We start from the raw sequence: 110,766 nt of genomic DNA, 5'->3' as shown, positions 1-110,766 counted from the left end.
ACCATCGTCACCGCCAGCATGATGATCTCCGTCGACGGTTTCATCGCCGGATCCGGCATCTCCGCCGACAACGCCGTCGGCGACGGCGGGGCCGTCCTGCACGAGTGGGTCGCCGAGCTCGCCTCGTGGCGGGCCCGCCAGGGCATGGAGGGCGGACTGGTCAACACCGACGACGGCGTCATCCGCGAATGGTTCGACGGCACCGGCGCGGTCGTCATGGGCCGCATGATGTTCGACCAGGGCGAAGCCTTCTGGGGCGAGGACCCGCCGTTCAGGACGCCCGTCTTCATCGTCACCAACCGGCCCCGCCCCACCCTCGAACTCGAAGGCGGCAACTCCTACACCTTCGTCACCGACGGCGTGGCCTCCGCCGTCGCGCGGGCGAAGGCCGTCGCCGGGGACCGTGACGTCGACATCGCCGGCGGCGCCGACGTGTTCCAGCAGGCCCTCGCCGCCGGTCTCGTCGACGAGGTGCAGCTGCACCTCGTCCCGGTCCTGCTCGGGGCCGGTGTGCGGCTCTTCGGGGACTTCCCGGCGCCGCTGGAGCTCGTGCGCAACGTCGACGGCGAAGGCGGCACCCACCTGAAGTACCGCGTGATCAAGTAACGGGGCCCCTTCTCTTCCCGAGGTGAGCCGCCGGGAGCTACGGTCAACACGTGCCTCGTGATCCGAAGACCACCCGTAACACCGCCGCCCGCCTCGGTCCGCAGCGCCGTGCGGCCGACGCGGCGGCCGTCCGTGCCGAGAAGGTCGACGTCTGCGTCATCGGCGGCGGCGTGACCGGCGCCGGCGCGGCCCTCGACGCGGCCAGCCGCGGCCTGTCCGTCGCGCTCGTTGAGGCGCGAGACCTCGCGGCCGGCACGTCGAGCCGTTCCAGCAAGCTCATCCACGGCGGCCTGCGCTACCTGGAGCAGTTCGAGTTCGGTCTCGTCCACGAGGCCCTGACCGAGCGCGGGCTGCTCTACACCCGCCTGGCCCCGCACCTGGTGCGGCCGGTGCCGTTCCTCGTGCCGCTCGAAGCGCCGGTGTGGCAGCGCGCGTACTACGGCGCGGGCGTCGCCCTGTACGACACGCTCGCCACGGCCCTCGGGCACGGGCGCGGGATGCCGTGGCACCGGCACCTGTCGAAGCGGGCCGTGCGGCGGGAGTTCCCGTCGCTGCGGACGGAGGGCCTGCACGGCGCGATCCGTTACTACGACGGGCAGGTCGACGACGCGCGCTTCGTGCTGTCGCTGGCCCGGACCGCCGCCTCCTACGGCGCCCACGTGCTGACCTCGACCCGGGTCGTCGACCTGCTGCGCGACGCCCGCGAGGTCGTCGGCGTGCGGGTGAAGGACATGGAATCCGGTGAGGAGTACGAGATCCACGCCCGCACGGTCATCGCGGCCACCGGTGTGTGGAGCGACGACGTCTCGCAGATGTTCACCGACCGTCCCGGACTGCGCGTACGCGCCAGCAAGGGCATCCACCTGCTCGTCCCGCGCAGCGCGATCAACGGCGACGCCGGGCTGATCCTGCGCACCGAGAAGTCCGTGCTGTTCGTGATCCCCTGGGGCGGGCACTGGATCATCGGGACCACAGACACCGACTGGACCCTCGACCGCGCGCACCCGGCGGCCTCGGCGGCCGACATCGAGTACCTGCTCGACCACGTCAACACGATCCTCGACCGTCCACTGAAGACCAGCGACATCGAGGGCGTCTACGCCGGGTTGCGGCCGCTGCTGTCGGGCGAGGACGAGCAGACCTCGAAACTGTCGCGCGAGCACGCCGTCGTCGAGCCGATGCTCGGGTTGATGCTGGTCGCGGGCGGGAAGTTCACCACCTACCGGGTCATGGCCGCGGACGTCGTCGACCACGCCGCCCGGCGCCTGGGGAAGGTGCGGCCGTCGCGGACCGCCGACATCCCGCTCGTCGGCGCCGACGGCTTCCAGGTCGCCTGGGCCGACCGCAGCGGCATCGCCCGCCGGCACGGCACGACCGTCGGGGTCGTCGAGCACCTCCTCGAACGCTACGGGTCCCTCGCCCGGGAAGTCCTCAAGCTCGTCGACGAGAATCCCGCGCTGGGCGTCTCGCTGACCGGGGCGCCGGAGTACCTGGCCGCCGAGGTCGCCTACGCGGCCCGCGCCGAAGGCGCCCTGCACGTCGACGACGTGATGGCTCGCCGGACCCGGATCTCCATCGAGACACCGCATCGCGGCACCGAGTGCGTCGAGCAGGTCGCCGACATCATGGCCGCCGAACTCGACTGGGACGCCGCCGAGCGCGACCTGGAGGTCCGGCACTACCTGGCGCGCGTCGACGCCGAACGCGACTCCCAGCGCCAGCCCGACGACAACACCGCCGACGCGGCCCGCCTCGGGGCGGCCGACGTGCGGATCCCGCATCCCTAGCCGGGAAGCGTCGCGCGGTTAACCTCTCCACAGAGGAGAGGGGACGCCATGCCCGCCGAGGACTCCCTGCGCCGCAGTGGCGCGCACCGGGTCGCCGAGATCCGGGCGGGCGGCCGCGTGTCCTCCGGGTTCGCCGTCGCCGCCGACCTGGTGCTCACCACCCGGCACGGTCTCGGCGACGCCGACACCTGCCGGATCCGGCCCCTGGGCGGCGATCCGGCCGACGCGGCCGTCGTGTGGCGCGGCTCGTCCACTGTGGACGCCGCGCTGCTGCGGGTGCCGTCGGCGCCGTGGCGCGACGACCCCGGCATCGCCTGGACCCGCTGGGGCACACCGGAAGGCGACGGCGTGCCGGTCGTCGCGCGCGGCTTCCCCAAGGCCAAGGCCGGTGAGGGCGCCCGCGATCTGGAGACCATGCGCGGCACCGTCGACCACGCCACGGGCCTGGTCGCCGGACGCCACTCCGTCGACATCGCGACCCCCGAACTGCTCTCGGGCGAGGACGGCTACTGGCGCGGCATGTCGGGCGCGGTCGCGCTGGCCGAACCCGCGCTCCAGGTGATCGGCGTCGTCGCCTTCGACCCCGCCGCCTACCGGGGCCGCCGCCTTGAGCTGATCCCGGCGGCCGAACTGCTCGGCGACGCGGAGTTCGCCGCGCTCGTCGGGTGCCACGCCGAAACCGTGGAACACGTCGCCCGCCGCGAGGTGTCCACAGTCGACACCCTGCTCACGCCGCCGTCGATCCCGCTGCCCGCCGAGCATTCCGACTGGCAGCTCCTGCTGCCCCGCTACGCCGTCGTCCCCTTCCAGGGCCGCGACGAGGTTCGCCCCGGACTGCTCGGCTGGTGCCGCGGCCCGCGCGCCTTCGACCTCGCCGTCATCACCGGCGAGGGCGGCGCCGGGAAGACCCGCCTCGCCGCCCAGATCTGCGCCGAGATCACCGCCGAGGGCTGGGATTCCGGCTTCATCGCCGACGACGCCCTGCTGCCGCCGCCGGAGGTCCTGCGCCCGACGCTGCTCGTCGTCGACTACGCCGAACCGCACGCCGAGGCCGTCGGCGCCTTCATCCGCGCCATGAACGCACGCGGCCACGGCCCGCCCGTGCGGCTCCTGCTCGTCGCCCGCACCGATGTCCGCGACGGCCGCTGGTGGCGCGACCTCAACGCCCGCAGCGAAGGCCTCGCCGAGCACCTGCGCCCGCCGCTGGCGCCCCTCAACTCCATCCCGCTGTCCATTGAGGAGCGTGGCGCGCACGCCGCCGCCGCGCTGACCGCCTTCGGCGCCGCACCGGGAACCGAACTGCCCGCCCTCGACACTCCCGAGTACTCCCACCCGATGCGCCTGCACATGGCCGCCCTGCTCACCGCCCGCGAGGAGGAGCCCGGCACCCGCGAAGGCGTCCTCGGCCAGTTCCTCGCCCGCGAGGAACGGCTCTGGCTCGACGCGTGGACACCCGCGCCCGACGACGAGGACCGGATCCTCACCGGCCAGGCCGTCGCGCTCGTCGCCCTGGCCTCACCGTTGCGAACCGAAGCGGGCGACGTCCTGGCCGCACTGCCCGATGTGGACGGCCCGGTCCGGCGGCGGCTCACCCGCTGGCTGGCCACGGTCTTCCCCGGCGGGGAACGCAGGCTCGTGTTCGGGCCCGACATCCTCACCGAGGAGCTCCTCGATCGCACCGAGGACCTGCCTGTCCTGCTCGACGGGCTCATCGACGCCACCGCCGACCGCGCCGGCCTCGCCCGGATCCTGGAGACCGCGCGGCTCGCGGCCGGCTCGGCGCGCGTCCGGGCGGCGCTGACCCACGCCCTCGCCGCGCACCTGCCGCGCCTTGCCGCGTCGGCCCTGTCCGACGACAAGGCCGTCCTCGCCCCCGCCCTCGACACCGCGCTCCGGCTGCTGACCCGCGACCCGCGCCTGCGCCCGGCCCTCAACGCCGCCTGCGCCGAGGTCGCCGAAGGGATCGGCGACCAGTTCCGGCACTGGCCGCTGCGCGCCACGATCGCGGCCGGTGCCGCCGACCGGTACAAGACCGTCGGCGACGCGCGACGCTTCGCCGAGACCGCCGCCGACCTGGCCGTCTACTGGCTCCAGGACCGGCGGATCGACCTCGCCGCGAAGATCGTCGCCGACGCCCTCCGCACCCGGGTTCCCGTTCCGCTGCTGCACACCGCCGCCGCCGTCCTCGCCTTCATCCAGGCCCGGCCCGAGGAAGCCGCCGAGCACACCGAGGAGGCCGTCTCCCTCAACGCCGGAAACGACGGGCACCTCGCCGCCGCCCACATCGACCAGGCCGTCGTGCGCTCCTGGCGCCGCGACCTCCGTGGCGCGGCCACCTCGCTGCAGGCGGCCGCCGCGATCGTCGGCGAGGACGACATCGTCACCGCGGTCGCCACCGCCACCGGCCACTTCCCGCCGTGGGAACCCGGCGGGGCCGACGCCGTGCCCGCCGGTTTCCTGCTGCACAACAGGTTCGGCGTCCCCTCCGGCCTGCCAACGGAGCTGCGCAGAGCCGCCGTCGACCTCACTCGCCGGGCCGTCGCGGCACTCGACACGGTGCCCCGCGAGCGCACCGCGGCGCGCGCGTTCGACGAACTCGTCCTCGCCGTCTCGGCCGAGATCGGCCCGCCCGAGGACGTCGGCCTCTACGAGACCGTCGTCGCGTTCGTGCGGGACGTCGCCGGGGACGTCCCGGCCTCCAGCGCCGGCAGCCGGCTCGTCGCCGCACGCGCCCGGATCGCCGACCACGAGGGCATGTTGCGCGACATCGCCTGGGTCCTCCCGGCACTCGACGCCGCGGGCGCCTCCGCCGTGCTGCGCGCGTACGTGAAACTCGACGAAGCGGGCGCCCTCACCGCGCTCGACCGGCACGCCGAGGCCCGCGACGCGCTCGACGAGGCCGAGGAGCTCGCCGCCGGGACCGACGACCCCGAGATTCCCCGCACGATCCTCCGCGAACGCGGCGCGGCGGCCAGCGGGCTCGGGGAGCACGAGGAGTCCCTGCGTCTCGCCGAAGCCGACGCCGCCCTGGCCCGTGAGCAGGTGAGCGAGGACGTCGACTCCCGGCACGACCTGCTGTTCAGCCTGATGGCGCTCCTGGGCGCCCGGCACGAACTCGGCCGCGACACCGACGACGTGGTCGCCGAGGCCGGGCCGCTGTGGCGCGAACTGCGCGACGACCTCGACCCCGCCTTCGCGCTCACCACGGCCGTGAACATGCTGGGCATGGGCCTCATCGTCGACCGGGCCGAGGTCGAGCGGCTGTTCGAGCGGCTGCGCGCCGCACGCGGCACCACGAGCGAGGTCCCACCGCCGATGTTCGCCGCGATCTTCGTCCAGGCCGCGACCGTGCTGCTCCTGCTGCGCCACCAGGCGGGGCTCGCGTTCGACACCGCACTCGCCGACGAGTGCCGCGCGTCGATCACGACCGGCCTGGACGGCGATCCGGAGGAACTGGCCCGCCTCGACGCGGTCATCGCGCTGGTGCGCGGCCGGGCCGGGGACGCCGACGGCGCGCGGGAGGCCCTCACACAGGCCGGGGAGTCGATCGCCCGGATCGGCGACCCGGACACCGCCGCCGAGTTGACGGGGCGGGTGGACCGCATCCGCGCCGAACTCGCCGCGCCCGGCGATCCCACCCCGAACCCGCCCGACTGACTAGCATTCGGGCAATGGCACAGCGCATCCTCATCGTCGGCTCCTGCGCCGCCGGGAAGTCCACATTGGGCACCGCCCTCGCCGCCCGCCTCGGGCTGCCACTGGTCCACCTCGACCAGCACTACTGGCGTCCCGGTTGGGTCGAACCGTCCACAGAGGAGTGGCGTGGCCAGGTGGCCGGGCTCGTCGCCGCCGAGCGCTGGGTCATGGACGGCAACTACGGCGGGACACTCGACCTGCGCCTGCCGCGCGCCGACCTGATCGTCCTGCTCGACCAGCCGCGCCGCCGAACCCTGTACCGCGCGATCCGGCGCCGGGTGCTGCGCGACCGCGTCGACCAGCTGGACGGCTCGCCGGAGCGGATCACCTGGGGCTTCCTGAAATGGATCTGGGACTACCCGGTGCGCGGCCGCCGGATCCTGCTCGACCGGATCGCCGAGCACGCCCCCGACACGCCTTTCGCGCGGTTGCGCGGGCCCCGGGAGGTCGCCGACTGGCTCGCCGCGCAACCGGAGTCGGCGCGCAAATAGGCCGCCGACGGTGTCGGCGGCCCGGTGAGGAGAGCGCGGCGGCTAAAGCCTTGGATAGGAGAAGGAAGCCGCCGCATGGCCTCGCCGCCAGCCTACTCGGGCACCAGCTCCGCGAACCGCTCCGGACGGTGGACGTCGGCCCCCGGGGGCAGCCCTTCGGGCGGTTCGAAGCCGATCCAGGTCACCTTTCCGGCGGGGACGGCGAGCGGGTCCCACGCCGCGACCTCGACGCCGAGGGATCGCCACAGGTCGAAGAGGTACCTCATCGTCAGAGGGGCGCGGCCGAGTACCCCGCGCACCATCAGCGTCGTCGAGGCCGCGTTGTCCTCGACCATGTTGAAGTCGGGCCGCCCCTGGAGGAAGAGGTGCAGCCAGACCGCCGACCAGCCCCCGGCGTCGTCGCGGGCGAACAGCAGCGGCAGCGCGACCCGTCCGGCACCGCGTACGTCGGACTTCATCCGCACGGTCCGGGCCTCGAAAGGCATGCCCAGCTGGGTGGCGTCGCGCTCCATGTAGCCGAAGTAGGACTCGGCGGCGTTGGCGAAGCCCTCGCCGTCATAGATGTCCACCTGGGCGACGATGTACCGGGCCTCGACCTCGGAGAGCGCGAGGTCGATGAACTCCGAGGCGCCGTCGGGCGCGGCGGTGATGTCGCCGGAGTGCGTGCCGCCGAAGCCTTTCAGCTCGGTGAAGGACAGCCATCCGGCGGTGGCGAGGCGGTCGTCGAGCAGGAGCGCCGACAGGTCGTAGTCGGTGGTGTGGCGGTTCTGCCGCCAGTGCGTGAAGAAGCGCAGCAGTTCGCCGCGCACGGGTGTGCGCGAACCGCGCGGGAGGACGCCGAAGCCGGCGGCGTCGCCTTTCTGGCTCAGGGGCAGTGCCACATCCAGGACCGCGGGGTCGTAGACGACCGCGCCGGGGTCGGGCAGCCGGTCGGTGATCTCGGTGTCGAGCAGCGTGCGCAGTTCGGCGACGAGTCCCGCGTCGAGCGGCGGCAGGCCGTCGGATCGGGCCCAGGCCAGCGATGAGCGGTTGACGAACAGGCGCGGCCCGCTCGGTGCGTCGCGATCGCCGAGGTGCTGGCGCAGTGCCAGCAGCATGCGCGTCGAGGTTCCGGGGGCGACGTCGCGGACCGCCTCGAACAGGCCGGGCGCTCCGGCTCGCGCGAGCCGGTCCACCGAGCGCAGCAGGACCCCCGGGGCCGCGCGCAGCAGACCGATCGCGGCTCCTCCGTCCCCTGTGGACAGCGCGCGCTCGACCCGGGCGGCGAGGGTCGGCGCGGACCGGTCGCCGCGCGCGACGGCGAAGACCGCGGCGGCGCCCGGCCAGCGCGGGTACTCGTGCGGGTGGAGGCGCTCGCCGAGGCGTTTCCAGCGTTCGGTGTGGCGGCCGACGTCGGCGAGTTTCTCCGCGTCGGCGGCGATCGCGTCCAGAGTGGACAGCAACGATGTGCGCTGCGCTCGCGTGAAGGAGCCGAAGCGTGTCGGTTCGAGGAGGGTAACGTCCCCGCCGGACAGGCCGCAGGCGGCGCGCAGCACGTCGGTGACCGTGTCGGCCCGGATCGGCAGGCCGCGCGCGAGCCGGGCGGCGTTGACGACGGCCTTGTTCTCCCGCACCGGAACGGTTTCGGGCTCCGGACCGTCCACAAAGGTCTTCGCCAGGGCGGCGAGCCCGGCGAGGTCGGCGGCGTTGAGCGGGACGGTGCTTGCGGCCAGCGCGAGGTAGAGCGCGGCGGCCTCCTCCTCGGGCGTCCCGCCCAGGTTGAGTACGGTCACGCGGTCGGAGGCCAGTTCCAGGAAGTCCTCGTGGACGGCGGCCATGTCCTCGAAGGTGTGCCGGTAGCGGCCGTACCCGGGCAGGGAGAGCAGATCCCGGACGACGGCCTCGCCGCCCGGTGTGGTCGCCGCCTTGCGGGCCAGGCCGAGCCAGAACTCCATGGTGTCGGGCACGTTGGCGGGGAAGTCGGCGAAGTAGACGTTGTGGGCGACGTGGTCGCCGACGAGTTCCCGCACCGCCGCGAGGACTTTCACCGCGAGGGTCGTCACGGCACTCGGGTCGCGGCCGGAGAGTTCGGCGAGGAGTTCGGGGGAGAGGGTGAAACCCACCGACAGCAGCGCGGCGTCGAGCCGCCGTGCCATGGCCGTCCCGTCGCCGGGCGGCGCGGCCGGTACCGGGACGCGCATCGTCTTGCGGATGACGAAGGTCTCCATGCGCGCCGACGCTACCGGGCGCGGGCGACCCCAGACGCGCCCGCGCCCGCCCCCGTCACCGGCGGGAGAACTCCATGACCCAGTTCGATTCCCAGGTCTGTCCACCGTCCTTGGAGAAGAACTGCTCCCAGCGCGGTGCGTCCGTGTCGGTGCCCGACCACACGAAGCGCGCCCTGATCGGCTCACCGTCGTGGGTGTCGTCGCCTTCGAAGACGCCGGTCGGGCCGTCGAACCCGCCCACCACCGGCGGGAACAGGCGTCCCTTCGAGTTGGTCCAGTACAGCGACCACTCTTTCGCCTCCACGTCGTAGAGGCGCAGCGTCGCGCCGCGTGAACCGCTCGGGAAGACGATCTCGTCGAAGTTCCCGCCGCCTTCGAAGAAGGAGTGGCACTCGGCGGTGGCGGCGTAGTGGTCCCACTCCTCGCAGCCGGTGAACAGCTCCTTGAGCTGGCGGTTGGCGACGTTCCAGGAACCGATGAGGAAATCGAAGTCGTTCATGGAGACCATGCTCACCGGCATACCTGACATCTTCTGTCAGCATCCCGGGATAGATTTCAGGACATGCGCGCCAGCCGACTGCTGTCCCTGCTCCTGCTGCTCCAGAACCGCGGCCGGATGAGCGCGCCCGCCCTCGCCGCCGAACTCGACGTGTCCGTCCGGACCGTCTACCGCGACATCAACGCCCTGGCCGCCGCGGGCGTCCCCGTCTACGGCGAACACGGCCCGCTCGGCGGCTACCAGCTGCTCGACGGCTACCGCACCCGCCTGACGGGCCTGACACCCGCCGAGGCGGAGGCGTTGTTCCTGTCGGGGATGCCGCAACCGGCGGCGGAACTGGGTCTGGGCGCGAACCTCGCGGCCGCCGAGCTGAAGCTGACCGCGGCCCTGCCGGTGTCGTACCGGGAGGCGTCGGGCCGCATCCGCGAGCGTTTCCATCTCGACGCCCGCGGCTGGTTCCGCGAGCCCGACGACGTGCCGCACCTGCTGACGGTCGCCGACGCGGTGTGGCGGGAGCGGCGGGTGCGGATCCGTTACCGCCGTTGGGAACCGACGCGGGAGACGGTGACGCGCACCCTCGACCCGCTCGGCCTGGTCCTGAAAGCGGGGACGTGGTACCTGGTCGCGGCTCGCGGCGGGAAGCCCCGAACCTATCGGGTGGCGACGATCCGCTCGATCGAGATCCTCGACGACGAGGCGATCCGGCCGCCGGGCTTCGACCTCGCCGCGCACTGGGCGTCGGGCGTCGCCGAGTACGAGTCGCGGGTGAGCCGCACGCACGCGCGGGTGTCGCTGTCGCCGAGAGGTTTCGCCGACCTCACCGATCTGCTCCCGACGGTGCCGAAACGCGCCGGGGACGACGCGGCGCCACCCGACGCCGACGGCTGGCGTGAGGTGACGCTCCCGATGGAGTCGACGGGACACGCGGTGGGGCAGCTGCTGCGATTCGGGCGGGACGCCAGGGTCCTCGGCCCGCCGGAACTGGTGGAGGCGATGGCCGCGGAGGTCGCGGCCGTGGCGGACTTCTACCGCTGAGCACCGCTTCCGCCGAACACGCCTACATCGGCGTCGCCTCGTGCACGATCGCCATCATGTCCTTGAAGGTGTCGTTCGGCGGTTCGCCGCACTCGTTCGTGCGGGTCGTCATGTCCCCGACGGTCAGCCCGTACTGGAACATGTCGGCGCACTGGTGGTCCGGTTTCGTCTTCTCCGGCGGCGCGAACAGCTCCGTCGACACCGCCAGGGTCTGCAACCGCCGCAGCTCGTCGGAGTTCAAGGTCCCCGACTCGCCTTCGGGTTTCCGCGACCCGGTGTACTCCCAGGTCCCGTCCTCGGCGATGACGAGGCGGTCCTCCACCCCGGCGAAACCACCGGTCTTCGTCACGATGATCTGCAGGGCGTAGCCCGGCTTGACCTTGCCGTCGTCAGGACCCATCGACTGCTCCCCGGAACCGGACGTGGACGGAGGCGGCACCGTCCCGGAGGCACTCGGCGGCGTCGAACCGCCCGTGCCGTCGCCGGGACCCGAACCACCGCAGGCGGCCAAGGCCAGGCCCGCGGCCGCCACGGCCGCCGAAACGGCGAGGCACCGGGGCAGGCGGAATCGTGTCAGGCGCATGGTCCTGTGACGCATCGCCCAAGCCTACGGTTCCCGGCAGCCGGACCCCGGGTGGACAGGTCACGGCGTGTCCGGGCAGCATCCTGGGCATGACCGAGATCATCGCCGCCTTGACCGACGCGCTGCCCGAGGGCGTCGTGGTCACCGACCCCGACGTGCTCGCCGCCCACACCCGCGACCACGCCGACCTCTGCGACGCGGGCGCGCCCGTCGCGCTGGTCCGGCCGCGTGACACCAACCAGGTCGGCATCGTCCTCGCCCTGGCCTCCGCGCACGGCGTCCCGGTCGTCCCGCAGGGCGCGCGGACCGGCCTGGCGGGCGCGGCCAACGCCGTCGACGGCTGCGTGCTGCTGTCGCTGTCGGCGATGAACAGGATCCTGGAGATCGACCCGGTCAACCGTCTCGCCGTGGTCCAGCCCGGCGTGGTCAACGCCGACGTCACCAAGGCCGTCGCCCCCCACGGCCTGCGCTACATGCCCGACCCCGGCTCCTACGAGTCCTCCACCATCGGCGGGAACGTCGCCACCAACGCCGGCGGCATGTGCTGCGTCAAGTACGGCGTCACCGCCGAATACGTCCTCGGCCTCGAAGTCGTCCTCGCCGACGGGCGCGTCATGCGCTGCGGACGGCGGACCGCGAAAGGCGTCGCGGGCTACGACCTGGTGCGCCTGTTCGTCGGCAGCGAGGGCACCCTCGGCGTCATCACCGAGATCACCCTGAAGCTTCAGCCGACGCCGAAGCCCGCGCTGAGCCTCGCCGCGGTGTTCGAGTCGACGACTGCCGCGGGCGCCGCCGTCACCGCCATCACCGCCGCCGGATGCGTCCCGAGCCTGCTGGAACTCGTCGACAACGTGCACCTGCGCGCCATCGAGGCCCTCGCGCCGCAGGGCCTGCCGACCGACGCCGCCGCGCTCCTCCTCGCCGCCTCCGACAGCGGCGTCGCCGAAGACCTCGGCACCATCGCCCGCCTGTGCGAACAGTCCGGCGCCACCGAGGTCTTCCAGGCCACCGACGAACAGGAGGCCGAGGCCCTGCTCACCTCACGGCGCCTCGCCTACCACGCGATGGAGAAACTCGGCGCGGTCATCGTCGACGACATCGCCGTACCGCGCTCGCGCCTCGCCGAGGCCCTCGACGGCGTCGCCGCGATCGCCGCGAAGACCGGCGCGCACGTCGGCGTCATCGCCCACGCCGGAGACGGGAACCTGCACCCCAACATCGTCGTCGACCGCACCGACCCGGCCTCCGTCGAACGCGGCCGCCGCGCCTTCGAGGAGATCCTCGCGATGGCACTGGACATGGGCGGCACCAGCACCGGCGAGCACGGGGTCGGGCTGCTCAAGCGCGACTGGCTGGAGCGCGAACTCGACCACGTGAACTACTCGATGCAGAAGGCCGTCAAGCACGCCTTCGACCCGGCGGGCGTCCTCAACCCGGGGAAGGTGCTGGGGTAGGGATGGAGGAGCGGGCATTGCCCGGCGGGATCGCGAGCGCCGGGGCGGTCGTGCGCGTCGGCGACAGCGTGTACCGGCCGGGTGGGCCGAACGCCGCCGTGGTCCGCGACTTCCTGTCGCACCTGGCCTCAGCGGGTTTCACGGCGGCGCCGCGCGTCCTCGGGACGGCTCCCGACGGGCGCGAGGTGCTGAGCTTCGAGCCCGGCGCGGTCGCGGTCCCGCCGTTCCCGGACTGGGCGGCCGGCGAGGAGCTGCTGGTCAGCGTCGCCGAGCTCCAGCGTTCGCTGCACGAGGCCGCCGCCGGGTGGGCGCCGGTCGGGGTTCTGGATGGTCGCGAGCTCCCGCCGGAGGGCCGCGGCGGGCTGATGTGCCATCTCGACCTGTGCCTGGAGAACACGGTCGTCCGCGACGGCCGCGCGGCCGCGTTCATCGACTTCGATCTCGCGCGGCCCGCCGAGCGGCTCTACGACATCGCGATCGCCGTGCGGCACTGGATCCCGCTGCGGGACCCCGCCGACATCGCCGACGCCCGCGCGGGTCTCGACCAGGCCGCCCGGTTCCGGGCCTTCACCGACGTGCACGGCCTCGGCGAGGCCGGTCGCGGGCGGGTGCTGGAGCTCCTCGCCGTGTTCCTGGCCGACGCGCTGGACTCGGTCGGCGAGGCCGCCCGGGCGGGCCATCCGGGCTTCGCGGAGATGTGGGCCGGCGGGTACGAGGCGATGAACGCGCGCTCGCGGGAGTGGCTGCGGCGGGCGGGCGCGCGTCTGATCGGCGCCTGACGGATCGAAAACCCTGTGGTCGACAGCACATCACCCCCTCGTCACCTGCCAAGATGTTTGCCACGCAGCCATCGACGCGAGAGGCCCCCCTCATGCTCAACCTCGCCGTCCTCCTGGAGGACTCCGCCCGTGAGTTCGCCGACCGCGACGCCGTCGTGCTCGGCCCGACCCGTCTGACGTACGCGCAGGTCGACGCCGCGGCGTCGCAGGTGGCGCACGTGCTGGCTGCACGTGGCATCGGTCCGGGCGACCGGGTCGCGCTGACCTGCCCGAACCTGCCGTACTTCCCGATCGCCTACTACGGGATCCTCAAGACGGGCGCGGCGGTCGTGCCCCTCAACGTCCTGCTCAACGAGCGCGAGATCGCCTACCACCTCGCCGACTCCGGCGCCCGCGCCTACCTGTGTTTCGAGGGCACGGCCGAACTGCCCATGGGCCGCAACGGTTTCGCGGCATTCGAGGGCTCGGAGGGGTGCGAGCACTTCCTGCTCATCACCGCCGATCCCGCCGCGGAGTCGCCGGTCGAGGGCGCCGAGACGCTCGCGGCGGCGACGGCGGGCTCCCCGGCGGCCTTCGACGCCGCGGCGACGGCGGAGACCGACACGGCCGTCGTGCTCTACACCAGCGGCACGACGGGCCGCCCGAAAGGCGCCGAACTCAGCCACAGCAACATGGTCCAGAACGCGATCCTCGCCAACCGCCTGTTCGGGACGGCGGAGCACGAGGTGCATCTGCTGGCGCTGCCGCTGTTCCACTCCTTCGGCCAGTCGGTGCAGATGAACGCGGGTTTCTCGACGGCGTCGACGCTGGTCCTGCTTCCGCGTTTCGACGCCGGTGCCGCGCTGGGGCTGATGCGGGCGGAGTCGGTGAGCTTCTTCGCGGGTGTCCCGACGATGTTCTGGGCGCTGCTCAACCATCCGGATGCCGAGAGCTTCGATCTGGCCAAGATCGCCCGCGACATGCGCATCGCCGTCTCGGGCGGTTCGGCGTTGCCCCTTGAGGTCCTGAAGGGCTTCGAGGAGCGGTTCGGGGTGCCGATCCTCGAAGGCTACGGGCTGTCCGAGACGAGCCCGATCGCGACGTTCAACCGGGTCGACCGGCCCCGCCGGCCCGGTTCGATCGGCCTGCCGGTGTGGGGCGTGCAGGTCAAGGTGACCCGCCCCGACGGCACCGAGTCCGATGTGGACGAACCCGGCGAGATCCGGGTGCGCGGGCACAACGTCATGAAGGGCTACCTCAACCGTCCACAGGAGACGGCCGAGGTGCTCGACGGGCGGGGCTGGTTCCGTACCGGCGACGTCGCCCGCCGCGACGCCGACGGCTACTTCTACATCGTCGACCGCATCAAGGATCTGATCATCCGCGGTGGCTTCAACGTCTATCCGCGCGAGGTCGAGGAGGTGCTGCTGACCCATCCCGACGTGAGCCTCGCCGCGGTCATCGGTGTTCCCCACGAGTCCCAGGGCGAGGAGATCAAGGCCTACGTGATCCGCAAGGCGGCCGCGACCGTCACCGAGGACGAGCTGATCGCCTGGTGCCGCGAGAACATGGCCGCCTACAAGTACCCGAGGATCGTCGAGTTCCGCGACGCCCTGCCGATGACCGCGACGGGCAAGATCCTCAAACGCGAACTGGCGGCCGAACTGGAGGGCTAGGCGGCCGCGTGTGCGGCGAGGTCGTCGATGAGGCGGCCGAGGAGCCTCGTCAGGTCCCGTGGCACGGCCGGGGGACCGCGCACCCGACGTCGCCGGAGGCCGCCGCCTCTGCGACGTCCTGCGCGGACCACAGTGGACGGTCCTGGTCTTCGGCGCGGCGACCCCGGCCCGCCCGTGATGCCCTGGATCGACCTGTGCGTCCAGGAGATCAACGACCGGCCCGCCCGGGACGCCCACGGCGTCACCGGTCCCGCACTCGTCCTGATCCGCCCCGACGGCTACATCGCCGCCCGGGCCGGTGGACCCGGCCGATCAACGAGTACCTGCGACGGCTCGGCGCCTAGGCCGGGGTGTTCTCCTTCTCCGCCAGCCACTCCAGGTGCTTCGCCCAAGCCTGAGTCCACAGTGCCCGGACGTCCTCGCCGGGCAGGCTCAGCCCGAACTCGGCCGACAGGACCGCGCCGAAGGCGTCCGGATCCGCAAGGACCCGCTCGGTGCGCTCGCCGGCGGTCACGACGATGTGGGTGCAGCCGCGAACGACCACTTTGGACTCTGGTCGCGGCTGCTGCACCACCAGGACGCGCTTGAACGGCGAATCGGGGGAGTCGGCGCGGTAGGCGCACGCCTCGACGAAGTCGGCGACCTCACGCGGTTCGGTGCGGAAGTCGAAGGACTCCACCGAGCCGCGCGGGTCGGGATGACAGCGCCACACGCCCTCGGCGAGGAACTCCAGCCGATGCGACCAGATCCCGTCGGCGTGCACGCCTTCGGTCAGCGGCAGGGGTTCGAGGAAACCGTCGCCGAGCCCGGCGTCGGCGAGGAAACGGCCTTCGGGCAGGTCGACCAGCAGCGGCATGTGATTGCGCCACATGTCGTCACCGCGAGCGGCGCGCATCACCGCGCCCTCCACATACGTGACGGTGAAACCGATCGCGCGCAAGGCCCGGGCCATGAGCGCGTTCTGTTCGTAGCAGAAACCGCCGCGCCGGTTCGTGACGAGCTTCGCGACGACATCGGTCCCGTTGAGGCTGACACCCCGGGAGAGCTGGATGTCGAGGGCCTCGTAGGGGATCGCCGCCAGGTGCGCGCGGTGCACCGAGCGCAGCGTCGCGAGGTCGGGACGGACGTCGGCGGAGTGGCCGATGCGGGCGAGATAGGCGTCGAGTTCGACGCCGCTCAAAGACGACATCCGACCAGCATCCACCGCCGTGCCCGGCGCGCCAAGTCCACCGCCGCCGGGATCGGCCTGTAGGCGGCCGAAACCGCGTGAAGGAGCGATGAAACCGCACTGTATCCGCGACCCCGCACGCTTTCGCCGGCCCGGGAAAGACCCGGCCGCGACAAGGACGGGAACACCGTGAACCTTCTGCGAAACGTACGCGCCTGGCACCGCCCACTGCTGGTCAACGCGGCCTTCATGGCCGTCGTCATGGTCGTCTCGGCCGTCGGCCTCATCGTCGACGACCGGACCCTCCTGGGCGAGTCGGTCTGGCTGAAGCCGCTGAAATTCGGCTTCGCCTTCACCCTCTACGGCCTCACCCTGGCCTGGCTGCTCGCCAAGCTGCGCAAGGGAAGGCGCTTCGGCTGGTGGACCGGTCTGGCGCACGCCGTCTTCTCCGTCGCCGACATCGCCGTCATCACCGCGGCCGCCGCGCTCGGCACCTTCAGCCACTTCAACGTCTCCACCGGCTCCTTCAACACCCTCGTCCAGGCCGTCTTCTCCTACGGCGTCCCGCCGATCCTGCTGTCCAATGTGCTCGTCGCGATCCTGGTCCTGAGACAGCGCACCGGAGACCGGGCCCTCAACGTCGCCATCCGCGCCGGGGTCCTCCTGGCCACGGCGGGCATGCTCGTCATCGCCTTCCTCGGCCCGTTCATGGACCCGGCCCCGCGCACCGCCCTCAACGCCGCCGGGGAGAACGTCGAACTGCTCGGCGGCCACGGCATCGGCGGCGACGGCCACGGCATGGCCGTCACGAACTGGAACGCCGACGGCGGCGACGTCCGCATCCCCCACTTCGTCGGCCTCCACGGCATCCACGTCCTGCTGCTGCTGACCCTCGCCCTCGGCGCGCTCGCCGCCCGCCGCGCCTGGCTTCGCGACGAGAAGGTCCGCGCCCGGCTCATGACGACCGCCGCCTTCGCCCACACCGGCCTGTTCGGTGTCGTCGCCTGGCAGGCCGCCCGCGGTCAGTCGCTGATCCACCCCGACACCGCGACCTGGACCGCCCTCGCCGCGATCGCGACCCTCACCGCCGTGGCGACACTGGTCATCCGGGCCGTCTCGCTCCGTAGGCTTGCCCGGTGACCCCGAGGATGTCCGCCCGAGCCCGCCTGACCGTCCTGTTCACCGGTCTGGTGCTCGCGGCGGGCATCGCCCTCATCGCCATCACGCACGTCCTGGTCCGCCAGAGCCTCGAACGCCGCTTCACCGTGCTGCTGCTGGGAACCGGCCACGGCGACATCCCACCCGCCCCCGACGTCCCCTCCGCCGACGCCCTCCGCGACCAGGTCGTCGAAGACCTCCTCACCCGCTCCGCCATCGCGCTGACCGTCGTCACCGCCCTGGCCGCCCTCCTCGGCTGGCTGGTCGCCGGCAAGGTCCTCCGCCCCATCCGGACCATGACGGCGACCGCCGACCGCCTCTCGGCCGAACACCTCGACGAACGCGTCCCCGTCACCGCCCCCGCCGACGAACTCGCCGCGCTCGCCACGACCCTCAACGGCATGCTCGACCGCGTCCAGCGCGGGCTGGACGCGCACCGGATGTTCGTCGCCAACGCCGCCCACGAGCTCAGGACGCCCCTGGCCACCACCAGGACCGCCGTCGACGTCACCCTCGACGGCGACCCGACGAGAGAGGAGCTGCTCGCCATGGCCGCCGACGTCCGCGTGGAGACCGAGCGCAGCCAGCGCACCCTCGACGGCCTGCTCGTACTCGCCAGGGCCCAGACGACGCGACTCCGCCGCGCACCCGCCGACCTCGCGGAACTGGCGAAGACGGCCCTGCCGACGGCCGACGCGGGCCTGACGGTGACCACCCGCCTGGAGCCGGCCGAGGTCCAGGGCGAGCCGGCGCTGTTGGCCCGCATGGTCGAGAACCTGCTCACCAACGCCGTCCGCCACAACAAGCCCGGCGGCCACGTCGACGTGAGGACCGGGACAGAAGACGGGACGGCGACGATCCGCGTCGAGAACACCGGCCCGCTGGTCGCGACCGAGGACGTCGACGGTCTGTTCGAGCCGTTCACCCGAGGGCTGAGCGCGGAACACCCCGGCGCGGGCCTCGGCCTGTCGATCGTGCGGGCGATCGCGGACGCGCACGGCGGCGACGTGGGGGCGCAGGCGCGGGGGGATGGAGGGCTGGTGCTTAGCGTCCGATTCGATGCGGTCTGAAGGCACCCGGCGGTTGCCGCTGGGGCTCGTCCCACAGTTCGCTTTCGTCAGGAGCGTCACCGTCCGGCCCGAGCTACGCCGGGACCTTGCGTTCGGGCTCGGTAGAGACGTCCGGGTGGCTGACCACGACCTTCCACGGGTAGCCGGCCGGTTCCTCCGGCGGAGCGAGCCCGAGGCCGATGGCGCAGCGCTCCAGCGCGGCCGAGCCGAGCTCCTCGGCCTTCTCCCACAGGCCGGCGGTTCCGATGACGCGTCGCGTCATCGCCAGGTATGCCGTTGTCGGTCCGGAAGGGTCTTCCCGGCCACGGACGAGTGCGGCCAACTTGCTCTCCACGGGGTAGGTCGTGGCCATCGCGGTGGCCAGCCCGCCCGGGCGAGCTCCAGAGCGCCTCGCGATGGATCGCCGTGGGCTCGAAGTCCTTGAGCCTCACGGGCTCAGAAGACCTGCCCGGCGCGGCTCGGCTGTGCGGAACCGGCGACGTCCCCCGCCCGCCCCGATCTCCACGGGGTAGGTCGTGAACTCCCCGGCCGCTTCGGCCAGGGCCTCCCCAACCGCCGCCGAGGCGTCAACGGCCGCAGTCCCGGCCCCCTCGGTAGCCGCAAGAAGCCGAGCGCGCGCCTCAACGGTCTTCCCGCACGCCTGCTGGAGTAACTGGAGTAAGACGTACGCCTCACGCGGGTCTCCAGCGCCTGCCCCTTGAACTCTTCGAACGCACCCACCCCCGGCACCGTAACGACCGGTGCTGCTGCTCGGGACACCCTCAGACGAGAGGGGAGAAGGTCACTGCTCGCGGGTGGGACCGTGACCCATTCGCAGGCGTGATCCGCTTGCGGGTACGGGACTCGCGGACGGCTCCCGCTCGGAGGCGCGGCCTGCGGAGTCCGGCCGTCTGCGGACGTGACGTGAAGGCGCGGCGGCTCGTCATCGGGCACCGCGCGGAGTCCGGCCGCCTGCGGTCGTGAAAGTGACTCACCTGCGGGAGTGATCCGAGCAGGCGCGATCTGCGGACGTCACTCGCTCGGGTGTGCGACCGAAAGGGTCGGGATCGCTGCCTACACGCGATCGGCTCACCGGCGCGGGCTACAACACGGCCGCCGCCGCGTCTTCGGCATCGGCTCGCGCTCGGCTCGCGCGAGTCGCACACTCCGACGCGGGGACGCGGGGACGCGGGGACGCGGGGACGCGGGGACGCCGGGACGCCGGGACGCCGGGACGCGGGGACGCCGGGACGCGGGGACGCCGGGACGCCGGGACGCCGGGACGCCGGGACGCCGGGACGCCGGGACGCCGGGACGCCGGGACGCGGGGACGCGGGGACGCGGGGACGCGGGGACGCGAGCCAACCGGCGAGCGAAGCAAGCCCCGTCCGCGAGCTACACGGCCGCCGCCGCGTCTTCGGCATCGGCTCGCGCTCGGCTCGCGCGCGAGTCGCACACTCCGACGCGAGGACGCGAGGACGCGAGGACGCGGGGACGCGGGGACGCGGGGACGCGGGGACGCGGGGACGCGGGGACGCGGGGACGCGGGGACGCGGGGACGCGAGGACGCGAGCCAACCGGCGAGCGAAGCAAGCCCCGTCCGCGAGCTACACGGCCGCCGCCGCGTTTTCGGCATCGGCACGCGATCGGCTCGCGCGCGAGCCGCACGTAGCTCTTCTCGCTGCCCCGGTACTTCCCGCCTCGCGATCGGCTCGCGCGCGGGTCGCACACTCCGAGGCGGGGGTGCGGGGGTGCGGGGGTGCGGGGGTGCGGGGGTGCGGGGGTGCGGGGGCGCGAGCCCCGTCCGCGAGCCGCACCAAATCTCATCAAGGTGGCGAGCCGGAACGCCGCACCCTGGCCCTCACCGAGGCCCCAGCCCGAACGCCGCCGACTCACCCACCGCACCCACAGGTGTCGCTAACCCACCCACCGCACCCACAGGTGCCGGCGAAGCAGGATCGGGGTCTAGGGGGCGAAGCCTCCAGCAGAGGGGGGCTTGGGGTGGAGACGGAGTCTCCCCTCAACGGCGACGAAGTCGCCACCAAACAACGCCGCCAACAAACAACGCCGCCAACAAACAACGCCGCCAACAAACAATGATGCGCCGGGGAGGACCGTGCCCGTTGGTCCTGCCCCGGCGCGTGCCCCCGGAGTTCGTTCCGCGCCGATCGGTCGGGTGCCCAAGCCTGATCGATCAGCTAGTCGGCTTGACCGGAACAACTATTACTTTGACGCCGGGGGCTGAGTTGAGGCTTGGGGCACTCTGGGAACTTCCTGGGAATTTCACCCATCTCCAGAGCGCTGGTGACCGCTACGTACCCGGCTTGCGACCGAACGTGTGGACGGTCGTATCCATTTTGAGGGTTTCGTAGAATTTTACGGCATCCTTGTGCAGCAGGTTCACACATCCGTGTGACCCGAAACTGTCGTGGATGTACGTCGTCGTCTCGTGGAAGCCCATGCCGTCGATGAAGTGCTGCCAGTAGGGCAGCCACACCTTGTACGGCTTCGACCAGGCCTTCTCGCTGCGCCAGTCGATCGTGAACTTCCCGTCGGGCGTCTGGTATCCGCCGCCCATGCCGGTGCGCGTGATCGTCGGGTCGACGATGATCTCGCCGTCCTTCATGATCCACGTCGTCTGGTGGGTGAGGTCGATGCACGCGACGAGGCCCTTATCGCCGTCGCACTTGTCGATGTCGGTCTCGACGAGGCGCTTGGCGATCTTCTCGGTGAGCGGGCCGGCGCTGCCCTCGGACGGCCGGATGTCGTAACGCTTCTGGAACTTCTTGATCGCCGCGCAGTCGGCCTTGCTCTGTTCCCCGTCCTCGACGAGGGTCCCGAAGCCACCGAGCTGGTTGAGGAGCTTCTCGACCTTCGCCTGCTTCTTGCCGACCGGGCAGTTGTGCTTCTCCTCCTTCGGCGGAGGCGACTCGCTCGACTCGGAGGACGACGGGTCGGGCGTGGCCGAACCGGGCGATTCGGTCGGGCCGAGACGCGGCTCGGGCCCCGTCGACGGGTCCTGGACCGTGGGGTTGGCGCCCTTGTCGCCCTCGTCGCCGGCGAACGCGTAGGTGCCGCCCGCGATCAGCCCGGCGGCGGCGACCACCGCGGCGGTGATCAGCACCGATCGTCTCACCCGCATCGTTCCTGCCCTCCCCTTGCCATGATGCCGACTCAGGGAGCGCCGGCAAGACCTTGATACAGAAGAAGACGCGCGCTGAACAGCCGGAAGTTGCGCCTGTGTCCGTATTGAGACCAACCCGAGTCTGTGCGAGCGCTTACTTCGGGGTCACCCGGATTCGTGCCACACTGGAAGATCTGTTTTCGCGCCCGAGAGGAGGGCCGCTCGTGTCCACGGGGCCGCTCATCGTCCAGTCTGACAAGACGCTCCTTCTGGAGGTCGGACATCCCGAGGCCGCCGAGGCCCGCGTGGCCATCGCGCCCTTCACCGAACTCGAACGCGCCCCCGAGCACGTCCACACCTACCGCATCACCCCGCTCGGCCTGTGGAACGCGCGCGCGGCCGGCCACGACGCCGAGAGCGTCGTCGACGCCCTCATCAAGTTCTCGCGTTTCCCCGTCCCGCACTCGCTGCTGGTCGACGTCGCCGAGACCATGGACCGTTACGGCCGCCTCCAGCTCCTCAACCACCCGACGCACGGCCTGGTCCTGCACGGCCTCGACCGCGCCGTCCTCGTCGAGGTCGCCAAGTCGAAGAAGCTCGCGGGCATGCTCGGCGCCTTCCACGACGCCGACACCGTCGCCGTGCACCCCTCCGAACGCGGCCGCCTCAAGCAGGCCCTCCTCAAGCTCGGCTGGCCCTGCGAGGACCTCGCAGGCTACGTCGACGGTGAGGCGCACGACATCGAGCTCGCCGAGGACGGCTGGTCGCTGCGGCCGTACCAGAAGGAGGCCGTCGAGTCCTTCTGGGCGGGCGGCTCGGGCGTGATCGTGCTGCCCTGCGGCGCGGGGAAGACCCTCGTCGGCGCGGGCGTGATGGCGCAGGCGAAGGCGACGACGCTGATCCTGGTCACCAACACCGTCTCGGTCCACCAGTGGCGTCGCGAGCTCATCGCCCGCACCTCCCTGACCGAGGACGAGATCGGCGAGTACTCCGGCGAGCGCAAGGAGATCCGCCCGGTCACGATCGCGACCTACCAGGTCATGACGGCTCGCTCGAAGGGCGCGTTCAGGCACCTCGACCTGTTCGGCGCGCGTGACTGGGGCCTCGTCCTCTACGACGAGGTGCACCTGCTGCCCGCGCCGATCTTCCGGTTCACCGCCGACCTCCAGGCCCGCCGACGTCTCGGGCTGACCGCGACGCTCGTGCGCGAGGACGGCCGCGAGGGCGACGTGTTCTCGCTGATCGGCCCGAAGCGTTACGACGCGCCCTGGAAGGACATCGAGAACCAGGGCTGGATCGCGCCCGCGGACTGCACCGAGGTGCGCGTGACGCTCACCGACGCCGAGCGCATGACGTACGCGACGTCCGAGACGAACGAGAAGTACCGGGTGTCGTCGACGGCACGCACGAAGCTGCCGGTGGTGAAGGCGATCGTCGACCGGCACGAGGGCGAGCAGGTTCTGGTCATCGGCGCCTATTTGGAGCAGTTGCATCAGCTGTCGGAGCATCTGGGCGCCCCGATCATCGAGGGTTCGACGTCGACGAAGAAGCGCGAGGAGCTCTACGAGGCGTTCCGCACCGGTGAGGTGTCGACGCTGGTGGTGAGCCGGGTGGCGAACTTCTCCATCGACCTGCCCGAGGCCGCGGTGGCCGTGCAGGTGTCGGGGACCTTCGGGTCGCGACAGGAGGAGGCACAGCGTCTCGGCCGTGTCCTGCGGCCGAAGGCCGACGGGCGGCAGGCGCACTTCTACACCGTCGTCGCGCGCGACACGATCGACACGGAGTACGCCGCGCACCGGCAGCGCTTCCTGTCCGAGCAGGGGTACGCGTACACGATCGTCGACGGCGACGACGTGCTGCGGCCGCTGGACGGGTGAGGGCCGGCGGCACGCTTGAGAGCGTTAGAGCCACGCCTGCGCGCCGGATGACCGCGTGATCGAGGCGCTGAAACGGCGCCCCGGCCAGTGCGGTCGGGGCGCCGTTCTCGTCGCGGTTCTTGATAGATCGCTCTAGCGTCGCGGCTGCCGTCTTGTGGGCAGCGGTCGGTGGCGGAGGGACGTGCGAAACGCGCGTCCTCCCGCTCGCCTCAAAGGGGCCCCGAAAATCACGGTACGGGTGAGGTGTGACATTTCTGCGGTGTGAGTAGGTTTCACGCGTGCTCAGAGAACCTGCCGGGTGCCGGGTGCCGGGTGCCGGGTGCCGGGTGCCGAACGCCGAACGCCGAACGCCGAACGCCGAACGCCGAACGTTGAGCGCCGAACGCCGAACGCCGAACGCCGGGTGCCGGGTGCCGGTTCAGGGCCGCGCCACGTTCCCCTCGAACTCGCCGTCGACGTTCCCGGCGGGCGAGTACAGCGTCACGACGAGCCAGCCGCCGCCGTCGAGTTCGGCGTAGCCGGTGCCGAGGCCGGTCGAGTCGCGCCACACGACCTGCGTGAAGGACCCGGTCTGCTCGGAGTAGCCGGGTTCGTCGAAGTCGTAGGCGGTGATCTGGTCGTACCAGGTCTCGACGATGGCGTGACCGTCCAGGTCGCCACCGTTGGTCCAGGCGAGGTTGACGCCGAGGCCGTCGGCGAGTTGCGCGGCGGCGTCGGCGCTGAGGTCGCCGGAGGCGGCGAGTTCACCGGCGACGTCCTCCGCCTTGGCGCCGAGTTCGGCGTCGTGGGCGAGGTGGGGCGCGCCGTGCCGGTCGCGGTAGGCGTTGTGGGCGTCGAGGACGTCGGCGGCGAAGGTCGCCGGGGTGGGCGCGGTGTCGGTGGCGTACGAGGGCGCGGCGGTCGCGAGCGCGGCGAGCCCGGCGGCGGCCGCGACGGCGGCGATGCGGATCTTCATGGTCGACTCCCCCTGTCGGTCGTGTGGTTCCTTCGTACCGGTCATTCGCGCCGAGAGGGTCGTAACGGTGCATATCGGGTGGGTGGTGAAGGTCACTTCCGTGCGTGCGTGTGGCCAAGCCGTGGCGCGGCTGTGGCGGCGCGCGCCAAGGTGGGGGAGTCGGGGCGGTCCGCGATCATCACGACGACGGGGGATCGCGGTCCGTCCCGACCGCGTCCTAGGCCGAGGCCTCGTCGAGCAGCGCGACGTCCTCGGTGGTGAGCTTGACGTCGGCGACGGCGAGCAGCGCCGGGACCTGCTCGGGCGTGCGCGCGCTGGCGATGGGCGCGACGACGGTCGGCTTCGCGAGGAGCCAGGCGAGGGCGATCGTGGCGAGTTCGGCGTCGTGCCGGGCGGCGACCTCGTCGAGCGCGGCGAGGACCGCGCGGCCCTTCGGCGTCTCCAGGTGCTTGGCGGCTCCGCCCGCGCGGGCGCTGTCGACGGTGGTGCCGGGACGGTACTTGCCGGTCAGGAAGCCCGAGGCGAGGCCGTAGTAGGGGACCGCCGACATGCCGTGCGCGGCGACGATGTCGGCGCGCGCACCCTCGTAGGTGTCGCGGGAGACGAGGTTGTAGTTCGGCTGGATCGCGATGTAGGAGGCTAGGCCTTCGCGGGCGGAGGTGTCGAGCGACTCGGTGAGGCGCTCGGGGGTCATGTTCGACATGCCGATGTGGCGGACCTTGCCGGCCTTGATGAGGGCGTCGTAGGCGCGGAGGGTGTCGGCGACGGGGACGTAGGGCTCGTCGTCGAAGTGCGAGTAGTAGAGGTCGATACGGTCGGTGCCCAGCCGGCGCAGGGAGTCCTCGGCCGCGGCGGCGATGTTGGCCGCCGACAGGCCCGGCCGCTGCGGGTGGCGGGCGACCTTGGTGGCGATGACGAGGTCGTCGCGGTTGCCGCGCGCGGCCATCCAGCGCCCGATGATGGACTCCGACTCGCCGCCGGAGTTGCCGGGGACCCAGGCGGAGTAGGAGTCGGCGGTGTCGATGAAGTTGCCACCACCGGCGACGTAGGCGTCCAGGACGGCGAAGGAGGCCTCTTCGTCGGCGGTCCAGCCGAAGACGTTCCCGCCGAGCGCGAGGGGGTGGACGTTGAGGTCGGAGTTGCCGATGCGTGGCATGAGTCGGGCCTTTCGGTGGTGATCGGTTCGCTGTGCAACGGAGGCCAACTCTCGCGTGCGGTCCCGCATTCCGGCGAAGGATTAAGTCACGGGTGAATCCTCGCGCGGATCGGGCGGGGGCGGCCGCGTTCGGGCTGATCTTCGACCGGCCCGGTCGGCCGTCTCCGCCGTGGATCGCCGTGCTCCAAGGGCTGCCTGGTGATGTGAGACCGGGAGGGTGGCGCTAGAGCGATCTATCAAGACCCGCTCTCGGCGGGCCGCCCCGTCCGTCATCTCCGGCGTCCACCCCCGCCGTGCGGATCACCGAGCCGCGCGGGCGGCCCCGGCGGCATGGGTCCGGCCGGCGGGTGACGCTAGAGCGATCTATCAAGACCCGCCCGCGCGCCGACCCACCCCGTCAGTCCTCCGCGTGCTCCGCCTTGTAGGCGTCCGACTCGGGGCGTCCGCCGCTCATGCTGAGCAGGTTCCCCTTCGCGTCGGTCGTGTAGTAGCCGCTGAAGTATTCGTCGCTGAGGGAGACGCCGATCTCGATCGGGCCCGGCACGCCGTCGCTCGACGATCCGCGCGAGACCACGATCAGCGGCGACTCGGTGTCGTCGATGCCGGTGGCGCGCACCGCGGCGGCGCTGATCGCCGGGAAGACGGTGAAGTCCACGTCGTCGAGGTCGAACAGTTCCATCGCGAGGTCGTCGGGCTGGATCAGCGTCGGGCCTTCGCGTTCGGCCTCGCCGTAGCGGTACGTGAAGTCGTCGATGGTGACCGCGCCCGGGACGCTCGGCGCCTCGACGGTCACGAAGTCGTCGTGGAAGGTGATGTCGACGACCTTCGAGTCGCCCATCACCTTGATGAGCTCCTCGACGGCGGTGGGCGCGTCGTCGCCGTAGACGAAGTCGTTGGAGGCCGTGACCTGCTTCCAGTTCAGCGCCACCGGGATGCCCGCGGCCAGCGCGAACACGACCGCGTACACGGCCATCCGCGCGCCACGGCCCCGCCGGCCCACGCCGATGATCGGCTGCCGTCCGACGCCGGGCGCGTTCTCGTCGCTCTTCCATTCGGGGGCGTGCGCCGGGACGGCCGCGCCGCCCTCCTCGGCGGCGTTTCGCCAGGTCGAGTCCGGCTCGGCGATGATCCACACTTCGGGCCGGTCGAGGGCGTGCCGCCCGGCCACCTTGATCTGACCGGGCTGGAACCGCGGCATCGCGACCGGGTCGACCAGCATCCGCACCTCGGTCCGGTAGGCCGCCCGCTCGCGCGGGGCCACGACGAGACCGACGCGGCACACCAGCACGTCGTTGATCCGGGTGCCGGTCCGGTCGATGGAGACGACGCGCGCGAGCGCGACCCGGCCCTCGGCGACGGCACCGGCCGTCTCGCCCGGCGTCGGCGTCGCCAGGCGGCGCATGCTCGCTCCGAGCATCGTGAACACGCCCAGGATGATCGTGACGGGCAGCGCCGTCGTCCACATCCAGATGAAGTCCGTGTCGCCTGTCGTCGCGGTGAGGGCGATCCCGCCGACGAGGAACCCGAGGCCCAGGAAGAAAAGGATTCTCAGCATTTCCGGAGACTTTATCGGTCGGCGGCGGTCTCCAGGTTACGAGTGAGCAACGGATTACGGTCGATCGTGGTGTTCACGGTCCGAGACAGTCGCTCGTACGGAGTGCGACGGTCGCGCCCGAACAGCGCGGCCAGCGGCGACCACACCCACGCGACCAGGACCGCCACCAGGATCAGCCACCGGTACCAGGGCTCGGAGGTGTCGTCACCGGTCGCCGACAACCCGATCCCGAACCAGATCAGCCACAGCGGCGCGAGCAGCACCCCGTACCGCAGCAGCAGCTCACCGGGGCCGGGGCGCGCGCCGTCGTCGCCGGTCACGCGCAGCAGCACCGCGCGCTTCCCGACCGTCCACCCGCCCGTCGCCCACGGCACGAGCCAGAACCAGGCGAGGCCGACGCCCGCGCCGATCGCGACGAGCGGCCCGTCGCCGACGGCGACACCGGCGAGCACGAGCCCGCCGACGATCAGCGTGAACGCGAACAGCCACCCCAGCAGGTCGGTCAGGTAGGCGATGGCGCGACGGGTGAAGGTGACGCGCCCGGCGAAGCGGTCACGGTCGCGCGCGGGATCGACGCGGGGGAGCAGCCGCGAACAGGGCCCGGCGACGAGCCAGCCGAGGACGGCGCCAGCGGTGTTGCACATGAGGTCGTCGACGTTGAACTGGCGGTAGGGGCACGGGTAGACGAACCACAGGCCCGTCAGTTGCGTCAGCTCGAAGAACAGCGAGGTGCCGAAGGCGACCAGCAGCGACGACGGCAGTCCGCGCCGCCACAGGTAGCGCAGGTAGAAGCCGAGGGGGAACAGCAGCGCGACGTTGAGCAGCGTCGGCCACAGCGCGGCGGTGCCGTTGCGCGTGATGTCGCCGACGAAGTTGAAGGGCGTCAGGTTCGGCCGGGACGCGTAGGTGTGGGCCGCACAGGTCGCCGCCCGGTCGACGGGCAGCGGGATGACCGTCTGGAGGAACGCGGCGAGCGCGTAGAACACGAAGGTGTAGAAGACCAGCCCGGCCCAGCCGCCGGCGCGGCCGCGTCGCCGGTAGGACACGAACGCGGCGGGCAGGACGATGAGGGCGGCGAGGACGGGGAAGACGTAGACGGCCGTCTCGACGGGGAGGAGGTAGTGCTGGAACATCGCGCGACCGCCGTGCTGTCCGGACCGGGTGGATCTGGACAGATTAGGGCAAGACGGGCGAAGGCTCGGGTGCTTTGGTCATACCCGGGCACGCGTCAGGCCCGGCCGGAGCCGGGCCCGCGTGGTCGTGCGGTTCTAGTGCCCGCCCGCGTAGGAGTCGAGGCGCGGCTCGACCGGGGTCGAGTGCTCCCAGTTGAGACCCTCGACGGGCAGCGGGAAGGTCAGGTCGTCGCCGAAGGGCGAACCGGCCGCCGGACGGTCCGAGGTGAGCTCGGTCAGCGGCAGGTGACCGTCGCCTTCCGTCACGACCTTGACGCGGGACTTCTTCACAGCTGAGGACGCCATGGCGCTAGTTTGACATGCCCGCGCCGCCGTCGCCCGCTCAGCCCGCGATGGGCGCGACGACGGCCGTCGTCGCGGCGATCCGCTCACGCAGAACGTCGCGGTGGACGAGCGCCAGGACCGGGTCGGCGCGCCAGTGCGGCCGCACGCCCCGGTCGGCCAGCAGGTAGAGGACACGCAGGGTCCGCAGGGCGTTGGCGACGAGCGGCTCGATCCGGCTCCGGTCGCGCCCCTCGAAGGCCGCGGCCACCGTCGACAGCCAGCCCGTCGCGTCCTCCTCGCCGAGCTCGGCGCGGGTCAGCGTCAGCGCGACGGCGTGCGCGAGCCGGTCGTCCTCCATCGCGTCCCACACATGCGGTGCCGGGGTCGTCATCCGCCGCGCCGCCAGCGCCAGCATCTCCACCGCGTCGACCTCCGGCCGCCGCCCGAAGGTCCCGAGGAGGTCGGCGCCGTGCGCGACCGCGTGCAGCCAGCCCAGCTCCGGATCCAGCCCGCGCAGATCCTCCTCACCGGTGTACCAGTCGCTGAACGCCTCCACCCACCGCGACTCGAACACCCCCGCCGACACGATCGCGTCGAGGATGAGCGGCGCGAAGGTCCGCGCCTGGATCTCCGGGTCGGCGAACCTCGCCGCCATCGCGTCGCCCAGTTCCCGCAACGCGTCCTCGTCGAGCACCCCGCGCCCGATCCACGTGGCCAGCACGCTGTAGCCGTGCCGGTCGCGCACCACCGGATCCCGCGAACGCAGGGCCTCGCACAGCTCCGTGACGAGCCCGGGAACCCCCGCGCCGTCGGGCACGGCGAACCCGCCGTCGATGATCTTCCGCCAATCGGTCATTCGCGCAGGCTATGGGCCGGACCCCCGCGCATGCATCCGCATTAGCGCGTCACGCGCGGCCACGCGTCGGTAGCCGTGTGCACGGCGTACCTTTGACGAGATGTCCGCACCCGCCCTACCAGGAGACCAGCTCGCCGTCCGGCTCCGCCGCATGTCCGACGAAGCCCTCGCCGGCCTGCTCCGCGACAGGCCGGACCTCGCCGTGCCCGAGCCCGCCGACTTCACCGCGCTCGCCGCCCGCGCCACGGCCCGCGCCTCCGTCGCCCGCGCCCTCGACGGCCTCGACCGTTTCGCCCTCCAGATCCTCGACGGACTGCGCTACGTCGCCACCGACGGAACCGCCGACCTCGACGCCCTCCTCACCCTCGTCGACGACACCGAGAACACCCTCGCCACCGTCGACCGCCTCCGCGGACTCGCGCTCGTGTGGGGCCCCGACGCGCAGATCCGCGTCAGCGACGCCGCCGCCGACCTCCTCGGCCGCTACGTCGCGGGCCTCGGACGGCCCGCCGAAGAACTCGATCCCGACGTCGCCGCCGTCGTCGCCGACCCCGCGACACTCCGCCGCACGATCATGGCCGCGCCCCCCGCCGCGCGCGCCGTCCTCGACCGCCTCGCCGCCGACGGCCCCCTCGGCACCGTCCGCACCGGATCCCTCCGCGACGACGCCGCCGACACCCCGCTCCGCTGGCTCGTCCGGCACCGCCTCCTCGCCCTCGTCGGCGACGAAGGCGACGACCGCACCGTCGAACTGCCCCGCGAGATCGGCATCCTCCTCCGCCGCGACACCGGCCCACTCGGCGCGATCCAGTCCGCACCGCCCCAGCCCGACTACCCCGTCGTCGACAGCCGCGCCGTCGACAACGCCGGAGCGGGCGCCGTCATGGAAGCCGTCAGGCTCACCGAAGCCCTCCTCACCGCACTCGCCGACGCCCCCGCGCCCACCCTCAAAGGCGGCGGCATGGGCGTCCGCGACCTGCGCCGCCTCGCCGCCGGCGCCGACATCGACAACGCGCTCGCCGCCCTGCTCCTCGAAACCGCCTACGCCGCCGGGCTCCTGGGCGCCGAGGAGGAATGGCTCCCGTCGTCGGCCTTCGACATGTGGCGCACCATTCCCATCGCGTCGCGCTGGGCGCGCATCGCCCGTGCCTGGCTGACGATGCCCCGCGAAGTCGCCCTCGTCGGCGGCAAGGACGACAAGGGCAAGCCCTTCAACGTCCTCGCGCCCGAGCTGAGCCGCACGATCGTGCCCAAACGCCGCACCGAGGCCCTCGGCATCGTCGCGGGGCTGCCCGCGGGGAGCGCGCCGACCGTCGACGACGTCCTCGCGTTGCTGTCCTGGCACCATCCCCGGGCACGCGACCTCGACCGCTCCCGAGCCGTTCTGCGCGAAGCGGCCGCCCTGGGCGTCACCGCCCGCGACGCCCTCACCTCCTACGGCCGGATGCTGCTCGCCGAAAGGAACCCCGACGACGATCCCCTGGGCGTCACCGCGCCCGAGGTCGACCCCGTCGTCGAACGCCTCGACGCGCTCCTCCCACCACCGGTCGATGAGGTCGTCGTCCAAGCCGACCTCACCGTCGTCGTTCCCGGCCCACCCTCGACGACACTGGCGACGGAACTGCAGATGCTCGCCGAACGCGAATCGCCGACCGTCTACCGTGTCTCCCCGGCCTCCATCCGCCGCGCACTCGACGCCGGATACACCGCCGAAGACCTGCACGCCCTCGTCCGCAGGCGTTCCCGTACGGAGATTCCGCAGGCGCTCACCTACCTCATCGACGACACCTCCCGGCTCCACGGAGGCCTGCGCGTCGGTACCGGAGGCTGCTACCTGCGCGGTGAGGACGCCGCCCTGCTCACCGAAGTCTTCGCCGACCGCCGCCTCGCCCGCTTCGGACTGCGGCGCATCGCCCCCACGGTCCTCATCACCAGGGCCCCCATCACCGAGTTGCTCGATGCCCTCCGTGAATACGGCTACGCCCCCGTCCCCGAGGACGCCGCAGGCGCCGCCGTGCTCACCCGCCCCACCGCACGGCGAGCAGCCTACGCGGCCCGCCCACCGCACGCCACCGACGCCGTCCCCAGAATCGACGGTGTCCCCCTCCTCGCCCTGATCGAACGCCTCCGCCGCGTCGACGCCCACGTCCGCAGCAGACCAGCCGCGATGACGTCGGTGAGCGACTCGTCAGCCGCCCTATCAGTGCTGCAACAGGCCCTAAGGGAAAAGCAGCCGGTGTGGGTCGGCTACCTGGACGGCCACGGAGCACAAGTCACGCGACGACTGCTACCCGTCTCCCTCGGCGCGGGTTACCTACGCGCTGAGGACCAGCGAACGGACACACTGCACACGGTCGCCCTACACCGCATCACCGCCGCGTCACTCGAAGAGCCGAGCTAAACATCCGCGCTCGACCAGCCCTAACGCCGGGCACCTTACTTTCCGCGATCAGCGAAGCGGACACGACAACCGCATCACACCGCACCCCACCCCCAGCGACGACGGCGGGTTCGCTTTCCCGCACCAGGTCGCGCGCAGCGCGACACACCCCCCACCACTACTAACCTGTGTCTCCGTCGCTTCGGCCGTTGATTGGACGACATGAAGGTTCTGGGGCTGTCAAGGGCGCTCTTTCCCTTGATTGCCCCAGGTTCTTCATGTGCCCTTGAAAAGGCCGATAAGACGGAGACAGGTTGTGCCGAACAACCTCAGCCCGCACCCCGGCCACCCGGCCGCAGACCGCTAAGGCACCCCCAGTCTCCCGAGCGAGGCCGGGGGTCAAGGGGGCGAAGCCCCTTGCGGGGTCCGGGGCAGAGCCCCGGCAACGCCCCCGCACCCAAAGAAAAAGACCCCTCGCCGCAGCGGGCGAACCCGCCCCCAAGGAACCAGACATTCCGGTGAACCCCCCACCCCCTGAACACCACCCCACCCAACGCCAGAAATGAACGCGCCGAGTGGCGAGCCCCCCAACTTCAACCCCTCTCCCCCGCCTCGTTCCCCGCCCGCCACCCCCATACGGCAATATCGTCTCCATGAGCACCGACATCGGCACCCTTGTCCTCCTCCGCCACGGCGAGAGCGAGTGGAACGCGAAGAACCTGTTCACCGGCTGGGTGGACGTCGACCTCACCGCGAAGGGCGAGGGCGAGGCCCGGCGTGGCGGCGCGCTGCTCGTCGAGCATGGGCTCCTTCCCGATGTCGTCCACACGTCGGTGCAGCGTCGTGCGATCCGCACCGCCGAGCTCTCGCTGCACGCGGCCGACCGGCACTGGATTCCGGTGAAGCGGTCGTGGCGTCTCAACGAGCGTCACTACGGCGCCCTTCAGGGCAAGAACAAGGCCGAGACGCTCGCCGAGTACGGCGAGGAGCAGTTCATGTTGTGGCGCCGCTCGTACGACACGCCTCCGCCGGCGATCGACCCGGGCGACGAGTACTCGCAGTCGGGTGACCCGCGTTACGCGGAGCTGCCTCCCGAGCTCGCTCCTCTCACGGAGTGCCTCAAGGACGTCGGTGTCCGGATGCTGCCGTACTGGTACGACGCGGTCGTCCCCGACCTGCTCGCCGGGAAGACGGTCCTCGTCGCCGCGCACGGCAACAGCCTCCGGGCGCTGGTCAAGCACCTGGACGGGATCTCCGACGCCGACATCGCCGGCCTGAACATCCCGACCGGCATCCCGCTGCGGTACGACCTCGACGCCGGGCTCAAGCCGACGAACCCCGGCGGCACCTACCTCGACCCGGAGGCGGCCGCCACGGCCGCCGCAGCAGTCGCGGCGCAGGGACGCAAGTAGCGAACGGCCGAGTGCACGCTGGCCGTGCGGTCAGCGTGTCTCCGGTCCTAAAATCGGCGGCGTGAACACAGCGGACCTGCTCGCGGCGACGGCACTCGTCTGCGGCGCCCTTCTCGGCGCCGCGATGGTCTACGTCCTCACCCACCGCAGCATGCGCGCCCGTGCCTCCGTCCCACCGTCCACCGGAGCCGTTGGCACCGTCCCGGAAGGGAGCCCGGTCATCACCGACATCCCAGGTGAGAAGGTCCTCGCCACCCTGCGAGCCGGGGTGGTGCTGCTCGGCGCCCGCGACCAGCTGGAGTACGCCAACAAGGCCGCGGTGAGTCTCGGCGTCGTCGGCGAGGGCCACCTCGACTCCTCCGTCCTGCGCGGTCTCGTCTCGCACGTCCGGCGCAGCGGCAAGAGCCGCGACGCCGAGCTGGAACTCCCGCGCAAGGGCGGGGGCGAGCCGGTGTCGGTGCGGATCCGCGTGACGGCCCTGCCCGACGACAGCATCGTCATCGAGGCCGAGGACATCAGCGAGCTGCACCGCGTCGAGCGGGTCCGGCGCGACTTCGTCGCCAACGTCAGCCACGAACTGAAGACCCCGGTCGGGGCCATGCAGCTGCTCGCGGAGGCGCTGCAGGACGCCGTCGACGACCCCGAGGCGGCGGCGCGGTTCACGTCGCGCATCCAGCACGAGTCGGCGCGGATGGCGCGGCTGGTCACCGAGCTCCTCGAACTGTCGCGCGTGCAGGGCGCCGAGGCGACGCCGGAGCCCGTCGACGTCGAGATCGACCGGATCATCCTCGACGCGCTCGACCGGGCGCGCACGGGTGCGGCGGCGAAGAACATCTTCATCAACGTCACCGGCGAGCGCGGCCTCGTGACCTACGGCAGTGAGTCGCAGCTGGCCACGGCCTTGGGCAACCTGATCGACAACGCGATCAACTACAGCCCGGTCGACACGACCGTCACGATCGAGACCGGCAACGGCGGCGCCGAGTTGACCGTTTCGGTCACCGACGAGGGCATCGGCATCGCCGAGGCCGACCTCGATCGCATCTTCGAACGCTTCTACCGGGCCGACCCGGCGCGCTCCCGCGCGACGGGTGGCACCGGTCTCGGTCTGGCGATCGTGAAGCATATTGCGGGGAATCATGGCGGTAGGGTCTATGTGAGCAGTACGCCCGGAACCGGGTCTACGTTCACCTTGTTGTTGCCTAGCCGTACGGTGCGATCCGCTGACCCGGCACCGACAGAGGGTGAGATGTAGAAGTCTTCGCAGGTCCGACGGCTGTCGTCGGGCCGTGCTGCCGGGCTGAAGGGAAAGTCGTGACCCGCGTACTAGTCGTGGAGGACGAGGAGTCGTTCTCCGACGCGTTGTCGTACATGCTTCGCAAAGAGGGTTTTGAGGTCTCCGTGGCCGCCACCGGGCAGGCCGCGATCAGCGAGTACGAGCGCAATGGGGCCGATGTCGTACTGCTGGATCTCATGCTGCCGGAGAAGTCCGGCACCGAGGTTTGTCGAGAGCTGCGGGCCACCTCCTCCGTGCCGATCATCATGGTGACGGCCAGGGACAGTGAGATCGACAAGGTCGTCGGGCTGGAGATCGGCGCCGACGACTATGTGACCAAGCCGTACTCGCCGCGCGAGCTCGTCGCCCGTATCCGGGCGGTGCTGCGGCGCCACGCCGAACCGACCGACCCGCTCGTGACGGTTCTGGAGGCGGGCCCGGTCCGCATGGACGTCGACCGGCACGTCGTGTCGGTCAAGGGCGACCAGGTGCCGATGCCGCTGAAGGAGTTCGAGCTCCTGGAGATGTTCCTGCGCAACGCCGGCCGGGTGCTGACGCGGGGGCAGCTCATCGACCGTGTCTGGGGCGCCGACTATGTCGGCGACACCAAGACCTTGGACGTGCACGTCAAGCGGCTCCGCTCGAAGGTCGAGGTGGAGCCGGGCAAGCCCAAGCACCTGGTGACGGTGCGGGGCCTGGGGTACAAGTTCGAGCCTTAACCGAGGACCGCGAACGCCGGGGCGGGGGCCTTCGGCGGGCGCGGACCGGGGAAAGGGCCGCGGCTCACGCCGCGGCCCTTCTTTGTCCACAGGTCCTGTGGAAAACTCTGTGGAAAACCCGCCCGTGGCTGTGGACAAGTTGTGGACGGGGTGTGGATTACTCGGTGTCGCCGGGTTCGGCGACGACCTTCGTGCTGCTCGCCTGGACCGACCAGCCGTCCTCGCCGGGCGCCCGGTAGCGGGTGCCGAGCACGTCGGAGGTCTCGGGGTCGATGACGATCTCCTCGCGGGCGCCGCTCTCGTCTTCGAAGCCGATGGCGACGCCGGTGCGGCCGAGCACGTCGACGGTCCCGTCGGCGCGGGTCACGCCGTCGAGCGTGGCCAGGGCCTCGAAGAGGGCCGACCGCTGCGCCGGCGCGAGGGTCTCCCCGGTCGTGGTGAGCACACTGAAGCCCTTCTTGAACAGCACGTGGGCCTCGGTCTCCGCGTGGCCTCCCCGCAGGGCCGCGAGCATGCCTTCGGCGTCCTCGGGCAGCGAGGCGAGGTAGTCGCGGGTCGGGATGGACAGGCTCGGGCCGTGCGTCGCGAGGTACTCGGCGGTCTCGGCGCGTTCGGCCTCGATGTCCTCCTTGGGGTTGGACGGGTCGGGCATGAGCTGCTCGCCGTTCTCGATGAGCAGGACCATGAACATGCCGAAGTCGATCTCGTGCCAGGACTCGCGGACGTCGAGGTTCTCCGGGTCGTCGGCGAGGTAGAACGTGTCGCGGACGTAGACGTAGTCGCCGGTGCTGTGCTCGGCGCCGGTGTAGCGGCCGGTGTTGAGGGCCGTGTAGCGCAGGACGGCGGCGGCGTCGGCGTCGACGGCGAGGCCGTTGGAGGTGCCGGTCACACCGGGGGATTCGGGCGTGGTCTCGCCCCCGAGGGAGCCGAGCGCGACCGCACCGAGCGCGATGGCGGCGACGGCAGGCAGTGCGACGACGGCGATGCGGCTGGGGGTGAGGAAGGCCCTGCGAGCGGTCATGGTGCTGCCCTTCTGCTGTTTCAGGAACGTGGCGCGCACGGAGGCGAGGCGCTCGGGGGTCGCGTCGTCGAGGTCTTCGCGGAAGGAGGCGACGAGCCGCAGGTCGTCGTCGTGGTCGGTCATGGCGTGGTTCCCAGTCTTTTGCGCAGGTGGGTTCGCGCCCTCGACAGCCGCGAGCGCACGGTCCCTTCGGGGATGCGCAGTGCCGCGGCGATCTCGGGGTAGGTGAGTTCGGCGACGGCGAAGAGCAGCAGCACGTCGCGCTGGTTCGCCTTGAGGGAGGCGAGGGCGTCGGCCAGTCGGCGCGACATGCCCTGCGCCTCGACGCGGTCGAGGCTGCGGTCGGTGGCGTCGGCCGTCCTGAGGGGGTCGACGCCGGTCTTGGCGAGTGCCTTGTAGGCGCGCGCTTCGGTCCGGCGGTGCCGTCGCATGAGGTTCGTGCAGATCCCGTACAGCCAGGGCAGCGCGCTGGGGCGTCGCGGGTCGTAGCGGTGGCGGTTGGCGAAGGCCGTCAGGAAGGTCTGGGAGACGAGGTCGTCGGCGAGGTCGGGGCCGACGCGGCGGGCGGCGTAGCGGTGCAGCGCGGCGGCGTGCCGGTCGAAGAGGACGGTGAAGCGGTCGGCGTCGCCGAGGACGTGTTCGGCGTCATCGGTGTCGGTCGCCTCGCGCGGGCGGGGTGAACCGCGGGCGACGAGGCCGGGTATGTCGGCGTGGATGGTGGTCACGTCCTGTTCTTGCCCGGACGCCCGGCCGGGGTTCCGTTTCCCGCCTAGAGTTTCCCGGCGGCCTCACCGATCGCGACGCCGACGCGTTTGAGCAGGTCACGGAGAGTGTCCCGCTCGTCGGCGGTGAGGGCGGCGGCGATGGCGCGTTCGACGGTGACCGCGCGTTCGTCGGCGGCGGTCAGGGCGCCGCGGCCGGCGGCGGTGAGGCGGACCTCCTTGATGTGGCGGTGCCACTCGTGCGGGGTCCGCTCGATGAGGGCGTGTTCTTCGAGGTTGCGCAGGACGACGGTCATGGCCTGGGGGGTGACCAGGCAGGCGCGCGCGAGGGCGGCGGCGGACATGCCGGGGTTGCCGTCGAGGGCGTAGAGGGCCGCGTACTGGGGGACGGTGAGCCCGGCGGCGCGGACGGCGGCGTTCTTGGCCGACATGAGCTCTTGTTCGGTGCGTTTGATGTCGAGGCCGAGCCGTTCGCTCGCGGGCATGCTCATCGCTACAGACTAGCGGTGTAATCAAGACTTTGAGAACTATCAAAGCTTTGATACTGTCGCGGCCATGAACTTTCTGGACCTGGACGACGTCCACACCGGCTTCATCGCCGCGAACCGTTCGCGCGTCCTGGCCGCGGGCGTCGACCCCTACGCCTACGACCGCGTGATCGACGGCATCGGGCACATCCGCGAGTGGCCGGGCGCGTTCATCGCCGCCGCCGAGGCGCGGGTGGCGCTCGCGCGGGACGGCTCGGCGGCGACGCGGGCCGAGGCCGACCGGGCGGCGGCGCTGCTGTTCCACTTCGCGACCGTGCTGCCCGACACGGACGAGGAGCGGCGGACACGGGCGGCGACCGCCGCCGCCGAGGCCATGACCCGGGCGCTCCCGTCGGCGGTGCCGGTCGTGGACGAGCACCCGGCGGAGGGCTTCCACGGATTCCTTCACTTCCCAAACGATTCCGTTCACGAACGAAACCATTCGACAACCACCGTGATCCTCGTGCCGGGAATGAACTCCAGCGCGGTCGAATTCACCGGCGTCGCCGAGGTCCTGGTCAGGCGCGGCCTGGCCGTCCTCGCGATCGACGGCCCGGGGCAGGGCGCGTGCCCAGGACGCTGGCAGCCGAAGTTCGAGCGCGTCGTCGGGCGGGCGATCGACGCGCTGCCGGACGTCGCGACGGTCGGGGTGTGGGCGATGAGCATGGGCGGTTGGCTGGGGGCGAGGGCGGCGGCGTACGAGCCGCGCGTGCGGGCGCTGGTCGCGGTGAGCGGGCCGGGCGAGCTGCGCTGGCCGGAACTGGTGCCCTACGTGAGCGACACCTTCCGGCGCCGCACCGGCGGCGAAGCCGCCGCGCGAGCCTTCGCGGCGAACGTCGACGGCAACGGGCTCGCGCCGAAGCTGACCGTGCCGACCCTGGTCGTCGAAGGCGGGAAGGACGAGATCCCCGGCGTGGGGAACCTCGCGGAGTTGGCCGGGGCCGCGAAGCAAGGCGAGCTCATGCTGATCCCCGAAGGCGGACATCTCGTCGAGGAGCAGCGCCACGAGTGGCTGCCGAAGGCGGCGGACTGGCTGGCGACGCGGCTGGGGTGAGGACGCGGCACCCGCGCCCCCTCAACGAACACCCCGCCCCTCACCCCTCCCAGTCAACCCCCGCCGCCCAGTCCTCCACGCTGTGCCACCCGACCTGCGGGTGGTCGCGGCGGAGGGCGGCGACGTCGACGTCCATGCCGGTCTCGGTGAAGTAGCCGAACATGGCGGCGAGGTCGGTGGAGTAGCGGCGGGTGACGTCGAGCGGGACCTCCTCGTAGACGAGCTCCCAGCCCGAGGCGGCGGCGATGGCCGCGCCGATCTCGGCGGGGGTGCGCTCGTCGGAGGCGATGTCCACGCGGCGGCCGGCAAACTCGGCGCGCCGGTCGAGGGCGAGGGCGGCGAAGGCGCCGATGTCGGCGGCGGTGATCACGGCGAGGAGCCGGTCGGCGGGCATGGGCAGGGCGAAGACGCCGTTGCGCAGGCCTTCCATGCTCCAGCCGGAGGTCCAGTTGTCGAGGAACGCGGCGGGGCCGATGACGGTCCAGTCGTGGCCGAGGTCGCGGAGGTGCCGTTCGACGCGGTACTTGGTGTCGAAGTGGGGGATGCCGGTGGCGCGGTCGGCGTTGGTGGCGGAGGTGTACACGATGTGACCGACACCGGCGGCCTTGGCGCGGTCGAGGAGGGTGACGGACTGGCGGACCTCGGTGTCGAGGTCGGTGCCGAAGGGGGTCGACATGGCGAACAGGCCGTCGGCGCCGGCGAGGGCGGCGTCGAGGCTGCCGGGGTCGTCGAAGTCGGCGCGGACGACGTCGGCACCGAGTTCGGCGAGTTCTTTCGCGGCGATCGACTCGGGGTCGCGGGTGAGGGCGCGGACGTGGTGGCCGAGGGTGAGGAGGGCGCGGGCGGTGGCGCCGCCCTGGGCACCGGTGGCGCCGGTGACGGCGTGGACCGAAGGATAGGATGACTGCGTCATGCAGATAATCTAAGTCGGATTGCCTGCGTCGCGCAAGCATTTAGGAATGGAACGACTGTGACACACAGCACTCGACTCACCGAGCTGGAGATCGCCTCGCGGCACTACATGGCCTCGTACGTGCTGTTCAACCAGGCCGTCGCCGACCACGTCGGCATGCACCCGACCGACGTGCAGTGCCTCAACCTCATCACCGCCGAGCCCGAGCCCGTGACGACCGGCGCGATCGCCGAGATGACCGGCCTGACCAGCGGCTCGGCGACCCGGCTGGTCGACCGGCTGGTCAAGGCGGGTTACGTCGAGCGCGTGCGCGACACCGACGACCGCCGCAAGGTCCTCGTCCGCGTCGTCCCGGAGGCACTCGCCGGGTACGGCGCCATGTGGGCACGCCTCGGCGCGGGCTGGCGCGAACTGCTGGAGGAGAACACGCCCGAGGAAAAGCAGGTGCTCCTGCGGCACATGCGCCGGACGGTCGAGCTGTCCCGACGCCAGATCGAGCAGCTCCGGGAGGCGTAGCGCGGAGCTCGTGAACGAGCCGGGGCCGGGTTACCCGCCGTCCGGGCGCGGATAGTCGGCGTCTCCCGGGATCGCCATGCGCGGCGGGTCGGTGTCGAGCACGACGCGCGGCAGGATCGGGGCGAGGTCACGACTCAGGGCCGCGCTGAGCACCGAGGCCGTCGACGGGTGCTCGGCCAGGTCGGCGAGGGTCACCGCGGTCGGCGGGAGCATCATGTCGGCGAAGCGGTCGAGCGCGTCCTTCGGCGCACACCAGATGGCGCGGTCGGCCTCGCTGCCGAGGTTGGCCGGCTCCTGGCCGCCGGGGAGGGCGGCGACGTAGAACCACGTGTCGTAACGGCGGGGCTCGAACTCCGGGGTGATCCACCGCGACCAGGCCCGAAGCTCCACAGAGGACACTCCGGTCTCCTCTTCGAGTTCCCGGGAGGCGGTCGCCGCGATGTCCACATCGGACGGTTCGGCGCGGCCGCCGGGGAAGGCGTAGAGACCACCGGCGAAGACCATCGTCGCGGCCCGGCGGATCATGAAGACCTCGACGCCGACATCGGCGGCGTCGCGCAGCAGCAGTACCGTCGCGGCCGCACGCGGTTCGGCCGGTACGGCGTCGCCCGCGTAGAAGTCGCGGGCGTGGGCGGCGAAGGCGGGCGGGAGGGCACGGACGTCGCCGCGCGGGCCGGCGGGCAGGTCAGTCAACGTGGACCGCCACCGCGATCCCCTGCCCGACACCGATGCAGGCCGCGGCGATCCCGTAGCCGCCGCCGCGTCGCCGCAGCTGCGCGCACAGGTCGATGATCACGCGGACCGCCGAGGCGCCCAGCGGATGGCCGTAGGCGATCGCGCCACCGTCCACATTGACCTTCGCCGGGTCGAGTTCGGGCAGCAGCTTCAGGTTCGACAGGACCATGGCGGCGAAGGCCTCGTTGATCTCCCAGGCGTGAATGTCCCCAAAGGACAGATCCAGGCGGGCGAGGAGTTTGCGGATCGCGTCGGCGGGCGCCACCGAGAAACGCTCCGGGGCGATGCCCACGGTAGCCGAACCGATGATCCGGCCGAGCGAACCCTGCGTGCGGGGTCCGATGAGGACGGCGGCGGCGCCGTCGTTGATCGGCGAGGAGTTCCCGGCGGTCACGGCGCCGTCGGGTGAGAAGGACGACTTCAGGGACGCGAGCTTGGCCATCGAGGTGTCGGCGCGGATGCTCTCGTCGCGGCGGATGCCGTTGACCTCCATGACATGTGGAGCGTGGAGGCCCTTGTCCCAGGCGGCCGCGGCGAGCTGGTGGCTGCGCAGCGCCCACTCGTCCTGGGCGACACGGTCGACGCCGAGTTCGTCGGCGACGCTCTCCGAGCAGGCGCCCAGCGAGCGCGTCCACTCGTCGGGGAATTCGGGGTTGACCATGCGCCAGCCGAGGTGCGTGGGGTACATCTCCATCGCGCGCGGCAGGGCCTCATCGGGTTTGGGGATGACGAAAGGCGCGCGGCTCATGCTCTCGACGCCACCCGCGACGACGTAGCGGGCGTCCCCTGTGGACACCGCGCGGGCGCCCTGGACGAGGGCCTCGCCGCCGGAGGCGCACAGGCGGTTGATCGTCACGCCCGGCACGGTCACGGGAAGGCCCGCCAGCAGCGCGGCCATGCGCGCGACGTTGCGGTTGTCCTCACCGGCGCCGTTGGCGTCGCCGAGCAGCACATCGTCCACATCGGACGGATCAACGCCCGTGTTACGCGCCATCAACTCGGCGATGGGCAGGGCGGCGAGGTCGTCGGTGCGCACGGTCGACAACCCGCCCCGGAATTTGCCGAAGGGGGTGCGTACCGCGTCGATGAGGTATGCGTCCACGTGGTGACCCTATCGGCCCGGAGCGTGAAGCGGGAGTGGCGGCGGTCTCACCTGTCGGGACGACGGCTCAGCCGCCGAAGAAGTAGCCCCAGCCCAGCGCGGCGAAGATCAGCAGCCCGACGATACCGAGAATCCGGAGCCTGATCGGGCCGGGGCCGCCGGGGCGGTAGGCACTCATCTTCTTCGGCCAGATCACCATGAACAGCGCCCCGGCCAGGGTGAAGGCGACGAGCGCGCCGACGAGGACCGGGCCGACGATGCCGCGGACGGGTTCGGGGAGGAGCGGTTCGGAGGCGAGCACGGGGCTCCTCTCGGTTGCGGCGGATCAGGCCGGGACGAGGGCGGCGCCGGTCGAGCCGTCTTCCGGGCACGGACTCCCGGTCGTGGGCGCCGGGAAGCCGGACGTGAACGGGTGTCCAGCGTGTTCGCTCGCCGGCTCACAGCATGCCTGGTGTCGTCAACCCGCCCGGGACGGCCACGGCGGGCGCGCGGTGGTGAGCGCCCCGGGTCGACGTGTCCCCGTCAGCTCCCCAGCTGGTCCAAGTACCGCAGGATCACGCCTTCCCGGAGCGCCCACGGGCAGATGTCCAGCTCGCGGACCCCGAGGCGCCACATCGCGGTCTCGGCGACGACGGCTCCGGCCATGAGCTGGTGGGCGCGGCGGGGACTGACGCCTTCGAGTTCGGCGAGGGCCGCCGACGACAGCCGCCGCACGAAACCCACCGTCTGGTGCAGGCCGGTGAGGGTCAGCGACCGGGGGGCGCGCAGTCCGGCCGCGGAGGGCGCGGCGCCGGAGAGGCGCGCGAGCGTGCGGAACGTCTTCGAGGTCGCGGCGACGCGGTCGAAGGGCCCGATCTTGGACACGCGCGCGGCGGCGTCGTTCAGCGCGGTGGTGACGTAGTCGGTGAGCGCCTCGACGCTCTCGGGCGTCGCCGGGTCCTCGCGCAGCCAGTCGCGGGTCAGGCGGCCGGCGCCGAGGGGCACCGAGAGCGCGACCTCGGGCAGTTCGTCGACGCCCGCGGCGACTTCGAGGGAGCCCCCGCCGATGTCGAGGACCAGGAGTTTGCCGGCCGACCATCCGAACCACCGCCGTACCGCAAGGAAGGTCAGCCGCGCCTCGTCGTCGCCGGCGAGGACCTGGAGGTCGATGCCGGTCTCGTCGTGGACGCGGGCGAGGACCTCCTCACCGTTGGTGGCGTCGCGCACGGCCGAGGTGGCGAGGGTGATGAGTCCCTCGGTGCCCATCTCCTGGGCGGAACGCTGCGCGTTGTCGACGGCGTGGATGAGGTCGTCGACGGCCTGCGCCTCGATGTTCCCGTCGTCGTCCAGGCGCTCTGCCAGGCGCAACGCCGCCTTCTCGGAGTGCAGCGGCCACGGGTGCGCGCCCCTGTGCGCGTCCACCACGAGCAGGTGGACGGTGTTGGATCCCACGTCGAGCACACCGAGCCTCATGGCGCCACGCTACCGGCTGACGGCATTGCCCCTGCGCAGCACGTACGCTTGAGCGGTGACACTTGCGGACAATCCGCGTAAGAACGAGGTGGCCCTCGACTTCCCGCGTGAGTGGATCGAGTTCCTCGATCCCGACGACCCGGACATCCTCATCCGCGCCGACCTGACCTGGCTGCTGTCGGGCTGGTCGTGCATCTTCGCCAGTGGCTGCCACGGCATCAACCCCGGCGGAGCCGCCGACGGCTGTTGCACGCACGGCGCCTTCTTCACCGACGCCGACGACGTCAAACGCGTGCGGAAGGCCGCCGCGCGGCTGACGCCCGAGACGTGGCAGCACTACCGGCCGCGTTTCAAGGACGCCACCGAGACCGACGAACTCGACAACGACGAGGGCGAACCGGAGCCGGCGCTGCGCACGGCGACGGTCGACGGTGCCTGCATCTTCCACAACCGGCTCGGCTTCGACGGTGGGTTCGGGTGCGCGCTGCACGCCCAGGCCCTCCGCGACGGGGTCCATCCCCTGGAGTACAAGCCGGACGTGTGCTGGCAGCTGCCGATCAAGCGCGACTACGAGAAGCTGCGCCACGCCGACGGCACGGAGAAGCAGGTCGTCGTGATCACCGAGTTCGACCGGCGTGGCTGGGGCGAAGGCGGGCACGACCTGCACTGGTGGTGCACGTCGGCACCGGAGGCGCACACGGGCAAGGTGGCGCTGTACGAGTCCTACGCGGCGGAGCTGGCCGAGCTGATCGGGAAACCCGCCTACGACCGGCTCGTGGAGCTGTGCCAGGCCCGGCGCAAGTCGGGGCTCATCGCGATCCACCCGGCGACGGCGCGCAACGAGCCGAACGGCCTTTAGGGCGGGTCTCCCCCGCCCCCTTTGAACGTCGGTCCAGGCGAAGTAGCGCGGGCCGACGACACCACTCGGGCAGACCTTGGCCTCGGTCAGGGTCAGACCCGAGTGCTTCGCCGTGCCCTCGAACAGGGCGGGCCCCCGCAGGCCGCTTGCGTTCCCACCCCCTCGCCCTCTATGGTTCAAAAACAAGAAGCACACACCTGTTGTTTTTGAAGGAGTCGAGATGGCCAAGCCCGCCTACACCGCACACGCCCGCGTCGAAGGCGGCCGCGACGGCGGCCGGGGAAGCACGTCCGGCGGCGAACTGGACGTCCGCCTGGCACTGCCCAAGGAACTCGGCGGCGACGGTGACGGCGTGAACCCCGAGCAGCTGTTCGCCGTCGGGTGGGCCGCCTGCTTCGAGGCGGTCCTCGGGCTCGTCGGGAAGAAGGAGGGCGTCGAGGCCGGTGACGCCGTCATCGACGCCGCGGTCTCCCTCGTACCGGCGGGCGGCGGGCGCTTCGTTTTGGCCGCCGAACTGGACGTGACGCTGCCGTCGATCGCCGACGCCGCCGCCGCGCAGGAGCTCGTGCGGACCGCGCACGGGCTGTGCCCCTACTCGACCGCCACACGCGGAAACATCGACGTGGCCTTCACGGTCAACGGGGTCGCGCTGAGCTGACGCGCTCGCGGGCCTCGGGCCAGGCGAAGAGCGTCGGCAGCAGTGCGACGAGGGCGGGGTCCCCGAGGGCGGTGACCCCGCCGTCGACGTCCTCACCGTTCAGCAGCGCACGGAAGGTGTCGCCGTCGTCGACGGTGATGACGACGTCGGGCCGCTGCGCCGGACCGTGCACGGTCGCGATGTCACCGTCGCGGACGGCGGCGTGGAAGATCTCGTCATCGACGCGGAACTCGTAGACGGCCGCGAAACCCGCGCGCGGCACGTAGGCCGAACGCATCGCCAGCACCGCCCAGCCCGCGCGGAAGACCTCACCCTTCCGCCGCTCACCCAGCGCCCAGGCCATGCCCCAGTCGGCCAGCGCCAGAACCGCCGGCTCCAGGGCCGCACCGGCCTCGGTGAGTGCGTAGGCGGGCGTGTTCGCCGGCGCCGGAAGCGTCACCTGCTCGACGATGCCCTCCTCGACCAGGAACTTCAGCCGTGCCGCGAGCAGGCCCGTGCCCATCCCGGGCAGACCGCCGAGGATGTCGCCGAAACGGCGCGGCCCGGTCAGCAGCTCACGGACGAGGAGCAGGGTCCAGCGCTCGCCGACGAGGTCGAGGGCGTGGGCGGTCGCGCAGTACTGGTTATAGGAGCGGCGGGACATGCTTCGGATTTTAGTGGACCGGGGTAGCGATTTCTGAAGTGCCCGCTCAGCCCTCGGCGCGGGGCAGCGCCCGCACGGCCCTGAGCACGTCCTCGACGTTGACGAGTTCGCCCGGTTCGCGACCGGCGAGCTTGGCCTCGATGGCGCGGCGGATCCACGCCGACGGGGAGACGCCCTCGGCGGCGGCCGCGGCGGTGACGGCCCGGTCGGTCTCCGGCGGGACCCGCACGGTCTTGACGACCATGGCCCCCACGTCGACCGGCTTCGGGTCGGCGAAGTCGAGCGCGTCGGTCAAGGCGATGCCGTCGTCCGAGCCGAACTCGAAGCGCTCGATGTCAGCGTCCATGCGGCCGATCCTCCTCCATGCCGAAACGTCGCACGAAGCGGTGCTGCCAGGGGACTTCGACCGCGCCGGGGTGGTAACCGGCGCGGACGTAGGCGACGGCGTCGGCCGCCGGGACGCCGTCGAGGACCGCCAGGCAGGCCAGCGCGAGGCCGGTCCGGCCGCGACCACCGCCGCAGGCGACCTCGACACGCTCCGAACCCGCGCGTTCCAGGGCCTCGGCAAGGGCGGCGTGGGCGTCGGCGGCGTCGGGGACCCAGAAGTCGCGGCAGCGCAGCCAGCGCGACTCCCACGGCAGGGTCGGCGCCTTGCCGAGGAGATAGACGCCGAAGTCGGGCGGCGGACCGTCGGGCGTCCCGTGCCGCAGGCCCCGGCCACGGACCAGGCGCCCCGACGGCAACGTGAGCACGCCCGTGCCGGCACTCCAGGTCGCTGTTCGCTCATTCATGGACCGAGTGTAATACGTTTCGTATACGCAAGCGGGCGGGCCTGGACCAGGCCCGCCCGCTCCCCGCCTACTCCGCCTCGCCGACGTCCCCGCCCGCCGTCAGCTTCGCCAGCTCGCCGCCGATCCACGCCTCGGCGACCTTGCGCCGCACGCCGAGCTCGTCGAGGACCTTGGCGCCGATACCCTTCCCGTCACGCAGGATCCCGAGCAGCATGTGCTCGGTGCCGATGTAGTTGTGGCCGTAGCGCAGGGCCTCCCGCAAGGTCAGGTCGAGGATCTTCTTCGCCTCCGCGCTGAAGGGGATGTGCTCGGGCGTCTCCTCGTCCGTGGCCGGATGGGCGGCCGCCACGGACGCGCGGATCTTCGCCTCGTCGGCGCCCTGTTCGGCCAGCGCCCGGGCCGCGAGGGCGTCGGGCTCGACGAGCAGCGCCAGGAGGATGTGCTCGCCGCCGACCTCCTGGTGTCCCATGGCCCGCGCCTCGGCCGAGGACTGGACGGTGACGTGCCGGGCCCGGGCGGTGAAGCGGGCGAAGGCGCCCGACAGCTGAGTGGGCAGGTCGCTGGCCTTGGCGACGAAACGCTTCTGCGCGGCCTGCTTGCTCACGCCGATGTACTGGCCGATCTCGCTCCAGGAGGAGCCCGCCCGGCGGGCCTGGTCGACGAAGTGGCCGATGAGATGGTCGGAGATCTCGTCCAGGTAGGCACCGATCTCCGAAGCGGCCGACAGGTGGTCGAGCGGGCCGCCGGGTTGCTGGTTGACGAATTCGATGAGGTCGCCGAGGCGAACGGGATAGCGCTCCATGCGTCAACCATAGGTTGACGCATGGAGTTCGTCAACCCCAGGTTGACGACCTATGCGACGACGGGCTCCGGCACCGGTTCGGCCGGTGCCAGCCGCCGCTCCCGCGAACGCTCGGCAAGGAGGTTTCCGCCGGCGGCGGCGATCCCGATGCCCGCGGCCAGCAGCCACCAGCCGCCGCCCAGGTACTGGAGGGCGAGGCCGCCGAGGACGGGCGCGGTCAGCGTCGCGGCCTGGTAGGACAGCGAGAACGCGGCCTGGTAGCGGCCGCGCATGTCGGCGGGCGCGAGGTCGGCGACGGTCGCGGAGTTCGCCGGGGTCTGGAGCATCTCGCCGATGGTCCACACCAGCACGGTCGCCATGAACACGGGCACACTCGACGCGACCCCGGTCAGGCCGACGCCCGCCGCCCAGAACAGCGACGCCAGCGCCAGCACGCGCGTCCGCCGCGCCCGGCCGACGAGCCGGGGCACGAAGAGCTGACCGAAGACGATGAACACGCCGTTGGTGGCGATGATCCAGCCGTACTCGCGTTCGGTCAGCCCGACACCGGTCACCTGGAGGGGCAGCAGCACTTCGAGCGAGGACATCAGGAAGGCGGGCAGGAAGGTCAGTCCGACGAAGGCCAGGAAGACCCGGTCGCGCAGGATCGCGCGGAAGGCCCCGCGCGGCTGGGCGGCGCGCGGACTGTCGGGCACGCCCTCGAAGGCGGGCTTCGTCTCGGGCACGAAGAGCAGCACGATCAGGCCGGTCAGCGCGATCGCGGCGGCGTTGATCAGGAAGATCAGCCGGTAGTCGAACTGGGCGACGAGCCCGGCGAGCAGGGCGGCACCGGCGAAGCCGAGGTTGATGGCCCAGTAGTTGAGGGTATAGGCGCGCATACGGTCGGCGGGCGCGACGAGGTCGGCGATCATCGCCGAGAAGGCGGGCCGGGCCAGGTTGAGCGCGGCGCCCATCGCGCCGAGGAGCAGGCCGATCGCCCACTTGCCGTCGGCGAAGGACAGGGCGAGCAGGACCGCGACGGCCGAGAAGTTCGACAGCAGGAGGGTCTTGCGGCGGCCCCAGCGGTCGGCGAGGACGCCCGCGACCTGTGTTCCGAGGATGGCTCCGGCGCCCTGTGCGGCGATGAGGACGCCGACCTCGAAGGGCTCGAACTTCCGCACGACGGTCAGGTACAGGGTCATGTAGATGACGACGAAGGAGCCGAGCCGGTTGATGAGGGTGACGAGCCACAGGTGCCAGAAGGTGCGCGGCAGGCCACCGGTGGTCTCGGTGAACCAGTTGCGTGCCGTGCGCATCGCGGGCCTCCCAAGGTGTAAGGACTGTCAGGAATAACAGTCATTACACTCCCGGGCGGCCCGCGGCGTCGCGACGATAAGCGGTGAGCCTGCTTACAGTCCTTACGCGGCCTTGACCGCGTTGGCGGCGGTGAGCGCGGCCCGCTCCTTGGCCGCGCGTTCGCGCGCGGGGCCGGTGAGCAGGTGACCGGCCGCGGCGGCGACGCCGACCAGGCACACGATCGCCCAGTGCCAGTCGCCGAGGTACTGGAGGGTGAAGCCGCCCGCGGTCGGCGCGACGAAGGCCGCCGCCGCGAAGGTCACGCTGAACACGCCCTGGTACCGGCCGCGCATCGGGCCGGGCGACAGCTCGGCGATGATCGTCGCGTTCGGGGGCGCCGCCAGCATCGACGCGACCGTCCACACCAGCACGCACGACACGTACATCGCGAAGGTGCTAGCGAAACCGAGCAGCCCGAAACCGAGACCCGAACCGGCCAGCGACACCGCGAGGACCTGCGCCTTGCCGAAACGGTCGATCAGGCGCGGCACGGCGAGCTGCCCGAGGACGACCAGCACCGTCCCGCAGGCCAGCGCCGTCCCGAACTGGGTCTCCGACAGCCCGTCGCGCTTCATCGCCAGGGGCAGCGTGCTGCTCGTCTGGGAGAACATCAGCGCCTGCATGAAGGTCAGGCCGACGAAGAGCATGTACGGCCGGTCGCGCAGGACCCGGCCGAGCGTGCCGCGGTCGGGCTCCGGCTCGCCGGTGACGGGGTCGTCGCCCTTCTTGAGCGACTCACGGACCCCGAACAGCACGAGCAGGCCCGCGGTCAGTGCGCTGACCGCGTCGAGGGCGAACAGCAGCGGGAAGGAGAACATCGCCAGCAGTCCGCCGAGGAGGCTGGCCGCGCCCATGCCGAGCGTCTGCGCCCAGTACATGATGTTGAACGCGCGCGAACGCTCCTCGGGTTCGACGACGTCGGCGATCGCGGCGACCGAGGCCGGCCCGGCCATGACGCTGACGAAGCCGAGGACGGTGACCAGGGCGGCGATGAGGAAGACGTTGGAGACGACGACGAGGACGCCGAGCACGATCGTCGTGGCGAACATCGAGGTGACGATCGTCTTCTTGCGGCCGATGCGGTCGGTGAGGACGCCACCGGTCAGCATGCCGCCGATGGCTCCGGCGCCGTGCGCGCCGACGACGATGCCCGCCATGCTCAGCGAGAGGTCGCGCTGCACGGTGAGGTAGATCGTCATCATCACCATGACGAAGCCACCGGCCTTGTTGATCAGCAACGAGGCCCAGATGATCCAGAAGGCGTACGGGAGGCGGGCGGGTTTCGGGCGCGGCGTAGAGGCGCGGCGAGGCAAGGGGGACTCCGTAAACAATGTCGCCTGGGGATTGGCGAAGCTGACGTTACGGCTCCCTCGTGGGGACGTAACGGGATCTTCCCGACCCGTGGGCCGCCGCCTTCTGTCATCTTGATCACTGCAACGGTTTCCCGCCCGAACGCGGGTGGGGGCGTAGGTCCCCGTCAAGAGGCGTCGTGAGTCCACTGTCGCCTGATCTTCGCGCCCATAGCTTTGGCGACATGAACAGGACAACGAAAGCCCTGGCCGTGACCACCGCGGCCGCCCTGTTGCTGGCCACCCCGGGCCTCGCGGCCGCCGCCGGTCACCACCACTCCGGCCGCGGCGAGCTCCTCTCCGGGGAGTTCGTCCGCACGGTCCCGGTCACCGAACTCCGCACCGGTCTGGCCGACGAGGGCTTCGACACCTCCACCGTCCGCTACCCCGTCGACCTGTACCGCCTGGAGTACGCGACCGTCGACGCCGTCGGCGAAGCCACCACCGCCAGCGGGCTCCTCGCCCTCCCGCACAACCGCGACCGCTCCCTGACACCCGTCTCCTTCACGCACGGCACCGAGAGCACCAAGGAAGGCGTGCCCTCACTGCCCGGCGACGTCTGGGACCAGGCACCGTCGTGGACCTACGCCTCGGCCGGTTTCGCCGCCGTCGCACCCGACTACCTCGGCCTCGGCACCGGACCGGGCCTCCACCCGTGGATGGACCTCCCGTCGGAGACGACGGCGTCGATGGACATGCTCCGGGCCGCCGACGAGAAGGTCGCCGGCCTCGGCCGCCGACTCGACCGCGACGTCATGGTCACCGGCTTCTCCCAGGGCGCCTCGGCCGCCCTCGGTCTCGCCCGCGTCCTCGACGAGGGCCGCGACGACGCCGGCCGCCACCGCTTCGAACTCGGCGCCGTCGCCGCCATCAGCGGCGCCTACCACCTCGGCGGCGAGGAGATCCCCGCCCTGCTCGCCGGGGAACTGCACAAGAAGCTGAGCGTCATCTACACCGCCTACCTGCTGGTCTCCTGGGACCGGCTGCACGACCTGTACGACTCGCCCTCGGAGGTCTTCGAGGAGACGTACGCCGGCACCGTCGAAGGCCTCTTCGACGGCTACACCAGCGGCGAAGACCTCTTCAACGGACTGCCGAACAGCCTCGACGACCTCATCACCGAGGAAGGCGAGGCCCTGCTGGAGAACCCGGGCGGCGACTTCGCCGACGCGCTCGCCGTCGGCGACGCCCAGTGCTCCGACTGGCGCCCGAAGGCCCCCGTGCGGCTGTACGTGACGCCGACCGACGCCGAGGCCGCGGCCTCGAACACCGACGCCTGCCGCGCCGACTTCGCCGACTCCGGCAAGAAGGTCCGCGTCGTCGACGTCGGCGACACCGACCACACCGACTCGAACAAGCGGGGAACGGCCGACGCCGTGCGGTGGTTCCTGTCGCTCGCTTAGGACCGTGTGAGAGGGGCGGGGCCGTGCTGGTCCCGCCCTTTGTCGTGTTCGCGGCAGGAAGCGTCGCACGCCAAGGATTCCGGACTACATTGGAGACACAGCACGGTCGTCGGCGAGCACGTGGCCGACATGACCGATCGCGCGGAGGGAACGCAATCCGCTCCCGTGCCGCCGTGAGGGAGACGGCACGCGAGCACACCGGTACCCATACGGGTGTGACGCGACGGCCCATCGGGTCGCCGCGGTCGGCGATCGCGTTCCGCGCGACCTCGTGGAGACCGCCGTGCTGCGTCTGTTCCTGGGACTCTTCTCCCGCAATCGCCCGCTGCTCACCATGTTCCTGAGCTGGGTCGCGCTCTTCTCCAAGGACCCCGAGCGCCGCCGCCGTGCCGAGCGGATGTTCAACCGGGTCACCGCGCCCGACCTCGTACCTCCGCAGGCGGCCGTGGCGCCGGGAGACGCGGCGGGGCAGGAGCCGCCCTAGTCCAGCGCGATCCCCTCCGCCGCCTTCACCGACATGCGCTCCAGCATCCCGGCGAAGGCCCGCGAGGACAGCAGCCGGTACATCCGGTCGCGCATCCACAGCCGCGCGGCCGTCGGCGGCGCGAGGAAGGGCCCGGCACCGGCCGCGACCTTCCGGCAGCCCGCCGCGTAGGGCAGGATCCGCGACTCGTAGCGCTTCAGGGCCGTCGCGGGATCGTGCCCGCCGAGTTCTCGTGCCAGAACGTAGGCCGCGACGAGCGCGAGTCCGGCGCCCATCCCGCCGCAGGTGGCGCCGTACCCGGCGTCGCCGAGGAGGGCGATCCGGCCGCGCACGCAGGCGTCGGTCTCGACCAGCGCGATGGAGTCGAAGTAGAGGTTCGGGGCGGTCGCCGCCTCCCGCAGCAGTTCGGGCGCGATCCAGCCCATGCCGGCGAAGGCGCCGGTGAGGATCCGGCGGTGGGCGTCGGTGTCGCGGTGGTCGTAGCGCAGGGCCGCGTCGTGGAAGACGAACATCGCCGACGCGCCGCGGCTCGCCGGGCCGACGCTGACGGCACGGCCGGGTTCGTTGTAGATCAGGTCCGCACCGGCGCGCGCGAACGAGGTGGGGACGTCGAAGAGCCCGATGTGGTACCCCGAGTGGCTCACGTAGTCCTCTTCCGGCCCGAAGGCCAGCCGCCGCACGTTCGAGTGCAGCCCGTCGGCGCCGACGACGACGCCCGCGGTCAGCTGCCGTCCACTGTCGAGGGTCACGTCGACACCGACCGCGGTCTGCGCGAGGGACGCGATCGAGTCGTCGAAGACGTACTCGACCTGCCCGCGCGTCCGCTCGTACAGGAGCCGCGCGAGCCGCCCCCGCTCGATCTCGACGGCACCGCCGGTGAAGGACTCCGGGAGGGAGACCTTCGTGCGACCGGTCGCGTCGACCACCGACAGGCGCGTGCCGCCGGTCGCGAGGTCGCGGACGGCGTCGGTGACGCCCATGCGGTCGAGGACCGCCATGTGCGCGCGTCCACGGAAGTCGACGGCCTGACCGCCGTCACGGATCCCGGGCGCGCGTTCGACGACGGTGACGTGGTTTCCCGCCTGAGCCAGCCACCAGGCCAGCGCGGGACCGGCGATGCTCGCGCCGGAGATGAGGACGTCGGTCATGCCTGCGAACGTGCGCGCGGGCGCTGACCGTCCGGTTACCGTCGGCTGACCGTCCGCACGGATCACCGTGTTCCGCGTCGTCCACTCCGGACCGACTACAGCCCGGCGAGCAGCTCGCGCACCGGCTCGCGCAGGAAACCCTGCACGGTGCCGAAGTCCCCGCCGGCGTCGATGATCGTGAAGGACTCGTACTCGGGCAGCGAACGGTAGGCGTCGCGGAAGCCGCCGAGGAACTCAAGGGTCTCCTCGTCGACGCCCCTCGCCTTGATCCGCCGTTGCGCCTCGACCGGCTCGATGTCGAGGTACAGCGTCAGATCCGGCGTCGGCAGCTCGCGGTTGAGGCGTCGCAAGACGTCCTCGTTCCCCGCTTTGAGCAGGCGCGCGGCGGCGTACTGGCAGTAGGTGTAGCGGTCGACGACCGTCACCGGCGCGGGTTCGACGAGCGCGTCGTGCAGCGCGGCCAGGCGCGCGCCCGACGCGAGTAGGCGCATGGTGTCGGCGTCGAGGAGTTCGGTGTGGTCGCCGAGGCCGTCCTCGACGGCGATCCGGTCCAGCGCGCGCCGGACCGGCAGCAGTGTCTGGTTCGGCACGTAACGCACGTGCCAGTCCCCGCCGCGCAACCAGCCCGCGAGCTCGTGCGCCTGCGAGGTCTTGCCCGCGCCGTCGATGCCGACGACGGCGATGAGGATCGGTTTCACAGCCCCTCGGAGACGGCGGCGGCGATCTTCAGCCAGGCGTCCTTCGTCGCCTGGGAGAGCATGCCGTAGCGGATCGGCTCACCGGAGTCGAGGAGCTTCTCATAGGGCGCGAGCAGCACCTGCCGGGTGCGGGCGGCGAAGTGGCGCTGCACGGCCGGGAGGTCGAGATCCTTGCGGTGGGCGGGCATCGACACGACCGTCACCGCGCGGCGGACCAGGTCCTGGCGGCCGGTCTGCTCCAGGTGGTCGAGGGCCCGGGCGGCGGTCTCGGCGGAGTCGTTGCGGGCCGACATGGTGACCACGAGCTGGTCGGTCGCGTCCATCGAGGACTGCCAGTTGTGCGCGCGGACGTTGTTGCCCGTGTCGACGACGATCAGCTTGTAGAAACGCGAGACAATCTCGCGGATCTCGCCGAAGGCGGCCGAGGTGAGCATCTCGCCGGCGGTCGCCGACTCGTCGGAGGCGAGCACGTCGAACATCGCCTCGCCCTGCGAGCGGACGTACTGGGAGAGGTCGCCGACGCGGCCGGTCGGGCCGCGGAACTGGTCGAGGTCGCGCAGGAGGTCACGGACGGTGCGGACGTGGAAGTCCTGCTGGGCGCGCATGCCCAGGGTCCCCTGCGTCTCGTTGTTGTCCCAGGCCAGGACGTACCCGCCGCGACGCTGCCCGAAGGTCATGGCGAGCATGAGGACGGCGACGGTCTTGCCCGCGCCGCCCTTGGGGTTGATGACGGTGACCTGGCGCAGGCCGCCGAAGTTGCGGCGGACCATCTCGGTCGCGCGGCTGACGTCCTGCTCCTTGCGGCCCGGGGGCAGCTTCACGGCGCCGAAGGTCCCCTTGCGCAGCACCGCGCGCAGGCCCATGGTCGCCACGGGCGTCGGCGGCTTGACGGCCCGGCGGAGCGCGAACTCGTCGGCGGTGACCTGGCCGTGCTCCAGGGAGCCGGGCTGGTCGGGGTAGGGGACGAGCGACTGCCCGGGCTGGGGCGCGTATTCCTGCGGGGGCTGGTAACCGCCCGACACGGGCGCCTCGGGCGGGGGCGCGTAACCGGCGTGCGGCGGCTGGTAGCCACCCGAGACCGGGGCCTCCGGGGGCGCGTAGCCGGGGTGCGCCTGCTGCTGCTGCGTGTGCTGGCCGGAGGGTTGCGCGTAGTCGGACAGCGGCGGGTCGACCTGCTGCTCGTAGGGCTGACCGAACTGCGTGGTCTGCTGCTGCGGCTGGTAGATCGGCGGCTGCTGGGGCTGGTAGGCGGGCGGCTGCTGCGGCGGGACCTGGAGCGGATGCTGCGGCTGGGCCTGCTGGTGGTGGGCCGGCGGGGGCGCGACCTGCGGGAGCTGGCCGGTGGCGTCGTCGGTCGCGGGCGGGGTGTAGCCGCCGTTGGACGGGTACACCCGGGCGATTCCCTGCGTGTTCCCCGGGTTTCCCGGGTTTCCCGCCTGTGCCGGGGGTTGTGGCGGGTGGGCCGCACCGCCGCCCGGCTGCGCCGGAGGCGGACCGAAAGGCGACCACTGCACGGTCGTGCCGTCGGCGATGTCGACGTCACTTCCCTGATCGGACGCGGGCGGGTGCGTGTTGTCGTGCTCGGTGTGCGGCCTGTCCACCGGGCGCTCCTCGGGAAAGAGTGGCTGGTACCTGCCGATTGTTGCGCATCGAGGCCAATAAAGACATCAGACGGTCCGGACTGAGACGGTCACGTGACGTAAACGGCCGCCGCTTCGCGTTCGTTCCACCACGTGCGCTTGCGTGCGAGGGTCCCCACGACGCCGTCGTCGATGTATGGGACCTCGGCGCCGGGTGTGATCGCGACGGCGCGGCCCCGGGCGCGGCGGACCTCGACCTGGACCTTGCGGCGCAGGAGACCGCGCTTGACGACGGGGACGGCGACGGCGACGTCGAGGGCGCCGTCGGCGGGGTCGGGGTCGGTCAGCGGGAGACCGTCCACCGTGGAGTAGCCGGAGGCGTTGGCGACGACGCAGGTGAGGACGCGCTGGGTGCCGTCGGTGAGGATGAGGTCGTCGACGGCGATCTTGCCGAACCAGGGCGTGTCTCCGCCGCCGAGGCGGACGCCGTGGACGGTGGCGGAGCCGCCGTCGTGGCGGAGGACGTCGAGCCTGCGCGTCCGTCCACCGAGGACGGCGGCGGCGACCGCCGCGGGCGTCGTCGGCAGGTCGAGCGCGGCGACGAGTTCGGGCGCCTGCGCGAGCGGGAGGACGCCGAGGGCCGGGAGGTCGGGGACCGTGCGGCCGGCGGGGAGGTCGTCGGGACGGGCGCTGGGGGGCGGCGCGAGGAGCTTGACGGCCCGGCGCCACACCGCGCGCACCTGCGCGTCGGAGTCGGCGGCCAGGACCAGCGCGGCCCCGGACGCGACGACGTCGGTGAGGACGGCGTCGATCCCGGCGTCGTCGACGGCCTCTTCCAGGCGCACGGTCGCGCCGCCCGCCTTGAGGGCGTCGGAGCAGGCCAGGACCTGAGTCCGGGGGCCACAGCTCGGGGCGCCGTCGGCGAGGGAGAGCAGTACTACGTCCACGGGGCCAAATGTAGGCCGGGGCCCGGCCGGGAGCTCGCGTGGGTGTCAGTCCAGTGCCGCGCGCAACCCCTCCAACCGCCCCCTCGCCGTCCCCGGCCGGTCGCGCGCGGCGCGCAGGTCGGCCAGCCGCCCCAGAATCCCCAGCACGACCTCCATCGGCGGGCCGCTCGAACTGCCCACGGGCGTGGGCCGGTCGGCGGCGGGCTTCTCGATGAAGTCGGCGACGAGCCGGTGGTGGTGGAACGCGTACGCCGCCCCGTGCGCGCGGCACACGGCCAGGAACAGCTCGGCGTTCCTGCGCAGCCCGGGCGTCACCTCCACCGCGGCCTCGGCGGCGAACCGGTCCAGCAGCGACGGCACCGTCAGCACCGCCTGGATCTCCGCGCCGTCGCCCGGCGGCAGGTACGGCCGCTTCTCGGCGAGCACCTCCTGGTAGAACGGGTCGCTCGGCGAGCACAGCCCGAGCAGCAGGTCGACGACGTTGATCGCGGCGAAGTCGCCGGCGTTGACGCCCCGGAACTCCGTCCGGCCGACGACGTGCGGTGTGAAGTACGGCCGGATGTTGAGGTAGAAGCGCTCCGGGTCGAGTTCGCGCGCCAGCGACTGGCTGAAGCGCAGCACGTCGCCGAGGGCGGCGGCGGCGTCCTCGAACAGGTAGGCCGCCATGGGGTTGGACACGCCCATGGCCGCGACCGCCGACAGCGCGTGCGCGGCCCGCCGGTAGGCGAGGACGGCCTCGCCGTTGCGGGTGATGAACAGGGCCTCGTCGGGCAGCGTCGTGAACATGTGGAAGCGGTCGCCGACGGCGGGGTTGTACAGCGACTGGTGCGAGAAGACGAAGCGCGGCGCCACGTCCAGCGCCGACCCGAGCAGCCTGGCGAGGGCCCACGCGGGCGCGAGGAGCGTCGCGTCGCCGACGCCGTGGCGGGCGCAGGCGGCGAGGTGGAAGCCGACCGCGCCGAGGAGCTTGTAGCGGTCGCCGTCGTCGTGGGGGATGTCGCCGATGCGGGCGATCAGGGCCGCGCCTTCGCGCAGGATCGCGTCCTTGGCGGCGTCGTGCCCGGCGATCTGGTCGTCGCGGGCGGCGAAGTAGGCCTCTTCGAGACCGGTGTTGAGGTCGGTGAAACGGGACCGAAGCCACGCGTCGTACGCGGCGAGGGGGGTGTCCGGCACGGATCCATGTCTACCAGTGGTGGCGCAGATCATCCCGTGTGCACAGTGCGGTGTCCGTATCGTGGAGTGGTCGAACAGGTCACACCTCCCAGGTAAGGGCCTGATCAGCGACCCCATTACCCTTTATCGGTAATCGGGTGTCACCCGGGAAGGCGAAGAGATGCCAGCGATCGTGCTCGTCGGGACCCAGTGGGGCGATGAGGGCAAAGGTAAGGTCACCGACCTGCTCGGCGAGCGGATGCACTACACGGTCCGCTACCAGGGGGGCAACAACGCCGGGCACACGGTGGTGACGCCGGACGGCGAGAAGTACGCCCTGCACCTGACGCCGACGGGCATTCTGACGCCCGGCTGCGTGCCGGTCATCGGCAACGGTGTCGTCATCGACCCCAAGGTCCTCCTGCACGAACTCGACGGGCTCGCCGCGCGCGGGGTCGACGTGACGCAGCTGAAGATCTCCGCCGACGCGCACCTGATCATGCCGCACCACCGGGCCCTCGACCGCGTCGTCGAGCGCTACCTCGGGTCGGCGCGGATCGGGACGACCGGCCGCGGCATCGGACCGACGTACGGCGACAAGGTCGGCCGCGTCGGGATCCGCGTGCAGGACCTGCTCGACCCGAAGATCTTCCGGCAGAAGCTCGAACTGGCGCTGCGCGAGAAGAACCAGGTGCTGGTCAAGGTCTACAACCGCAAGAAGATCGACATCGACGCGGTCGTCGAGGAGTACATGGGTTACGCCGAGAGGCTGATCCCGTTCATCACCGACACGCGCCTGCTGCTCGACGACGCGCTCACCCGCGGCGACTACGTGCTCCTCGAAGGCGCGCAGGCGACGCTGCTCGACGTCGACCACGGCACCTACCCGTTCGTGACCTCGTCGAACCCGACGACCGGCGGCGCCTGCGTCGGCGCGGGCATCCCGCCCACGCGCATCGACCGCGTCATCGGCGTGATCAAGGCCTACACGACCCGAGTCGGGTCAGGCCCCTTCCCGACCGAGCTGTTCGACGACAACGGCATGCACCTGCTCAAGGTCGGCGGGGAGTACGGGACGACGACCGGCCGCGAACGCCGCTGCGGCTGGTTCGACGCGGTGATCGGCCGGTACGCCGTGCGCGTCAACGGGATCACCGACCTGTTCCTGACGAAGCTGGACGTGCTGTCGTCGCTGGACAAGGTGCCGATCTGCATCGGTTACGAGATCGACGGCGAACGCCACGACGAGATGCCGATGACGCAGACGGCGCTGCACCACGCGACGCCGCTGTACGAGTTCCACGACGGCTGGTGGGAGGACGTGTCGGAGTGCCGGCGCTTCGAGGACCTGCCGAAGAACGCGCAGTCCTACGTGGAGCGGCTCGAAGAGCTGTGCAAGGCGCGGATCTCGGTGATCGGCGTGGGCCCGGCGCGGGACCAGAACGTGATCCGGCACGACATGCTGGTGTCGTAGCGCGGAAGTGTGCGGAAACGGCCCCCGGGGTTTCCCGGGGGCCGTTTCCACGCCCAAGGCACGATGACCCGATGTCCTCACCCCTCGCCCGCGCCCGCGCCCGCGTCACGGGCGTCGCCGCCAATCCCGCCGCGCCCGCGGAAGTGCTGCTGAGGCTGCTTCAGCCAGGCGACGACCGGTGGTCGGACGCGCTCTTCTCCGAACGCGGCGAGCTGCCCGGGGCGGTGTACGACGCGGTCGTCGCGCATCCCGGCACGGAGGTCCGCGCCGCCTTCGCCACCGGGTGGCGAATCCCGGCGGCACAGCGCTCGCGCCTGGTCATGGACCTGTCCCCGCACGTGCGGACGATGCTGGCGACCGGGGGCAGGCCCCACCGGGAGCCGGTGGAGGAACTCCCGGCCGAGGTCTTCGCCCGCCTGGCCCGCGACCCGAACCCCGTCGTGCGCGCGGCCATCGCGGCGGAGGTCGCGATCGGCGACGACGCGCTGGAGCTCCTCTGCGCCGATCCCGACGCCCGGGTCCGCCGCATCGCGATCGAGACGTGGCCGGAACCGTCGGATGCCGTGATCGAACGCCTCAGGGGTGATGAGGACGCCCGAGTGCGCCGGGCCGCGCTGTGGCACGCGGGCATGCGCGACGGGGCCGCCGCCGCGGAGTTCCTCGCCGACCCGGAGACCTTGTCCCGACCGCGCGAACGGCTCATCGAGGAAGCGCCGCTGCCTTTCGCCGTCTACGAGCGCCTCGCCCGCGACCAGGCCCCCCTGGTCCGCAAAGCCGTCGCCGCCAACCCGGGCCTGTCGGCCCACCTGGTCGACCGGCTCGCCGTCGACCCCGACAAGCGCGTCCGCCTCGCCGTGTCCATGCGCGCCGAACTCACCGAGCGACAGCGCGCGGCCGTCGACGTCCACGTCACCCGGTCCGACAGGTTCGACCCGCCCGCCTGGGCGCGACAGAACCTCGATCACCCCGACCTCATGCGCATGTGCGCGACCTCCGCGCACATCGGCCTGCGCCGGGCGGCCGCGCACTCGTCCTCCCTGCCGCCCGACCTGGTCGTGCTGCTCTCGGCCGACGCCGACCACGCCGTCCGGCTGCTGCTGTGCGAGAACCACCCCGGCGTCGCGCCCGAGGTGCTCCTGTCCACCTACCTCGAAGCGAAGGCCCTCACTCGCGGCGACCTGCTCCACAAGCCGGGTTTCCCGCGTGAGGGCCTCGCCGACCGCTTCTCCACCGACCCCGACCCCGAGCGCCGATGGCTCGCCGTCCTCGACCCCGCCGTCACCGCCACCCGCCTCATCCGCCTGTCGGCCGACCCCGATGAGCTGGTCCGCGCGGCCGCGGCCCCGCACGAGCGCCTCCCCGCCGAGCGCGCCCGCGCGCTCCTCGACGACCCGGTCCGGATGGTCGCCCGGGCCGCCGCGCGCCATCCCGGTCTCCCCGTCGACGTCATGCACCGGCTCCTCGACGACGCACAGATCCCCCGATCCACACCCCCGCCCCCCGGTTAACTGCGACCATCACCGGGTACTCCACACGCACCGAGCGCCGGAGGCCCGCATGCACGACCTACCCCTGCTCATCCGCGAGCACATCGAGAAGGCCCACGCCGACGAGCGTGGGCGCAGCGCCCATCTGCTCCTCCACGAGGGCCCGCTGCGTCAGACGATCATCGCGCTGACGACCGGCTCGGCCCTCGACGAGCACGACGCGCCGACGGCGGCGAGTCTCCAAGTCCTCTACGGCGGCGTGTGCGTCACGACCGCCGAGGGCGAGGAAACCAAGATCTCCCTCGGCCAGTTGCACGAGATCCCGCAGACCCGTCACTCCCTCAAGGCCACCGACGACGCGGTGGTGCTGCTCACGGCCGTGACGGAGACATAGACCACCGGAGTTGACCTCAACCGGGGTTGGGGTCCTAGCCTTGCCTCCATGTCCCGCACATTGGAGGAAACCCCCTTGGACCGCTACAAACTGGCCGTCGTCGTCGGCAGCGTCCGTGAAGGTCGCTTCGCGCCCGTTGTGAAGAACTGGCTCCTCGGCCAGATCGACGCGCGCGACGACATCAAGCCCGACGTCATCGACCTCGCCGAGGACCCGGCGCCGAGCGCGTCGTTCACCGAACGCATCGGCGCGGCCGACGCGATCCTGGTCCTCACCCCCGAGTACAACCACAGTTTCCCCGGTCCGCTGAAGACCGCGATCGACTCCGTCGGCGCCGAGTGGCGCGGGAAACCCATCGCCTTCGTCTCCTACGGCGGCCTCTCCGGCGGCCTGCGGGCCGTCGAGGCGCTGCGACCGGTCTTCGCCGAGCTCCACGCCGTCACCATCCGCGAGACCGTCAGCTTCCACCTCGCCTGGGAACGCTTCGGCGAGGACGGCGAACCGCGCGACGCCGAGAGCGTGAACCGCGCCGCCCAGGGCCAGCTCGACCAGCTCGCCTGGTGGGCGTACGCCCTGCGCACCGCCCGCGCGGACCGTCCGTACGTCGCCTTCTGACAGCCGCCCCCGGGTGGGTGGCCCGAACGGTCCAACCGGATCACCCACCCGGGCGAGATGTCGGCATCCGCACGCGTATCTACCAGCTTCGTCCCAGGTTTGGTCGTGTACTGTCCCAGGCTGACGCACTCCCCGGCAGCCGTCCCCGGTACACGGAGCTTCGCACCTCGTGCTTGACACACAGACGATCCCCGCCACGACCGCCGCAACCCTCCCCGCCCCGAAGTCCCTTGTGGACCGGGTGCGCGCAGTGCTCTTCGGGGGCCGCCGCAGGCGGTTCTTCCTGACTCTCGCCGTCGTCCTCGGCACGCTCGTCGCCGTCAACATCCTGCGCAAGTTCGGCCCGGTCAACTCCGGCCTCATCGCCGGCCCGATCGCCGCGGCCTGGCTGATCCTGCTGGCCCGCAAGCACGGCCTGACCTGGCACGACCTCGGCCTGAGCCGCCGGACCTGGGCGCGCGGCGCCCTCTACGCGCTGGCCTCGGTGATGTTCGTCGGCGGCATCTACGCCCTGGGCGTGGCGATGCCGTTCTCACGCGACGCGTTCATCGACATGCGCTACCAGCTCCACCCCAGCGCGGCCCTGCTGACGGCCTTCGTCTTCATCCCACTCGGCACGATCCTGCTCGAAGAGGTCGCCTTCCGCGGTGTGCTGTTCGGGCTGGTCGGGAAACACCGCGGCGTGTGGTGGGCCTCCGGCGTCTCCTCGATGCTGTTCGGCGCCTGGCACATCCTGTCCTCGCTGAAGCTCGGCGACCGCAACAAGGCCGTCATCGAGGTCTTCGGGACCGGCGGACTGGCCAAGATCGCGATCCTGACGGCCGTCGTGCTGTTCACGGGCCTCGCCGGGCTCCTGCTGTGCGAGCTGCGCAGGCGCAGCGGCAGCCTCCTCGCCGCCGCCGGCCTGCACTGGGCGACCAACGGCCTCGGCGTCATCGCCGTCGCCGGACTCTGGGCGCTGACGACCTAGACTGCGGCGTGTTCTTCACCGCGTACGACGGAACGAGTCTCGCCTACCGCGCCCTCGGCGACGGGCCCACGCTCGTGTGCCTGCCCGGCGGCCCGATGTCGGACCCGGCCTACCTCGGCGAGCTCGGCGGCCTCTCCGCTCACCGGCGGCTGGTCATGCTGAACCTTCGGGGCACGGGCGAGTCGGCGGTCCCGGCCGATCCGTCCTCTTACCGCTGCGACCGGCTCGTCGCCGACGTCGAGGCCCTGCGCGAGCACCTCGGGCTCGACACGGTGAGCCTGCTCGCGCACTCCGGTGGCACGAACCTCGCGGTCCTCTACGCGGCCCGGTTTCCCGACCGCGTGGCCGCGCTGACCCTCGTCACCCCGAGCGTCGCGGCGGTGGGCGTCGAGATCACGCCCGAGACAAGGCTCGCCACGGCGAGGAAACGCCATGACGAGCCGTGGTTTCCCGAGGCGTTCGCGGCTCTGGAGGCGGTCGTCGCCGGGCGCGCGACCCCGTCCGACTTCACCGCGATCGCGCCCTTCTTCTACGGCCGCTGGGACGACGCCGCCCGCACGCACCGGGCCGCCGAGGACGGCTGGCGCAACGACGACGCCGCCGCCGTGTACGGCTCGGAAGGCGCCTTCGACCCGGCCGCCACCCGCGCGGCTCTGTCGCGTCTCACCGCACCGGTCCGCGTCATCGGCGGGGAGGTCGACCTGAACTCGCCGCCCGAGGCGGTCGCCGAGGTCGCGGGGCTGTTCGGCGTCGCGGCGGCGGTCGTGCCGGGTGCCGGGCACTTCCCGTGGCTCGACGACCCGGCCCGCTTCACGGCCGCGGTTCTCGGCTCCCGGTTAGAGGGCCGCGTCCGTCGCTCGGCGCTGAGCTTCAGCGCGGCACCGCCGACCCGCACGGCTCAGTCGAAGATCTTCTCGGCCGAGTCCGCGAACACGGCACGATCCAGCCAGGCGTAAAGCTGGTCCTGATCCCGGCAGCCGCGCACTCGCTCGGCGTTCTCCTCGCTCAGCGTCAGCCCCCGTGAGGCCAGGACCAGGAGTACCGCCTTGCCTGTGCCCTCCGCGAAACCGTCCGCGTAGCCCTCCGCGTAGGCCTCCGCGTAGGCCTCCGCGTAGGCCTCCGCACGGGCCTTCGCGCGCGCCTCGGCGTACGTCGTCCGGAGGAGGGTGCTCCTGTAACCAGACGTCCTGGTGCTCCTCGCGCCCTCCAGAATCTCCCTCGCGGAGCCGTCCGGCACTCCGGCGAAGTCGCCGTGGTCGACCTCGGCCGCCAGCGTCTCGGCATCGCGATGGCGCGTGCGCATCAGTCGAAGATCTCTTCGGCCGAGTCCACGACCAGCGCGCGATCCAACCATGCCTTCAGCAGGCTCTGATCGCGACATCCCTGCACCCGCTCGGTACTCTCCTCGCTCAGCGGCAGCCCTCGTGAGGTCAGGACCTGAAGTACCGCCTCCCCACGGCCCTCCTCACGGCCCTCCTCACGACCCTCCGCGACCCCCTCCGCGTGCGCCGTCCGGAGGAAGGTGCTCTTGTAACCAGGCGTCATAGTGCTCATTGTGCCCTCCAGAATCTCCCTCGCGGAGTCGTCCAGTACTCCGGCGAGGTTGTCGTAGTAGATTTCGGCCTGCTTCGCTTCCACCGATTCGAGCAGCCGGAGCAGCGCGGCGGCGATCTCGGGAAACCGTCGGTCGCGCTGGTGCGCCAGCGCGGCCAGGACCGCGGTGCCGACGTTGCCGGACCACTGGTCCGGGTCGGTGATGACCGGGAAGTTGCGCGGCGACACCGCGGCCGGCGCGCCCGTCCCGAACGGACCCAGCTGGATCGGTTCGCGTGCCCACGACGCGGTCGTCTCGTCCGGGCACCACACCACCAGCGCCACGGGATGCCGCCACTGCCGCCGGACCTCGGTGGCGTAGACCGGCCAGGTGAACTTCTTCCGGTCGTCCCGGCGGAGCTGGACCTCGATCAGCACCATGAGCACCCGCCCGTCGGTGAACTCGACCTTGCCGACCCTGTCGACATAGAGCTCCGCCGGCATCTGGGTCGTCCGCTCCGGACCGTAGATCACCTTCGCCTGTGGGTCGGCGGGGAGTTCCGCCGTCGGCAGCAGGTCGAGCAACAGTCCGGGCGCATTCCCGAGCAGGTCGATCAAGGCCTCATGTTCCCGCGTCACCACGCGCACTTCTCCAATCGCAGATGCAGTTTGCATTCTCAGCTTGCTTCTGCGAGAACTAACGGCACCGGTGACGGCGAGTTACGCACACTTGTACGAGATGGCGTAAACCCGCCATCTCACACCGCGGCGTCCAGCGCCTCGCGCTGCTCCACGCTCAACTCCAGCGCCGCTCCCGCGAGTGCCTCGTCCAGCTGCGCGAGGCTCGACACGCCCACGATCGGCACGGCCTTCTCCGGCGCTCCGGTCAGCCAGGCCAGCACGACCTGGTTGAGACTGACGCCCAGTTCGCCGGCGACGGCGGCGAGGGCCGCGAGCTTCCGCGTCGTGCCCGGGTGGTCATAGGCCTCGGGGAGCGGCCGGTCGGCGCGGATGTAGGCGCCGGTCAGCAGCGGGCTGTACGCCCACGTCTCCAGTCCTTCGGTGACGACGTAGTCGCGCGTCTCGTCGGTGAACCATCCGAAGCGGTGTCCCGAGGCCTTCGCCGACTCCGGCCGCGGCTTCACGTACGAGTGCGACAGCTGCACCGCGCCGTACCCCTCGACGCCCAGGCCGCGGGCGATGCCGCGGGCCTGCTCGACGCGCCACGTCGTGTGGTTCGAGGCCCCGAGTTTCCCGACGAGCCCTTCGGCGACCAGCGCGCCCAGTCCGGCGACGGTCTCCTCGGCGGGCACGCGACGGTCCTCCATGTGCGACCAGAAGTACTCGACGCGCTCGACGCCCATCCGCTTGAGGCTGGCGTGCAGCGCGTCGGTGACCGCCTTGGCGCCGAGCCCTTCGCGCGTCTCGGGCCAGTCGCCGTCGGCGACGGTCGGCTCGGCACCGCACTTCGTGCTCAGCACGACCCGGTCGCGCACGCCCGGCCGCGACGCGAACCAGCGGCCGAGGAGCTCCTCGCTCTGGCCGCCGTAGCCACTCGGGTGATTCCAGAAGGAGTAGCAGTTCGCGGTGTCGATCATCGTGCCGCCGGCCTCGACGAAGCGGTCGAGGAGGGCCACCGAGGTGGCCTCGTCGGTGGTGGTGCCGAAGTTCATCGCGCCGAGGGCGAGCGTGACGGTCATGGGGTTTCCTTCCGGACTACGGGGAAACCCAAGATCGCATCTGGAGTGCGCTCCAGGTCAAGCGGTGATGTGCTTGGCGAAGGTCGGCCGGTTCATCTCCCGGACCTCGACGGTCAGGTGTGTGCGCGGCGGCGCGTCGGCGAAGGTCGCGCGCAGCAGGTCCAGCAGCCGCGCGGCCAGCTCGGCGCGGGCCTGTTCGCTGCGGCCCGACAGGAGCCCGAAGTCGACGTGCACGAGCGTGTCGGGCCCGTCCCCGTCGCCAATCGTCCAGGTCCCGATGGGCAGGAAACGCGTCTTGTAGTCGTCGAGGGAGGCGTCGATGACCTTCGCGGCCTCGCGGTGCAGCTCGCGCGCGAAGGCCTGCCGGTCGAAGGAGACGGTGTCGGAGTGGGAGACAACGATCTGCGGCATGCCCGGATGCTCCTCTAGGGAAGGGTCGCGCGGACGGCGCCGACCGGCACCCCGCGCCCGTACAGGATGGCTTCCCCCGCCTTGGCCAGCTCATCGCCCGTGACGCCCAGGCGGGCCAGTCCGGCGACGGCGACCGGGAGCGCCGCGCGGCGGGCCCCGTCGTCGATCTTCACCGCGAGCGCGCCCACGCCCGGGACGGCCATGGCCCACACGCCTTCGGCGCCGACCTTCGACAGCATCCCCGGCACCGCGCGCATGAACCGCGTGTCGTGCCCGCGGGTCCCGGCGACCTGCTCGGGGTTGGCGCGCATCGCGTCGGCGACCGCGCGCTCGTTGCTGCCCGGCTCGGCCGAGACCAGCGCGGCGAAGGACCGGGCGAGAGCGGTGAGGCTGAAGGCGAACAGGGGCGCGCCACAGCCGTCGACACCGGTCGCCGCGATCGGCTCGCCGACGAGGTCGGCGATCGTGCGCGCGATCTCCTTCTGCAGCGGGTGGCCCGGGTCGAGGTAGTCCGACGTGGACCAGCCCGCCGCCACACAGGTCGCGAGCATCGTGGCGTGCTTGCCCGAGCAGTTCATCAGCAGGCGCGTGGCGCCGCCGCCGGAGGCGATGACGGCCGCGCGCGCCGCGGAGTCGACCGGCAGGTCGCGCGGGCAGGCCAGGTCGGACTCGGTAAGCCCGGCGTTGACCAGGATCCGGCGGACGCGCGCGATGTGGAAGGGCTCGCCCCAGTGGCTCGCCGCGGCGATCGCCAGGTCGGCGGGCGCCGGGAGCGGCAGCCCGGCCCGGAGCATTCCGACGGCCTGGAGCGGTTTGTTCGCCGAGCGCGGGAACACCGGCCCGTCGATGTCCCCGGCCGCGTAGGCGATGTCGCCGCGCGCGTCGAGCAGCGCGATCGAGCCGCGGTGCAGGCCCTCGACGAATCCGGACCTGACCACCTCGGCGATTGCCGCGCCACCTTTATAAACCACGATTGAAACGTATCTTTCGGTGAAGATCCCGGGCAAGACTTCGCGAACTAGCTCACGATCTGATACCCAGCATGCTCCTCGCCGATGCCACGTCCATCGGCGGACGCTGCGCGAGGCGGGCGAGGGAGTTCGCGCGCGCCACGAGCTTGGCGTTGCTCTCCACCGGCTCGCCCTTGGCGTAGGTGAGCGTGTCCTCCATGCCGACGCGGAGGTGCCCGCCGGCGCCCAGGGTCGTGAGCAGGACCGGCAGCGTGGAGCGGCCGATGCCGGTCGCGGCGAAGGTCGCGTCGGCCGGGAGGTGCTCGCGCATCTGCTGCTTGGCGGCGATGACGGTCTCGGCGGTGCCGGGCGCGCCGCCGGGGACGCCGAGGACGAAGTCGATGTGGACGTGCCCGCCGAAGGGCAGTCCGTGCTTGTCGAGGAGCCGGCCGAGGGAGGCGACGTGCCCGATGTCGAAGATCTCGTACTCCGGGACGACGCTCGCGGCCTGCATCCGCTCGTGCAGTTCGACGATGAAGTCCCAGCGGTTCATGAACACGTCGGGACCGAAGTTGACCGTGCCCATCGTGCACGACGCCATGTCGGGCGCGGCCTCAAGGACGCGCAGGCGGTGCTCCTCGGGGTCGTGGACGGACCCGCCGCTGGACAGCTGGACGATCAGGTTCGTCGCGTCGCGGAGGGCGTCGACGGTCGCCTTGAGGCGGCCGAGGTCGAGGGAGGGCTTGGCGTCGTCGTCGCGAATGTGCACGTGGATGACCGCGGCACCCGCCTTCTCGCAGTCGACGGCGGTCGACACGAGCTCGTCGAGGGTGACGGGAAGCGCCGGGACCTTCGACTTCTCGGTCTCGGCGCCGGTGGGGGCCACGGTGATCAGCGTCGTTGCTGGCATGGTCATGATCCTGCCAGGCGTGCGCCGGGCTCGGCTAGAGGACCTTGGCGAGCATGATGTTGTCGACGTAGGCGCCGTCGACGAGGAACTCGTCCTTCGAGCGCCCTTCCTCGAAGTAGCCGTGCTTGGCGTAGAGCCGCCGAGCGGGTTCGTTGGTGGAGAAGACGCCGAGGCTGATCTTGCGGGCGCCCTGGCGGCGGGCCTCGTCGGCGGAGGCTTCGAGGAGTTTCGAGGCGACGCCAAGGCCGCGCGCCTCGGGAACCACGGCGAGACCGTAGATCCCCTTGACGTGGGAGTTCTCGGCGACCGGGGTCTTGGGCATGAGCCGGGAGTACCCGACGACCTTGCCGTCGACCTCGGCGAGGACGTAGTTGGCGGGGGTGGTGCGCTCGTTGAAGGCGCTCTCCTTGGGCTCCCGCATGGACGGGAAACCCGAGCTGGAGTCCCAGGAGACGGCCTCGACGGCGAGGATGGCCTCGTCGTCGGCCTCGGTGGCGATGCGGGTGTTGATCGAGGGCTGGGTCATCGGAGAATCATGCCTCGCCGGCGGCGGCGAACCCATCGGTCGCCCGGACGACGCTGTCGATCGTCCCGGGGTAGGCGCCGTGTCCGGCGTCGTCGACAACGACCAGCTCCGCTCCCGGCCACGCCTCGGCGAGGTCGTGGGCGATGTCGAGCGGGCTGCTGAAGTCGAGGCGGCCGTGGATGAGCACCGCCGGGATCCCGCCGAGCTTCGCGGCACCGGCGAGGAGTTCGCCGTCGGCGTACCAGGCCGAGTGGCGCCAGTAGTGCGTGACGAGGCGGGCGAAGCGCAGTCGGAAGACGGGGTCGGCGTAGCGCGGGTCGGGTTCGTAGCCCGGCACGGTGGCGACGTGGGTGTCCTCCCAGGCGCACCAGTCGCGGGCTGCCTTGTCGCGGACGGCGGGGTCGGGGTCGTCGAGCAGCTCGGCGTAGGCGTCGATGATCCGCATGCCGCGCATGGACTCGGGGACACCGTCGCGCAGCCGGGTCCACTCGGCGGGGAAGACCCGGCGCATGTCCCCGGTGATCCAGTCGACCTCGCGGCGGGTCGTCGTCGTGACGCTGAACAGGACGACCTCGCTGACCGACTCCGGGTGCGCCTCGGTGTAGGCGACGCCGAGCGTGGCGCCCCACGACGCGCCCAGCACGAGCCACCGTTCGACGCCGAGGTGGTGGCGGAGGGCCTCGATGTCGGCGATGAGGTGGGCGGTGGTGTTGGCCGACAGGTCGGCGACGCCCGCGTCGGGCGTGCTGCGGCCGCAGCCGCGCTGGTCGAAGACCACGATGCGGTAGCGCTCGGGGTCGAAGTAGCGGCGCCAGTTCGGCGAGGCTCCGGAGCCGGGTCCGCCGTGCAGGACGACGGCGGGTTTCCCGTCGGGGTTCCCGCAGGTTTCCCAGTGGACTCGGTTGCCGTCGCCGACGTCGAGCATGCCGGACGCGTGGGGCTCGATGGGCGGGTAGCGCGTGGCCATGGCGGACCTCCAGAGATCTAACAGCGCTGTTACATTAGGCCATGGCCAAGACCCCCGAACGCGAGGCCGTCGGCACGCTCCTGCGGCACGTGCACGACCTCCTCGACGGCGACGTCGCCCGCGCCTACCCCGACCTGGGCCTCCCCGCCGGCTACCGCCCGCGCTACTCCCCGGTCATGCGCGCCCTCGCCGCCCACGGCCCCATGCCGATCCGCGACCTCGCCGAGGCCGTCGGCGTCACCCACTCCGCGGCGAGCCAGTCGGTCGCCCAGATGGCCCGCGACGGCCTGCTCGAACTGCGCCCGGGAACCGACGCGCGCCAGCGCGTCGCCCACCTCAGCGAGCACGGCGAAGGGCTGCTGCCCGCCGTGCACAGGGAATGGACGGCCGTCGCGACGGCGATGCGGGACCTCGACGAGGAACTGCCGGCACCGCTGGCCGAGGTGCTCCTGGCGGTACTGGAAGCGGTGGAGGGAAGGTCGCTGCGGGAGCGGATCGTGGGGGTGGCCCGCCGGACCTAAGCCCTCCGCAACCCCGCCCGCGCGTTCTGCGCGGCCCGCGCGTACAGCGTCTCCCGGTACGCGCACAGCAGCCCCGCCGCCGTCTTCGACCACGAGTACTTCTCCGCGTGCGTCCGCGCGCCCGACGCGAGCAGCTCGCGCAGCCCGTCCTCGCGCAGCAGGCGCCCCAGCACGCGCCCCCACTCACCGGCGCCGTGCCCGTTGATCAGCACGCCGCTGACCCCGTCGGCGACCGCGACCGGCAGACCGCCGACGGCCGCGGCGACGACCGGCGTCCCGCACGCCTGCGCCTCCAGCGCGACGAGGCCGAAGGTCTCGTTGAAGCTGGGCACGCACACGACGTCGGCGGCGCGGTAGATGTCGACGAGCGCGTCGCCCGACCGCGGCGGCAGGAAGTGCACGCGGCGGGCCAGGTCGAGGTGCACGGCGAGTTCGTGCAGCTCGTCGGGCCGCTGGAGCCCGGTCCCGGACAGCCCGCCGACGTAGAGGATGTGAAGCCGCTTGACGATCTCGGGATCGCGGGCGCGCAGCTCGGCGACGGCCCGCAACACCAGGTCGGGCGCCTTCAGCGGCTGGATGCGCCCGAGGAACGCCAGCACGTAGGCGTCGGGCGGCAGGCCCAGGGCACGGCGGGTCGCCGTCCCGTCCCCGGGTGTGAAGCGCGTGAGGTCGACACCGGGCGGCACGACGGAGATCTTGGCGGCCTCGGCGTCGTAGCGGGTGATGAGGTCCTCGGCCTCCGAGGGCGTGTTGACCACGAGCCGGTCGGCCTCCCCGACGACCTGCTCCTCCCCGACGACCCGCGACAGCGGCTCAGGGGTGTCGCCCTCGGCGAGCAGCGCGTTCTTCACCTTCGCCAGGGTGTGCGCGGTGTGCACCAGCGGCACGCCCCAGCGGTCCTTCGCCAGCCACCCGGCGTGCCCGGACAGCCAGTAGTGCGTGTGCAGGAGGTCGTAGTACCCGGGCGGCCTGGCCGCCTCGGCGCGCAGCACGCCCGCCGTGAACGCGCACAGCTGCGCGGGTAGGTCCTGCTTGAGCAGGCCCTCGTAGGGCCCCGCGGGGATGTGGCGGACGGTCACGCCCGGCGCGGCCATCACGCAGTCGGCGAGGTCGCTCGACGTCGCGCGCGTGAAGATCTCCACCGCGACGCCCGCCTCGGCGAGCCTCGCGGCCACCTGCAGGACGTAGACGTTCATGCCCCCGGCGTCGCCGGTGCCCGGCTGATCGAGGGGGGAGGTGTGCATCGACAGCATCGCCACTCGCCTCGGCGCCACCCTGTTCCTGCACAGGTGGGAAACACCGCGGCCACTACCGCGCTCCATCGCAGCTCCTGATCTTCTCGTGCGCCCGCCTTAGGGCCGGTCCAATAGTCATGCACCGAAGCGCCGAACGGCCGCCCGCGTGACGTCCGCCACAATGCGGCCCCGTGGCAGAGTGGGCGGCGACACCGATCAGGGGAGTACCCACATGAGCAGGCCCGTAGCCGTCGTGACCGGAGCTTCGAGCGGCATCGGCGCGGCGACCGCGCGCGCCCTGGCCGCCGACGGTTTCCACGTCGTCCTCGCGGCACGCCGCATGGAGCGGCTGACGGCATTGGCGGCCGAGGTCGACGGTACGCCCGTCGAGTGCGATGTGACGTCCCCCGAGAGCGTCGAGGCGCTCGCCGGGGCCCTCGACGGCCTCGATGTGCGCGTGCTGGTCAACAACGCCGGTGGCGCGTTCGGCGCCGACTACGTCGAGAACGCCGACATCGACGGGTGGCGCGCGATGTACGAGGTGAACGTCCTCGGTGCCGTGCGCGTGACGAAGGCGCTGCTCCCGGCGCTGGTGGCGTCGGGCGCGGGGACGGTGGTGTGGGTGTCGTCGACGGCCGGGCTGATCGTCTACGAGGGCGGCGGCGGGTACGCGGCCGCCAAGCACGCCGAGACCGCGGTGGCCGAGACGATGCGGCTGGAGTTGTCGGGCCGGCCGGTGCGGGTCATCGAGATCGACCCGGGGATGGTGAAGACCGACGAGTTCTCGCTCAACCGCTTCGGCGGCGACGCCGAGGCCGCCGACAAGGTGTACGAGGGCGTCGCCGAACCGTTGACGGCCGAGGACGTCGCCGACACGATCGCGTGGACGGTCTCCCGCCCGCATCACGTCAACGTCGACAGGCTGGTGCTGCGGCCGCTGGCGCAGGCGGCGCAGCACAAAGTACACAGAGTCCACCGCTCGAACTGATGTCCAAGCCGGTCGGCGAGGTCACCCGGGGAACGACGAACCCCAACCGGCTGCGCCGGATGGACCACTGGGTGGCGCGCCGGTACGGGCCGCTGCTGCGGGCGGCGGCCGATCCACTGGTCGTCGACCTCGGCTACGGCGGTGCGCCGGTGACGACGGTCGAGCTGTACCGGAGGCTGCGGCGGGCGCGCGGCGACGTGCGCGTCGTCGGGCTGGAGATCGAACCGGAGCGCGTCGCGCTGGGTGAAGCGGTGGCGTCGCCGCCGGGATTGACCTTCGCGCGCGGCGGCTTCGAGCTGGCGGGACTGCGGCCGGTGCTGGTGCGGGCGGCGAACGTGCTGCGGCAGTACCCGGAGGACGCCGTCGCCGGCGCCTGGGGACTGATGGGCGCGCGTGGCGCGGTCGTCGTCGACGGGACCTGCGACGAGCTCGGGCGCCTCGGCGCGTGGATCGCGGTGGAGGACGGCGAACCGGTGACGCTGACCTTGTCGGCGAGCCTCGCGCACCTGGAGAGGCCCGCGACGTTCGCCGAACGCCTGCCGAAGGCGCTGATCCACCGCAACACCCCCGGCGAGGGCGTCCACGCCCTCCTCGCCGCCCTCGACGACGCCTGGCGCGACGCGGCGGGCTCGTCGGTCTTCGGCCCCCGCGACCGCTGGCGACGCACCGTCGAGGCCGCGCGGGCGGGCGGCGTGCCGGTGCAGGAACCGCCGTCGCGGTGGAGGGACGGCGAGGTGACCGTGGCTTGGGGGGTGGTGGGGTGAGGGCTGCGGCGAAGCCGCCACTGTGGGAAGAATGCGGGGATGCCCATCGTCGCGTTCGCCCTCACCACCGACGGCGACCTCGCCTCGCCCTTGTGCCTGATCCTCTTCGCGCTGGTCGCCGTCGCGATCGGGGCCGGCAACCTGACCATGTCCCGCGAGAGTACGTCTCGCCTCATCGGAGGCATGGCCGCCGTGATCCTCGGCGTGGCCATGGTGATCTTCGCGGTCACGCATTGGTTCGCGTGACCCGGCCGGCGCTTCGCCCGCACGAAAAACCCCCTCCGGAAGCCCGGAGGGGGTTTGTTCCCGGTGGCCAGGGCCGGGGTCGAACCGGCGACCTCTCGCTTTTCAGGCGAGCGCTCGTACCAACTGAGCTACCTGGCCAGGAATCCTCGCTACTCTACCCCACGCCTCCCGGGGCCTCGAAGGGGATAACCGCGGCCCGTCGAGCAGCGCGCGGACCTCGGCGTCGCCCGCCCGCCGCGACACCGTGCGCCCCTCCTCGAAGGCCTCGATGACGCGTGGGTCGACGTAGGCGTCCCGCGCGACGGCGGGTGTGTTGCCCAGCTCGTCGGCGACGGCCCGCATGACCGACGCCTCGGTCGCGTCGGTGTCGGCGAACGCGCGGGCGGCGGTCACGGTCGCGTGCCAGGTGCGCAGGTCCTTGACGGTGTACTCGTCGCCGACGAGGTCCTTGAAGCGTTCGTTGACGTCGGCGGCGCGGACGTCGTGCCAGCCCTCGTCGTCGCGGTAGGCGAGGAAGCGCTCGCCGGGCGAGCGCCGCATGGCGCGGACGACGTCGCCGAGCCTCGCGTCGTCGACCACCACCTCCCGCTCGACGCCGCTCTTCGCGGGGTAGCGGAAGGTGAGCCGGTCGCCCAGCATGCGCACGTGCCCGCGCAGGAGCGTCGCCAGTCCGTAGCTGCCGTTGTCCTCGGTGTACTCCTCGCCGCCGCTGCGGAAGACACCGAGGTCGACGATCCGCAGCGCGGCGGCCAGGATCCGGCGCCGGGTGGCGCCCCGCCCGCGCAGGTCGCGGGTCACGGCCGCGCGGAAGGCGGGCAGGCGCTCCGACAGGTCGCGCACCCGCTGGTGCTTCTCCTCGTCGCGGTCCCGACGCCAGTCCTCGTGGTACAGGTACTGGCGGCGGCCCGCCGCGTCGTAGCCGACGGCCTGAATGTGTCCGGCGGGATCGGCGCAGATCCAGACGCGTCGCCACGCCGGCGGAATCACCAGCGCGTCGATGCGCGCGAGGTCGGCGTCACCGACCGCCGCACCATCGGCGCCGACATAGCTGAAGCCACGCCCCCGCCGACGCCGGCGGATGCCCGGACTCCTGGGATCGACACGTCGCATGCAGGGGGTTTACCCAGCCGCGTCGCGCACCAACCGGGGTGGAAACGCGTGGAATCGGCAGCGCTCGCGCCCACTGTTCGGTCCACGCGAGAACGGCCCCGTGGACAACCCGCCGGTCGTGGACAGCCGATACAGGCGGCCCCCAGCCGCCGCCACCGGCTCCTCCCCCGCCCCGAACGCCGGGTACCCCCGGTGCCGGGACATCCGGAACGGCACGAAACCGGCCGGCGTCGGCGCTCCTCCGGCCGCGACCGCACCGGCGGTCACGGCCGGGCGGGCGAGCCCGCCTCGGGTCGCGCCTTCCTGTCCCGGCGACGTCCACATTGGTCAAACCCACGCGGACGTCGAGGACGGCACGTCCACGCCTCGCGCCGATCCGGCGAAGGCATCCGCCCCACCGATAGAGCCTCGGCCACGACCCGCCCGAACCGCCGCGCCGTACCGTCCAGCACTGGGCGAGCCCCCGACTTCCCGCATCCTGCCGGACACGGCGGCCCGGCCTGTGCTGTGATGTCGGAGTGACCGATGCGCTGGAGCGGATACTCACCGAGCTTGAGGTCGACTGGGCCCCGGCCGGGCCGTCGTCGTACGCGGTGACCCTCCCGGGCACCCACAAACTCAGCACGACCTGTCTGCTGCACGTCGAGGACCACGCGCTGCGCGTGGAGGCCTTCGTGATCCGGCGGCCCGATGAGAACACCGCCGCCTTCCACGCCGATCTGTTGCGCCGCAACGCTCGTATGTACGCCGTGGCGTTCACCGTGGACGGTCATGGCGACGTGTGGCTGATGGGCCGCGTGCCACTGTCGGCGATCACGGCCGAGGAGGTCGACAGGATCCTGGGCAGCGTGCTGACCTACGCCGACGAGTCCTTCGATCCCTTGCTGGAACTGGGTTTCGCCGAGTCGATTCGCCGCGAGTGGCGGTGGCGGCTGTCGCGCGGGGAGTCGACGCGCAACCTCGCCGCCTTCGAACACCTCAGGCCCGCCGACTAGCTCCAGCCCGTCGCCGCGACGATCTCGCGCGCGATCTCGGTGACGGTACGGCCGTCGGTGGCGACCCTGATCGTCCCTTGTGGAACGTTTTCGTCGAGATACCGCGCCATGAAGGAACTTCGCTTGATGTGCGACTCCAGTTCACTGCCGATCTCGCGGCCGCCGAGCCGGGCGGCGACGGTCGCGTCCCCCGCGGTCAGCATCACCGGCGTGAGCCTCGCCGAGCCGCCGAGGGCACGCTCGAACATGTCGGGCTCCAGGACGCTGGCGGTGTTGGTGTAGACCAGCCGGGCGCAACCGGTTCGCGCGAAGTTCGCCCACATCGCGGTGAGGTTCGTCTCGGTGATGCGCGAACGGTTCGGGTCGTCGGCCGGCGGCGGCACGATGTTGCCGACGGTGTCGCCTTCCACGTAGGCGTGGACGATCCCGGCCGCGCCCAGGAGCGCCGACACCTCCCAGCCCACAGTGGACTTACCCGAACCCGAGCGGCCCCCGATCAGCAGCGCCTCAGGCATCCGCGCCCGTTTCCTTCGCGCGGTGGGCGATCCGCTGCCCGGTGAAGGCGAAACCCGTGGTCTCGTAGAAGTCGACCAGGTCCGGCCCACAGAACAGGGAGACCACGTCGATCCCGGCCAGCTCCGCGTTGAGCGCGTCCATGAGCCGCCGCCCGATCCCTTGTCCTCGAAGGGATTCGGCGACGACGACGTCTTCGACGTAAGCACGGCACACGCCGTCGGAGACCGCGCGGGCGAAGCCGACGAGCTCACCGTCGGCGTTCCACGCGCCGACAGCCGGGCAGACGGCCAGGATCTTCTCGACATGCGCGGCCGTCCGCTCCGGCCACCACCCCGCCTCGGCGTACAGCGCGAGGACACCCTCGGGCGGGATGGGGCGGTCCGCAGCGGGCAGTACCTGAACAAGGCTCATGAGGGTCGAGCCTAAGCCGAGCGCACCAGGTAGTCGCCGAGACCCACTTCGGCCAGGACGAAGGCGGCGTCGGCGAGGCGCCCGACGGTCTCGGCGATCACCGGCGGCTCCTCGCCGAGCAGGGTGCGGCGTTTGACCTCGCCGAACAGGACCCGGAGGACCCCGGCGAGCTGCGAGGCGGCGACGCGCGGACCGAGGTCGTGCTCGCCGGCACCGGTCTCGGCGGCGAGGGCCTCGGCGAGGGCGTTCTCGCGCAGGTCGTGGAACTCCCGGAGGCGGGCCGACAGGGCCGGGCTCCCCGCGACCATCTGCCCGAACTCGCGGCCGGTGAAGCCGATCACCGGATCGTGCGCGGCGAGCCGCGCGTGGAAGTCGCGCCGGAGCGCGGCGATCGCCGACTCGCCGGGCGCGCGGTCGCGCACCGCCGTGGCGAGTCCTTCGGTGAAGGCCTCCTGCATGTCGAAGACCAGGTCTTCCTTGCGCGGGAAGTAGTTGGTGACGGTCATCTTCGCCACGCGCGCGGCCGCCGCGACCTCGGCGATGGTGACGCGCTCGAAGCCGCGCGCGAGGAAGAGGCGGGTGGCGATGTCGGAGATCGCCTGACGCGTCTCGCGCTTACGGAGTTCACGCAGGCCGGGGGACTGTTCGGTCATGCCCGCCATCCTCTCATAGGTCCGACCCAAATTTATGCTTGACATCTTCTTAGGTCGATACTAACTTTATGCCCATCACAACTTCCTGGAGGAAAAGTGCTCAACATCGAGGTCCTCGACTTCACCGCCACCACGGCGCACCCGGCCACCACCAACGAGATGGAGATCCTGATGCGAAAGACCGCGAACAACATCCGCACGACCGAACACAAGGCCGAGCGGAACGCCGCGACGCGAGAGGCGCGCACCAAGACCGCACGCAAGTCGGCGCTCAACGCACGGCAGTACGACTTCCGACGAGGCGGCTACCGGCGTTAGGCCGGTGAGAACGTGCGTGGGATGAGGACGGGACCGCCGGGGACGGCGGTCCCGTCCGTGTTGGGCGGGGTCGACTACCCTCCCGGCATGCCCGACGATCTCCGCCACGCCGGTGAGCTCCTGTACGACATCCGCACGGCCGCCGCGACCGGTTCACTGGCGTCGAAGAGCGGTGAAGTCGAGAGCCTCGCGGCCTTCTACGCGCGGACACCCGACGACGCGACCGCGGCCGTCGGGCTGACCCTGCTCGCGATGGCGCGCCTGTCGGCCCATGTGGAGCACGACCTGGGTGAGCCGTTCCAGGCGGCGTCCAGCCGGTACGAGACGCTCCCCGCGCCCGACGACGAGCACGCCCGCGCCCTCGCCGCCGAGGTCGTCGCCCACGCCACCCACGCCCGCGGTCTCGATCCGAACGACAACCTCAGCGCGTTCGAACAGGGCCTCGCCCACGAACTGCGGGGTGAACGCGCCCAGGCCGCCGACGCCTACCGGACGGCCGTGCGCCTGGACCCATACGACCACCCGGCCGTCGCGCGGCTGGAGACCCTCACCGGCGAGGAGGCCGAGCGGCCGGACGAAGACCCGCCCTGCACCCACGCCGGTGCCTTCTACGTGCTCGAACTGGTCGCGACCGCCCCCGAAGGCGGCGACCAGGAACGGGTGGTGCTCGTGTCGACGGACGCGGCCGCCGTCCGCGCCGAAGCCGACGCGCTCTTCGCCACCGGCCGCCACACGTACGAGACCCTCGACTACGCCATCGAGACCCACCAGCCGGGCGAGGACTCGGAATCCGACTTCCTGCTGATGGCCCTCGACGACGCCGCCGACGGCCACCCGACGCTCACCTGGGACGACATCGACATGCCGCCACTCCGGGAGCCGCTGCTGCCACCGGGCCGCGCCGTCCGGGAGAACGGCGAGGTGCTCTTCTTCGGCCGGCACGTCGGCGAGGTGGCGGAGAAGGAGGAGTTCGACGACATGGACGACGCGTTCGAGGATTAGGCGACATCGCGCGGCAGGCCGACACGGTCGCGCTTCCCGCGGACGCTTGGCTCCTCGTGGGCGGCACGCGTTCGCGGTCCTCGCAGAACATGAACGGCCCCGCACGCCCACCTCCCCCGCGCCCACCCCGACCACCCCCGGCGACATTGACCCCGCCGACCATGTCGAAATCCCCGCGCCCGCTCCGACCAACGGGTACACCCGAACAGAACCCGAGGAGCACGCAATGTCGCGCATCATCGCATCCATGTCCATGTCCCTCGACGGCTTCATCGCCGGTCCCGAGCACCGCATCGACGAGGTCTTCTCCTGGCACCACAGCGGTGACGAAGTCATTCCCGTCACCATCGGCGACCAGCCCTACGAGTTCAAGGTCGGGCCGGTCAACGCCGAGTACATCCGCCGGACCTGGGGCGAGTGCGGCGCGATCCTTTGCGGGCGCGCGCTTTTCGACATGACGGGCGGCTGGGGCGGCCGGCATCCGGTGGACCGGCCGATCGTCTGCTACAGCCGCGGCGTCCCCGAAGGCTGGGAGGACCGCGATGAGGTCGTCTTCGCCGACACCATCGAGGAGGCGGCCGCCGTGGCGAAGAAGCTGGCCGGCGACGGGTTCGTCGGCACGTCCGGCACGCGGACGGTCGCGAATCTCCTGAACGCGGGCCTGCTCGACGGCATCGAGGTCAACCTCGTCCCCTACCTCCTCGGCAAGGGCCACCGCTTCTTCGACGGCCTCTCCACGACGCCGATCGCCCTCGACGGCCCGGAGGTCATCGAGGGCGAGGGGGTCACGCACCTGCGGTACACGGTGCGCAAGTAGCCAGGCCAGGGGGCGCTACTCCAGCGCCCCCGCCCCCAGCAATGCCTTGATGTCGGCCGACAGGGCCGTCGACGGGTTGACGTTCCAGTTGGGCGACAACCGATACAGCTTCGGCGACGGACCGGCGCCGGTCAGCCGCACCCGCACCTCGGCGTCGCCGCGGTGCGTCGACAGCGTCTCCTTCAGTTTCCCGACAAGGCCTTCGGTCACCGTCTGGGCCCGCAGCGACAACGTCACCGGCCCGGCGACGCCGTCCTTGTCCGGAGTGGACACGTCGAGGATCTTCAGGTCCTGCGCGATCAGCTGCGGGGTGCCCTCGCGCTTGTCCAGCTTCGCCTTCACGCAGCACACCAGGTCCTCGGCGAGGTAGTCGCCGATGGCCTCGTAGGTCGCCGGGAAGAACCGCACCTCGATCCCGCCCTCAAGGTCCTCAATGGACGCCGACGCCCACAGCTTCCCCTGCTTCGTCACCCGCTTGGCGACACTGGTCAGGATCCCGGCGACGGTGACCATGGCACCGTCGGGCATGTCGTCGCTGAACAGGGCGGCGATCGGCTTGTCGGAGTTGGCGCTCAGGTGCCTCTCATACCCGACCAGCGGGTGCGAGGACACGTACAGCCCGAGCATCTCGCGCTCGAAGGTCAGCAGGTCCCGCTTGTCCCACTCATGCTCGGGAACCGTCAGGTCGACGCCCAATGTGGACGACGACTCCTCGGCGGCGAACATGTCCCCGAAGAGGTCGAACTGCCCGCGCGCCTCCTCCTTCTTGATCGACATCATCGCGTCGATCGCCTGCTCGTGCACCTCGGCGAGGCCGCGGCGGCTGTGGTCGAGCGAGTCGAAGGCGCCCGCCTTGATCAGCGACTCGACGGCGCGCTTGTTGCACACCACGGCGTCCACTTTGGACAGGAAGTCCTGGAAGGACTCGTAGGGCTGCTTCTCCTTGCGGCACTTGACGATCGAGGCCACGACGTTCTCACCGACGTTGCGGATCGCGCCCATGCCGAAGCGGATGTCGGAACCGACGGCGGCGAAGGATCCCAGCGAGTCGTTCACGTCGGGCGGCAGGACCTTGATGCCCATCTTGCGGCACTCCGACAGGTACACCGCCATCTTGTCCTTGGAGTCGCCGACCGAGGTCAGCAGGCCCGACATGTACTCGGCCGGGTAGTTGGCCTTCATGTAGGCCGTCCAGTACGAGATCATCGCGTAGGCGACGGCGTGCGACTTGTTGAACGCGTACCCGGCGAAGGGCAGGATCGTGTCCCACAAGGTCTTGATGGCCTCGTTGGAGTAACCGCCGGCCGGGGCCTCGGGGTCCTTCTCCGCCGTCATGGCCCGCATACCGGCGTGGAAGCGCTCGTACTCCTTCTCCAGCACGTCGAGCTTCTTCTTACCCATGGCCTTACGCAGAACGTCGGCCTGCCCGGCGGTGAAGCCGGCCGCCTTCTGCGCGATCTTCATGATCTGTTCCTGGTAGACGATCAGACCGTAAGTCGGCTCCAGGATCTCCCGCAGCGGCTCGGCGAGCTCCGGGTGGATCGGTTTGACGTCCTGCCTTCCGTTCTTGCGGTCGGCGTAGTCGTTGTGCGCGTTCATCGCCATCGGACCGGGGCGGTACAGCGCGCCGACGGCCGAGACGTCGGCGAATTCGGTGGGCTGCATGCGGCGCAGCAGTTCGCGCATGGCCGCGCCGTCCAGCTGGAAGACGCCGAGGGTGTCGCCTCGCTGGAGGAGTTCGTAGGTCTTGGGGTCGTCGATGGGGAGCGCGTCGAGGTCGACGTCGACGCCCCGGTTGACCTTCACCAGGTCGATCGCGTCACCGAGGACGGTGAGGTTGCGAAGGCCCAGGAAGTCCATCTTCAGCAGGCCGATGTCCTCACAGGACGGATAGTCGAAGCCGGTGATGATGGAGCCGTCCTGCGGCCGCGCCCACACCGGGATCACGTTCATGACGGGATCCTTCGACAGGATGACCGCGCAGGCGTGCACGCCGGGCTGGCGGATCAGGCCTTCGAGCCCGCGGGCGGTGTCGAAGATCTTCTTGACGTTGGGGTCGGTGTCCAAAAGGGACCGGACCTCGGTCGCCTCCTTGTAGCGGGGGTCGGAGTCGTCGACGATCCCCTTGAGGCTGATGTCCTTGCCCAGCACGGGAGGCGGCATCGCCTTCGAGATCTTGTCGGCCATGCCGAATCCGGCGGGGCCGTAGAGGATCCGGGCGGCGTCCTTCAGGGCCGCCTTGGCCTTGATGGTGCCGAAGGTGATGACCTGGGCGACCTTGTCGGCGCCGTACTTGTTGGTGGCGTAGACGATCATCTCGCCGCGGCGGCGGTCGTCGAAGTCGATGTCGATGTCGGGCATCGAGACGCGCTCGGGGTTGAGGAAGCGCTCGAAGAGCAGGGTGTGCTCGATCGGGTCGACGTTGGTGATGCCGAGGGCGTACGCGACAAGGGATCCGGCGGCCGAACCACGACCCGGGCCGACCCGGATGCCGACCGAGCGCGCGTGCTTGCACAGGTCGGCGACGACGAGGAAGTACGCGGGGAAGCCCTGCTGGTTGATGACGCTGAGCTCGAACTCGGCCCGTTCAACGTAACCGTCGGGGATCCCGGCCGGGAACCTCCACCGGAGACCTTCGAGAACGTCGTGGTGGAGCCAGGTCTCCTCGGTGTGGCCGTCGGGGACCTCGAAGATCGGCATCCGGTCGGCGTGGCCGAAGGCGGAGTCGTAGGACTCGACGCGTTCGGCGATCAGCAGCGAGGAGTCGCAGGCGCCGGGCAGCTCGTCGTCGAACATCGCGCGCATCTCGGCGGCCGACTTGAGGTAGTAGCCGTCCCCGTCGAACTTGAAGCGCTTCGGGTCGTCGAGGGTCTTGCCGGACTGCACGCACAGGAGGGCCTCGTGCGCGCCGGCCTGGTCCTGGGTGACGTAGTGGGAGTCGTTGGTGGCCAGCCAGGGCAGGCTCAGCTGGTCGGCGATCTTCTTGAGGCCCTCGCGGACGCGGTTCTCGATGTCGAGGCCGTGGTCCATGACCTCGCAGAAGAAGTTCTCGGCGCCGAAGATGTCGCGGTAGTCGGCGGCGGCCTGGAGCGCCTCGTCGAACTGGCCGAGCCGCAGCCGGGTCTGCACTTCGCCGGACGGGCAGCCGGTGGTGGCGATGATGCCCTCGGCGTGCGTCGAGATGAGATCGCGGTCCATGCGCGGCTTGTAGTAGTAGCCCTCGATGCTGGCCTTCGACGACAGCGCGAAGAGGTTGTGCAGGCCGGTCGCGTTGCGCGCGAGCATCGTCATGTGGGTGTAGGCGCCGTTACCGGACAGGTCGTCGGAGCGCTGGCTCGGGTCGCCCCAGTAGACCGGTTTCTTGTGGAAGCGGTCGTGGGGGGCGACGTAGGCCTCGATACCGATGATGGGCTTGACGCCCGCCGACTGGGCCTGCTTGTAGAAGCCGTAGGCGCCGAACATGTTGCCGTGGTCGGTCATCCCGATCGCCGGCATCTCCAGGCGTCCGGCCTCGGCGAACAGGGGCTTGAGCTGGGCGGCGCCGTCGAGCATCGAGTACTCGGTGTGGACGTGCAGGTGGACAAAGGATCTATCCGACACCGGCGATCAACTCCTTGCGCGACGGGACTGGTTCGGGGCGGCCCACCCACCCTAAACCGCTCCGGCCGATCCCCGCCCGGCGATCGGCGGCGCCGCGCCGCCACGCTCGGTATGGCTTTCTCAAGCGCGTTCGGAGTAGCCTGTGGACACCGACGCTGAGGGGTGGCAAATGGGAATCGGCGGCAGCATCTTCCTGCTGGTACTCGGGGCGATCCTCACTTTCGCCGTCAAATCGAGTCCGGACTGGATCGACCTCCAGATCACCGGTGTGATCCTCATGATCGCCGCGGCGGTGGGAATCATCATCACGTTGAGCTTCTGGAAGTCGAAGAAGAGCGCCGAGGGGCAGGCCGCCCAGGACATCCGCCGGACGAACGCCGCCCGCCGCGAGGCCCGCCGGGCCGAACCGCAGCAGGCGACCCCGGAGCAGCGCAAGCCGCAGCAGGGCTGAGCCCCGCCGCGGCCCCACCGCGGATCAGGCGACGGTCGGTCGCCGCCTCCCGAGCCACAGCGCGCCGAAGCCGAGCGCGACGAGCCCGGCACCGGTGAACCCGGTCCCCCAGACGGGCGTCCCGGTGTTCGGCATGCCCTGCGGCGAACCGTCGATGCGGATGTCGGCGACGTTGTCGCGCGTCTCGTGGTCGAAGGCGGGCACCGGCTTGAGGTCCTCGTCGAGCCCGGCGACGACGCGGCCGCGCGCGGCCAGGTCGATCGTCGCGACCTCGACCTCGATCGCGAAGGACGCCGTCGCGCCGACCCCGATGGTCTCCCGCAGCCGGCAGCCGTCGCCCCCACGCGGCAGGACGTCGCCGGGGCCGGTCTCGTGCCCGCAGAACTGCGGCAGCGACGTGACCTCGACGCCCTCGGGCATCCCGAACCACAGAATGCCGCGAGCGAGCTCCCACCCGGGCAGGCCCGGCATGGCGGCGGGACCGTCGTTGCGGACCGAGACGGTGAGCGTCTGACGGCCCTTCTCCGCCTTCACGACGGCCTCCACGGCCACGAGGTCGGGAAGGTTGGTGCCGGTGACCTCGATCGGCTCACCCGTCCACGCCTCGACGCCGTCGAACTGGAGGCGGGCCGGATCCGGCGCGGTCGGCCCGGAAGAATGGCTTGAGCGGCGGGTTTCCCGCGCCGGTGGCGTAGGAGTCGGCGCGGATGCGGTAGTTCAACGTCAGCGACCGGTGCTCGCCCGGCGTGAGGGTGACCGGGAAGGCGCACACCGTCTCGACGCGGTACTCGCTCGCGTCGGTCACGCAGTTGGAGTGGCCGGGAGCGGCCGGGGCGGCGCCGTCGGCCGACAGGCGCAACCGTGGATTGTGGACGGTCGCGTCGCCGGTGTTGGTGACGCCGACGGCCAGCTCGACGACGTCGCCGGGTGCTCCGGCGACCGCCGGGGGCTCGTCGAGGGTCAGCGCGGTCTCGTCGCCGACGGTCAGCGCGCGCGTCACGGTGGCGGGCTTCAGCCCGTCGGCCGCGATGGTGACGACGAGTTCGCCGGTGCCGTTGACGGCGGGGTCGGCGGTGATGAGGAGCTGCGGCTGCCAGGCGCTCCACGACCTCGGCGGCCAGGACTCGTAGTGGAGGTCGCCGACCACGCAGGTCCAGACGAAGCCGTCGTGGTCGCAGACGTCCGGGCCTTCGCCCTGAAGATCGCCGAGGGTGAACCCGGCGAGCCCGTCGACGCCGGACGCGTCGACGGTGAAGGTGAAGCCGGTCGTGACACCCTCGCTCCGGTAGCCGGTCAGACTCCAGAGGATGTCGTGGGAGGTCGTCCCGGAGGCGGCCGAGACCCTGATCGGGTCCTCGGCGAGGCCGAGCCTGGCGTCATCGAGGTCACCGGCGAAGGCGGGGGCGGCGGGCAGGAGGATCGCGCAGGCCGCGGCGAGTCGGGCGGCGCGTTTCATGACCGTGGCACGCCGGGGCGGGCGGACCGGTTTCGGGCGCGCGGGTGAACGTTCGGGAACGCGTGCTCAGACCTTCAGGCCGCGCACCATCGAGGCGATCGCACGCTCCCAGTGGGCACCGGCCTCGTCGGGGGGACCGAGGGCGCCGCGCAGTTCGAGGCCGCTCAGGCCGTGGACGAGGGCGTTGAGCTGGACGGCCACGTCGTAGGGGTTTCCTGTCAGCACGCCCGCGTCGACACAGCGGGCGGCCGCGGCGACGAGGGCGTCGAAGGTCGGCCGTATGCGGGCGCCGGTCTCGGCGTCGGGGGTGAACTCGGGGACGGGCCGGCCGAACATGAGCTCGTAGAGGTGGGGGTTGGCCAGGGCGCTGGCGCGATAGGCGGTGCCGAGGGCGAGGAGGTCGGCGAGGGGGTCGCCGGTGCGGGGGACGGCGTCGAAGGCCTCGGCGAGGCGCTCGAAGCCGGCGAGGAACATCTCGCGGACGAGGCCGCCCTTGTCGCCGAAGAGACTGTAGACCGCGGTCGTCGAGACGCCGACCTGCTGCGCGACCCGTCGCGTGCTCAGCGCCGACGGGCCTTCTTCGGCGAGCAGGCGGCCGCCGGCGTCGACGAGATCGCGGCGGAGTTCGGCGTAGTCACGATTTCTGGGCCTCGGCATGTTGCCAATCGTATCGTAACGTGGTTACATAACAGCGTCACAAAACTTCAGGCAGGGAGAAACGTCATGTCCGACCTTCACGTCGTCCTCGGCGCCACCGGCGCGATCGGCAAGGCCGTCGTCGCAGAACTCACCGCCCGCGGGCACGAGGTGCGCGCCGTGAGCCGCCACGGTTCCTTCGCCGCCGACGTCACCACGACCGAGGGCGCCGTCGCGGCCTGCGCGGGCGCGTCGGTCGTCTACCAGTGCGCGCAGCCGCCCTACGCGCGCTGGGCGGCGGAGTTTCCCGCCTTCACCCGGACCGTGCTGGCCGGGGTCGAGGCCGCCGGCGCGAAACTCGTCATGGCCGACAACCTCTACGTCTACGGGCCCGTCGACGGTCCCCTGACCGAGGACATGCCGCACGTCGCCGACTTCCCGAAAGGCCGCGCCCGCGTCGAGGTCGACGCGCTCCTGCTCGCCGCCCACCGCGAAGGCCGCGTCCGCGCGACCATGGGCCGCGCCTCCGACTACTACGGCCCCGGCGGCCTCAACACCACCATCGGCCCGACGGTCTTCGCCGCCGCCCTCGCCGGAAAGACCGCCCGCTGGGTCGGCGACCTCGACAAGCCCCACACCGTTTCCTACCTGCCCGACGTCGCGGCTGGTCTGGTCACCCTCGGCGAGCGCGACGACGCCGACGGGCGGGCGTGGCACCTGCCGGCGGGCGAGCCGGTGACGGGACGGGAGTTCCTGGACCTCGTCTGGGCGGCCGTAGGCGGGAAACCCAGGATCGCCGGACTCGGCCGCGGGATGCAGCGGGTGCTGGGGCTGTTCAATCCCGTGGTGAAGGAGCTGGGGGAGACCTGGTACCAGCGGGATCGGGCGTTCATCGCCGACGACTCGGCGTTCCGGAAGGCGTTCGGGCCGGTGCGGGTGACGTCGCACGCCGATGGGGTGGCGGCGACGCTGGAGTGGTTTCGGGCGAACGGGTAGGTGCGCTCAGAGCTTGTCGAGATGGCGCTGGAGTGCCGCGATCGGCGCTCGGGACGCGGGCAGGTTCGGATTGGGGATCACCTCCCGCATGGAACGGACCTGCTCCAGGTACATGGCACGGTCGTCGCCGCGGATTTCGGACCGCTCCAGCCCGTCGAGGATGCGGTGGATCAGAGGCAGGGCCACCGCGGCCGACGCGTCGGCGCCCTGGTCTGGACCGCCGTGGGCGGGAAACCCCGCATCGCGGGGCCGGGGCGGGGGACGCAGCGGGTGCTGGACCTGTTCAACCCGGAAGGCGGCCCGGAGCCCGCGCCACGTTCCCCGGACGCGGGCTCCAGGGCTGCTACTCGGCGATCGACTCCGTGGCGCACTTGACCGGACTGGTGTCCGTGTAGCCGTCGACGAGGCAGATGCGCATGTAGTACCTCACGCCGCCCTTGACGTCGTAGCTGAAGCGGGTGGTGCTGTTGTTGCCGTTGCCGTTGTACGAGGACTTGAGGACGACGAAGTCCTCGTTGTACAACGTTCCACGCACTCCGTGGCCGTCGGCCATGAGGTCTTTGACCTCGAACGAGTCACCGTCGTCGATGTGCCCGATCTGGCCGCCGGCGGAGTTGCTGCCCACCCCGTAGACGATGAGGTAGTCGTTGGCGGCCTGCGCGGTTCCGCCGGCGCCGAAGACGGCGAGACCGGTCGCGGCGGCGGTGATCAGGCTGGCTGCGAGACGTCGTTTCAGCACGTGGGGGTCCTCCTGGTGTGGTTCGGATGTCCGCCACAAGCTAGCCGCGTGCTTCCGTTTCGTCCTTGAGCGAACCTTTAGTCGTTCTGGCGCGCTTTCAGGCCGCGTCGATCGCGAACGCCGGGTACCCCACCACCCGCTCGGGGTTGCCGAAGGTGTCGGCCGAGGTCCGCAGGTCCAGCTGGCGCGGCTTGTACCCCTTCCGCGCGGCCCACACGAGCAGTCCGCGCAGGCCGAAGATGCCGCAGGCGTCGCCGCGTTTGATCAGCGCGGGGTCCAGTGCGACGACGGCGGCGGCGGTGCGCCGGTCGAGTTCGCGGGCGACGTCGTCGGGGTGGTAGTGCGAGAAGTCGGTGCTGCACAGGACAAGGGTGCGGGGGTCGTCGGCGACGGCGGCGTCGATGACGTCGGCGACGTCCTCGGCCCTGGCCGCGCCGACGGCGACGGGCGTGACGCGGACCTTGCCCAGAACCTCCTGGAGGAACGGGATCTGGACCTCGATGGAGTGCTCGCGTTCGTGGGGCGCGGCGTCGGCGGGCAGGCCGGGGGCGTCGACGGTGTGGACGTCGCCGAGCGGGGTTTCCCACATGCCCGACGGCGAACCGGCGCAGCCGTCGAACGGCACGAAGTGCGAGGGCCCGAGGATCACGACGCGGTCGACGCGGTCGGCGAAGCGTTCGAGACGGGCGTACACGTGCGCGGCGACGGGCCCGGAGAAGCGGTAACCGGCGTGCGGGACGACGTAGGCGGGCGCGAAGGGCTCGTCGGCGGGCACCTGGATCTTGTCGAGCATGCGGCGGATCATGGTGCGCAGCTGGACGGCGTCGCCGGGGTAGAAGCGGCCCGCGACCGCCGCCGGCCGCGCTTCGGGTCGCATCACTTCCGGTCTCCTCGTGGTGTCAGGGTCAGCATCGGCCGCCGGTCGTGTTTCCCGTGTTTCCCGGGCTTCTCGACCAGCGTGACCGGGCGGCGCTTGGCGCCCCAGTCGCCGGCCGGGCCGTCGAAGACCCCGGCGATCGCGTGGCCGCAGTGCCCGCACGCGCCGGTGTCGGTGAGGTCGTAGCGGTTGAGGACGTGCCAGTCGCGCTCGACGACAGGTTTCCCGCAGCCCGGGCAGCTCGTCGTCTGCCCTTCGGGGTCGTGCACGTTCCCCGTGTACACGTAACGCAGCCCGTGGTCGAGGGCGATCCCGCGGGCCCGGCGCAGCGTCTCGGGCGGGGTGCGTGGGATGTCGCGCATCTTGAAGTCGGGGTGAAAGGCCGAGAAGTGCAACGGGACGTCGGGCCCGAGGTGCTCGGCGAACCAGGCGCACTCGGCGGCGATCTCGGCGTCGGAGTCGTTGTGCCCGGGGATCAGCAGGGTCGTGACCTCCAGCCAGACGGAGGTCTCCTCGTGCAGGTAGCGCAGGGTTTCCTGCACCGACCCGAGCTTGGCGAAGGTGACCTTCTCGTAGAACTGCTCGCTGAAGGCCTTCAGGTCGATGTTGGCGGCGTCCATGTGCGCGTAGAAGTCGGCGCGCGGCTCGGCGTTGATGTAACCGGCGCTGACCGCGATCGACTTGATGCCACGAGCGCGGCAGGCGTCGGCGACGTCGGAGGCGTACTCCAGGAAGATCGTCGGATCGTTGTAGGTGAACGCGACCGAGCGGCAGCCGAGCCGGGCGGCGGCCTCGGCGAGCGCGTCGGGCGAGGCCGACGCCCCCAGGGTGTCGATCTCACGGGACTTGGAGATGTCCCAGTTCTGGCAGAAGCGACAGGCGAGGTTGCATCCGGCGGTCCCGAAGGACAGCACGGGCGTGCCGGGCAGGAAGTGGTTGAGCGGTTTCTTCTCGACGGGGTCGACGCAGAACCCCGAGGAGCGGCCGTAGGAGGCGAGGACGATGCGGTCGTCGGCGCGTCCGCGCACGAAGCACAGGCCACGCTGGCCTTCACGCAGTTTGCAGGCGCGGGGGCACACGTCGCACTGGATACGGCCGTCGTCGAGGGCGTGCCAGTAGGTCGTGTCGACGGTGAAGGGGTCGTCGCGGCTGAGGGCGTCCGCCGGGACGGGTGCGGCCTGAGCTGGTTCGGGCATCGGGTTCCGCCTCCTCGGACTCCACGCTATGTCGGGTCGGCGGGCCGCGCAAGGCGGCGGTCCAGCCACGCCGCCCACAGGTCGAGGGCCTCCTGCGGGCCGTGGCGGCCGACGCCGACGCGGAAGCGGTCGCCGGGGACGGGCGTGAGTTCGGAGCGGTAGATGCTCGCGGGCAGCAGCAGGACGCCCTCCTCTTCGACGAGGCTCCGGCACATCTCCTCAACGCCGTCTTCGCCGAGGTAGCGGGGGTAGGCGACGCATCCGCCCTGCGGCGGCGACCACGCGAAGAGGTCCGGGAAACGGGCGAAGAAGGCGTCGAAGGAGGGCAGGTTGGCGGCGATGATCGCGCGGTTGCGGGTGAGGATGCGCTCCCCGGCGCGCAGGGCCATCAGGGCGAGGACCTCGCTGGGCGCGGAGTTGCAGATGGACGTGTAGTGCTTGGCGCGTTCGAGGCGGCCGAGGAGCTCGCGGTCACGGCAGGCGATCCAGCCGATGCGCAGGCCGGGCAGGCCGTAGGCCTTCGACATGACGTTGAGGGACACGGCGGAGTCCGACAGTTCGGCGGCCTGCGGCAGGGGCGGCCGGTCGCGTTCGAGGCCGCGGTAGACCTCGTCGCTGAACAGGCGGATCCCGCGCTCGTCGCACAGGGCGACCAGCGCGCGCCAGGCGTCGGGGTCGGGGACGGCGCCGGTCGGGTTGTTGGGGAAGTTGACCGACACCAGCCGCGTGTTCGGCCGCAGCGCCTTCGCGATCGCGTCGACGTCGAGCGCCCACCCGTCCTCGGGCCGCAGCGCGACACCGGTGACCTCGGCGATCGACAGCGGAATCGTCTCGGCGGCCTGGTAGTTCGGGGTGAGCACGACGGCGTGGTCGCCGGCGTCGAGGAGGACGTGCATGGCCAGGTAGATGGCCTCTTCGGCACCGGCGAAGCAGAGCACGTCGGCGGCGTCGAGCCCGTCGTAGGTGGCCGCGATCGCCGACCGCAGCTCGGGCATCCCGTAGGTCTCGGTGTACCCGAGGGTCAGGCCCTCCCAGCGGGCGCGCGAGTCGTCGTCGGCGAGGTCGAGGAGTTCGGCGAGGGACATCGTCTGCGCGTCGGAGGCCGTCAGGTGATGGCGGGCGGCGAACTCCCAGCGCGAGAAGAAGGTCTCCAGCCGGAAGTCGGGGAGGGTCGGCATGGTCACCAAGGTATCGGCGGCGACGTGCCGCACGCCACGGCGCCCGGCGGAGGCGCGCGGATATGATCGAAGGTCGGGTCCGGGGGGCCGAGCACCCGTGAAGTAGCAGTGAACAGCAATGAATGAGGTAGAACATGTCGGGCCAGGGGTCCGCGGTGGCGCGTGAGGCGTCGAGTCGGCGCACGTTCGCGGTGATCAGCCACCCCGACGCGGGTAAATCCACCATCACCGAGGCGCTCGCCCTGCACGGGCAGGCGATCGGTGAGGCGGGCGCCGTGCACGGCAAGGGCGGCCGCAAGGGCGTGGTGTCCGACTGGATGGCCATGGAGAAGCAGCGCGGGATCTCGATCACGTCGGCCGCCCTCCAGTTCACCTACGCCGACTGCGTCGTCAACCTCCTCGACACACCGGGCCACGCCGACTTCTCCGAGGACACCTACCGTGTGCTGACCGCCGTGGACTGCGCGGTCATGCTCATCGACGCCGCCAAGGGCCTCGAACCGCAGACGCTGAAACTCTTCGAGGTGTGCCGTCACCGGCGCATCCCGGTCATCACCTTCATCAACAAGTGGGACCGTCCCGGCCGCGCGGCCCTGGAACTCCTCGACGAGATCGAGGAACGCATCGGCCTCAAGTGCACCCCGCTGACCTGGCCGGTCGGGCCGGGCGGGAAGTTCGCCGGCGTCATCGACCGCCGTGGCGACGACGCCGCCGAAGCCAACGACATGGTGCACTTCGAGCGCACCCCCGGTGGCACGCGCGAGGCGATCCAGACGCGCCTGACCGCCGACAAGGCCGCCGCTCGGTTCGGCGAGGACTACGCCACCGCCGTCGAAGAGGTCCAGCTCCTCACCGAGATCGGCGCCACGCACGACCAGAAGCTCTTCGAGGCGGCCGTGACCACGCCCGTGCTGTTCGGCGCGGCCGTGGCCAACTTCGGTGTCGCGCAGCTCCTCGACGTGCTCATCGAGCACGCGCCCGCGCCCGCCGCGCGCGAGGACGCCGAGGGCGAGCCGCGGCCCGTCGAGTCGCCGTTCTCGGGTTTCGTCTTCAAGATCCAGGCGAACATGAACAAGGCCCACCGCGACCAGGTCGCGTTCGTGCGGGTCTGCTCGGGCCGTTTCGAGCGCGGCATGGTCGTCACGCACGCCGAGTCGGGCCGCCCCTTCGCGACGAAGTACGCGCAGTCGCTGTTCGGGGCCTCCCGCGACACCCTCGACGAGGCCTTCCCCGGCGACGTGATCGGCCTGGTCAACGCCACCGCCCTGGGCATCGGCGACACGCTGTACGTCGACCGGAAGGTCGTCTTCCCGCCCCTGCCGTCCTTCGCGCCGGAGCACTTCGCGACGATCCGCACCGACGACACCTCGAAGGCCAAACGCTTCCGCCGCGGCATCGCCCAGCTCGACGCCGAAGGCGTCGTGCAGGTCCTGTACTCCGACCGCCGCGGCGACGCCACGCCCGTGCTCGCCGCCGTCGGAACCATGCAGTTCGAGGTCGCCACGCACCGGCTCACCGAGGAGTTCGGCGTCCCCACGACGCTCGACCACCTGCCCTACGAGCTGGCCCGCCGCACCGACACCGACAGCGCCGAGAAGATGAAGCGCGCGCCGGGCACCGAGACCTTCGTGCGGGCGCGCGACGGGGTCGTGCTGGCCGCGTTCCTCAACAAGTGGCGCATGCAGACGGTGAAGACCGACTACCCGGGCATCACGCTCGAACCGCTCCTCGCCGACGCGGACGCGTAGTGGGCGCCGTCGTCCAGCGCATCCCGGCCGGGCGGACCCACGCGGCGTTCCGGGCGATGCGCGAGCTCCGGCCGGCGCTGACGACGGCCGAGGACTTCGGCGCGCTCGTCGACGGTGAGCTGCGGCCGGGCGGCTACCTGCTCGCGGGCGTGTTCACCGATGACACGCCCGACGCGGTGGCCGTCGCCGGCTACCGGTACACACGGTCCCTGGCGGCGGGCGCGCACCTGTACGTCGACGACCTGGTCAGCCTCCCCGAGGTGCGCGGCCGGGGCCACGCGCGGGAACTGCTGGCGTGGCTCGTCGAGGAGGCGAAGACGCACGGGTGCGCGCAACTGCACCTGGACTCGGGGACGCACCGGCATGGGGCGCACGGGTTCTACTTCGCCAACGGCCTCCACGTCTCCGCCTTCCATTTCATGCGCGAGCTGGGCTGACGGCCTTCGTTCTTCGGTCCCCCCGGGTGTCAACCGTCCGCGCCCGATCCGGCGTCTAGGAGGCAACACCCAGCCCACGGGGGGAGACACAGATGCCCGCTCACGCCGCCGAGTTCACCGAATTCGCGCGCGTCCACACTCCCGCGCTACTGCGGTCGGCATACCTGCTCACCGGCGACCAGCACCTCGCCGAGGACCTCGTCCAGGTCGCGTTGTCGCGCACACACCGCTCCTGGCAGCGCATCGACGGGAACGCCTCCGCCTACACGCGCAGGATCATGTACCACCTTCAGGTTTCCTGGTGGCGCAAGAAGAGGGTGCGGGAGCAGTTCTCCGACGAACCCACCCGCCGTGCCGCGACCGAGGAGACCGACGTCGCTTTACGACTCACCGTCCGCGACGCCCTCCTGAGCCTTAGCCCGAAGCAGCGCGCGGTCGTCGTGCTGCGCTTCTTCGAGGACCGCAGCGTCGCCGAGGCCGCCGCGATCCTCGGCTGCTCGCCCGGGACGGTCAAGACACAGACCTCCCGCGCCCTCGGCCACCTGCGCTCGGCACTGCCCGAACTCACCGAACTCGTGGAAGGGGGCCGGTGATGTCGACCGAACGTCTTTCGAACATCCTGCGGGAGATCGCCGACGAAGCACGGCCGGTGCCTCTGGCGGAGGCGGCGATGGCCAGGACCCGGCGGGTACAGGTGCGTCGCACGGCCGTGGCCGCGTTCGCCGCGGTCGTCGTACTGGCGGCCGGGATCATCGGGACGGTGAACGTCTGGGGCGGCGGGAAAGGCGCGCCCGACCCGGCGGCCTCGCGGTCCTCGACGGTGCCGAGCCCGTCGGAGTCCGAGGAGACTCCCGACGGCATCGTGCCCACGGAGTACGACGGCACCTTCTACTACCTCGAATCCTTCGCGGGAGGCGCGAGGTTGCTGTCGTGGCGCCCGGCGAGCAGACCGGAGGTCGTCCTCACCGGGAACTCGCTGATACTGGTCACCGCGAATGTCTCCCCCGACGGGAGGTGGCTGAGCTGGATCGACGAGCGGAACAAGCTCATGCTGCGCGACCTGGCCACCGGGACGCAGCGGGAGCTCATGGACTACGACCCTGACGACGTCCTCTGCCGCGAGCCGACCTGGTCGATCACCTCCCACCAGCTGCTCGTCGCCTCCCCGGAGGCGCGGCTGGGAATCTTCGACATCACCACCGACACCTTCACCTCGCTCGGCTTCGACGTGGACGGCTGCCATCCGCGGCCGGCCGAGAGGCCCGGGGGCGGCAGCGCCGTCGAGCTGCACGTGACCTACTTCGACATGGCCGAGCAGACCGTCGTCGAGGTCGACGCCGACGGCGACCCGGTCGCCGAGACACCGTTCGAGGTGCCCGGCCGCGGTGTCACGGACATGCCGACGGGCGGAGGCGACGGGGAGTACTACTGCTTCCAGACGGGCGAGGCCGGAGGTCCGGGCGGCGACGCCGCGCGGGGGAACGGGTGCGACACGGTCGGCGAACCCGGGGATCCCGGGCGGGTCACCCGTGATCCCGGCGCGGGAAAACTCCTTCAGGTGTCCGCCGGGATGGCCCGCAAGGAGGTGGACGGGGTCCGGATCCTGACCCCGCACATCTTCGCCGGGGAGCTGGAGTCCGGCGAGTTCGTCGAGGAGGCTCCCGACCTCGCCGAGGCGTGGCTGATCGCGTTCGTCCCCGCGGACTGACGCCGACGGGACCGCTCCGCCGGAAGGCGGGGCGGTCCTAACGCCATCCCGCCAGCATGGTGCGGCTCGCGCGCGTCTGCCGGTGCTCGGTGCCGTATGCGGTCTCGAAGATCGCGATTGCACGTGCCATGAGCCGCCTCGCCTCTTCGCGGTGACCGGTCTCGGCCCTGGCGACGGCGAGGTTGTGCAGGGTGAGGCCGACCTGGGGGTGCGTGCGGCCGAAGACGGCCTCGCCGATGGCCAGCGCCCTTTCCAGGCGCGGGATCGCCTTGCTGGGAAACCCCTGCTCGACCGACAGCAGCCCGAGGTTGTTGAGGGTGGCCGCGACGTCGGCGTGCCGCGGTCCGCGAGTGCGCTCGGCGATGGCGAGAGCGCGTTCGAGGGCGTTCACGGACTCCGAGCGCCTGCCCATGTCCTTGAGCAGCAGTCCCAGGTTGTTGAGCGTGTCGCCGGCCTCGGCGGAGTCGGGGCCGTACGCGGTCTCCTCGATGCGCAGCGCCCGCTGGTACATGGTGTGGGCGGCGTGGCCGTCGCCGAGGTCGTGGAGGACACCGGCGAGGTTGGTCAGGCGGACGGCGGTCGTCGGGTGGTCGGGCCCGAAGTTCTTCTCGGCGTTGCGCAGGGCCCACTCCTGCAGGAACTTCGCGTCGGTGAAGCGCCCCACCTCCGACATCACGAGGCCGAGCTGGCTGACGGGGTACATGACGTCGGCCGAGTCGCGGCCGAACGCGGTGCCGGTGACGCGCACAGCGCGTTCCAGGACGGCGGCGGCCTCGTCGTGGTCGGCCTGCATGCGCATCACGATGCCCAGGTTGGCGAGGGTGAGCCCGACCTCGGCGTGCTCGGGTCCGTAGGCGGCCTCGTTGAGGCGCAGCGCGCGCTCGAAGAGCAGCCTCGCGGCGGCGAGCTGCCCGGTTTCCTGGAGGTAGGTGGCGGCGCGGTCGTGCAGCCAGGAGATGTGGTCGGGCGGGCCGACGGCCGGGTCGGACACCGCGGCCAGGGTGTGCTTGAGCAGGGCGCGCCACGTGGGCCAGTCCTCCCTGCCCTGGACGTCGCCGGGCAGGTGCTCGCGCAGCAGGCGGCGGACGGTCGCGATCGCCTCGGCCGACTCCTTGGGCGTGCAGGCCTCGCGGACGCCGAGGGCGACACCGCGGTTGATGTTCACGACGTCGCCCCGGAAGCCGAGTTCCTTCGCGGCCGCCTCGACCGTTCCGCGCAGTTCCATGGGGAGGCGGTCGGGGTACCGGGAGAACAGCCGCAGCGGGATCGGGTCGGGGCCGAGGAACGACGCGAGCCGCAGCAGCCGCGCGGCCTTGAAGGACAAGCCGGCGGGGACGCGGTTGGGGCTCGACGGGATCGGCCGGCCGATGTCGTACCAGGGGGCCTCGGGCCGGTCGGCGAGGGCCTTGGCGACCTCGGCGGCGAGCCGGGTGTCGGCGGGGTCGTCACTGGGCATCGGGGGTCCTCGATGTCTCTGGGCGGGAAACCCCACCGAGAGTACACAGTGGACGACGCGCGCCGGCCTTGTGCTGGAGTGCCCTCCAGGTTTTACCGTCGGGCGATGGAACATCGATATCTCGGCGCGTCCGGTCTCCAGGTCAGCGACATGTGCCTCGGCGCGATGCACTTCGGCGGCCCCGCCGACGAGCGCGCGAGCCACCGGATCCTCGACGCCTTCGCCGACGCCGGCGGAACCTTCATCGACACCGCCGACGTCTACCACGCCGGTGAGTCCGAGGCGGTCCTCGGCCGCTGGCTCAACGGACGCGACCGTGACGACTTCGTCGTCGCCACGAAGGTGTGGGGCCCGACCGGTCCCGGCCCGAACGACGGAGGCCTGAGCCGCAAGCACATCCTGTCGGCGGTCGAGGCCAGCCTGCGCCGACTCGGCACCGACCACATCGACCTCTACTACACGCACGTCTGGGACAACCGGACCCCGCTGGAGGAGACCCTCCGCACCCTCGACACGCTCGTCACCGCCGGGAAGGTCCGCTACCTGGGCGCCAGCAACCTCACCGGCTGGCAGCTGCAGAAGTCGGTCGAGGTCGCGCGGGCCGCCGGGATCACCGGCTACAGCGCCCTCCAGCCGCTCTACAACCTCCTCGACCGGGAAACCGAGTGGGAGCTGCTCCCGGTCTGCCGCAACGAGGGCCTCGGCCTGATGCCGTGGAGCCCGCTGCGCGGCGGCTGGCTGTCGGGCCGTTTCCGGCGCGGCATGGACGCCCCGCCCGCCGGCAGCGTCGTCGCCCAGGCGACCGAGAAGGGTTTGCCGCAACGCTGGGACCGCTACGCCAACGAGCGCACCTGGGCCGTCCTCGACGTACTGCACGACATCGCCGGCGAGGCCGACCGGAGCCCCGCGCAAGTCGCGCTGCGGTGGCTGCTCCAGACGCCCGGGGTGACCGCGCCGATCATCGGGCCACGGACACCGGAGCACGCGGCCGACAGCATCGAGGCGACGACCTTCGTGCTCACGCCCGCGCAGATGACACGGTTGACGGAGGTGAGCACCGTACCGGCCGTGTACCCGTACGAGGTCCAAGCCCGCTACGTGCGCTGAGCCGGACCGGGGGGTCGGTCCGGCATACGCGTCACCAGCGTCCTAAACGCCCGCCGTCGTAGCGGCCGCCGACCTGGTCGCGGCCGCTACCGGTGAGCCGGTCGACCTCGACCGCGAGGGTTTCCCGCGCGGTCTTCAGCTGTGCCTCGACCGTCCCGATCGCGTCCAGGAAGGCCCGCGTGCGCGACAGCCGCGCCTCGATCTCCTCCAGCTCCTCCGGCGAGGTCTGCTGGTCGAGGGCCTGCGCGGCCTGCGCGGCGGCGGCCTCGGCGTGCGACTGGGCGGTGCGCAGGACCGTGTCGGCCTGCCCCCGCGCCTGGAAGATCAGCTGACGGCAGTAGTCCTGGGCCTGCGCGATGTAGGAGTCGGCCTGCTGCTGCGCCTGTGAGAGGAGGTTGACCGCCTCGGCCGTCGGCCGGGTCGGCGCGACCGTCGGGACGTGGCCGCGCGCGTTGGCGCTCTGCCAGTCCTTCAGCGCGCCCTTGACCTTCTCGGCCTCGACCCGCAACCGCGCCTCACGGGCGTCGCGGGCGGCGAGCTCCTCGGCGAGGCGGTTGAGGAAACGGTCGACCTCCTCGGTGTTGTACCCGCGTCTGCCCAGGGTGGTGCGGTTGAACTCGGTGTGCCGCACCTTGTCGGGGCTGAGACTGTGGCCCTGCGGCGCCCTGGCGTCGTCACCGGTCATGCCGGCGCCTCCTCACCTGTGCCGTTGAACTCTTCGCGGTGGATCTGACGCTCGGGCACACCGGCGTGCGCGAGCGCCGACACGCTCGTGGCGACCATTCCGGGCGGGCCGCAGACGAACACGTCGCACTCCAGCCACCGGGCCTGCCGCAACGCGATGCCCACGGGGTTTCCCTTGTGGACCGTCTGGGTCTGCTCGCCCTCGGCGACGCTGGGCACGATGTGGAACCAGTCGTGCCGCCCGGCGAAGTCGCGCAGCGCGGGCAGGTCGTAGAGGTCGCGGTGGTGCCGCGCGCCCCAGTACAGGTAGACCTGCCGACCGTCGTAGTCGGCCGCGATCTGCTCGGCGATCGCCTTCAAGGGGGCGAGGCCGGTGCCCCCGGCGAGCATGAGGACGTGCCGCGGCGGCGTGTCGGGCAGGCACAGGCCCGTACCCATGGGCGGGCCTATGCACAGGGTGTCGCCGGGCTGGGTCAGCTCGACGAGCGCCGGGCTGACCTGCCCGGCGTCGGCCATGCGCACGTGGAAGTCGATGGTGCCGTCCTCCCTTGGCGCGTTCGCCGGGGAGTACTGCCGCCACATGCGCGGGCGGTTCGGGTGCTCGATCGTCAGCGACTGCCCCGGCACGTACGCGAGGCGCTCGTGCGGGGCGACGCGCAGGACGGCGAGGTCGATGGTGCGCCGCTCGTGCGCGACGACCTCGGCCTCCCACCAGGCGGGCGACTCCTTCGCGGAGTCGTTCGCCGCCTCGGACATGACCTGCGCGACGATCCCGTACGCGGCCTCCCAGTCGGCGGCCAGGTCAGGGGTCCAGTCGCCGCCCAGGAAGTGCTCAAGGGTGGCCAGCAGCGCCGACCCGACGGCCGGGTAGTGGCCGTCCAGGACGGCGAACTTGCGATGGTCCCGGCCGAGCTGCTGGAGGAAGGGGACGAGCTCGTCGACGTTGTCGACGTCGCTGACGATCCGCCCGAGCGCGGTGACCAGCCGGTCGCGCTGGGCGGCCATGCTGATCGGGAACATCTCCCGCGTCTCGGGGTGCTCCAGGAACAACGTGGAGTAGAAGAAGAGCGGGACCTGGTCGCCGTATCCGGCGACCTCGCCCCAGCTCCACTTCAGTCGTGCCGCGTCGACCACTCAGGATCCCGCGGCCGGGTCCACGATGTCGTCGCGGACTGCCTTGAGGGTCTGCGCGACCGCGTCGGCGATGTCGGCCGGCGCGCCCATCTCGGCGAGGACACCCAGCAGGTGCGCGCCGACCTTGTCGTAGTGCGCCTCGGTGATGGCCAGACCGCGGTGGGCGGCCGACAGTTCGCGGCCGCTGTACTCGGTGGGGCCGCCGAGGACCTGCGAGAGCAGCAGCACCTGGTGGCGCTTGAGCTGTGCGACGTCGGTGTCGACGAAGTAGTGCGCGAGCTCGGCGTCGTCGAGGAGACGGACGTAGAAACGGTCCACGGCCTCCTTGATCGTGGGGGCTCCACCGAGTCGGTCGTAGTGAGAGGGGGCTTCGGCAGTCATGTCGCCTGCTTTCTCCGACGGGGGCAGGATGCGCGCGGAACGTCGAGGGCGGTGGTTCGAGGGGGTCCTCGGCGACCCGTGCTTCACGGGAAGATCCTGACGAGATCACGTCTGTGCCGCCGCCGATGCTACCGGTGACGGATTCACGTTTCCGGGGACACCCGGCGGAGGCCCTGTGATCCACAATGGACTGAACTGTTTCGACTGCTCGACAGGGGTTACCCATCGGTAGTTTTCCGGGCTTTTCGGGCCTGTTGGGCCACCCGAATCGTGGCATCCGGCCGGGTCCGCCCGACAGGGATTTAGGTGCGATTTAAGAGACCGCACGCGGGGTCATACGCTGTCGGCGTGGACCTGAGCCAGTACATCGCACCCGTCGCCGACTTCCCCATCCCCGGCGTCGCCTTCAAGGACATCACCCCGCTGCTCGCCGACCCGGAGGCCTTCGCCGCGTCCGTGGACGGCCTGGCCGCGGCCGTCGAGGGCGTGCCCTTCGACCGGATCGCCGCCTTCGACGCGCGAGGTTTCCTGTGGGCCGCGCCGCTGGCCTACAAGCTGGCGCTGCCGCTGGTGCCGATCCGCAAGGCCGGGAAACTCCCGCGCGCCCGCCTGACCGAGAGCTACCAGGGCGAGTACGGGGTCGAGACGGTCGAGATCCACGACGACGCGCTCAAGCCCGGCGAGTCGGTGCTGCTCGTCGACGACGTGATCGCCACGGGCGGGAGCATGCTCGCCGGGTGCCGGCTCGTGGAGCGGCTCGGCGCGTCGGTCGCGGCCTGCGCGGCGGTCATCGAGTTCACCGGCCTGGGGGCGCCGAAGGCCCTCGACGGGTACCGGACGGTTTCCCTGATCACGTACTAGGTCCCCGAGGCGGCGATGAGCTGGTCGCCGACGGGGGCCGCGAGTAGTGCACCGACCGGCCGCGCGTGACGCCGTGCCCGCCCGGCGGCTTCTGAGCGCGAACGCCGAAGCCGCCCGGGTCTCCCCGGGCGGCTTCGGCCTTCCTCATCCCACAGGTCCTACTGGTGCGCGCCGTACTCGCCGGTGTCCGGCGGCGGCACCCGCCCGGCCGTCTCGGCCTCCGCGCGACGTGCGGCGTCCTGCGCGGCCGACTGCTGGTCGGTGCCGTACTGCTGCGACTGGTAGGCGCCTTGCCCGAACTGGGGCGTGCCCTGCTGGTCGGACACGGCCGCCTTCAGGCTCGCCGACTCCGCCTCGACACGTCCGAGGACCCGCTCCCAGCGCTCCCGCATCGGCATGATCAGGCCGCCGCCGAGACCGACGATCGCGACACCGGCGATGATCGCCAGGGCCGTGATGAACAGGGGCATCGTCACCGCGTTGCCGATGCCGATCTGGTTGAGCGCGGCGATCGCGGCGATGACCACGATGGCGATCCGCGCGATCGCGGCGACCGTCCGGCCGTAGGAGACCGAGGCGAGCATGTTGGACACGAGGTCGTAGACCACGTTGGCCACGGCCATCGCGACGACCATGATCACCAGCGCGATGAACAGCTGCGGCAGCCAGGCGACGATCGCGTTGAGCAGGTCGCTCACCGGGTTGTTGCCGAAGGCGCCAAAGGCCAGCTGGAGGGTGAACAGCATGATCGCGTAGAAGACGATCATCCCGACCAGGCCGCTCGCGGTGTAGCGGCCGGTGAACTTGCGCAGGCCACCGCGCTCGGCGACGCGGTCGAAGCCCACTTTCGACAGCAGCTTGACGGCGACCGTGCGCAGGATCCTGGCGACGATGTAGCCGATGACCAGGATCGCGAGGAACGCGAGCGCGCGTGGGATGAACGCGACGACCGCGTCCAGTGCGTTCTGGAAGCTCTGTGAAATGTCCATAGCCGGAGGCTAAACCGCTATGCGTGATTTTGGTCCCATTTGGAGGTATTAGGCCTGATCAAGAGGCGTCAGCCGAGCGGCCGGCCCACGGTGACGTCCACATGCGCCGGTACGTCGTCGTGGCGGTCGCCGACGGTCGAGGTCCCCGAAGGCTCGAACATGAGGATCTTTGCGCCACCGGGCGCGGAGGGACGGTGCTCGACACCCCGCGGCACCGTGAACACCGAGCCCTTCGGCAGCGACACCGACCGCTCGCCACCGGAGTCGCGCAGGCCGATGCTCAACTCGCCGTCGAGCACCAGGAAGAACTCGTCGGTGTCCTCGTGGACGTGCCAGATGTGGTCGCCTTCGACCTTCGCGACACGCACGTCGTAGTCGTTGACGCGCGTGACGATGCGCGGGCTCCACAGGGCGTCGAAGGAGGCCAGGGCGTCGGCGAGGGCGATCGGTGCACTGCTCATGGCTCAAGTCTGGCGATCGACGGAGGGTCGCGCGAGTGCTAGGAATAGCGCATGTCGCAAGGATCCTCGCAACGGCTCCACCGAGTTGTCGTCATCGTCGACGAGAACTCCAACCCCTTCGAACTCGGATGCGCCACCGAGGTCTTCGGGCTGCGCCGTCCCGAGATCGGGCGCGAGCTGTACGACTTCCGGCTGTGCTCGCCGCGGCCGCGCACGGTCATGCGCGACGGCTTCTTCACGCTCACCGGCGTGGAGGGCCTGGCGGCGGCCGAGGAGGCGGACACGCTGATCGTGCCGAACCGGCCGGACGTCGAGGTGCCCCGCCGGGCCGCCGTCCTGCGCGCGATCCGGGCGGCGCACGCGCGGGGAGCACGGCTGGTCGGCTTCTGCAGCGGCGCCTTCACCCTGGCCGAGGCGGGGGTGCTCGACGGACGCCGCGCGACGGCGCACTGGCAGTGGTCGGCGGCGTTCCGGGCGAGGTTTCCCTCGGTGCGGCTGGAGACCGACGTGCTGTTCGTCGACGACGGCGACATCCTGACCGCCGCGGGCAGCGCCGCCGCACTCGACCTCGGCCTCTACATCGTCCGCCGCGACCACGGCGCCGAGATCGCCAACGCGGTCAGCCGCCGGCTGGTCTTCGCCGCCGGGCGCGACGGCGGTCAGCGCCAGTTCGTGGAGCGGCCGGTCCCGAAGACCGCCGACGAGTCCCTCGAACCCGTCCTGGCCTGGATCCGCGAACGGCTCGACGGGCCGCTGACCATCGCGGCCATGGCGGCACACGCCTCGGTCAGCCCGGCCACACTGCACCGCCGCTTCCAGGCACAACTGGGGACGACACCACTGCGCTGGCTGACCGCCGAACGGGTCGCCTACGCGTGCCGTTTCCTCGAACTCGGGGAGGCGAGCGTCGACACCGTCGCCCGGCGCAGCGGACTCGGTACGGCCGCGAACCTGCGGACGCTGATGAGGCGGGAAACCGGGCTGACGCCCACGCGGTACCGGCGGCGGTTCCTGAGGAAACCGCGGGAAACCTAAGCCGTCGGCCAGGTCCGCCAGTTCAGCCACGCCCGGCTCGGCGTCGGCCCGCGCTGCCCCTGGTACCGCGACCCGTAGACCGCGGAGCCGTAGGGGTGATCGGCCGGCGAGGACAGGCCGAAGATGCACAACTGGCCGATCTTCATGCCCGGCCACAACGTGATCGGCAGGTTGGCCACGTTGGACAGTTCGAGCGTCACGTGGCCCGAGAAGCCCGGGTCGATGAAACCCGCGGTCGAGTGCGTCAGCAGGCCCAGGCGGCCGAGACTCGACTTGCCGTCGAGACGCGCGGCCAGGTCGTCGGCGAGACTCACGGTCTCCAGCGTGGACCCGAGCACGAACTCGCCGGGGTGCAGCACGAAGGGCTCGCCTTCGGCGATCTCGACCAGCGAGGTCAGGTCGTCCTGCTGGACCGAGGGGTCGATGTGGGTGTACTTCGAGTTGTTGAACACCCGGAACCAGCGGTCGAGGCGCACGTCAACCGACGCGGGCTGGATCAGGGTCGGCTCGAAGGGTTCGAGCCCGAGGCGACCCGCCTTGACGGCGGCGGTGAGGTCCCGGTCAGACAACAGCATGCTCCGGACCATAACCGAGCGCCCGGAACGCCGGAACGGCCGCACCATGGGGTGCGGCCGTTCCGGCTTTGCTATGGAGGCGTCACTCGCGGTAGGCGAGCCAGAACTTGATCATCCGGACCGACTGCCCGGCGGTGAACTCGGTCATGCACGCGTCGGTTCCGTAGTCCATGTAGTTGTGGAACGGGTCCTCGCCCCACTTGCCGGGGCAGGAGTCGCGGTCGTTGCACTCGAACTGCGGCTCGGCCTCGGCGGGGGTGTCGGCGACCTCGTCACCGCGACCACCGCATCCGCCCTGGAAGGTGTGGTAGAGCCCGAGCCAGTGGCCGACCTCGTGGGTGGCGGTGTCGCCTTCGTTGTAGGGGCCGGGGCCGTTGCCGGGCATGGACCCGTTGAGCATGACCACGCCGTCCTGGTCGCCCTTCTCGTCCGAGGGGAAGGTCGCCCAGCCGAGGAGGCCGCCGCCGATGCCCGCGGAGTAGAGGTTGAGGGTCTCCATGCCGCCCTGGTGGAGCGCCGACTTCATGTCCTTCTCGGCGCTGGAGTCGGGCTCGACGCCGTACCAGTCGTCGTCGGCGGTGTGGGTGACGTCGGTCAACTCGAAGCGGAAGACGGTCGGGAAACCGCCCGCACCCGCGGAGTAGGCGTTGTTGAGCACATCGATCTGCGCGGCGATGAGGTCGTCGGAGACGTCGCCCTCACCGTTCTCGGTGGTGACGACGTGGAAGGCGACCGGGACGGTGACGATCACGTCGAAGTCGAAGTGGCCCGGACCGCGCCCCTGCGCGTCGAGCCTGGCCTTGAGGTCGTCCTCACGGGCCGCCGCCTGGGCCGGGGTCACCTCACCGCCGTCGACGATGGTGCCCGCGTCGGGCGTCACCCGTGCCGCCGCCGACCCTGCGGGGTCGCACTCCACGGACGCGGCGGCCGAGGGGGCGCCGATGGCGGTCGCGGCGAGCACGAGTGCCCCGGTCGCGAGTGCCCGTCCGATGTGTCGCGGCAGATGGAATCGCGTCATGTGCTGCTCCTCGCCGTGCTCCGAGTAGACCGAAAGTCGGGCGAACCCGACCTTTTGCCGGAGCGTACGACACTTCAGGAGGGCACGGCGGCGCCTTGACGACATAGGGGAGTGCGAGAGCGCCGGAGCCATCGGCTACAGTGGGGGCTCTCGCGGATGTAGTTCAATGGTAGAACTTCAGCTTCCCAAGCTGACAGTGCGGGTTCGATTCCCGTCATCCGCTCGGTGATATAGACGCAGTTCAGGGCCGGTACTCCACAGTGGAGTCCCGGCCCTGAGGCGTTGTCGCGGCGAGTGGGGAGGCCTCCCCTCGCACCTGTCCGGCGGCTTTCGCGTTCACCTTGTACCGTTCCCACAGCCGTCCACCGATGGAGCGGAACATAATTCGGTCAAGCCGGACGAATCGTTGCGTTCCCATGACCTTCCCAAGACCTGGTCAAGACAACTTGGGAGGATGGTGGATCTTCCGGCGGGCCACCGTCCGCCGGTGAACCGGCCTCACCGAGGGGAGCCTTCCGTGCGTGCGAACCGGCTGAGTGACGACAAGCGGGACTCGACGCCGCCGTCCGGGCGCGGCTCTGTCATGCCGGGTGCCGTGCCGGGTGCGCTGCCAGGCCTGCCGGAAACACCGGGTCACGCCGACGTGCTGGCCGCCGCCGAGTGGCTGTCCGGGCGCGTCGTGCGCACCCCCCTCGTCCGCTCCCGCGCGCTCGACGAGCGGGCGGGCGTGCGCCTGTGGCTCAAGGCGGAGAACCTCCAGCACGGCGGCTCCTACAAGTTCCGCGGTGCCATGCGGGCCGTCGGGCGCCTGGCCGCCAGGGGCGAGGCCGAGGGCGTGATCGCCCAGAGCACCGGCAACCACGGCTACGCCGTGGCCATGGCCGCCGCCGAGAACGGCCTGGCCGCCTCGATCGTGCTCCCCGTCGACGCCTCCTCCACCAAGATCAAGCTGATCACCGCCACCGGCGCCGAGGTGCACCTGGTCGGCACGACCGTCGAGGAGCGCCTCGACACCGTCGCCAAGCTGCACGGCGAGTCCGGGCACGCCGTGATCGACGCCTACGACCACCCCGACGTGGTCTGCGGTCAGGGCACCGCCACCCTTGAGCTGCTCGACGACGTCGCCGCCGCGGGCGGCCGTCTCGACGCGATCGTCGTCCCCGTCGGGGGCGGCGGCGGTGTCGCCGGGGCGAGCCTGGCCGCGGCCCGCGAGGGCGCCGAGCGGCCACTGCTCTACGGCGTCGAACCCGTCGGCTGCGACTCGCTCCACCGCAGCCTCGCCGCGGGCGAACGCGTCACCGTCCCACCCGCGCCCACCCTGGCCGACGGTCTGCGGCCGTCCACGGTGGGCGAACTCCCCTTCCGCATCCTGCGCGACGTCATCGCCGACGTCCTCCTGGTCGACGACCAGGCGATCGCGCACGCCTTCACGCTGGCCGCCTTCCAGGCCAAACTTCTCGTCGAGCCGTCGGCCGCGGCCGCGCTGGCGGGGGCGCTGGCCCTCGCCTCCGCGGGCGGGGTGCACGATATCGGCGTCCTGTTGACCGGTGGCAACGTCGACGCCGGTTCGGTATCCACGATTCTCTCGACGTACCAGGAGGTTTCGGCATGAGTGCCGTACGCGTAGGTGTCCTGTTCGGAGGCCCCTCGGCCGAGCACACGGTGTCGGCGGCCTCGGCGCTCGGTGTGGCCCGCGCGCTGCCGCGCGAGCGTTTCACGCCCGTCGTCATCGGCGTCGGGAAGGACGGCTCCTTCCACCTGCTGCCCGAAGAGCAGGTCACCGCGTTCCTGAACCAGACCGGCGCGACCCTCGCCATCGAGGACCGCCTCGAAGTCGGCGGTCCCGTCGTCGAGCTGCGTTCGGCCCGCCCCCGGACCGGCGTTCACATCGTCCTGGACGGCGAGGTCGTCGAGACCGTCGACGTGTTCTTCCCCGTCCTGCACGGCCCCTTCGGTGAGGACGGCGTACTCCAGGGCCTCCTCGAATCCCTCGGCGCGCCCTACGCGGGCTGCGGCGTCGCGGCCTCGGCCGTCGGCATGGACAAGGTCGCCATGAAGCGCGCCTTCAAGGCCGAAGGCATCCCCGTCACGCCCTACGTGTGGGTCGACGAGACCCGCTTCAACGCCTCGGCCGACCCGGCCGAGTTCGTCGAGGGCCTCGAACTCCCCCTCTTCGTCAAGCCCGCCAACATGGGCTCCTCGATCGGCATCAGCCGCGTCGACGAACTCTCCGAGCTGAGCGAGGCCGTCAAGGCCGCCCTCGCCTTCGACCCGGTGGTCATCATCGAGCAGGGTGTGCGGAACGCCCGCGAGCTGGAGGCCGGCGTCCTCGGCGGTTTCGAGCCGCGCGTGTCGGTGGTCGGCGAGGTCACCGTCGCCGAGGGCGTCTTCGACTTCGACCAGAAGTACCTGGGCACCAGCGACCCGATGATCGTCCCGGCGGACCTGCCCGAAGAGGTCGCCGCCGAGATCCGCGAACTCTCCCTGCGCGCCTTCCGCTCCATCGGCGGCTGGGGCCTGGCCCGCGTCGACTTCCTCTACGACGCCGAGGCCGGGCAGATCTACGTCAACGAACTCAACACGCTCCCCGGCTTCACCGCGCACTCGATGTACCCGAAGGTCTGGGCGCCCCTCGGCATCACCTACGCGCAGCTGACCGCCGAGCTCGTCGACCTCGCCTTCGAGCGGCACGAGCTCTACGCCCGCAAGCGGAGCGCCTCATGATCCTCCTGTCGGACCCGCGCATCGCCGCCATCGAAAGCCGCGACAACGGCGAGGCCCTCATCGACCTGCGCCAGGTCGATGAGCTGCGTCTCGACCCGCGTCTGGCCGACGAGGACGGCATGTTCGCGCGCCTCCGCGAGAACGTCCTCGATCGCCTCCTCACCGCGCAGCGCGCGCTGCCCGGCGGGCTGCGGCTGCTCATCGTCGAGGCGTACCGGCCCCCTCATCTCCAGCGCAAGTACTTCGAGGGCTACCGCGACGAGCTGCGCGACACCTACCCCGGCTGGGACGAGGACCGCCTGCACGTCGAGGCCAGCAAGTACGTCTCCCCACCGGAAGTGGCCCCGCACGGCACCGGCGGCACCGTCGACCTGACGCTGTGCACCGCCGAGGGCGTCGAACTGGACATGGGCACCGCCGTCAACGACAGTCCCGAGGCCAGCGGGAATCGCTGCTTCACCGCCTCGCCCGACGTCGTCGGGGAGGCCCGCCGCAACCGCGACACCATGTCGGCCGTCCTGCGCGCCGCCGGGATGGTGAACTACCCGACCGAGTGGTGGCACTGGTCGCACGGAGACCGCTACTGGGCCTTCACCCTCAACGCCTCCCACACCCGCTACGGGCCGGTGGAGCTGACCTGACCCGCGACCGTGCATGAGGAGGGGTGACGCCGTGGCCCGCGTGCTGCTGATCGAAGACGACCTCGCCGTCGGTGAGGGGCTCCAGCTCGGCTTGAGAAGGCAGGATCACAGCGTCAGCGTCGCCACCAGCGGCGAGCGCGGTCTCGACCAGTTCCGCGCCGAGGTCCCCGACATCGTCGTCCTCGACCTGATGCTGCCGGGCATCGACGGGTTCACCGTGTGCCGCCAGATCCGTGCCGGTGGGGACACCTCGATCATCATGCTCACCGCCCGGGGCGAGGACATCGACGTCGTCGCGGGTCTGGAGGCCGGAGCCGACGACTACGTCGTCAAACCGGTCCAGGCCCGCGTCCTCGACGCCCGCATCCGCGCCGTCCTGCGCCGCGCCAGCGCCGAACGCGCCGAACGCGAACTGCACGGTGCCCTGAGCATCGACCGGGCGGCGCTGGTCGTCGCCAAGCACGGCGAGCGGATCGCCCTCGCCCCGACCGAGTTGCGGCTCCTGCTGGAGCTGACGCGTTCACCGGGGCGGGTGCTCAACCGCCAGCAGCTGCTGGAGTCGGTCTGGGAGCACAACTACCTCGGCGACTCCCGCCTGGTCGACGCCTGCGTCCAACGGCTGCGCGTCAAGATCGAGGACGACCCGGCCAACCCCGTGTACGTGCAGACCATGCGCGGCTTCGGGTACCGCTTCGGGCCGCTGCCGGCGGGCTGAACCGTGGGTTTCCTGCGTACGGGCCTGCGCACCCGCCTGGTGATCACCTACATCCTGATCAGCGTCCTGTCGGCGGGCGCGACCGCCGTCGCCGGTTACGTCGAGGCCCGCACGACGATCCTCCGCGACAGCCAGGACCCGGCCGTCGGCGCCTTGACGAACGCGGTCGGCAAGCTGGCCGACGCCATCAAGATCCCGCTCTCCCAGGACGGCCTCGACGAGCTCGCCTACCAGCTCCAGGAGTCCGCCGGCGGGGACATCGTGACCGTCTTCGGTGAGCTGCGGTCACGGGCCGGCCCGCCGCTCGGCGGGTTCAGCGCGGAGCTTCGCGAGGCCGTCCGGCACGGCACGAGCGTCGTGTGGCAGCGGGTGATGATCGCGGGGGACCCGGTGCTGACCATCGGGATGCCCTTCCTGATCGAGGCAGGCGAGAAGAGAACCCCGTCCGGGCTGGAGATCTACAGTTCGCGGCCGATGCTCGCCGAGCAGGAGAGCGTCGACCGGATGGCCACCGCGCAGTGGACCGGGATCATCGCCGTGGTGATCGCGATCGTCTTCGCGCTGCTGGCCGCACACAGCGTGCTGCGGCCGGTGCGGGAGCTCGCGGCGGCGGCGAAGCGCTGGGGCCGGGGCGAGCTGGACACGCGCCTGCAGGTGCGCGGGAGCGATGAGCTGGCCGAGTTGGGGCGGACCTTCAACCAGAGCGCCGACGCGGTGGCGCATCACGTCGCCGAACTGGAGCGGGTGGAGGCCGACGCGCGGCGTTTCGTCGCCGACGTGTCCCATGAGCTGCGCACGCCGCTGGCGGCGATGACGGCGGTGACCGACGTCCTCGACGAGGAGGCCGAGCACCTCACCGGCGACGCGGCGGCCGCCGCGCGGCTCGTCAGCCGGGAGACCCGGAACCTGAATCGCCTGGTGGCCGACCTGATCGAGGTCTCGCGTTTCGACTCGGGTACGGCGGCGCTGATCCTCGACGACGTCGACATGGGCGAGGCGGTCGCGTCGAGCCTGCGGGCGCGCGGGTGGAGCGAACAGGTCGCCGTCGAGTTGCCGGCGGGGCTGACGGCACGCCTCGACCCGCGCCGGCTCGACGTGATCATGGCGAACCTCGTCGGCAACGCCCTGAGCCACGGCGGCGAACCCGTGGAGGTGCGCTTGTCGGCGGGTCCCGAGGAGGTCGTCATCGAAGTCGCCGACCATGGGCCGGGGCTGGCGCCGGACGTCATCGGGCACGTCTTCGACCGCTTCTACAAGGCCGACAGCGCGCGCGGCCGTTCCGCGGGCAGCGGGCTCGGGCTGGCGATCGCGCGAGAGAACGCGCGGCTGCACGGCGGTGAGTTGTCGGCGGCGAACCGCCCCGGCGGCGGTGCCGTGTTCACGCTGCGACTACCGAGGAGGCGGGCATGAAACGCGTGTTCGCGCTGGTGGCGGCACTGCTCGTGCTCGCGGGTTGCGGAGTCCGGCCGAGCGACGTGATCCCGGCGGGGGAGGCTCCGGGGCAGCCCGCGAACACGCAGACGGTGCTGTTCTGGCTCGGGGACGGGCGCCTCGTCGGCTATCCACGGCTGACGCCGGCGGTACTGGCACCGAACGAGGCCGTCGCGGCCCTGTTGCGCGGACCGACCCCCGCCGAGCAGAACTTCGACCTGGGCACCGCGCTGCCGATCATGGACGTGCTGGTGACCACGACCTTCCTCGACGGCGTCGTCGAGGTCACGGTGGACACGGCGGTGGCGAGCTGGAGCGCGACCGCTTTGGACCAGGTGGCGTGCACCGTGCTGACTTCGGGCGAGCGGGCGGGGGCGGTCGCGGTCGTCGGGACCGACGAACGCCGCGACGCCCGCTCCTGCCCACTTCTGTGACACGACCATGACATTCTCCGGAACCTCCGCGGACATCCCCGGCGCACCATGAACACATGACCACCAGCCTCCCCCGGCCCCAGCGCCGCGCCCCGGCCGCCGTCGCGGTCCTCCTGACCGGTGCCGTGCTGTGCGCGCTGGCGGTGGTCGCGACCTACCTGCTCGCCGTGCAGACCTACACCGGCCAGGCCCTGGAAAACCAGGGGCTCGACGCCACCTACGGAGCCGAGAAGCACCCCGCGGCCTTCTCCCTGCTCGGGTTCGTCGGTTCGCCACCCCTCATCCTCGGCGCCCTGGCCGCCGTCATCCTCCTCGGCGCCCTCACGCGCAGCCGCTCGACGGGCCGCCGCCGCGTCCGCTATGGCGTCGCGGGCGCCGCCGTCGCCGCCCTCTCGATCGCGACGACCGAAGTGCTCAAGTCGACGCTCCCCCGCCCCGACCTGGACCTCTACGGCACCGGGCTGCCCCTTCACAACAGCTTCCCCAGCGGCCACACCACCGTCGCCGCCGGTATTGGCCTCGGCCTCCTCCTCGCGGCGCCGCCCGTACTTCGCGCCCTCCTCGCCGCCCCCGTCGTGTTCGTCACCGCCCTCGTCGCCGCCGCGACGATCGTGACGGGCTGGCACCGCGTCAGCGACACGATCGGCGCCGCCCTCATCGCCGCCACCTACTTCTTCCTGGCCGCCACCCTCACCGGCCTCCCCGAACGCACCACCCCGGCAACCCACCACCATTCCCACGCCCCCGCCCACCTCCCCTCCCCCTGGCCACCCCACCCAACGAGACCCCACCCCCGCCCCACCCGGCAAGCAACGCCGACCCCCTACACGCCGTACTAACCAGCAAGACAACCCACGCGCCACCCAGCACGCCGCCACTGCCCGCCACCGCCATCGGCTGCGGCTGCGGCTGCGGCTGCGGCTGCGGCTGCGGCTGCGGCTGCGGCTGCGGCCCACCCAACTCAGCCCCCGCGCTCCCCACACTCGGGCTGACGACTCCCCGGCACCCGCCCCAGCCAGCCCACCCCACCGGCATGCCCACCCCGACCGAGCCGCGTCCCGCTCAACGCACCACTCCGGCCGAGCGCCTGCCGCAGCAGTCCTCCACCTCCGACCGAACGCCACCAGCGCGAGGTCCCCTGGAATCCGGATCCCGCCTCAACCGCAGCCGACCCGGATCCCACCGCCTCGTGAACCGCAGCCGTGCTCCCACTCGGTTCCGGCCCACTCGATTCCTGCTCGCCATCCCACATCGAGGCAATCTCGGCCGGCCACACAAGCCGCCGCACCATCGCGCAGCCCACGCGCAGGCAGCGACACAAGCATCGCCACGCCCGCTTCCATCCGCCCGACCGCAACGAAGCTCCGCTCAAAACGACCCCTGCCGCACAGCCCCCACTTCCAGCCGCACGCAAGCGCCGGAACAGAACCGCCAACCCCTCACACCACGCCGCGGCGCCGCAGCCGTACTCCGCCGCAGCAAGCCTTCACCTCAACCACGTGCCTGAGACGACCGCAACCGAGCCCGGCGACACCACCGACGACGGTCGCAGCCGACCCCTCCTCTGGTTCGGTCTCCACCCCGCCCGTTTCTCACCCCAGCCACCCGGGCCACCCCCGGCCAAGCTGGCGGCTGGCGGTTCGCGGTTCGCGGTTCGCGGTTGGCGGTTGGCGGTTGGCGGTTGGCGGTTGGCGGTTGGCGGTTGGCGGTTGGCGGTTGGCGGTTGGCGGTTGGCGGTTGGCGGTTGGCGGTTGGCGGTT

112 protein-coding genes and 2 tRNA genes (1 of these 114 only partly in view) are annotated in these 110,766 nt (G+C 71.4%); 52 read left to right on the top strand and 62 right to left on the bottom strand.

The genetic code is table 11. The features are described from left to right. The 4 genes in view from HNR73_RS33865 to HNR73_RS33850 are tightly spaced (at most 50 nt apart) and all read left to right on the top strand, a layout consistent with a single transcriptional unit that may run on beyond the window. On the top strand, positions 1-606 hold the 3' portion of the coding sequence (locus HNR73_RS33865) for a dihydrofolate reductase family protein (protein ID WP_184792014.1). The gene continues 3 nt to the left of window position 1, outside the view; the window shows 606 of its 609 coding nt (coding positions 4-609); its start codon lies beyond the left edge, outside the window; the stop codon is at positions 604-606. 50 nt (positions 607-656) lie between these two features. Next, positions 657-2,393 (top strand): glycerol-3-phosphate dehydrogenase/oxidase, encoded by a 1,737-nt coding sequence (locus tag HNR73_RS33860; protein ID WP_184792012.1) that lies wholly within the window; start codon positions 657-659, stop codon positions 2,391-2,393. A 48-nt stretch (positions 2,394-2,441) separates the two neighbouring features. Beyond that, entirely contained in the window at positions 2,442-6,050 is a 3,609-nt protein-coding gene (locus tag HNR73_RS33855) for a hypothetical protein (RefSeq protein WP_184792010.1), read from the top strand. A gap of 14 nt (positions 6,051-6,064) precedes the next feature. Continuing rightward, positions 6,065-6,580, top strand: a complete 516-nt coding sequence (locus HNR73_RS33850) for a P-loop NTPase family protein (protein ID WP_184792008.1) — start codon at positions 6,065-6,067, stop codon at positions 6,578-6,580. 92 nt (positions 6,581-6,672) lie between these two features. On the opposite strand, the gene HNR73_RS33845 is transcribed toward HNR73_RS33850, so the two are convergent. Then, entirely contained in the window at positions 6,673-8,787 is a 2,115-nt protein-coding gene (locus HNR73_RS33845) for a TerD family protein (protein WP_184792006.1), read from the bottom strand. 55 nt (positions 8,788-8,842) lie between these two features. Beyond that, positions 8,843-9,286: a hypothetical protein gene (locus HNR73_RS33840; protein ID WP_184792004.1), complete on the bottom strand. Its 444-nt coding sequence runs from the start codon at positions 9,284-9,286 to the stop codon at positions 8,843-8,845. A gap of 63 nt (positions 9,287-9,349) precedes the next feature. On the opposite strand from HNR73_RS33840, the gene HNR73_RS33835 reads away from it, so the two are divergent. Then, the gene (locus HNR73_RS33835) at positions 9,350-10,321 is read left to right on the top strand and encodes a helix-turn-helix transcriptional regulator (protein ID WP_184792002.1); all 972 of its coding nucleotides are present in this window, start codon (positions 9,350-9,352) and stop codon (positions 10,319-10,321) included. 22 nt (positions 10,322-10,343) lie between these two features. Here HNR73_RS33835 and HNR73_RS33830 read toward each other — a convergent pair whose 3' ends face one another. After that, positions 10,344-10,919, bottom strand: coding sequence for a protealysin inhibitor emfourin (locus HNR73_RS33830; RefSeq protein ID WP_184792001.1), 576 nt, complete (start codon positions 10,917-10,919; stop codon positions 10,344-10,346). 74 nt (positions 10,920-10,993) lie between these two features. Between HNR73_RS33830 and HNR73_RS33825 the strand changes: the two genes are divergently transcribed. The 3 genes from HNR73_RS33825 to HNR73_RS33815 all read left to right on the top strand — a co-directional run bounded on the left by HNR73_RS33825 (position 10,994) and on the right by HNR73_RS33815 (position 14,792). Next, entirely contained in the window at positions 10,994-12,358 is a 1,365-nt protein-coding gene (locus HNR73_RS33825; RefSeq protein WP_184792000.1) for an FAD-binding oxidoreductase, read from the top strand. Positions 12,359-12,360: 2 nt separating this feature from the next. Further along, the gene (locus HNR73_RS33820) at positions 12,361-13,137 is read left to right on the top strand and encodes a phosphotransferase (protein WP_184791998.1); all 777 of its coding nucleotides are present in this window, start codon (positions 12,361-12,363) and stop codon (positions 13,135-13,137) included. A 92-nt stretch (positions 13,138-13,229) separates the two neighbouring features. Continuing rightward, positions 13,230-14,792 (top strand): long-chain-fatty-acid--CoA ligase, encoded by a 1,563-nt coding sequence (locus HNR73_RS33815; protein WP_184791996.1) that lies wholly within the window; start codon positions 13,230-13,232, stop codon positions 14,790-14,792. Positions 14,793-15,132: 340 nt separating this feature from the next. On the opposite strand, the gene HNR73_RS33810 is transcribed toward HNR73_RS33815, so the two are convergent. Beyond that, entirely contained in the window at positions 15,133-15,981 is an 849-nt protein-coding gene (locus HNR73_RS33810) for an arylamine N-acetyltransferase family protein (RefSeq protein ID WP_184791994.1), read from the bottom strand. Between the two features lie 228 nt (positions 15,982-16,209). On the opposite strand from HNR73_RS33810, the gene HNR73_RS33805 reads away from it, so the two are divergent. After that, complete coding sequence (locus HNR73_RS33805) at positions 16,210-17,100, top strand: hypothetical protein (RefSeq protein WP_260337613.1); 891 nt, start codon at positions 16,210-16,212, stop codon at positions 17,098-17,100. Next, positions 17,097-18,188 (top strand): sensor histidine kinase, encoded by a 1,092-nt coding sequence (locus HNR73_RS33800; protein ID WP_239122288.1) that lies wholly within the window; start codon positions 17,097-17,099, stop codon positions 18,186-18,188. The genes HNR73_RS33805 and HNR73_RS33800 overlap by 4 nt, the downstream gene beginning before the upstream one ends. Positions 18,189-18,261: 73 nt before the next feature. On the opposite strand, the gene HNR73_RS33795 is transcribed toward HNR73_RS33800, so the two are convergent. Both HNR73_RS33795 and HNR73_RS33790 read right to left on the bottom strand, forming a co-directional pair. Continuing rightward, positions 18,262-18,450, bottom strand: coding sequence for a hypothetical protein (locus HNR73_RS33795; RefSeq protein ID WP_184791989.1), 189 nt, complete (start codon positions 18,448-18,450; stop codon positions 18,262-18,264). Positions 18,451-20,478: 2,028 nt separating this feature from the next. Beyond that, on the bottom strand, positions 20,479-21,309 hold the full coding sequence (locus HNR73_RS33790) for a L,D-transpeptidase family protein (RefSeq protein WP_184791987.1): 831 nt from the start codon (positions 21,307-21,309) through the stop codon (positions 20,479-20,481). Between the two features lie 206 nt (positions 21,310-21,515). Here HNR73_RS33790 and HNR73_RS33785 point away from each other — a divergent pair, with 206 nt between their 5' ends. After that, positions 21,516-23,168 carry a DNA repair helicase XPB gene (locus HNR73_RS33785; protein WP_184791985.1) on the top strand — a complete coding sequence of 551 codons (1,653 nt, stop codon included), beginning with the start codon at positions 21,516-21,518 and terminating at the stop codon, positions 23,166-23,168. Between the two features lie 418 nt (positions 23,169-23,586). On the opposite strand, the gene HNR73_RS33780 is transcribed toward HNR73_RS33785, so the two are convergent. The 6 genes from HNR73_RS33780 to HNR73_RS33755 form a co-directional block, all read right to left on the bottom strand. Then, on the bottom strand, positions 23,587-24,123 hold the full coding sequence (locus tag HNR73_RS33780; RefSeq protein ID WP_184791983.1) for a CAP family protein: 537 nt from the start codon (positions 24,121-24,123) through the stop codon (positions 23,587-23,589). 217 nt (positions 24,124-24,340) lie between these two features. After that, on the bottom strand, positions 24,341-25,279 hold the full coding sequence (locus tag HNR73_RS33775) for an aldo/keto reductase (protein ID WP_184791981.1): 939 nt from the start codon (positions 25,277-25,279) through the stop codon (positions 24,341-24,343). 397 nt (positions 25,280-25,676) lie between these two features. Beyond that, on the bottom strand, positions 25,677-26,834 hold the full coding sequence (locus tag HNR73_RS33770) for a hypothetical protein (protein ID WP_184791979.1): 1,158 nt from the start codon (positions 26,832-26,834) through the stop codon (positions 25,677-25,679). A gap of 11 nt (positions 26,835-26,845) precedes the next feature. Next, on the bottom strand, positions 26,846-27,967 hold the full coding sequence (locus HNR73_RS33765) for a VanZ family protein (RefSeq protein WP_184791977.1): 1,122 nt from the start codon (positions 27,965-27,967) through the stop codon (positions 26,846-26,848). A 135-nt stretch (positions 27,968-28,102) separates the two neighbouring features. After that, positions 28,103-28,312 carry a hypothetical protein gene (locus tag HNR73_RS33760; RefSeq protein WP_184791975.1) on the bottom strand — a complete coding sequence of 70 codons (210 nt, stop codon included), beginning with the start codon at positions 28,310-28,312 and terminating at the stop codon, positions 28,103-28,105. A gap of 37 nt (positions 28,313-28,349) precedes the next feature. After that, entirely contained in the window at positions 28,350-29,147 is a 798-nt protein-coding gene (locus HNR73_RS33755; protein WP_184791973.1) for a DUF2785 domain-containing protein, read from the bottom strand. Between the two features lie 100 nt (positions 29,148-29,247). Between HNR73_RS33755 and HNR73_RS33750 the strand changes: the two genes are divergently transcribed. The 4 genes from HNR73_RS33750 (at position 29,248) to HNR73_RS33735 (ending at position 34,934) form a co-directional block, all read left to right on the top strand. Further along, positions 29,248-31,548, top strand: coding sequence for a helicase-associated domain-containing protein (locus tag HNR73_RS33750; protein WP_184791971.1), 2,301 nt, complete (start codon positions 29,248-29,250; stop codon positions 31,546-31,548). 632 nt (positions 31,549-32,180) lie between these two features. Continuing rightward, on the top strand, positions 32,181-32,939 hold the full coding sequence (locus tag HNR73_RS33745; RefSeq protein ID WP_184791969.1) for a phosphoglyceromutase: 759 nt from the start codon (positions 32,181-32,183) through the stop codon (positions 32,937-32,939). A 61-nt stretch (positions 32,940-33,000) separates the two neighbouring features. Then, positions 33,001-34,194, top strand: a complete 1,194-nt coding sequence (locus HNR73_RS33740) for a sensor histidine kinase (RefSeq protein WP_239122192.1) — start codon at positions 33,001-33,003, stop codon at positions 34,192-34,194. A gap of 59 nt (positions 34,195-34,253) precedes the next feature. Beyond that, entirely contained in the window at positions 34,254-34,934 is a 681-nt protein-coding gene (locus HNR73_RS33735) for a response regulator (protein ID WP_184791967.1), read from the top strand. A gap of 157 nt (positions 34,935-35,091) precedes the next feature. Here the strand turns inward: HNR73_RS33735 and HNR73_RS33730 are convergent, their stop codons facing one another. From HNR73_RS33730 to HNR73_RS33720, 3 genes are read right to left on the bottom strand one after another with little or no spacing between them, the layout of a single operon-like run. After that, entirely contained in the window at positions 35,092-36,078 is a 987-nt protein-coding gene (locus tag HNR73_RS33730; protein ID WP_184791965.1) for a CU044_5270 family protein, read from the bottom strand. After that, the gene (locus tag HNR73_RS33725; protein ID WP_239122193.1) at positions 36,075-36,680 is read right to left on the bottom strand and encodes an RNA polymerase sigma factor; all 606 of its coding nucleotides are present in this window, start codon (positions 36,678-36,680) and stop codon (positions 36,075-36,077) included. The genes HNR73_RS33730 and HNR73_RS33725 overlap by 4 nt, the downstream gene beginning before the upstream one ends. A 44-nt stretch (positions 36,681-36,724) precedes the next feature. Continuing rightward, on the bottom strand, positions 36,725-37,168 hold the full coding sequence (locus HNR73_RS33720) for a MarR family winged helix-turn-helix transcriptional regulator (RefSeq protein ID WP_239122194.1): 444 nt from the start codon (positions 37,166-37,168) through the stop codon (positions 36,725-36,727). A gap of 64 nt (positions 37,169-37,232) precedes the next feature. Here HNR73_RS33720 and HNR73_RS33715 point away from each other — a divergent pair, with 64 nt between their 5' ends. Next, the gene (locus HNR73_RS33715) at positions 37,233-38,258 is read left to right on the top strand and encodes an alpha/beta hydrolase family protein (RefSeq protein WP_184791963.1); all 1,026 of its coding nucleotides are present in this window, start codon (positions 37,233-37,235) and stop codon (positions 38,256-38,258) included. Positions 38,259-38,298: 40 nt separating this feature from the next. Here the strand turns inward: HNR73_RS33715 and HNR73_RS33710 are convergent, their stop codons facing one another. Then, entirely contained in the window at positions 38,299-39,171 is an 873-nt protein-coding gene (locus HNR73_RS33710; protein WP_184791961.1) for an NmrA/HSCARG family protein, read from the bottom strand. A gap of 57 nt (positions 39,172-39,228) precedes the next feature. Here HNR73_RS33710 and HNR73_RS33705 point away from each other — a divergent pair, with 57 nt between their 5' ends. Beyond that, positions 39,229-39,687 (top strand): MarR family winged helix-turn-helix transcriptional regulator, encoded by a 459-nt coding sequence (locus tag HNR73_RS33705; protein WP_203686422.1) that lies wholly within the window; start codon positions 39,229-39,231, stop codon positions 39,685-39,687. 30 nt (positions 39,688-39,717) lie between these two features. Here the strand turns inward: HNR73_RS33705 and HNR73_RS33700 are convergent, their stop codons facing one another. The 4 genes from HNR73_RS33700 to HNR73_RS33685 all read right to left on the bottom strand — a co-directional run bounded on the left by HNR73_RS33700 (position 39,718) and on the right by HNR73_RS33685 (position 42,976). Next, positions 39,718-40,371, bottom strand: coding sequence for an NUDIX hydrolase (locus HNR73_RS33700; protein WP_203686433.1), 654 nt, complete (start codon positions 40,369-40,371; stop codon positions 39,718-39,720). Position 40,372: 1 nt separating this feature from the next. After that, positions 40,373-41,524: a thiolase family protein gene (locus HNR73_RS33695; RefSeq protein ID WP_184791957.1), complete on the bottom strand. Its 1,152-nt coding sequence runs from the start codon at positions 41,522-41,524 to the stop codon at positions 40,373-40,375. 67 nt (positions 41,525-41,591) lie between these two features. Further along, positions 41,592-41,825 (bottom strand): hypothetical protein, encoded by a 234-nt coding sequence (locus tag HNR73_RS33690; RefSeq protein ID WP_184791955.1) that lies wholly within the window; start codon positions 41,823-41,825, stop codon positions 41,592-41,594. Between the two features lie 221 nt (positions 41,826-42,046). Then, on the bottom strand, positions 42,047-42,976 hold the full coding sequence (locus tag HNR73_RS33685) for a Ppx/GppA family phosphatase (RefSeq protein ID WP_184791953.1): 930 nt from the start codon (positions 42,974-42,976) through the stop codon (positions 42,047-42,049). A gap of 55 nt (positions 42,977-43,031) precedes the next feature. Here HNR73_RS33685 and HNR73_RS33680 point away from each other — a divergent pair, with 55 nt between their 5' ends. Together HNR73_RS33680 and HNR73_RS33675 are read left to right on the top strand one after the other, a co-directional pair. Then, positions 43,032-43,835 carry a DUF3109 family protein gene (locus tag HNR73_RS33680; RefSeq protein WP_184791951.1) on the top strand — a complete coding sequence of 268 codons (804 nt, stop codon included), beginning with the start codon at positions 43,032-43,034 and terminating at the stop codon, positions 43,833-43,835. Positions 43,836-44,055: 220 nt separating this feature from the next. Further along, on the top strand, positions 44,056-44,493 hold the full coding sequence (locus HNR73_RS33675) for an Ohr family peroxiredoxin (RefSeq protein WP_184791949.1): 438 nt from the start codon (positions 44,056-44,058) through the stop codon (positions 44,491-44,493). Here the strand turns inward: HNR73_RS33675 and HNR73_RS33670 are convergent. From HNR73_RS33670 to HNR73_RS33645, 6 genes are all read right to left on the bottom strand, one after another. Beyond that, complete coding sequence (locus HNR73_RS33670; RefSeq protein WP_184791948.1) at positions 44,471-45,136, bottom strand: winged helix-turn-helix transcriptional regulator; 666 nt, start codon at positions 45,134-45,136, stop codon at positions 44,471-44,473. The two genes, HNR73_RS33675 and HNR73_RS33670, sit on opposite strands and share 23 nt — an antisense overlap. 46 nt (positions 45,137-45,182) lie before the next feature. After that, on the bottom strand, positions 45,183-45,482 hold the full coding sequence (locus HNR73_RS33665; protein WP_184791947.1) for a ribbon-helix-helix domain-containing protein: 300 nt from the start codon (positions 45,480-45,482) through the stop codon (positions 45,183-45,185). Beyond that, positions 45,472-45,927 carry a protein-tyrosine phosphatase family protein gene (locus HNR73_RS33660; RefSeq protein WP_184791945.1) on the bottom strand — a complete coding sequence of 152 codons (456 nt, stop codon included), beginning with the start codon at positions 45,925-45,927 and terminating at the stop codon, positions 45,472-45,474. The genes HNR73_RS33665 and HNR73_RS33660 overlap by 11 nt, the downstream gene beginning before the upstream one ends. Before the next feature lie 67 nt (positions 45,928-45,994). Further along, positions 45,995-46,729 carry a Clp protease N-terminal domain-containing protein gene (locus HNR73_RS33655; RefSeq protein ID WP_184791943.1) on the bottom strand — a complete coding sequence of 245 codons (735 nt, stop codon included), beginning with the start codon at positions 46,727-46,729 and terminating at the stop codon, positions 45,995-45,997. Positions 46,730-46,779: 50 nt separating this feature from the next. Further along, positions 46,780-48,024 carry an MDR family MFS transporter gene (locus HNR73_RS33650; RefSeq protein WP_184791941.1) on the bottom strand — a complete coding sequence of 415 codons (1,245 nt, stop codon included), beginning with the start codon at positions 48,022-48,024 and terminating at the stop codon, positions 46,780-46,782. A 102-nt stretch (positions 48,025-48,126) separates the two neighbouring features. After that, a complete protein-coding gene (locus HNR73_RS33645) occupies positions 48,127-49,377 on the bottom strand; it encodes an MFS transporter (protein WP_239122195.1) in 1,251 nt (416 codons plus the stop codon). Between the two features lie 221 nt (positions 49,378-49,598). Here HNR73_RS33645 and HNR73_RS33640 point away from each other — a divergent pair, with 221 nt between their 5' ends. Together HNR73_RS33640 and HNR73_RS33635 are read left to right on the top strand one after the other, a co-directional pair. Then, positions 49,599-50,816 (top strand): lipase, encoded by a 1,218-nt coding sequence (locus tag HNR73_RS33640; RefSeq protein ID WP_184791939.1) that lies wholly within the window; start codon positions 49,599-49,601, stop codon positions 50,814-50,816. A gap of 283 nt (positions 50,817-51,099) precedes the next feature. Then, positions 51,100-51,300, top strand: coding sequence for a hypothetical protein (locus HNR73_RS33635; RefSeq protein ID WP_184791937.1), 201 nt, complete (start codon positions 51,100-51,102; stop codon positions 51,298-51,300). Here the strand turns inward: HNR73_RS33635 and HNR73_RS33630 are convergent. From HNR73_RS33630 to HNR73_RS33610, 5 genes are all read right to left on the bottom strand, one after another. Continuing rightward, positions 51,297-52,448 carry an FAD-dependent monooxygenase gene (locus tag HNR73_RS33630; RefSeq protein WP_184791935.1) on the bottom strand — a complete coding sequence of 384 codons (1,152 nt, stop codon included), beginning with the start codon at positions 52,446-52,448 and terminating at the stop codon, positions 51,297-51,299. The two genes, HNR73_RS33635 and HNR73_RS33630, sit on opposite strands and share 4 nt — an antisense overlap. A 95-nt stretch (positions 52,449-52,543) precedes the next feature. Next, entirely contained in the window at positions 52,544-53,146 is a 603-nt protein-coding gene (locus HNR73_RS33625; protein WP_184791933.1) for a dTMP kinase, read from the bottom strand. Further along, the gene (locus HNR73_RS41035; RefSeq protein ID WP_239122196.1) at positions 53,143-54,747 is read right to left on the bottom strand and encodes a MinD/ParA family ATP-binding protein; all 1,605 of its coding nucleotides are present in this window, start codon (positions 54,745-54,747) and stop codon (positions 53,143-53,145) included. Before HNR73_RS41035 ends, HNR73_RS33625 begins: the two co-directional genes overlap by 4 nt. Positions 54,748-54,836: 89 nt before the next feature. Next, positions 54,837-55,673 (bottom strand): hypothetical protein, encoded by an 837-nt coding sequence (locus tag HNR73_RS33615; RefSeq protein ID WP_184791931.1) that lies wholly within the window; start codon positions 55,671-55,673, stop codon positions 54,837-54,839. Positions 55,674-55,718: 45 nt separating this feature from the next. Beyond that, positions 55,719-56,846: a monodechloroaminopyrrolnitrin synthase PrnB family protein gene (locus HNR73_RS33610; protein WP_184791929.1), complete on the bottom strand. Its 1,128-nt coding sequence runs from the start codon at positions 56,844-56,846 to the stop codon at positions 55,719-55,721. Positions 56,847-57,006: 160 nt separating this feature from the next. Between HNR73_RS33610 and HNR73_RS33605 the strand changes: the two genes are divergently transcribed. The 6 genes from HNR73_RS33605 to HNR73_RS33580 all read left to right on the top strand — a co-directional run bounded on the left by HNR73_RS33605 (position 57,007) and on the right by HNR73_RS33580 (position 62,721). Continuing rightward, a complete protein-coding gene (locus tag HNR73_RS33605; RefSeq protein ID WP_184791927.1) occupies positions 57,007-58,299 on the top strand; it encodes an adenylosuccinate synthase in 1,293 nt (430 codons plus the stop codon). 71 nt (positions 58,300-58,370) lie between these two features. Beyond that, positions 58,371-59,807, top strand: a complete 1,437-nt coding sequence (locus tag HNR73_RS33600; protein ID WP_184791925.1) for a hypothetical protein — start codon at positions 58,371-58,373, stop codon at positions 59,805-59,807. A gap of 49 nt (positions 59,808-59,856) precedes the next feature. After that, complete coding sequence (locus HNR73_RS33595) at positions 59,857-60,180, top strand: cupin domain-containing protein (RefSeq protein ID WP_184791923.1); 324 nt, start codon at positions 59,857-59,859, stop codon at positions 60,178-60,180. 48 nt (positions 60,181-60,228) lie between these two features. Next, positions 60,229-60,795 (top strand): NADPH-dependent FMN reductase, encoded by a 567-nt coding sequence (locus HNR73_RS33590; RefSeq protein ID WP_184791922.1) that lies wholly within the window; start codon positions 60,229-60,231, stop codon positions 60,793-60,795. A 169-nt stretch (positions 60,796-60,964) separates the two neighbouring features. Next, a complete protein-coding gene (locus HNR73_RS33585) occupies positions 60,965-61,765 on the top strand; it encodes a CPBP family intramembrane glutamic endopeptidase (RefSeq protein ID WP_239122197.1) in 801 nt (266 codons plus the stop codon). An 8-nt stretch (positions 61,766-61,773) separates the two neighbouring features. Beyond that, positions 61,774-62,721, top strand: coding sequence for an alpha/beta fold hydrolase (locus tag HNR73_RS33580; protein ID WP_239122198.1), 948 nt, complete (start codon positions 61,774-61,776; stop codon positions 62,719-62,721). On the opposite strand, the gene HNR73_RS33575 is transcribed toward HNR73_RS33580, so the two are convergent. The 8 genes from HNR73_RS33575 to pip form a co-directional block, all read right to left on the bottom strand. Then, positions 62,664-63,068 carry a hypothetical protein gene (locus tag HNR73_RS33575; RefSeq protein WP_184791920.1) on the bottom strand — a complete coding sequence of 135 codons (405 nt, stop codon included), beginning with the start codon at positions 63,066-63,068 and terminating at the stop codon, positions 62,664-62,666. The two genes, HNR73_RS33580 and HNR73_RS33575, sit on opposite strands and share 58 nt — an antisense overlap. Continuing rightward, on the bottom strand, positions 63,068-63,916 hold the full coding sequence (locus HNR73_RS33570) for a hypothetical protein (protein ID WP_184791918.1): 849 nt from the start codon (positions 63,914-63,916) through the stop codon (positions 63,068-63,070). The genes HNR73_RS33575 and HNR73_RS33570 overlap by 1 nt, the downstream gene beginning before the upstream one ends. A gap of 140 nt (positions 63,917-64,056) precedes the next feature. Continuing rightward, positions 64,057-64,998 (bottom strand): aldo/keto reductase, encoded by a 942-nt coding sequence (locus HNR73_RS33565; RefSeq protein ID WP_203686424.1) that lies wholly within the window; start codon positions 64,996-64,998, stop codon positions 64,057-64,059. A 57-nt stretch (positions 64,999-65,055) separates the two neighbouring features. After that, entirely contained in the window at positions 65,056-65,409 is a 354-nt protein-coding gene (locus HNR73_RS33560; protein ID WP_184791916.1) for a 5-carboxymethyl-2-hydroxymuconate Delta-isomerase, read from the bottom strand. A gap of 14 nt (positions 65,410-65,423) precedes the next feature. Further along, on the bottom strand, positions 65,424-66,383 hold the full coding sequence (locus tag HNR73_RS33555; protein WP_184792142.1) for an asparaginase: 960 nt from the start codon (positions 66,381-66,383) through the stop codon (positions 65,424-65,426). Positions 66,384-66,432: 49 nt separating this feature from the next. Then, the gene (locus HNR73_RS33550) at positions 66,433-67,269 is read right to left on the bottom strand and encodes a beta-keto acid cleavage family enzyme (protein ID WP_184791914.1); all 837 of its coding nucleotides are present in this window, start codon (positions 67,267-67,269) and stop codon (positions 66,433-66,435) included. A 34-nt stretch (positions 67,270-67,303) separates the two neighbouring features. Then, complete coding sequence (locus tag HNR73_RS33545) at positions 67,304-67,795, bottom strand: GNAT family N-acetyltransferase (protein WP_184791913.1); 492 nt, start codon at positions 67,793-67,795, stop codon at positions 67,304-67,306. A 7-nt stretch (positions 67,796-67,802) separates the two neighbouring features. Next, entirely contained in the window at positions 67,803-68,762 is a 960-nt protein-coding gene (gene pip / locus HNR73_RS33540) for a prolyl aminopeptidase (protein WP_184791911.1), read from the bottom strand. A gap of 41 nt (positions 68,763-68,803) precedes the next feature. Here pip and HNR73_RS33535 point away from each other — a divergent pair, with 41 nt between their 5' ends. Beyond that, positions 68,804-69,283 carry a MarR family winged helix-turn-helix transcriptional regulator gene (locus tag HNR73_RS33535; protein ID WP_184791909.1) on the top strand — a complete coding sequence of 160 codons (480 nt, stop codon included), beginning with the start codon at positions 68,804-68,806 and terminating at the stop codon, positions 69,281-69,283. Here HNR73_RS33535 and mshA read toward each other — a convergent pair. Continuing rightward, positions 69,280-70,605, bottom strand: a complete 1,326-nt coding sequence (gene mshA / locus HNR73_RS33530) for a D-inositol-3-phosphate glycosyltransferase (protein WP_184791907.1) — start codon at positions 70,603-70,605, stop codon at positions 69,280-69,282. The genes HNR73_RS33535 and mshA overlap by 4 nt on opposite strands. Positions 70,606-70,750: 145 nt before the next feature. On the opposite strand from mshA, the gene HNR73_RS33525 reads away from it, so the two are divergent. The 3 genes from HNR73_RS33525 to HNR73_RS33515 are packed head-to-tail and all read left to right on the top strand — an operon-like array spanning position 70,751 to position 72,516. Next, positions 70,751-71,506, top strand: a complete 756-nt coding sequence (locus HNR73_RS33525; protein ID WP_184791905.1) for an SDR family NAD(P)-dependent oxidoreductase — start codon at positions 70,751-70,753, stop codon at positions 71,504-71,506. Further along, positions 71,506-72,270, top strand: coding sequence for a class I SAM-dependent methyltransferase (locus tag HNR73_RS33520; RefSeq protein ID WP_184791903.1), 765 nt, complete (start codon positions 71,506-71,508; stop codon positions 72,268-72,270). The genes HNR73_RS33525 and HNR73_RS33520 overlap by 1 nt, the downstream gene beginning before the upstream one ends. 39 nt (positions 72,271-72,309) lie before the next feature. Next, positions 72,310-72,516, top strand: a complete 207-nt coding sequence (locus HNR73_RS33515) for a hypothetical protein (RefSeq protein ID WP_184791901.1) — start codon at positions 72,310-72,312, stop codon at positions 72,514-72,516. Positions 72,517-72,580: 64 nt separating this feature from the next. Here the strand turns inward: HNR73_RS33515 and HNR73_RS33510 are convergent. Further along, a tRNA-Phe gene (locus HNR73_RS33510) sits at positions 72,581-72,654 on the bottom strand. Further along, positions 72,619-73,626, bottom strand: a complete 1,008-nt coding sequence (locus tag HNR73_RS33505; protein WP_184791898.1) for a DNA topoisomerase IB — start codon at positions 73,624-73,626, stop codon at positions 72,619-72,621. The genes HNR73_RS33510 and HNR73_RS33505 overlap by 36 nt, the downstream gene beginning before the upstream one ends. Positions 73,627-74,144: 518 nt before the next feature. On the opposite strand from HNR73_RS33505, the gene HNR73_RS33500 reads away from it, so the two are divergent. Continuing rightward, positions 74,145-74,621: a type III secretion system chaperone family protein gene (locus HNR73_RS33500; RefSeq protein ID WP_239122199.1), complete on the top strand. Its 477-nt coding sequence runs from the start codon at positions 74,145-74,147 to the stop codon at positions 74,619-74,621. Here the strand turns inward: HNR73_RS33500 and HNR73_RS33495 are convergent. From HNR73_RS33495 to HNR73_RS33485, 3 genes are read right to left on the bottom strand one after another with little or no spacing between them, the layout of a single operon-like run. Next, entirely contained in the window at positions 74,618-75,136 is a 519-nt protein-coding gene (locus HNR73_RS33495; RefSeq protein ID WP_184791896.1) for a nucleoside/nucleotide kinase family protein, read from the bottom strand. The two genes, HNR73_RS33500 and HNR73_RS33495, sit on opposite strands and share 4 nt — an antisense overlap. Continuing rightward, positions 75,129-75,548 carry a GNAT family N-acetyltransferase gene (locus tag HNR73_RS33490; protein WP_184791894.1) on the bottom strand — a complete coding sequence of 140 codons (420 nt, stop codon included), beginning with the start codon at positions 75,546-75,548 and terminating at the stop codon, positions 75,129-75,131. The genes HNR73_RS33495 and HNR73_RS33490 overlap by 8 nt, the downstream gene beginning before the upstream one ends. An 11-nt stretch (positions 75,549-75,559) precedes the next feature. Next, positions 75,560-76,201: a TetR/AcrR family transcriptional regulator gene (locus HNR73_RS33485; RefSeq protein WP_184791893.1), complete on the bottom strand. Its 642-nt coding sequence runs from the start codon at positions 76,199-76,201 to the stop codon at positions 75,560-75,562. 96 nt (positions 76,202-76,297) lie between these two features. On the opposite strand from HNR73_RS33485, the gene HNR73_RS33480 reads away from it, so the two are divergent. The 3 genes from HNR73_RS33480 (at position 76,298) to HNR73_RS33470 (ending at position 78,338) form a co-directional block, all read left to right on the top strand. After that, positions 76,298-76,519, top strand: coding sequence for a hypothetical protein (locus HNR73_RS33480; protein WP_184791891.1), 222 nt, complete (start codon positions 76,298-76,300; stop codon positions 76,517-76,519). Between the two features lie 87 nt (positions 76,520-76,606). Beyond that, positions 76,607-77,521: a tetratricopeptide repeat protein gene (locus HNR73_RS33475; RefSeq protein WP_184791890.1), complete on the top strand. Its 915-nt coding sequence runs from the start codon at positions 76,607-76,609 to the stop codon at positions 77,519-77,521. A gap of 226 nt (positions 77,522-77,747) precedes the next feature. Beyond that, entirely contained in the window at positions 77,748-78,338 is a 591-nt protein-coding gene (locus HNR73_RS33470) for a dihydrofolate reductase family protein (protein ID WP_184791889.1), read from the top strand. 15 nt (positions 78,339-78,353) lie between these two features. On the opposite strand, the gene dnaE is transcribed toward HNR73_RS33470, so the two are convergent. Beyond that, positions 78,354-81,938, bottom strand: coding sequence for a DNA polymerase III subunit alpha (gene dnaE / locus HNR73_RS33465; RefSeq protein ID WP_184791888.1), 3,585 nt, complete (start codon positions 81,936-81,938; stop codon positions 78,354-78,356). Positions 81,939-82,107: 169 nt separating this feature from the next. Between dnaE and HNR73_RS33460 the strand changes: the two genes are divergently transcribed. After that, positions 82,108-82,389: a DUF6458 family protein gene (locus tag HNR73_RS33460; RefSeq protein ID WP_184791887.1), complete on the top strand. Its 282-nt coding sequence runs from the start codon at positions 82,108-82,110 to the stop codon at positions 82,387-82,389. A 24-nt stretch (positions 82,390-82,413) separates the two neighbouring features. Here HNR73_RS33460 and HNR73_RS33455 read toward each other — a convergent pair whose 3' ends face one another. The 3 genes from HNR73_RS33455 to HNR73_RS33445 all read right to left on the bottom strand — a co-directional run bounded on the left by HNR73_RS33455 (position 82,414) and on the right by HNR73_RS33445 (position 84,502). Beyond that, positions 82,414-82,923 carry a hypothetical protein gene (locus HNR73_RS33455; protein ID WP_184791886.1) on the bottom strand — a complete coding sequence of 170 codons (510 nt, stop codon included), beginning with the start codon at positions 82,921-82,923 and terminating at the stop codon, positions 82,414-82,416. Between the two features lie 55 nt (positions 82,924-82,978). Continuing rightward, positions 82,979-83,845: a hypothetical protein gene (locus HNR73_RS33450; RefSeq protein WP_184791885.1), complete on the bottom strand. Its 867-nt coding sequence runs from the start codon at positions 83,843-83,845 to the stop codon at positions 82,979-82,981. A gap of 66 nt (positions 83,846-83,911) precedes the next feature. Further along, positions 83,912-84,502, bottom strand: coding sequence for a TetR/AcrR family transcriptional regulator (locus HNR73_RS33445; protein ID WP_184791884.1), 591 nt, complete (start codon positions 84,500-84,502; stop codon positions 83,912-83,914). Positions 84,503-84,568: 66 nt separating this feature from the next. Between HNR73_RS33445 and HNR73_RS33440 the strand changes: the two genes are divergently transcribed. Beyond that, positions 84,569-85,477, top strand: a complete 909-nt coding sequence (locus tag HNR73_RS33440; RefSeq protein WP_184791883.1) for an NAD-dependent epimerase/dehydratase family protein — start codon at positions 84,569-84,571, stop codon at positions 85,475-85,477. Positions 85,478-85,483: 6 nt separating this feature from the next. Here HNR73_RS33440 and HNR73_RS33435 read toward each other — a convergent pair whose 3' ends face one another. The 5 genes from HNR73_RS33435 to HNR73_RS33415 form a co-directional block, all read right to left on the bottom strand. After that, positions 85,484-85,663: a hypothetical protein gene (locus HNR73_RS33435; RefSeq protein ID WP_184791882.1), complete on the bottom strand. Its 180-nt coding sequence runs from the start codon at positions 85,661-85,663 to the stop codon at positions 85,484-85,486. A gap of 157 nt (positions 85,664-85,820) precedes the next feature. Next, positions 85,821-86,216 carry a hypothetical protein gene (locus HNR73_RS33430; RefSeq protein ID WP_184791880.1) on the bottom strand — a complete coding sequence of 132 codons (396 nt, stop codon included), beginning with the start codon at positions 86,214-86,216 and terminating at the stop codon, positions 85,821-85,823. A gap of 97 nt (positions 86,217-86,313) precedes the next feature. Then, complete coding sequence (amrB, locus tag HNR73_RS33425) at positions 86,314-87,093, bottom strand: AmmeMemoRadiSam system protein B (protein WP_184791878.1); 780 nt, start codon at positions 87,091-87,093, stop codon at positions 86,314-86,316. Continuing rightward, positions 87,093-88,289 (bottom strand): AmmeMemoRadiSam system radical SAM enzyme, encoded by a 1,197-nt coding sequence (gene amrS / locus HNR73_RS33420; RefSeq protein WP_184791876.1) that lies wholly within the window; start codon positions 88,287-88,289, stop codon positions 87,093-87,095. Before amrS ends, amrB begins: the two co-directional genes overlap by 1 nt. Positions 88,290-88,315: 26 nt before the next feature. After that, positions 88,316-89,467: an aminotransferase class I/II-fold pyridoxal phosphate-dependent enzyme gene (locus HNR73_RS33415; RefSeq protein WP_184791874.1), complete on the bottom strand. Its 1,152-nt coding sequence runs from the start codon at positions 89,465-89,467 to the stop codon at positions 88,316-88,318. A 134-nt stretch (positions 89,468-89,601) separates the two neighbouring features. Between HNR73_RS33415 and HNR73_RS33410 the strand changes: the two genes are divergently transcribed. The 4 genes from HNR73_RS33410 to HNR73_RS33395 all read left to right on the top strand — a co-directional run bounded on the left by HNR73_RS33410 (position 89,602) and on the right by HNR73_RS33395 (position 93,360). Beyond that, the gene (locus HNR73_RS33410; protein ID WP_184791872.1) at positions 89,602-91,215 is read left to right on the top strand and encodes a peptide chain release factor 3; all 1,614 of its coding nucleotides are present in this window, start codon (positions 89,602-89,604) and stop codon (positions 91,213-91,215) included. After that, positions 91,215-91,652: a GNAT family N-acetyltransferase gene (locus tag HNR73_RS33405; protein WP_203686428.1), complete on the top strand. Its 438-nt coding sequence runs from the start codon at positions 91,215-91,217 to the stop codon at positions 91,650-91,652. The genes HNR73_RS33410 and HNR73_RS33405 overlap by 1 nt, the downstream gene beginning before the upstream one ends. Before the next feature lie 92 nt (positions 91,653-91,744). Further along, on the top strand, positions 91,745-92,245 hold the full coding sequence (locus tag HNR73_RS33400) for a SigE family RNA polymerase sigma factor (RefSeq protein WP_184791870.1): 501 nt from the start codon (positions 91,745-91,747) through the stop codon (positions 92,243-92,245). Next, complete coding sequence (locus HNR73_RS33395) at positions 92,245-93,360, top strand: TolB-like translocation protein (protein WP_184791868.1); 1,116 nt, start codon at positions 92,245-92,247, stop codon at positions 93,358-93,360. The genes HNR73_RS33400 and HNR73_RS33395 overlap by 1 nt, the downstream gene beginning before the upstream one ends. A gap of 37 nt (positions 93,361-93,397) precedes the next feature. Here HNR73_RS33395 and HNR73_RS33390 read toward each other — a convergent pair whose 3' ends face one another. Beyond that, positions 93,398-94,816 (bottom strand): tetratricopeptide repeat protein, encoded by a 1,419-nt coding sequence (locus tag HNR73_RS33390; protein WP_184791866.1) that lies wholly within the window; start codon positions 94,814-94,816, stop codon positions 93,398-93,400. Between the two features lie 105 nt (positions 94,817-94,921). Here HNR73_RS33390 and HNR73_RS33385 point away from each other — a divergent pair, with 105 nt between their 5' ends. Continuing rightward, the gene (locus tag HNR73_RS33385; protein ID WP_184791864.1) at positions 94,922-95,923 is read left to right on the top strand and encodes an aldo/keto reductase; all 1,002 of its coding nucleotides are present in this window, start codon (positions 94,922-94,924) and stop codon (positions 95,921-95,923) included. Positions 95,924-95,954: 31 nt separating this feature from the next. Here the strand turns inward: HNR73_RS33385 and HNR73_RS33380 are convergent, their stop codons facing one another. The 3 genes from HNR73_RS33380 to HNR73_RS33370 are packed head-to-tail and all read right to left on the bottom strand — an operon-like array spanning position 95,955 to position 98,122. Then, on the bottom strand, positions 95,955-96,608 hold the full coding sequence (locus HNR73_RS33380) for a DivIVA domain-containing protein (RefSeq protein WP_184791862.1): 654 nt from the start codon (positions 96,606-96,608) through the stop codon (positions 95,955-95,957). Continuing rightward, complete coding sequence (locus HNR73_RS33375; RefSeq protein ID WP_184791860.1) at positions 96,605-97,741, bottom strand: globin domain-containing protein; 1,137 nt, start codon at positions 97,739-97,741, stop codon at positions 96,605-96,607. Before HNR73_RS33375 ends, HNR73_RS33380 begins: the two co-directional genes overlap by 4 nt. Further along, entirely contained in the window at positions 97,742-98,122 is a 381-nt protein-coding gene (locus HNR73_RS33370; protein ID WP_184791858.1) for a group I truncated hemoglobin, read from the bottom strand. It lies immediately after the preceding gene. A gap of 348 nt (positions 98,123-98,470) precedes the next feature. Here HNR73_RS33370 and HNR73_RS33365 point away from each other — a divergent pair, with 348 nt between their 5' ends. Beyond that, the gene (locus HNR73_RS33365) at positions 98,471-98,983 is read left to right on the top strand and encodes an adenine phosphoribosyltransferase (RefSeq protein ID WP_184791856.1); all 513 of its coding nucleotides are present in this window, start codon (positions 98,471-98,473) and stop codon (positions 98,981-98,983) included. Positions 98,984-99,141: 158 nt separating this feature from the next. Here the strand turns inward: HNR73_RS33365 and HNR73_RS33360 are convergent, their stop codons facing one another. Then, positions 99,142-99,972 carry a mechanosensitive ion channel family protein gene (locus tag HNR73_RS33360; protein ID WP_184791854.1) on the bottom strand — a complete coding sequence of 277 codons (831 nt, stop codon included), beginning with the start codon at positions 99,970-99,972 and terminating at the stop codon, positions 99,142-99,144. A gap of 68 nt (positions 99,973-100,040) precedes the next feature. Next, positions 100,041-100,433: a cupin domain-containing protein gene (locus HNR73_RS33355; protein ID WP_184791852.1), complete on the bottom strand. Its 393-nt coding sequence runs from the start codon at positions 100,431-100,433 to the stop codon at positions 100,041-100,043. Between the two features lie 51 nt (positions 100,434-100,484). On the opposite strand from HNR73_RS33355, the gene HNR73_RS33350 reads away from it, so the two are divergent. Beyond that, positions 100,485-101,468: a GlxA family transcriptional regulator gene (locus HNR73_RS33350; RefSeq protein ID WP_184791850.1), complete on the top strand. Its 984-nt coding sequence runs from the start codon at positions 100,485-100,487 to the stop codon at positions 101,466-101,468. Here HNR73_RS33350 and dcd read toward each other — a convergent pair. Continuing rightward, a complete protein-coding gene (gene dcd / locus HNR73_RS33345) occupies positions 101,465-102,043 on the bottom strand; it encodes a dCTP deaminase (RefSeq protein ID WP_184791848.1) in 579 nt (192 codons plus the stop codon). The two genes, HNR73_RS33350 and dcd, sit on opposite strands and share 4 nt — an antisense overlap. A gap of 82 nt (positions 102,044-102,125) precedes the next feature. Further along, positions 102,126-103,061 carry a zinc metalloprotease gene (locus HNR73_RS33340; protein ID WP_184791845.1) on the bottom strand — a complete coding sequence of 312 codons (936 nt, stop codon included), beginning with the start codon at positions 103,059-103,061 and terminating at the stop codon, positions 102,126-102,128. A gap of 152 nt (positions 103,062-103,213) precedes the next feature. Between HNR73_RS33340 and HNR73_RS33335 the strand changes: the two genes are divergently transcribed. The 8 genes from HNR73_RS33335 to HNR73_RS33300 all read left to right on the top strand — a co-directional run bounded on the left by HNR73_RS33335 (position 103,214) and on the right by HNR73_RS33300 (position 109,845). Next, positions 103,214-103,284 (top strand) — tRNA-Gly (locus HNR73_RS33335). 294 nt (positions 103,285-103,578) lie between these two features. Then, the gene (locus tag HNR73_RS33330; protein ID WP_239122200.1) at positions 103,579-104,673 is read left to right on the top strand and encodes a threonine ammonia-lyase; all 1,095 of its coding nucleotides are present in this window, start codon (positions 103,579-103,581) and stop codon (positions 104,671-104,673) included. Further along, on the top strand, positions 104,670-105,785 hold the full coding sequence (locus HNR73_RS33325) for a D-alanine--D-alanine ligase family protein (RefSeq protein ID WP_184791841.1): 1,116 nt from the start codon (positions 104,670-104,672) through the stop codon (positions 105,783-105,785). Before HNR73_RS33330 ends, HNR73_RS33325 begins: the two co-directional genes overlap by 4 nt. Next, complete coding sequence (locus HNR73_RS33320) at positions 105,782-106,426, top strand: M15 family metallopeptidase (RefSeq protein ID WP_184791839.1); 645 nt, start codon at positions 105,782-105,784, stop codon at positions 106,424-106,426. The genes HNR73_RS33325 and HNR73_RS33320 overlap by 4 nt, the downstream gene beginning before the upstream one ends. 31 nt (positions 106,427-106,457) lie before the next feature. Beyond that, entirely contained in the window at positions 106,458-107,141 is a 684-nt protein-coding gene (locus HNR73_RS33315) for a response regulator (protein ID WP_184791837.1), read from the top strand. 3 nt (positions 107,142-107,144) lie between these two features. After that, entirely contained in the window at positions 107,145-108,551 is a 1,407-nt protein-coding gene (locus HNR73_RS33310) for an ATP-binding protein (RefSeq protein ID WP_239122201.1), read from the top strand. Further along, a complete protein-coding gene (locus HNR73_RS33305) occupies positions 108,548-109,006 on the top strand; it encodes a hypothetical protein (protein ID WP_184791835.1) in 459 nt (152 codons plus the stop codon). Before HNR73_RS33310 ends, HNR73_RS33305 begins: the two co-directional genes overlap by 4 nt. Positions 109,007-109,062: 56 nt before the next feature. Then, entirely contained in the window at positions 109,063-109,845 is a 783-nt protein-coding gene (locus HNR73_RS33300) for a phosphatase PAP2 family protein (RefSeq protein ID WP_184791833.1), read from the top strand. The last annotated feature ends 921 nt before the right edge of the window (positions 109,846-110,766 follow it).

The sequence above is a fragment of the Phytomonospora endophytica genome (assembly GCF_014202425.1).
Taxonomy (GTDB): Bacteria; Actinomycetota; Actinomycetes; order Mycobacteriales; family Micromonosporaceae; genus Phytomonospora; species Phytomonospora endophytica.
The sequence above is the reverse complement of the archived record's forward strand: the minus strand, read 5'-3'. Positions and strand labels throughout refer to the sequence as shown.

Excerpts from the sequence above, each read along its gene's own strand:
- HNR73_RS33550 (WP_184791914.1), bottom strand. The coding sequence starts at position 67,269 with ATGCCAGCAACGACGCTGATCACCGTGGCCCCCACCGGCGCCGAGACC.
- HNR73_RS33745 (WP_184791969.1), top strand. The coding sequence starts at position 32,181 with ATGAGCACCGACATCGGCACCCTTGTCCTCCTCCGCCACGGCGAGAGC.
- HNR73_RS33385 (WP_184791864.1), top strand. The coding sequence starts at position 94,922 with ATGGAACATCGATATCTCGGCGCGTCCGGTCTCCAGGTCAGCGACATG.
- HNR73_RS33720 (WP_239122194.1), bottom strand. The coding sequence starts at position 37,168 with ATGAGCATGCCCGCGAGCGAACGGCTCGGCCTCGACATCAAACGCACC.
- HNR73_RS33840 (WP_184792004.1), bottom strand. The coding sequence starts at position 9,286 with ATGAACGACTTCGATTTCCTCATCGGTTCCTGGAACGTCGCCAACCGC.
- HNR73_RS33850 (WP_184792008.1), top strand. The coding sequence starts at position 6,065 with ATGGCACAGCGCATCCTCATCGTCGGCTCCTGCGCCGCCGGGAAGTCC.
- HNR73_RS33710 (WP_184791961.1), bottom strand. The coding sequence starts at position 39,171 with ATGACGCAGTCATCCTATCCTTCGGTCCACGCCGTCACCGGCGCCACC.
- HNR73_RS33655 (WP_184791943.1), bottom strand. The coding sequence starts at position 46,729 with ATGGAGCGCTATCCCGTTCGCCTCGGCGACCTCATCGAATTCGTCAAC.
- HNR73_RS33790 (WP_184791987.1), bottom strand. The coding sequence starts at position 21,309 with ATGCGGGTGAGACGATCGGTGCTGATCACCGCCGCGGTGGTCGCCGCC.
- HNR73_RS33810 (WP_184791994.1), bottom strand. The coding sequence starts at position 15,981 with ATGTCGTCTTTGAGCGGCGTCGAACTCGACGCCTATCTCGCCCGCATC.
- amrS (WP_184791876.1), bottom strand. The coding sequence starts at position 88,289 with ATGCCCGAACCAGCTCAGGCCGCACCCGTCCCGGCGGACGCCCTCAGC.
- HNR73_RS33545 (WP_184791913.1), bottom strand. The coding sequence starts at position 67,795 with ATGACCCAGCCCTCGATCAACACCCGCATCGCCACCGAGGCCGACGAC.
- HNR73_RS33590 (WP_184791922.1), top strand. The coding sequence starts at position 60,229 with ATGTCCCGCACATTGGAGGAAACCCCCTTGGACCGCTACAAACTGGCC.
- HNR73_RS33475 (WP_184791890.1), top strand. The coding sequence starts at position 76,607 with ATGCCCGACGATCTCCGCCACGCCGGTGAGCTCCTGTACGACATCCGC.
- HNR73_RS33325 (WP_184791841.1), top strand. The coding sequence starts at position 104,670 with ATGAGTGCCGTACGCGTAGGTGTCCTGTTCGGAGGCCCCTCGGCCGAG.
- HNR73_RS33525 (WP_184791905.1), top strand. The coding sequence starts at position 70,751 with ATGAGCAGGCCCGTAGCCGTCGTGACCGGAGCTTCGAGCGGCATCGGC.
- HNR73_RS33560 (WP_184791916.1), bottom strand. The coding sequence starts at position 65,409 with ATGCCGCAGATCGTTGTCTCCCACTCCGACACCGTCTCCTTCGACCGG.
- HNR73_RS33715 (WP_184791963.1), top strand. The coding sequence starts at position 37,233 with ATGAACTTTCTGGACCTGGACGACGTCCACACCGGCTTCATCGCCGCG.
- HNR73_RS33820 (WP_184791998.1), top strand. The coding sequence starts at position 12,361 with ATGGAGGAGCGGGCATTGCCCGGCGGGATCGCGAGCGCCGGGGCGGTC.
- amrB (WP_184791878.1), bottom strand. The coding sequence starts at position 87,093 with ATGCGACCCGAAGCGCGGCCGGCGGCGGTCGCGGGCCGCTTCTACCCC.
- HNR73_RS33730 (WP_184791965.1), bottom strand. The coding sequence starts at position 36,078 with ATGACCGACCACGACGACGACCTGCGGCTCGTCGCCTCCTTCCGCGAA.
- HNR73_RS33795 (WP_184791989.1), bottom strand. The coding sequence starts at position 18,450 with ATGACGCGACGCGTCATCGGAACCGCCGGCCTGTGGGAGAAGGCCGAG.
- HNR73_RS33340 (WP_184791845.1), bottom strand. The coding sequence starts at position 103,061 with ATGACGCGATTCCATCTGCCGCGACACATCGGACGGGCACTCGCGACC.
- HNR73_RS33765 (WP_184791977.1), bottom strand. The coding sequence starts at position 27,967 with ATGTTCCAGCACTACCTCCTCCCCGTCGAGACGGCCGTCTACGTCTTC.
- HNR73_RS33415 (WP_184791874.1), bottom strand. The coding sequence starts at position 89,467 with ATGCCGACCCTCCCCGACTTCCGGCTGGAGACCTTCTTCTCGCGCTGG.
- HNR73_RS33380 (WP_184791862.1), bottom strand. The coding sequence starts at position 96,608 with ATGACCGGTGACGACGCCAGGGCGCCGCAGGGCCACAGTCTCAGCCCC.
- HNR73_RS33675 (WP_184791949.1), top strand. The coding sequence starts at position 44,056 with ATGGCCAAGCCCGCCTACACCGCACACGCCCGCGTCGAAGGCGGCCGC.
- HNR73_RS33505 (WP_184791898.1), bottom strand. The coding sequence starts at position 73,626 with ATGCGACGTGTCGATCCCAGGAGTCCGGGCATCCGCCGGCGTCGGCGG.
- HNR73_RS33460 (WP_184791887.1), top strand. The coding sequence starts at position 82,108 with ATGGGAATCGGCGGCAGCATCTTCCTGCTGGTACTCGGGGCGATCCTC.
- HNR73_RS33495 (WP_184791896.1), bottom strand. The coding sequence starts at position 75,136 with ATGCCTGAGGCGCTGCTGATCGGGGGCCGCTCGGGTTCGGGTAAGTCC.
- HNR73_RS33360 (WP_184791854.1), bottom strand. The coding sequence starts at position 99,972 with ATGGACATTTCACAGAGCTTCCAGAACGCACTGGACGCGGTCGTCGCG.
- HNR73_RS33815 (WP_184791996.1), top strand. The coding sequence starts at position 13,230 with ATGCTCAACCTCGCCGTCCTCCTGGAGGACTCCGCCCGTGAGTTCGCC.
- HNR73_RS33825 (WP_184792000.1), top strand. The coding sequence starts at position 10,994 with ATGACCGAGATCATCGCCGCCTTGACCGACGCGCTGCCCGAGGGCGTC.
- dcd (WP_184791848.1), bottom strand. The coding sequence starts at position 102,043 with ATGCTGTTGTCTGACCGGGACCTCACCGCCGCCGTCAAGGCGGGTCGC.
- HNR73_RS33650 (WP_184791941.1), bottom strand. The coding sequence starts at position 48,024 with ATGCGCACGGCACGCAACTGGTTCACCGAGACCACCGGTGGCCTGCCG.
- HNR73_RS33670 (WP_184791948.1), bottom strand. The coding sequence starts at position 45,136 with ATGTCCCGCCGCTCCTATAACCAGTACTGCGCGACCGCCCACGCCCTC.
- HNR73_RS33600 (WP_184791925.1), top strand. The coding sequence starts at position 58,371 with ATGTCCTCACCCCTCGCCCGCGCCCGCGCCCGCGTCACGGGCGTCGCC.
- HNR73_RS33750 (WP_184791971.1), top strand. The coding sequence starts at position 29,248 with ATGTCCGCACCCGCCCTACCAGGAGACCAGCTCGCCGTCCGGCTCCGC.
- HNR73_RS33370 (WP_184791858.1), bottom strand. The coding sequence starts at position 98,122 with ATGACTGCCGAAGCCCCCTCTCACTACGACCGACTCGGTGGAGCCCCC.
- HNR73_RS33520 (WP_184791903.1), top strand. The coding sequence starts at position 71,506 with ATGTCCAAGCCGGTCGGCGAGGTCACCCGGGGAACGACGAACCCCAAC.
- HNR73_RS33400 (WP_184791870.1), top strand. The coding sequence starts at position 91,745 with ATGCCCGCTCACGCCGCCGAGTTCACCGAATTCGCGCGCGTCCACACT.
- HNR73_RS33535 (WP_184791909.1), top strand. The coding sequence starts at position 68,804 with ATGGCCAAGACCCCCGAACGCGAGGCCGTCGGCACGCTCCTGCGGCAC.
- HNR73_RS33355 (WP_184791852.1), bottom strand. The coding sequence starts at position 100,433 with ATGAGCAGTGCACCGATCGCCCTCGCCGACGCCCTGGCCTCCTTCGAC.
- pip (WP_184791911.1), bottom strand. The coding sequence starts at position 68,762 with ATGGCCACGCGCTACCCGCCCATCGAGCCCCACGCGTCCGGCATGCTC.
- mshA (WP_184791907.1), bottom strand. The coding sequence starts at position 70,605 with ATGGAGCGCGGTAGTGGCCGCGGTGTTTCCCACCTGTGCAGGAACAGG.
- HNR73_RS33565 (WP_203686424.1), bottom strand. The coding sequence starts at position 64,998 with ATGACCGTCACGCTCGCCCTCGGCGCGATGAACTTCGGCACCACCACC.
- HNR73_RS33445 (WP_184791884.1), bottom strand. The coding sequence starts at position 84,502 with ATGCCGAGGCCCAGAAATCGTGACTACGCCGAACTCCGCCGCGATCTC.
- HNR73_RS33755 (WP_184791973.1), bottom strand. The coding sequence starts at position 29,147 with ATGACCGATTGGCGGAAGATCATCGACGGCGGGTTCGCCGTGCCCGAC.
- HNR73_RS33305 (WP_184791835.1), top strand. The coding sequence starts at position 108,548 with ATGAAACGCGTGTTCGCGCTGGTGGCGGCACTGCTCGTGCTCGCGGGT.
- HNR73_RS33300 (WP_184791833.1), top strand. The coding sequence starts at position 109,063 with ATGACCACCAGCCTCCCCCGGCCCCAGCGCCGCGCCCCGGCCGCCGTC.
- HNR73_RS33605 (WP_184791927.1), top strand. The coding sequence starts at position 57,007 with ATGCCAGCGATCGTGCTCGTCGGGACCCAGTGGGGCGATGAGGGCAAA.
- HNR73_RS33665 (WP_184791947.1), bottom strand. The coding sequence starts at position 45,482 with ATGGACGCTGACATCGAGCGCTTCGAGTTCGGCTCGGACGACGGCATC.
- HNR73_RS33830 (WP_184792001.1), bottom strand. The coding sequence starts at position 10,919 with ATGCGTCACAGGACCATGCGCCTGACACGATTCCGCCTGCCCCGGTGC.
- HNR73_RS33490 (WP_184791894.1), bottom strand. The coding sequence starts at position 75,548 with ATGAGCCTTGTTCAGGTACTGCCCGCTGCGGACCGCCCCATCCCGCCC.
- HNR73_RS33470 (WP_184791889.1), top strand. The coding sequence starts at position 77,748 with ATGTCGCGCATCATCGCATCCATGTCCATGTCCCTCGACGGCTTCATC.
- HNR73_RS33395 (WP_184791868.1), top strand. The coding sequence starts at position 92,245 with ATGTCGACCGAACGTCTTTCGAACATCCTGCGGGAGATCGCCGACGAA.
- HNR73_RS33855 (WP_184792010.1), top strand. The coding sequence starts at position 2,442 with ATGCCCGCCGAGGACTCCCTGCGCCGCAGTGGCGCGCACCGGGTCGCC.
- HNR73_RS33805 (WP_260337613.1), top strand. The coding sequence starts at position 16,210 with ATGGCCGTCGTCATGGTCGTCTCGGCCGTCGGCCTCATCGTCGACGAC.
- HNR73_RS33760 (WP_184791975.1), bottom strand. The coding sequence starts at position 28,312 with ATGGCGTCCTCAGCTGTGAAGAAGTCCCGCGTCAAGGTCGTGACGGAA.
- HNR73_RS33390 (WP_184791866.1), bottom strand. The coding sequence starts at position 94,816 with ATGCCCAGTGACGACCCCGCCGACACCCGGCTCGCCGCCGAGGTCGCC.
- HNR73_RS33660 (WP_184791945.1), bottom strand. The coding sequence starts at position 45,927 with ATGAATGAGCGAACAGCGACCTGGAGTGCCGGCACGGGCGTGCTCACG.
- HNR73_RS33845 (WP_184792006.1), bottom strand. The coding sequence starts at position 8,787 with ATGGAGACCTTCGTCATCCGCAAGACGATGCGCGTCCCGGTACCGGCC.
- HNR73_RS33575 (WP_184791920.1), bottom strand. The coding sequence starts at position 63,068 with ATGCGCACGCGCCATCGCGATGCCGAGACGCTGGCGGCCGAGGTCGAC.
- HNR73_RS33450 (WP_184791885.1), bottom strand. The coding sequence starts at position 83,845 with ATGAAACGCGCCGCCCGACTCGCCGCGGCCTGCGCGATCCTCCTGCCC.
- HNR73_RS33410 (WP_184791872.1), top strand. The coding sequence starts at position 89,602 with ATGTCGGGCCAGGGGTCCGCGGTGGCGCGTGAGGCGTCGAGTCGGCGC.
- HNR73_RS33775 (WP_184791981.1), bottom strand. The coding sequence starts at position 25,279 with ATGCCACGCATCGGCAACTCCGACCTCAACGTCCACCCCCTCGCGCTC.
- HNR73_RS33630 (WP_184791935.1), bottom strand. The coding sequence starts at position 52,448 with ATGACCGACGTCCTCATCTCCGGCGCGAGCATCGCCGGTCCCGCGCTG.
- HNR73_RS33595 (WP_184791923.1), top strand. The coding sequence starts at position 59,857 with ATGCACGACCTACCCCTGCTCATCCGCGAGCACATCGAGAAGGCCCAC.
- HNR73_RS33320 (WP_184791839.1), top strand. The coding sequence starts at position 105,782 with ATGATCCTCCTGTCGGACCCGCGCATCGCCGCCATCGAAAGCCGCGAC.
- HNR73_RS33780 (WP_184791983.1), bottom strand. The coding sequence starts at position 24,123 with ATGAAGATCCGCATCGCCGCCGTCGCGGCCGCCGCCGGGCTCGCCGCG.
- HNR73_RS33640 (WP_184791939.1), top strand. The coding sequence starts at position 49,599 with ATGAACAGGACAACGAAAGCCCTGGCCGTGACCACCGCGGCCGCCCTG.
- HNR73_RS33350 (WP_184791850.1), top strand. The coding sequence starts at position 100,485 with ATGTCGCAAGGATCCTCGCAACGGCTCCACCGAGTTGTCGTCATCGTC.
- HNR73_RS33770 (WP_184791979.1), bottom strand. The coding sequence starts at position 26,834 with ATGCTGAGAATCCTTTTCTTCCTGGGCCTCGGGTTCCTCGTCGGCGGG.
- HNR73_RS33685 (WP_184791953.1), bottom strand. The coding sequence starts at position 42,976 with ATGAGGCTCGGTGTGCTCGACGTGGGATCCAACACCGTCCACCTGCTC.
- HNR73_RS33440 (WP_184791883.1), top strand. The coding sequence starts at position 84,569 with ATGTCCGACCTTCACGTCGTCCTCGGCGCCACCGGCGCGATCGGCAAG.
- HNR73_RS33515 (WP_184791901.1), top strand. The coding sequence starts at position 72,310 with ATGCCCATCGTCGCGTTCGCCCTCACCACCGACGGCGACCTCGCCTCG.
- HNR73_RS33485 (WP_184791893.1), bottom strand. The coding sequence starts at position 76,201 with ATGACCGAACAGTCCCCCGGCCTGCGTGAACTCCGTAAGCGCGAGACG.
- HNR73_RS33835 (WP_184792002.1), top strand. The coding sequence starts at position 9,350 with ATGCGCGCCAGCCGACTGCTGTCCCTGCTCCTGCTGCTCCAGAACCGC.